The sequence below is a fragment of the Thermodesulfovibrio hydrogeniphilus genome, from assembly GCF_054657355.1.
In genome coordinates this window covers 1859550-1973534 of record NZ_BAAHYW010000001.1, presented here as the reverse complement: position 1 = coordinate 1973534, position 113985 = coordinate 1859550, and the positions used below count along the sequence as shown (strand labels likewise).

The 113985-nt window shown below is 36.1% G+C and carries 113 protein-coding genes, 4 tRNA genes, 1 other RNA gene and 2 pseudogenes; 41 read left to right on the top strand and 79 right to left on the bottom strand.

The features are described from left to right. Positions 1 to 44: 44 nt before the first annotated feature. The 3 genes from ACYQ3P_RS09990 to ACYQ3P_RS09980 all read right to left on the bottom strand — a co-directional run bounded on the left by ACYQ3P_RS09990 (position 45) and on the right by ACYQ3P_RS09980 (position 3922). On the bottom strand, positions 45 to 953 hold the full coding sequence (locus ACYQ3P_RS09990; RefSeq protein ID WP_460177745.1) for a hypothetical protein: 909 nt from the start codon (positions 951 to 953) through the stop codon (positions 45 to 47). Positions 954 to 1611: 658 nt separating this feature from the next. After that, a complete protein-coding gene (hcp, locus tag ACYQ3P_RS09985; RefSeq protein ID WP_460177744.1) occupies positions 1612 to 3222 on the bottom strand; it encodes a hydroxylamine reductase in 1611 nt (536 codons plus the stop codon). Next, positions 3212 to 3922, bottom strand: coding sequence for an ATP-binding protein (locus ACYQ3P_RS09980; RefSeq protein WP_460177743.1), 711 nt, complete (start codon positions 3920 to 3922; stop codon positions 3212 to 3214). Before ACYQ3P_RS09980 ends, hcp begins: the two co-directional genes overlap by 11 nt. Positions 3923 to 4013: 91 nt before the next feature. Between ACYQ3P_RS09980 and ACYQ3P_RS09975 the strand changes: the two genes are divergently transcribed. The 5 genes from ACYQ3P_RS09975 to ssrA all read left to right on the top strand — a co-directional run bounded on the left by ACYQ3P_RS09975 (position 4014) and on the right by ssrA (position 6050). Further along, positions 4014 to 4670, top strand: a complete 657-nt coding sequence (locus ACYQ3P_RS09975) for a Crp/Fnr family transcriptional regulator (protein WP_460177742.1) — start codon at positions 4014 to 4016, stop codon at positions 4668 to 4670. Between the two features lie 140 nt (positions 4671 to 4810). Beyond that, positions 4811 to 5032, top strand: coding sequence for a hypothetical protein (locus tag ACYQ3P_RS09970; RefSeq protein ID WP_460177741.1), 222 nt, complete (start codon positions 4811 to 4813; stop codon positions 5030 to 5032). Further along, a complete protein-coding gene (locus ACYQ3P_RS09965) occupies positions 5016 to 5201 on the top strand; it encodes a hypothetical protein (protein WP_460177740.1) in 186 nt (61 codons plus the stop codon). Before ACYQ3P_RS09970 ends, ACYQ3P_RS09965 begins: the two co-directional genes overlap by 17 nt. A gap of 39 nt (positions 5202 to 5240) precedes the next feature. Then, positions 5241 to 5690, top strand: coding sequence for an SsrA-binding protein SmpB (gene smpB / locus ACYQ3P_RS09960; protein ID WP_460177739.1), 450 nt, complete (start codon positions 5241 to 5243; stop codon positions 5688 to 5690). A 10-nt stretch (positions 5691 to 5700) separates the two neighbouring features. After that, positions 5701 to 6050, top strand: a transfer-messenger RNA (tmRNA) gene (gene ssrA / locus ACYQ3P_RS09955). 47 nt (positions 6051 to 6097) lie between these two features. On the opposite strand, the gene ACYQ3P_RS09950 is transcribed toward ssrA, so the two are convergent. The 4 genes from ACYQ3P_RS09950 to ACYQ3P_RS09935 form a co-directional block, all read right to left on the bottom strand. Next, positions 6098 to 7072, bottom strand: coding sequence for a GGDEF domain-containing protein (locus tag ACYQ3P_RS09950; protein ID WP_460177738.1), 975 nt, complete (start codon positions 7070 to 7072; stop codon positions 6098 to 6100). A 4-nt stretch (positions 7073 to 7076) separates the two neighbouring features. After that, positions 7077 to 8105, bottom strand: coding sequence for a hypothetical protein (locus tag ACYQ3P_RS09945; protein WP_460177737.1), 1029 nt, complete (start codon positions 8103 to 8105; stop codon positions 7077 to 7079). 39 nt (positions 8106 to 8144) lie between these two features. Then, positions 8145 to 8216: transfer RNA gene (locus tag ACYQ3P_RS09940), tRNA-Thr, on the bottom strand. A 5-nt stretch (positions 8217 to 8221) separates the two neighbouring features. After that, positions 8222 to 8752 carry a macro domain-containing protein gene (locus ACYQ3P_RS09935; RefSeq protein ID WP_460177736.1) on the bottom strand — a complete coding sequence of 177 codons (531 nt, stop codon included), beginning with the start codon at positions 8750 to 8752 and terminating at the stop codon, positions 8222 to 8224. 100 nt (positions 8753 to 8852) lie between these two features. On the opposite strand from ACYQ3P_RS09935, the gene cobO reads away from it, so the two are divergent. Next, on the top strand, positions 8853 to 9368 hold the full coding sequence (cobO, locus tag ACYQ3P_RS09930; protein ID WP_460177735.1) for a cob(I)yrinic acid a,c-diamide adenosyltransferase: 516 nt from the start codon (positions 8853 to 8855) through the stop codon (positions 9366 to 9368). Here the strand turns inward: cobO and ACYQ3P_RS09925 are convergent. The 3 genes from ACYQ3P_RS09925 to nrfH form a co-directional block, all read right to left on the bottom strand. Then, positions 9365 to 10642, bottom strand: a complete 1278-nt coding sequence (locus tag ACYQ3P_RS09925) for a TIGR04013 family B12-binding domain/radical SAM domain-containing protein (protein WP_460177734.1) — start codon at positions 10640 to 10642, stop codon at positions 9365 to 9367. The genes cobO and ACYQ3P_RS09925 overlap by 4 nt on opposite strands. Positions 10643 to 10718: 76 nt before the next feature. Then, on the bottom strand, positions 10719 to 12185 hold the full coding sequence (locus ACYQ3P_RS09920; protein ID WP_460177733.1) for an ammonia-forming cytochrome c nitrite reductase subunit c552: 1467 nt from the start codon (positions 12183 to 12185) through the stop codon (positions 10719 to 10721). A 14-nt stretch (positions 12186 to 12199) separates the two neighbouring features. Continuing rightward, complete coding sequence (nrfH, locus tag ACYQ3P_RS09915) at positions 12200 to 12643, bottom strand: cytochrome c nitrite reductase small subunit (protein ID WP_460177732.1); 444 nt, start codon at positions 12641 to 12643, stop codon at positions 12200 to 12202. Between the two features lie 127 nt (positions 12644 to 12770). Between nrfH and ACYQ3P_RS11760 the strand changes: the two are divergent. The 9 genes and pseudogenes from ACYQ3P_RS11760 to ACYQ3P_RS09870 form a co-directional block, all read left to right on the top strand. Next, a pseudogene (locus ACYQ3P_RS11760) lies at positions 12771 to 13049 on the top strand (transposase); the annotation flags it as partial. Positions 13050 to 13139: 90 nt separating this feature from the next. Next, complete coding sequence (locus ACYQ3P_RS09905) at positions 13140 to 13994, top strand: transposase (protein WP_460178076.1); 855 nt, start codon at positions 13140 to 13142, stop codon at positions 13992 to 13994. A 325-nt stretch (positions 13995 to 14319) separates the two neighbouring features. Continuing rightward, a complete protein-coding gene (locus ACYQ3P_RS09900) occupies positions 14320 to 15936 on the top strand; it encodes an ATP-binding protein (protein WP_460177731.1) in 1617 nt (538 codons plus the stop codon). Further along, the gene (locus tag ACYQ3P_RS09895; protein ID WP_460177730.1) at positions 15917 to 16585 is read left to right on the top strand and encodes a response regulator transcription factor; all 669 of its coding nucleotides are present in this window, start codon (positions 15917 to 15919) and stop codon (positions 16583 to 16585) included. Before ACYQ3P_RS09900 ends, ACYQ3P_RS09895 begins: the two co-directional genes overlap by 20 nt. A 243-nt stretch (positions 16586 to 16828) precedes the next feature. Further along, positions 16829 to 17617: an oxygen-binding di-iron domain-containing protein gene (locus ACYQ3P_RS09890; RefSeq protein ID WP_460177729.1), complete on the top strand. Its 789-nt coding sequence runs from the start codon at positions 16829 to 16831 to the stop codon at positions 17615 to 17617. 12 nt (positions 17618 to 17629) lie between these two features. Continuing rightward, complete coding sequence (locus tag ACYQ3P_RS09885) at positions 17630 to 18505, top strand: methyl-accepting chemotaxis protein (RefSeq protein WP_460177728.1); 876 nt, start codon at positions 17630 to 17632, stop codon at positions 18503 to 18505. Positions 18506 to 18526: 21 nt separating this feature from the next. Beyond that, positions 18527 to 21649 carry a sensor domain-containing phosphodiesterase gene (locus ACYQ3P_RS09880; RefSeq protein WP_460177727.1) on the top strand — a complete coding sequence of 1041 codons (3123 nt, stop codon included), beginning with the start codon at positions 18527 to 18529 and terminating at the stop codon, positions 21647 to 21649. Between the two features lie 408 nt (positions 21650 to 22057). Continuing rightward, a tRNA-Arg gene (locus ACYQ3P_RS09875) sits at positions 22058 to 22131 on the top strand. Positions 22132 to 22134: 3 nt separating this feature from the next. Next, positions 22135 to 22207 (top strand) — tRNA-His (locus ACYQ3P_RS09870). A 954-nt stretch (positions 22208 to 23161) separates the two neighbouring features. Here ACYQ3P_RS09870 and ACYQ3P_RS09865 read toward each other — a convergent pair. The 6 genes from ACYQ3P_RS09865 to ACYQ3P_RS09840 form a co-directional block, all read right to left on the bottom strand. Then, positions 23162 to 23611, bottom strand: a complete 450-nt coding sequence (locus ACYQ3P_RS09865) for an IS110 family transposase (RefSeq protein ID WP_460177726.1) — start codon at positions 23609 to 23611, stop codon at positions 23162 to 23164. Beyond that, on the bottom strand, positions 23556 to 23777 hold the full coding sequence (locus tag ACYQ3P_RS09860) for a hypothetical protein (RefSeq protein ID WP_460177725.1): 222 nt from the start codon (positions 23775 to 23777) through the stop codon (positions 23556 to 23558). The genes ACYQ3P_RS09865 and ACYQ3P_RS09860 overlap by 56 nt, the downstream gene beginning before the upstream one ends. A 529-nt stretch (positions 23778 to 24306) precedes the next feature. After that, positions 24307 to 24591 (bottom strand): selenite/tellurite reduction operon protein ExtJ, encoded by a 285-nt coding sequence (gene extJ / locus ACYQ3P_RS09855; protein ID WP_460177724.1) that lies wholly within the window; start codon positions 24589 to 24591, stop codon positions 24307 to 24309. Between the two features lie 52 nt (positions 24592 to 24643). Beyond that, complete coding sequence (nrfD, locus tag ACYQ3P_RS09850; protein WP_460177723.1) at positions 24644 to 25630, bottom strand: NrfD/PsrC family molybdoenzyme membrane anchor subunit; 987 nt, start codon at positions 25628 to 25630, stop codon at positions 24644 to 24646. Continuing rightward, entirely contained in the window at positions 25630 to 26187 is a 558-nt protein-coding gene (locus ACYQ3P_RS09845; protein WP_460177722.1) for a 4Fe-4S dicluster domain-containing protein, read from the bottom strand. The genes nrfD and ACYQ3P_RS09845 overlap by 1 nt, the downstream gene beginning before the upstream one ends. Position 26188: 1 nt before the next feature. Beyond that, entirely contained in the window at positions 26189 to 28378 is a 2190-nt protein-coding gene (locus ACYQ3P_RS09840) for a molybdopterin-containing oxidoreductase family protein (protein WP_460177721.1), read from the bottom strand. A 128-nt stretch (positions 28379 to 28506) separates the two neighbouring features. On the opposite strand from ACYQ3P_RS09840, the gene ACYQ3P_RS09835 reads away from it, so the two are divergent. The 3 genes from ACYQ3P_RS09835 to ACYQ3P_RS09825 are packed head-to-tail and all read left to right on the top strand — an operon-like array spanning position 28507 to position 29956. Next, positions 28507 to 28947 carry a QcrA and Rieske domain-containing protein gene (locus ACYQ3P_RS09835; protein ID WP_460177720.1) on the top strand — a complete coding sequence of 147 codons (441 nt, stop codon included), beginning with the start codon at positions 28507 to 28509 and terminating at the stop codon, positions 28945 to 28947. Beyond that, positions 28944 to 29600: a cytochrome b N-terminal domain-containing protein gene (locus tag ACYQ3P_RS09830; protein ID WP_460177719.1), complete on the top strand. Its 657-nt coding sequence runs from the start codon at positions 28944 to 28946 to the stop codon at positions 29598 to 29600. The genes ACYQ3P_RS09835 and ACYQ3P_RS09830 overlap by 4 nt, the downstream gene beginning before the upstream one ends. Continuing rightward, positions 29597 to 29956, top strand: coding sequence for a hypothetical protein (locus tag ACYQ3P_RS09825; RefSeq protein WP_460177718.1), 360 nt, complete (start codon positions 29597 to 29599; stop codon positions 29954 to 29956). The genes ACYQ3P_RS09830 and ACYQ3P_RS09825 overlap by 4 nt, the downstream gene beginning before the upstream one ends. On the opposite strand, the gene ACYQ3P_RS09820 is transcribed toward ACYQ3P_RS09825, so the two are convergent. From ACYQ3P_RS09820 to ACYQ3P_RS09810, 3 genes are all read right to left on the bottom strand, one after another. After that, entirely contained in the window at positions 29925 to 31841 is a 1917-nt protein-coding gene (locus tag ACYQ3P_RS09820) for a cytochrome c3 family protein (RefSeq protein ID WP_460177717.1), read from the bottom strand. The two genes, ACYQ3P_RS09825 and ACYQ3P_RS09820, sit on opposite strands and share 32 nt — an antisense overlap. A gap of 496 nt (positions 31842 to 32337) precedes the next feature. Beyond that, positions 32338 to 32847, bottom strand: a complete 510-nt coding sequence (amrA, locus tag ACYQ3P_RS09815; RefSeq protein WP_460177716.1) for an AmmeMemoRadiSam system protein A — start codon at positions 32845 to 32847, stop codon at positions 32338 to 32340. Between the two features lie 90 nt (positions 32848 to 32937). Further along, positions 32938 to 34191: an ISNCY family transposase gene (locus ACYQ3P_RS09810; protein ID WP_460177715.1), complete on the bottom strand. Its 1254-nt coding sequence runs from the start codon at positions 34189 to 34191 to the stop codon at positions 32938 to 32940. A gap of 190 nt (positions 34192 to 34381) precedes the next feature. Between ACYQ3P_RS09810 and ACYQ3P_RS09805 the strand changes: the two genes are divergently transcribed. From ACYQ3P_RS09805 to ACYQ3P_RS09755, 11 genes are all read left to right on the top strand, one after another. Further along, complete coding sequence (locus ACYQ3P_RS09805) at positions 34382 to 34609, top strand: 4Fe-4S dicluster domain-containing protein (protein ID WP_460177714.1); 228 nt, start codon at positions 34382 to 34384, stop codon at positions 34607 to 34609. A 14-nt stretch (positions 34610 to 34623) separates the two neighbouring features. Beyond that, positions 34624 to 36453, top strand: coding sequence for a 4Fe-4S dicluster domain-containing protein (locus tag ACYQ3P_RS09800; RefSeq protein WP_460177713.1), 1830 nt, complete (start codon positions 34624 to 34626; stop codon positions 36451 to 36453). 12 nt (positions 36454 to 36465) lie between these two features. Beyond that, positions 36466 to 36690 carry a sulfurtransferase TusA family protein gene (locus ACYQ3P_RS09795; RefSeq protein WP_460177712.1) on the top strand — a complete coding sequence of 75 codons (225 nt, stop codon included), beginning with the start codon at positions 36466 to 36468 and terminating at the stop codon, positions 36688 to 36690. Further along, positions 36672 to 37910 (top strand): ABC transporter substrate-binding protein, encoded by a 1239-nt coding sequence (locus ACYQ3P_RS09790; RefSeq protein WP_460177711.1) that lies wholly within the window; start codon positions 36672 to 36674, stop codon positions 37908 to 37910. Before ACYQ3P_RS09795 ends, ACYQ3P_RS09790 begins: the two co-directional genes overlap by 19 nt. Positions 37911 to 37912: 2 nt before the next feature. Then, entirely contained in the window at positions 37913 to 39772 is a 1860-nt protein-coding gene (locus ACYQ3P_RS09785) for a sensor histidine kinase (protein WP_460177710.1), read from the top strand. Beyond that, entirely contained in the window at positions 39753 to 40124 is a 372-nt protein-coding gene (locus tag ACYQ3P_RS09780; protein WP_460177709.1) for a response regulator, read from the top strand. The genes ACYQ3P_RS09785 and ACYQ3P_RS09780 overlap by 20 nt, the downstream gene beginning before the upstream one ends. Continuing rightward, complete coding sequence (locus ACYQ3P_RS09775; protein ID WP_460177708.1) at positions 40124 to 40684, top strand: hydrolase; 561 nt, start codon at positions 40124 to 40126, stop codon at positions 40682 to 40684. Before ACYQ3P_RS09780 ends, ACYQ3P_RS09775 begins: the two co-directional genes overlap by 1 nt. Continuing rightward, positions 40681 to 41331: a histidinol phosphate phosphatase domain-containing protein gene (locus ACYQ3P_RS09770; RefSeq protein WP_460177707.1), complete on the top strand. Its 651-nt coding sequence runs from the start codon at positions 40681 to 40683 to the stop codon at positions 41329 to 41331. The genes ACYQ3P_RS09775 and ACYQ3P_RS09770 overlap by 4 nt, the downstream gene beginning before the upstream one ends. Continuing rightward, on the top strand, positions 41328 to 41957 hold the full coding sequence (locus ACYQ3P_RS09765) for a tetratricopeptide repeat protein (RefSeq protein WP_460177706.1): 630 nt from the start codon (positions 41328 to 41330) through the stop codon (positions 41955 to 41957). Before ACYQ3P_RS09770 ends, ACYQ3P_RS09765 begins: the two co-directional genes overlap by 4 nt. A gap of 219 nt (positions 41958 to 42176) precedes the next feature. Continuing rightward, entirely contained in the window at positions 42177 to 42335 is a 159-nt protein-coding gene (locus ACYQ3P_RS09760) for a hypothetical protein (protein ID WP_460177705.1), read from the top strand. A gap of 123 nt (positions 42336 to 42458) precedes the next feature. Then, on the top strand, positions 42459 to 43418 hold the full coding sequence (locus tag ACYQ3P_RS09755; protein WP_460177704.1) for an IS1634 family transposase: 960 nt from the start codon (positions 42459 to 42461) through the stop codon (positions 43416 to 43418). A gap of 54 nt (positions 43419 to 43472) precedes the next feature. On the opposite strand, the gene ACYQ3P_RS09750 is transcribed toward ACYQ3P_RS09755, so the two are convergent. The 3 genes from ACYQ3P_RS09750 to ACYQ3P_RS09740 all read right to left on the bottom strand — a co-directional run bounded on the left by ACYQ3P_RS09750 (position 43473) and on the right by ACYQ3P_RS09740 (position 45660). Then, positions 43473 to 44270, bottom strand: coding sequence for an IS3 family transposase (locus tag ACYQ3P_RS09750; RefSeq protein WP_460177703.1), 798 nt, complete (start codon positions 44268 to 44270; stop codon positions 43473 to 43475). 17 nt (positions 44271 to 44287) lie between these two features. After that, positions 44288 to 44557: a transposase gene (locus tag ACYQ3P_RS09745; protein ID WP_460177702.1), complete on the bottom strand. Its 270-nt coding sequence runs from the start codon at positions 44555 to 44557 to the stop codon at positions 44288 to 44290. 944 nt (positions 44558 to 45501) lie between these two features. Continuing rightward, positions 45502 to 45660, bottom strand: coding sequence for a hypothetical protein (locus ACYQ3P_RS09740; protein ID WP_460177701.1), 159 nt, complete (start codon positions 45658 to 45660; stop codon positions 45502 to 45504). Positions 45661 to 45958: 298 nt separating this feature from the next. Between ACYQ3P_RS09740 and ACYQ3P_RS09735 the strand changes: the two genes are divergently transcribed. Genes ACYQ3P_RS09735 through ACYQ3P_RS09720 form a run of 4 tightly spaced genes read left to right on the top strand, consistent with a single transcriptional unit; the run spans position 45959 to position 48728 of the window. After that, on the top strand, positions 45959 to 47500 hold the full coding sequence (locus tag ACYQ3P_RS09735) for a hypothetical protein (RefSeq protein ID WP_460177700.1): 1542 nt from the start codon (positions 45959 to 45961) through the stop codon (positions 47498 to 47500). A gap of 26 nt (positions 47501 to 47526) precedes the next feature. After that, positions 47527 to 47934 (top strand): hypothetical protein, encoded by a 408-nt coding sequence (locus ACYQ3P_RS09730; protein WP_460177699.1) that lies wholly within the window; start codon positions 47527 to 47529, stop codon positions 47932 to 47934. Continuing rightward, positions 47927 to 48475, top strand: coding sequence for a hypothetical protein (locus ACYQ3P_RS09725; protein ID WP_460177698.1), 549 nt, complete (start codon positions 47927 to 47929; stop codon positions 48473 to 48475). Before ACYQ3P_RS09730 ends, ACYQ3P_RS09725 begins: the two co-directional genes overlap by 8 nt. Positions 48476 to 48479: 4 nt before the next feature. After that, on the top strand, positions 48480 to 48728 hold the full coding sequence (locus tag ACYQ3P_RS09720; RefSeq protein WP_460177697.1) for a hypothetical protein: 249 nt from the start codon (positions 48480 to 48482) through the stop codon (positions 48726 to 48728). Positions 48729 to 49250: 522 nt separating this feature from the next. Here ACYQ3P_RS09720 and ACYQ3P_RS09715 read toward each other — a convergent pair. Then, positions 49251 to 49706 carry an IS1634 family transposase gene (locus tag ACYQ3P_RS09715; protein ID WP_460177696.1) on the bottom strand — a complete coding sequence of 152 codons (456 nt, stop codon included), beginning with the start codon at positions 49704 to 49706 and terminating at the stop codon, positions 49251 to 49253. Between ACYQ3P_RS09715 and ACYQ3P_RS09710 the strand changes: the two genes are divergently transcribed. Both ACYQ3P_RS09710 and ACYQ3P_RS09705 read left to right on the top strand, forming a co-directional pair. Next, complete coding sequence (locus ACYQ3P_RS09710) at positions 49692 to 50477, top strand: nucleotidyl transferase AbiEii/AbiGii toxin family protein (RefSeq protein ID WP_460177695.1); 786 nt, start codon at positions 49692 to 49694, stop codon at positions 50475 to 50477. The genes ACYQ3P_RS09715 and ACYQ3P_RS09710 overlap by 15 nt on opposite strands. Positions 50478 to 50484: 7 nt before the next feature. Then, on the top strand, positions 50485 to 50979 hold the full coding sequence (locus ACYQ3P_RS09705; RefSeq protein WP_460177694.1) for a hypothetical protein: 495 nt from the start codon (positions 50485 to 50487) through the stop codon (positions 50977 to 50979). Positions 50980 to 51061: 82 nt separating this feature from the next. On the opposite strand, the gene ACYQ3P_RS09700 is transcribed toward ACYQ3P_RS09705, so the two are convergent. Beyond that, a complete protein-coding gene (locus ACYQ3P_RS09700; protein WP_460177693.1) occupies positions 51062 to 52147 on the bottom strand; it encodes an IS3 family transposase in 1086 nt (361 codons plus the stop codon). Positions 52148 to 52170: 23 nt separating this feature from the next. On the opposite strand from ACYQ3P_RS09700, the gene ACYQ3P_RS09695 reads away from it, so the two are divergent. The 3 genes from ACYQ3P_RS09695 (at position 52171) to ACYQ3P_RS09685 (ending at position 54778) form a co-directional block, all read left to right on the top strand. Further along, positions 52171 to 52965, top strand: coding sequence for an IS1634 family transposase (locus tag ACYQ3P_RS09695; RefSeq protein ID WP_460177692.1), 795 nt, complete (start codon positions 52171 to 52173; stop codon positions 52963 to 52965). Positions 52966 to 53009: 44 nt separating this feature from the next. Further along, positions 53010 to 54554 (top strand): IS1634 family transposase, encoded by a 1545-nt coding sequence (locus ACYQ3P_RS09690; RefSeq protein ID WP_460178075.1) that lies wholly within the window; start codon positions 53010 to 53012, stop codon positions 54552 to 54554. An 80-nt stretch (positions 54555 to 54634) separates the two neighbouring features. Then, positions 54635 to 54778, top strand: coding sequence for a hypothetical protein (locus ACYQ3P_RS09685; RefSeq protein ID WP_460177691.1), 144 nt, complete (start codon positions 54635 to 54637; stop codon positions 54776 to 54778). 22 nt (positions 54779 to 54800) lie between these two features. Here ACYQ3P_RS09685 and ACYQ3P_RS09680 read toward each other — a convergent pair whose 3' ends face one another. Beyond that, positions 54801 to 56030, bottom strand: coding sequence for a transglycosylase SLT domain-containing protein (locus ACYQ3P_RS09680; protein WP_460177690.1), 1230 nt, complete (start codon positions 56028 to 56030; stop codon positions 54801 to 54803). A 418-nt stretch (positions 56031 to 56448) separates the two neighbouring features. Then, a complete protein-coding gene (locus ACYQ3P_RS09675) occupies positions 56449 to 57102 on the bottom strand; it encodes an IS1634 family transposase (protein ID WP_460176947.1) in 654 nt (217 codons plus the stop codon). Between the two features lie 178 nt (positions 57103 to 57280). Here ACYQ3P_RS09675 and ACYQ3P_RS09670 point away from each other — a divergent pair. Beyond that, positions 57281 to 58432 (top strand): annotated as a pseudogene (locus tag ACYQ3P_RS09670) (IS256 family transposase). Here the strand turns inward: ACYQ3P_RS09670 and ACYQ3P_RS09665 are convergent. The 28 genes from ACYQ3P_RS09665 to ACYQ3P_RS09530 form a co-directional block, all read right to left on the bottom strand. Then, complete coding sequence (locus ACYQ3P_RS09665) at positions 58396 to 59352, bottom strand: IS1634 family transposase (protein ID WP_460177689.1); 957 nt, start codon at positions 59350 to 59352, stop codon at positions 58396 to 58398. The pseudogene ACYQ3P_RS09670 and the gene ACYQ3P_RS09665 sit on opposite strands and share 37 nt — an antisense overlap. Positions 59353 to 59583: 231 nt before the next feature. After that, complete coding sequence (locus ACYQ3P_RS09660; protein WP_460177688.1) at positions 59584 to 63117, bottom strand: AAA family ATPase; 3534 nt, start codon at positions 63115 to 63117, stop codon at positions 59584 to 59586. Continuing rightward, positions 63098 to 64306 carry a metallophosphoesterase family protein gene (locus tag ACYQ3P_RS09655; protein ID WP_460177687.1) on the bottom strand — a complete coding sequence of 403 codons (1209 nt, stop codon included), beginning with the start codon at positions 64304 to 64306 and terminating at the stop codon, positions 63098 to 63100. The genes ACYQ3P_RS09660 and ACYQ3P_RS09655 overlap by 20 nt, the downstream gene beginning before the upstream one ends. A gap of 49 nt (positions 64307 to 64355) precedes the next feature. Next, on the bottom strand, positions 64356 to 65612 hold the full coding sequence (gene ahcY / locus ACYQ3P_RS09650; protein WP_460177686.1) for an adenosylhomocysteinase: 1257 nt from the start codon (positions 65610 to 65612) through the stop codon (positions 64356 to 64358). A gap of 691 nt (positions 65613 to 66303) precedes the next feature. Beyond that, entirely contained in the window at positions 66304 to 67464 is a 1161-nt protein-coding gene (gene metK, locus ACYQ3P_RS09645; RefSeq protein WP_460177685.1) for a methionine adenosyltransferase, read from the bottom strand. 27 nt (positions 67465 to 67491) lie between these two features. Further along, positions 67492 to 68514: an aspartate-semialdehyde dehydrogenase gene (locus tag ACYQ3P_RS09640; RefSeq protein ID WP_460177684.1), complete on the bottom strand. Its 1023-nt coding sequence runs from the start codon at positions 68512 to 68514 to the stop codon at positions 67492 to 67494. Positions 68515 to 68516: 2 nt separating this feature from the next. Further along, positions 68517 to 69638, bottom strand: a complete 1122-nt coding sequence (locus ACYQ3P_RS09635; RefSeq protein WP_460177683.1) for a 3-isopropylmalate dehydrogenase — start codon at positions 69636 to 69638, stop codon at positions 68517 to 68519. Beyond that, positions 69635 to 70141 (bottom strand): 3-isopropylmalate dehydratase small subunit, encoded by a 507-nt coding sequence (leuD, locus tag ACYQ3P_RS09630; protein WP_460177682.1) that lies wholly within the window; start codon positions 70139 to 70141, stop codon positions 69635 to 69637. The genes ACYQ3P_RS09635 and leuD overlap by 4 nt, the downstream gene beginning before the upstream one ends. A 429-nt stretch (positions 70142 to 70570) precedes the next feature. Continuing rightward, positions 70571 to 70948 (bottom strand): aspartate 1-decarboxylase, encoded by a 378-nt coding sequence (gene panD, locus ACYQ3P_RS09625; RefSeq protein ID WP_460177681.1) that lies wholly within the window; start codon positions 70946 to 70948, stop codon positions 70571 to 70573. Positions 70949 to 70950: 2 nt separating this feature from the next. Then, entirely contained in the window at positions 70951 to 71238 is a 288-nt protein-coding gene (gatC, locus tag ACYQ3P_RS09620) for an Asp-tRNA(Asn)/Glu-tRNA(Gln) amidotransferase subunit GatC (protein ID WP_460177680.1), read from the bottom strand. 49 nt (positions 71239 to 71287) lie between these two features. Next, on the bottom strand, positions 71288 to 73387 hold the full coding sequence (locus ACYQ3P_RS09615) for a UvrD-helicase domain-containing protein (protein ID WP_460177679.1): 2100 nt from the start codon (positions 73385 to 73387) through the stop codon (positions 71288 to 71290). 54 nt (positions 73388 to 73441) lie between these two features. Beyond that, positions 73442 to 75274: a glutamine--fructose-6-phosphate transaminase (isomerizing) gene (gene glmS, locus ACYQ3P_RS09610; RefSeq protein WP_460177678.1), complete on the bottom strand. Its 1833-nt coding sequence runs from the start codon at positions 75272 to 75274 to the stop codon at positions 73442 to 73444. Beyond that, a complete protein-coding gene (glmU, locus tag ACYQ3P_RS09605; protein ID WP_460177677.1) occupies positions 75274 to 76668 on the bottom strand; it encodes a bifunctional UDP-N-acetylglucosamine diphosphorylase/glucosamine-1-phosphate N-acetyltransferase GlmU in 1395 nt (464 codons plus the stop codon). The genes glmS and glmU overlap by 1 nt, the downstream gene beginning before the upstream one ends. After that, positions 76668 to 77279 (bottom strand): DUF502 domain-containing protein, encoded by a 612-nt coding sequence (locus tag ACYQ3P_RS09600; RefSeq protein ID WP_460177676.1) that lies wholly within the window; start codon positions 77277 to 77279, stop codon positions 76668 to 76670. The genes glmU and ACYQ3P_RS09600 overlap by 1 nt, the downstream gene beginning before the upstream one ends. A gap of 2 nt (positions 77280 to 77281) precedes the next feature. Further along, positions 77282 to 78037 carry a YebC/PmpR family DNA-binding transcriptional regulator gene (locus ACYQ3P_RS09595; protein ID WP_460177675.1) on the bottom strand — a complete coding sequence of 252 codons (756 nt, stop codon included), beginning with the start codon at positions 78035 to 78037 and terminating at the stop codon, positions 77282 to 77284. Between the two features lie 72 nt (positions 78038 to 78109). Beyond that, entirely contained in the window at positions 78110 to 78946 is an 837-nt protein-coding gene (locus tag ACYQ3P_RS09590) for a ParB/RepB/Spo0J family partition protein (RefSeq protein ID WP_460177674.1), read from the bottom strand. Continuing rightward, positions 78927 to 79697 (bottom strand): ParA family protein, encoded by a 771-nt coding sequence (locus ACYQ3P_RS09585; protein WP_460177673.1) that lies wholly within the window; start codon positions 79695 to 79697, stop codon positions 78927 to 78929. The genes ACYQ3P_RS09590 and ACYQ3P_RS09585 overlap by 20 nt, the downstream gene beginning before the upstream one ends. Before the next feature lie 4 nt (positions 79698 to 79701). Beyond that, positions 79702 to 81489: a penicillin-binding protein 1A gene (locus ACYQ3P_RS09580; protein ID WP_460177672.1), complete on the bottom strand. Its 1788-nt coding sequence runs from the start codon at positions 81487 to 81489 to the stop codon at positions 79702 to 79704. Then, positions 81486 to 81941, bottom strand: coding sequence for a M67 family metallopeptidase (locus tag ACYQ3P_RS09575; RefSeq protein WP_460177671.1), 456 nt, complete (start codon positions 81939 to 81941; stop codon positions 81486 to 81488). Before ACYQ3P_RS09575 ends, ACYQ3P_RS09580 begins: the two co-directional genes overlap by 4 nt. Further along, positions 81929 to 82645: a HesA/MoeB/ThiF family protein gene (locus tag ACYQ3P_RS09570; protein WP_460177670.1), complete on the bottom strand. Its 717-nt coding sequence runs from the start codon at positions 82643 to 82645 to the stop codon at positions 81929 to 81931. Before ACYQ3P_RS09570 ends, ACYQ3P_RS09575 begins: the two co-directional genes overlap by 13 nt. 12 nt (positions 82646 to 82657) lie before the next feature. After that, entirely contained in the window at positions 82658 to 83938 is a 1281-nt protein-coding gene (locus ACYQ3P_RS09565; protein WP_460177669.1) for a homoserine dehydrogenase, read from the bottom strand. A 9-nt stretch (positions 83939 to 83947) separates the two neighbouring features. Continuing rightward, positions 83948 to 85159, bottom strand: a complete 1212-nt coding sequence (gene alaC, locus ACYQ3P_RS09560) for an alanine transaminase (protein WP_460177668.1) — start codon at positions 85157 to 85159, stop codon at positions 83948 to 83950. A gap of 52 nt (positions 85160 to 85211) precedes the next feature. After that, complete coding sequence (locus tag ACYQ3P_RS09555) at positions 85212 to 86360, bottom strand: iron-containing alcohol dehydrogenase (RefSeq protein WP_460177667.1); 1149 nt, start codon at positions 86358 to 86360, stop codon at positions 85212 to 85214. A gap of 443 nt (positions 86361 to 86803) precedes the next feature. After that, positions 86804 to 87652 (bottom strand): lipoyl synthase, encoded by an 849-nt coding sequence (gene lipA / locus ACYQ3P_RS09550; protein WP_460177666.1) that lies wholly within the window; start codon positions 87650 to 87652, stop codon positions 86804 to 86806. Between the two features lie 43 nt (positions 87653 to 87695). Next, on the bottom strand, positions 87696 to 87899 hold the full coding sequence (locus ACYQ3P_RS09545; protein ID WP_460177665.1) for a cold-shock protein: 204 nt from the start codon (positions 87897 to 87899) through the stop codon (positions 87696 to 87698). A gap of 113 nt (positions 87900 to 88012) precedes the next feature. Then, positions 88013 to 88783, bottom strand: coding sequence for a nucleoside triphosphate pyrophosphohydrolase (gene mazG / locus ACYQ3P_RS09540; RefSeq protein WP_460177664.1), 771 nt, complete (start codon positions 88781 to 88783; stop codon positions 88013 to 88015). After that, positions 88776 to 89525: a nucleotide-binding protein gene (locus tag ACYQ3P_RS09535; protein ID WP_460177663.1), complete on the bottom strand. Its 750-nt coding sequence runs from the start codon at positions 89523 to 89525 to the stop codon at positions 88776 to 88778. The genes mazG and ACYQ3P_RS09535 overlap by 8 nt, the downstream gene beginning before the upstream one ends. Then, entirely contained in the window at positions 89522 to 90172 is a 651-nt protein-coding gene (locus tag ACYQ3P_RS09530; protein ID WP_460177662.1) for an HAD-IA family hydrolase, read from the bottom strand. The genes ACYQ3P_RS09535 and ACYQ3P_RS09530 overlap by 4 nt, the downstream gene beginning before the upstream one ends. Before the next feature lie 503 nt (positions 90173 to 90675). Between ACYQ3P_RS09530 and ACYQ3P_RS09525 the strand changes: the two genes are divergently transcribed. Next, entirely contained in the window at positions 90676 to 91044 is a 369-nt protein-coding gene (locus ACYQ3P_RS09525) for a DnaJ family domain-containing protein (protein ID WP_460177661.1), read from the top strand. Between the two features lie 754 nt (positions 91045 to 91798). On the opposite strand, the gene ACYQ3P_RS09520 is transcribed toward ACYQ3P_RS09525, so the two are convergent. Next, positions 91799 to 91885 (bottom strand) — tRNA-Ser (locus tag ACYQ3P_RS09520). 36 nt (positions 91886 to 91921) lie between these two features. Between ACYQ3P_RS09520 and mnmA the strand changes: the two genes are divergently transcribed. Further along, positions 91922 to 92950, top strand: a complete 1029-nt coding sequence (gene mnmA, locus ACYQ3P_RS09515) for a tRNA 2-thiouridine(34) synthase MnmA (protein ID WP_460177660.1) — start codon at positions 91922 to 91924, stop codon at positions 92948 to 92950. On the opposite strand, the gene argC is transcribed toward mnmA, so the two are convergent. The 24 genes from argC to ACYQ3P_RS11755 all read right to left on the bottom strand — a co-directional run bounded on the left by argC (position 92925) and on the right by ACYQ3P_RS11755 (position 113822). Next, the gene (gene argC, locus ACYQ3P_RS09510) at positions 92925 to 93965 is read right to left on the bottom strand and encodes an N-acetyl-gamma-glutamyl-phosphate reductase (RefSeq protein WP_460177659.1); all 1041 of its coding nucleotides are present in this window, start codon (positions 93963 to 93965) and stop codon (positions 92925 to 92927) included. The two genes, mnmA and argC, sit on opposite strands and share 26 nt — an antisense overlap. A gap of 1 nt (position 93966) precedes the next feature. After that, complete coding sequence (gene rpsI, locus ACYQ3P_RS09505) at positions 93967 to 94356, bottom strand: 30S ribosomal protein S9 (RefSeq protein ID WP_460177658.1); 390 nt, start codon at positions 94354 to 94356, stop codon at positions 93967 to 93969. A gap of 11 nt (positions 94357 to 94367) precedes the next feature. Continuing rightward, on the bottom strand, positions 94368 to 94799 hold the full coding sequence (gene rplM, locus ACYQ3P_RS09500; RefSeq protein WP_460177657.1) for a 50S ribosomal protein L13: 432 nt from the start codon (positions 94797 to 94799) through the stop codon (positions 94368 to 94370). A 454-nt stretch (positions 94800 to 95253) separates the two neighbouring features. Continuing rightward, the gene (locus ACYQ3P_RS09495) at positions 95254 to 96843 is read right to left on the bottom strand and encodes a methyl-accepting chemotaxis protein (protein ID WP_460177656.1); all 1590 of its coding nucleotides are present in this window, start codon (positions 96841 to 96843) and stop codon (positions 95254 to 95256) included. A 20-nt stretch (positions 96844 to 96863) separates the two neighbouring features. Further along, positions 96864 to 98243, bottom strand: coding sequence for an NADH-quinone oxidoreductase subunit N (locus tag ACYQ3P_RS09490; RefSeq protein WP_460177655.1), 1380 nt, complete (start codon positions 98241 to 98243; stop codon positions 96864 to 96866). A 10-nt stretch (positions 98244 to 98253) separates the two neighbouring features. Beyond that, a complete protein-coding gene (locus ACYQ3P_RS09485) occupies positions 98254 to 99747 on the bottom strand; it encodes an NADH-quinone oxidoreductase subunit M (protein ID WP_460177654.1) in 1494 nt (497 codons plus the stop codon). A 10-nt stretch (positions 99748 to 99757) separates the two neighbouring features. Beyond that, positions 99758 to 101530: a Na(+)/H(+) antiporter subunit D gene (locus tag ACYQ3P_RS09480; RefSeq protein ID WP_460178074.1), complete on the bottom strand. Its 1773-nt coding sequence runs from the start codon at positions 101528 to 101530 to the stop codon at positions 99758 to 99760. Beyond that, positions 101523 to 101774: a hypothetical protein gene (locus ACYQ3P_RS09475; RefSeq protein WP_460177653.1), complete on the bottom strand. Its 252-nt coding sequence runs from the start codon at positions 101772 to 101774 to the stop codon at positions 101523 to 101525. The genes ACYQ3P_RS09480 and ACYQ3P_RS09475 overlap by 8 nt, the downstream gene beginning before the upstream one ends. Before the next feature lie 13 nt (positions 101775 to 101787). Beyond that, positions 101788 to 101925: a hypothetical protein gene (locus ACYQ3P_RS09470; RefSeq protein ID WP_460177652.1), complete on the bottom strand. Its 138-nt coding sequence runs from the start codon at positions 101923 to 101925 to the stop codon at positions 101788 to 101790. Continuing rightward, positions 101922 to 103415, bottom strand: coding sequence for a monovalent cation/H+ antiporter subunit D family protein (locus ACYQ3P_RS09465; RefSeq protein ID WP_460177651.1), 1494 nt, complete (start codon positions 103413 to 103415; stop codon positions 101922 to 101924). Before ACYQ3P_RS09465 ends, ACYQ3P_RS09470 begins: the two co-directional genes overlap by 4 nt. Then, positions 103412 to 103717, bottom strand: coding sequence for an NADH-quinone oxidoreductase subunit NuoK (nuoK, locus tag ACYQ3P_RS09460; protein WP_460177650.1), 306 nt, complete (start codon positions 103715 to 103717; stop codon positions 103412 to 103414). Before nuoK ends, ACYQ3P_RS09465 begins: the two co-directional genes overlap by 4 nt. Beyond that, on the bottom strand, positions 103704 to 104228 hold the full coding sequence (locus tag ACYQ3P_RS09455; RefSeq protein WP_460177649.1) for an NADH-quinone oxidoreductase subunit J family protein: 525 nt from the start codon (positions 104226 to 104228) through the stop codon (positions 103704 to 103706). The genes nuoK and ACYQ3P_RS09455 overlap by 14 nt, the downstream gene beginning before the upstream one ends. 9 nt (positions 104229 to 104237) lie before the next feature. Continuing rightward, positions 104238 to 105233, bottom strand: coding sequence for an NADH-quinone oxidoreductase subunit NuoH (gene nuoH / locus ACYQ3P_RS09450; RefSeq protein ID WP_460177648.1), 996 nt, complete (start codon positions 105231 to 105233; stop codon positions 104238 to 104240). Further along, positions 105226 to 105729, bottom strand: coding sequence for an NADH-quinone oxidoreductase subunit C (locus tag ACYQ3P_RS09445; RefSeq protein WP_460177647.1), 504 nt, complete (start codon positions 105727 to 105729; stop codon positions 105226 to 105228). Before ACYQ3P_RS09445 ends, nuoH begins: the two co-directional genes overlap by 8 nt. Next, the gene (locus ACYQ3P_RS09440) at positions 105714 to 106094 is read right to left on the bottom strand and encodes an NADH-quinone oxidoreductase subunit A (RefSeq protein WP_460177646.1); all 381 of its coding nucleotides are present in this window, start codon (positions 106092 to 106094) and stop codon (positions 105714 to 105716) included. The genes ACYQ3P_RS09445 and ACYQ3P_RS09440 overlap by 16 nt, the downstream gene beginning before the upstream one ends. A 1-nt stretch (position 106095) precedes the next feature. After that, on the bottom strand, positions 106096 to 106641 hold the full coding sequence (gene nuoI / locus ACYQ3P_RS09435) for an NADH-quinone oxidoreductase subunit NuoI (protein ID WP_460177645.1): 546 nt from the start codon (positions 106639 to 106641) through the stop codon (positions 106096 to 106098). A gap of 8 nt (positions 106642 to 106649) precedes the next feature. Continuing rightward, entirely contained in the window at positions 106650 to 107855 is a 1206-nt protein-coding gene (locus tag ACYQ3P_RS09430) for an NADH-quinone oxidoreductase subunit D (RefSeq protein ID WP_460177644.1), read from the bottom strand. Then, on the bottom strand, positions 107837 to 108358 hold the full coding sequence (locus ACYQ3P_RS09425) for an NADH-quinone oxidoreductase subunit B (protein ID WP_460177643.1): 522 nt from the start codon (positions 108356 to 108358) through the stop codon (positions 107837 to 107839). Before ACYQ3P_RS09425 ends, ACYQ3P_RS09430 begins: the two co-directional genes overlap by 19 nt. Next, complete coding sequence (locus tag ACYQ3P_RS09420) at positions 108342 to 108848, bottom strand: 4Fe-4S dicluster domain-containing protein (protein ID WP_460177642.1); 507 nt, start codon at positions 108846 to 108848, stop codon at positions 108342 to 108344. The genes ACYQ3P_RS09425 and ACYQ3P_RS09420 overlap by 17 nt, the downstream gene beginning before the upstream one ends. 10 nt (positions 108849 to 108858) lie before the next feature. Beyond that, a complete protein-coding gene (locus ACYQ3P_RS09415; protein ID WP_460177641.1) occupies positions 108859 to 110946 on the bottom strand; it encodes a molybdopterin-containing oxidoreductase family protein in 2088 nt (695 codons plus the stop codon). Positions 110947 to 110958: 12 nt separating this feature from the next. Beyond that, complete coding sequence (locus ACYQ3P_RS09410) at positions 110959 to 111348, bottom strand: sulfite exporter TauE/SafE family protein (protein WP_460177640.1); 390 nt, start codon at positions 111346 to 111348, stop codon at positions 110959 to 110961. A 2-nt stretch (positions 111349 to 111350) separates the two neighbouring features. Next, on the bottom strand, positions 111351 to 112595 hold the full coding sequence (locus ACYQ3P_RS09405; RefSeq protein ID WP_460177639.1) for a sulfite exporter TauE/SafE family protein: 1245 nt from the start codon (positions 112593 to 112595) through the stop codon (positions 111351 to 111353). 24 nt (positions 112596 to 112619) lie between these two features. Then, on the bottom strand, positions 112620 to 113036 hold the full coding sequence (locus ACYQ3P_RS09400) for a universal stress protein (protein WP_460177638.1): 417 nt from the start codon (positions 113034 to 113036) through the stop codon (positions 112620 to 112622). A 540-nt stretch (positions 113037 to 113576) separates the two neighbouring features. Next, positions 113577 to 113822, bottom strand: coding sequence for a hypothetical protein (locus ACYQ3P_RS11755; RefSeq protein WP_488199850.1), 246 nt, complete (start codon positions 113820 to 113822; stop codon positions 113577 to 113579). Positions 113823 to 113985 lie beyond the last annotated feature (163 nt).

Sequence of the window (113985 nt, the reverse complement as noted above, 5' to 3'; positions counted from 1 at the left end):
AAAAATATTATATTATATTCATCTTTCCCTTCCTACAACATTAGCTATCTCCTCAAATACATAAAATTATAATCAGGACGACCCACATAACACGCTCTTTTAAATCCATATCTGTGAATTAGTTCTAAAGCTTTTCTTGCATCGGCTTCTTTATAATCAAAATCAAATAAAACTCTATAACCTTCTACTATCTTCCATCTACCACGATCCTTATATACTGAGACTTTATCGGGATTAAAAGATATGCAGTCTTCGCCTGGAAATTCTCCTCTTGGTGGTTGTCCAGACACAAGAAGATAGGAAAAAGAAGGTTTTGGTCTTCCAACAAAACATGACTGATTCATGCCGTAATATTTAATAATCCTCAATGCTTGTTCTGCTTCATCTCTTTTAGCACCAAAATCAAATAGCCATTTATTACCCTCTACAATTTTCCATCTTCCTGATATGTATTTAACCTCTGTTTTTGAAGGATTAAAGAATATGCAATCCTCTTCATAGGGCTCAGGGCTATGTTCATTTCTACATGTAACCTTGAAATAAGCTTTGTTAGACCTTACAGAATAAGGCTCAATAATTTCTAAACGCATCCATCCGTTAATAACTTCATAATAACTACGACCCAAAATCCATTCATGACTTACTGAGAACGAGCCATCTCTATGAAAAGTATGACTGTAAACTGATGATTTAACCCCATCACTTCTTTCAAATAAATAATGCACTGTTAAAGGAGAATTTAATATATTTCTAACTGTTATATTACCCTGAAATCTTATTTTTGTAGGACAATTTCCTGAATAGTCCTTTGGAAATGCATTTAAATTAGCATTAATAATGATATTATCAGAATAACGGTATTGGTCAGAATATGGCACACATGAGCTACTAATTGTGAAAATTATTAAAATCTTAACTACCAATAAAGCTTTTTTTAATTTTAACTCATTCATTATTGCCTCTTTTAGGAGATGATTATTATATACTTTATTTTTCAGACTATTTTCTCAGGTTAGATAATAATCTGAAAAATAAAGATAATCTTACTTAAGTATATGAAATATTTTTTAATATTTCAACCCTTATAAAAAACCGAAAAAATAGAGATAGATACTCGTCACTGCGAGTCCCCTGTTGCGAGCGATAGCGTGGCAATTTGGGGCGAAGCAGTCTCTAATTGGTAACTGGTGAATGGTGATTCGTGGATGGTGGATGGTGAACACCTCTCCGTAATTGCGAGGATACCCCCTCTCCGTCATTGCGACTCCGAGCGAAGCGAGGAGGAAGCAATCTTGCCTTTTCCCCTTCAAAGAGATTGCTTCGCATCCTTCGGATGCTCGCAATGACGGAAAAAAAATAATCGGTAATGCTCGCAATGACGGAAAAAAATAAACGGGGATGCTTGCAATGACAGCAAAAAATACTTAATTTTCAAATGGTTATACCAATTATTGGATTTCTATCGCTATTTTTCGGAAAAACGAGTTATTGCGAGGAACAAAATCAATAATATTGTTTTGGACCCTTATGGTGTAGTATTTTTTTGAAATAAAAATATTGACAAAATGCGAACCACTCAAAGAGTAGCTCGCATTTTGTAATAAGACAATGCTACCCTAATATTGCCTTTAAATCCTCTTCAGCGGTTTTTATTGGCATGATGTTGAAGTTTTCAACAAGAACTTTCAATATATTCGGGCTTACAAAAGCTGGAAGAGTTGGTCCAAGACGAATATTTTTAATTCCAAGATAAAGAAGTGTTGTGAGTATGGCAACTGCCTTTTGTTCAAACCATGAAAGCACAAAAGAAAGTGGAAGTTCATTTACACTTACTCCAAAAGCCTTTGAAAGAGCAAGGGCTATCTGTATTGCAGAATAAGCATCATTGCACTGACCAACATCAAGAAGTCTTGGAATTCCTTCAATTGTGCCTAAATCTTTGTCAAAGAATCTGAACTTACCGCATGCAAGTGTAAGAATTACTGTATCCTTAGGTGCCTTTTCAACAAACTCAGTGTAATAGCTTCTTCCGGGTTTTGCACCATCGCATCCACCAACAAGGAAAAAGTGCTTTATTTTTCCTGCTTTTACAAGTTCTATCACTTTGTCAGCAACACTTAAAACTGCATTTCTTGCAAATCCAACCATTACTTTTTTGCCTTCGTAATCCTCTTGAAATCCCGGCAACTGAAGTGCCTTTTCAATTACAGGTGTGAAATCTTTATCTTTAATATGAACAACTCCGTGCCAACCAACAACTCCTGTTGTAAAGATTCTGTCCTTATAAGCCTCTTGAGGTTTAATAATACAGTTTGTTGTCATGAGAATTGCACCTGGAAATTGTGAAAACTCCTTTTGCTGATTCTGCCATGCAGTACCATAATGTCCGTAAAAGTGTTTGTATTTTTTAAGTTCAGGATAACCGTGGCATGGAAGCATTTCACCATGTGTGTAAATGTAAATTCCTTTGCCCTCAGTCTGCTTAAGAAGTAGTTCAAGGTCTCTTAAGTCATGCCCAGACACAACAATTGCCTTTCCCTTTTTGTGTCCAAGAGGAACTTCAGTTGGAACAGGATGTCCATAAGTGCTTGTATTAGCTTCATCAAGTATTTCCATTGTTCTTAAATTGATCTGTCCTGCTTTCATTACCATATTTAGCCAGAATTGTAAATCACCATCTCTTGTGAAGGCATCCAAAGCTTCATAGATGAATTCATAGATTGTTTCATCTTCTTTGCCTAAGATTGAAGCATGATCAGCATAGGCAGCAATACCACGAAGAGCATAAAGAACTATCTCTTTCAATGATTGGATATCAGGATTTTCACTACTGTGGAAAAGTTTTTTATTAATCTCCTCTCCCTGTGTAATAAGCTCAGCATTTGATTGTGCAGGCTTAAAATCTGATGCAGAGTTGCCTTCAGTTGGAAAATCTTTTTTAAGTTGCTCTTTAATTTCGTATGCCTTATTGATAAACTGCTTAATAGCCTCACCGTCAAAATTAACATTTGTAAGAGTTGAAAATAATGCTTCAACAGTAAATCTGTTTGCACCTCTGTCAATTTTGCCTTCCTGTAAAGCTTTTTTTACATATGGAGCAAAGCCTATTAAAGACCACGTAAGAATGTCTTGAAGATAAGCAACATCTTCCTGCTTTCCGCATACACCTAATTTTGTGCATGCTTTCTGATTTGATGTTTGTTCACACTGCCTACAAAACATGGCAAACCTCCTTTTGTTTTATTATTTCACCATTTATAGTGATTATGTATTCGCTTACAGGTATTTCCTTACTTGAAAGTGAAAGGGCTTTTTCAACTAAATATGTAAGTCCACCACAGCATGGGACTTCCATTCTTAGAATAGTGATGCCTTTTATGCTGTTTGCTTTAAAAATTTCAGTAAGCTTTTCCAGATAAAATTCAGTATCATCAAGCTTTGGACATCCTATGATTGTAACTTTACCTTTGATAAAATCTCCGTGAATTGATGCATAGGCAAAGGCTGTACAGTCTGCTGCAATAAGAAGCTCTGCATTATTAAGAAACTTGGCATAAGGATTTACAAGCTTAAGCTGAATGGGCCAATTCGTAAGCTGTGATATAGTTTGAGTTTTTGAGGTTTCAAATGGTTCTCTTTTTATAACTCTTTCATGGGAGCTAGGACATCCACAAGGAAGTGTCATCTTCTTAAGCCTTTCCTTAACAGCTTCTGCGTTGAAAGGCTTTGCTTCTGCTTCAATTATTTCAATTGCACCTTCTGGACATGCTGGCAGACAAGCACCAAGTCCATCGCAGTATTCTTCACTTACAAGCCGAGCCTTACCATTAACAATTTCTATAGCTTTTTCATGGCAGGCTTCAGCACAAAGCCCACATCCTGTGCATTTTTCTTCATTGATTCTTATTATTTTTCTTTTCATTGCTTACCTCCGCGTTGTTTTATAATTTCATTTTAAGTGTTTGGGATTAAATAAACTATGATTTAAATCATAAAATTTGATAAAATTTCTCATGCTTGAAAAAGTTGATCTGTTTAAAGCTCTTGCCAAAGATGATATGGAGGAACTTGAAAAAGCTTTAAAAACTGAAAAATTCAAAAAAAAGCAAGTTATCTTTCATGAAGGCGATGAATCAAAATACTGCTACATTCTTTTTGAGGGGAGAGTAAATATTGTTAAATCTTCAGCTGATGGGAAGGAATTAGTGCTTGAAATAATAGACCCACCAGATCTGTTTGGTGCTTTGGCAACTTTAAAAGGTATTCCCTATCCAGCCACTGCGATTGCTGTTGAAAACTCTTTGGTTGGCAAGATAATTTCAGAAATATTTTTGGCAATTACGAAAAAATATCCAGATTTTGAAAAAAGACTTCTTGAACACATTACAATGAGACTTAGAGCATGCATTGATGCCATGAAAAACATTGCATCCGATGATGCCTACACAAGAGTGTTTTCCCAACTTGTCAGACTTGCAAAAAAATACGGGAAAAAGACAGAGGAAGGAATTTTGATTGATATAAAGCTTACAAAAAGAGAAATTGCGGAAATGGCTGGAGTAACCACTGAGACAGCTATCAGGATAATAAGCAAAATGAAAAAAGAAGATGTTATCACAGAGAAAGACAAAAAGATATTGCTTAGAAAAAAAATACATTGCAAAATTTAAACCTTTTTAGTGATTTTTTAAAACTCCTGTTAATCTGGCAATCCGAGCCTCGCTGTAGATGAGGCATTGCAATCCGCGATTCTCCGTTATTCCAGAGATAGATACTCGTCACTGCGAGTCCCCCTGTTGCGAGCGATAGCTTGGCAATCTGGGGCGAAGCAGTCTCTAATAAGGCTTTATTGAAAAACAAAGTAGAGATTGCTTCGCATCCTTCGGATGCTCGCAATGACAGCAAAAAAATACTTAATTTTCAAATGGTTATACCAATTATTGGATTTCTATTGCTATTTTTGGGTTATTGTAAGAAATATCTTTTCCTGACTTATTTAAGTTATAATATTTTTTATGAAAGCAAAGGTTGAAATAGAATTTAAAGATTTACCTATCGAGAAAATACAAAATACATTATTGGAAATTTTGCATGCATTGAAGGCAGAGGATATGATTGAAAACGGAAGCTTTGAGATATTTAGCTCTACTGGCGTTGTTACAGAAAAGTGTATTGTCCAAGAAAATAAAGTAGTTGCTTGAAGAAGAAACCCTCTGCTGTAAGCAGAGCTGAACATACTTATGTCTATAAAAATCGTTTGTCAAAATAAAAAAGCATACGCTGATTACGATATTGAAGAGACAATAGAGGCTGGAGTTGTTCTTACTGGAACAGAGGTTAAGGCTTTAAGAGAAGGCAGAGCGAATATAAAGGATAGCTATGTAATAATTAAAGATGGCGAGGCATTTCTGTTAAATTGCCATATAAGTCCATACTCACACGGAAACATATTTAATCATGATCCAGTTCGCACGAGAAAGCTTCTTCTTCATAAGAGAGAAATTCAAAGACTTGCGGGAAAAATTCAGCAAAAAGGCTACTCACTTATTCCTTTGAAAATATATTTTAAAGGTCCCTATGCTAAAGTAGAAATAGCTATTGCAAGGGGTAGAAAGAAATACGAAAAAAGGGATATAATAAAGAAAAAAGAAGCCCAAAGGGAAATTGAAAGAGCCCTAAAAAACAAATGATCTTTGACAAGGGGGCGAAAGGACTCGACGGAGGTAGTGAGGTCTAAGCTGCATGCCGTGGACTCAGCACCACGTAAAAAGCTGAGAAAAACACAACTGCCAACAACGAATTGGCTCTCGCTGCCTAATTAAAGGCAGCCGTCTCCCTAAGCTCTGCTCTGAGGCTTAGAAGAGGCTTGATACATCAGAGCTGCTTCTGAGAATGCAACCCAGTTCTCAGAGGGAGAATTTAGGGTTTAGGGTTTTAGAAAGCCTGTGGGAGGGCGAGCTAAAACCCGAATACCTAATACTCCCACTAAGCATGTAGATGCTTAGAAGTAGCACCTTCGGACGCGGGTTCGATTCCCGCCGCCTCCACCAATAATTCTTCAGATTAATTTTCTTAAAACGAAAAAGCATAATCTTTTTTAAGATTGATTATTTTTGTTGAAGTATTTACTTTCCTTTAAAAGGGCAAAGGCTCTGTTTATTAATGAATCGTAATCATCAAGCTCATTACATTCAACTGCTACTGCATTTATGGTTAAAGTGAATGCTTTTTCAAAAAGTGTTCTTTCTACCTTTTTTTTAATTCTATCTATTAATTTCCCAGCTCCCTCATAATTAGTAATTGGAAGAACTATTATGAATTCGTCTTCTTCATATCTGACAGCCCAGTCAACATTTCTTATTATCTCGTGAATTAGTTTTGAAAAAGACTTAAGAAGCAAATCTCCAGTCGTTCGTCCGTAATTTAGATTTATGTATTTTAATTGGTTAATATCTAAGAGAACAATTGAGAGCGCATTCTTATATCTTTTGTATTTTTCAATTTCAATAGGCAAATATTCTGCAAGATACTTTCTATTATATAAACCCGTTAAAATATCTTTATATGTTAATTCAGTCAATGTTTCTTGAAATTTTTTATCTAATTCAGCCAATTTCAGTTTGAGTTCATTTGCTTCTTTAGTGGATTGAATAATTTTTGCAGTTAATTTGTCAGCCTTATAAAAACTTTTTGTAATAATAAAAACAATGTAATTTCCAACTTTAAGAGAAACTCCCTTTAAAGCATTGTAAATCTTATTTTTAAAATCTAATAGGTCAATTGAAGAATTGATAAAATTATTTTCCAAAATTTCTGGAAGTTCATTTAATTTTTTTGATGTAAAATCTCTAATGTTTTTATCGATAGGATTATCTAAATAATTAGTTATTTTTAAAAAACCTTTGTTTACGTATTTAATATCGTAATTATCGTCAACTATAAATACTACAATTGCATCATTGTCTTGTAATGACTTTGCAAAAATATTAAATTTTTCTCTAATAAGATTTGCCATTAAATCTTCTGTTATAAAATTTTCAGAAGTATCCTTTTTCAAAAATTTTTTAAACATAGTTTTACTCCTGTAAGATTTTTAAAGGATGTACAATTTTTAGACTTGCTGGTAAGTTAGTATTTTCATCAAAATCTGTTCCATGTATAATGAATTCACACTGTCTGAAATTAGGATTAGTTTTATGAGCTTCAAAAAAATTAACAACTTCTTCCAAATTATAAACATCTACTCCCATGATGTAAAGTTTTTCCAATTCATTAATTAAGCTAAAATTTGGAATTTCTTTGAGTGGTAAAAATTTTGCACTTTTTCCTTTTAAGTTTAATAAATAAGATATAAAGGCAACTTCAATATAGGAATAATAATTAAAAAAATATCCGATTGGTTCAAACTGTCCAGGAAAGGTAACTAAAATTTTGGGCTTTTCTTTGAATTGAGTATCCAAAATTTGAGATGTAGCTAAATCATAAATTTCTGAGAGTATAGCTATAGCCTCAATTTCATCAAAAATTCCTTCAATAAATAAATTATGGATTTTCTCCAAAATAGGAAGAAAAAATTCTATTATGGCTTCTTTTTTGTCTTTTCCTTCAAGAAAATTTTGTAATGGCTGATTATCTTCTAATTTTTCAAAACATAAGATTTTTGATAAAATCTTCAGGAATGGTTCGTCATTTTTAACGATATAGCATTTTTTATAAAGCTTATCAGAGTTTAAAAATTTATCAATATTGGACGAGATTAATTCATATAAGGATATTAAATTTTTGGAATAGTTTGGAATTAATGTTTTAAAAGCGTTTATGAAAACAAGATTTTCCAACTTAAAATATTTTTCTTGAAAGCTTAAATTAAGATGACATTTATAAAGAAGCATAATTTTTCTTATACATTCAGATAGCAATCCAAACTTGATTCCATGCTCTAAAATTATAAGATGTTTTTTGATAAGTGATTCAACAACATTTATGGAATTATAGCCAATCAGTTCATTGAAGTTTTTATTTGATTTTACCTCACTGGTAATATAGTCAAATAAATCATTCTTAGCTATCTTAAAAGACTCAGTTATAAATTTTGTATCTGACATTTCTATCTATCAATTTAATTATTTAGTATGGAAAACAAAAGCCGGGAATGGGATTCGAACCCACGACCGGTCGATTACGAATCGACTGCTCTACCGCTGAGCTATCCCGGCTATAGTTATATTTTATCAAACTCATTTTTAAAGTAGCGATATGTATCTTCATCAAAAAGACAAAACTCAATAATTTCAAGAGAAGATGAAGTATTGTTTTTAATATACTCAACAGTAGCATTTACTAAAACTTTTGCCACCAAATCTTTCGGACATCCATATATTCCGGAGCTTATTGCAGGAAAAGAGATGCTTTTTAATTTGTAATCATCTGCAATTTTTAAACTGCTCAGAACTGCATTTTTAAGTTTGCTTTCCTCATCTCCCTCACCCCATTTTGGACCTACTGCATGAATAACATATTTTGCTTTAAGTGCTCCAGCAGTTGTTATTGCTGCAGAACCTGTAGGAACAAATCCGATTTTATCGCTTTCTTCCTGAATTATTTGACCACCTTTTCTTACAATTGCACCTGCCACTCCACCACCGTGCTTAAGATAATTATTTGCTGCATTTACAATTGCATCAGTGTCTCTATCAGTTATATCCCCAATCATTATTCTTATTGTTTTACCTTCAACCCTTTTCTCCTCCATACAAACACCTCCACAATGAATTATAAAATTATAAAACACTTAAAAGCCTGTTATAAAGTTTTTACTTGACTTTTAATTTTTAAAAAAGGTAAATTTTGCAATGCAAAAGGGCTACATTCAGATTTATACTGGAGATGGAAAAGGCAAAACTACTGCTGCCTTAGGGCTTGCTTTAAGGGCAGCTGGAGCTGGGCTTAAGGTTTTTATTGCACAGTTTATTAAAAATCAACTATGCAGTGAACATATTGCACTTGAAAGATTTAAAGATTTGATAACAATAAAACAATATGGAACAGGCTTTATAAATGGTAAACCAAAATCTGAAGACTATGAAATAATTTTGCAAGGATTTAAAGAAGTTGCAGAGATTTTAAAAAATGGCGATTTTGATTTAGTGATACTTGATGAAATAAACCTTGCAGTTCATCTTGGTATAATATCTGAGGATGAATTGATAAAAGTTTTAAAAGAGAAGGCTTCAAATGTAGAGGTTGTCCTTACAGGGAGAGGAGCATCCCAAAAACTTATTGAAATAGCTGATCTTGTTACAGAGATGAAGGAGATTAAACACTACTACATAAAAGGTGTGCTTGCAAGAAAAGGCATTGAGTATTAATTTTTTAAATAATCGGCAGTTCTTTTTGCAAGCTCTTCTTGCTGTTTCCAACTACCATACAAAACTCTATTTGAAATAAGTTTTCCGATAATTCTTCTCAATTCCTTACTAATTTTGCCTGCTGGAGCCTGAGAAAAAGGTGTTTGTGGAAGAGGCATAAATGTATGGGCATGAATTTTTGCACCCATTTTTGCTAAATCATTCATAACTTTAATTGTTTTTTTAACATCGTCTTCAGTTTCCCCGGGTAATCCAAAGATAAAATCTACACTTGGGATAAAGCCTGCTTTTGATGTTAACTTTATAGCTTGATAAACATCTTCAACTGTATGTCCTCTGTGGCAAAGCTCAAGTATTCTGTCACTTCCAGATTGGGCTCCAATCACAAGATTTTTATTGTCAGCATATCTAAGTAAAACATCTATTGTTTCCTCTGTAACATGCTCAGGTCTTACTTCTGATGGAAAGCTTCCAAAAAAAATTCTTCCATCAGGCTTGATAATTTCTCTAATATTTTTAAGAAGCTCTTCCAACTTCGCAATATTTAGAGTTTTTCCATCATCTGAACCGTATGAAAAAGCATTTGGAGTTATAAATCTTATATCTTTCAAATTCCTACGCCTCATCTCTTCTACATATTCGCAAATTTTCTCTATGCTTCTATGCCTTACTTTAGCTCCAAACATATATGAAGTTTGACAGTAATAGCAACAAAATGGACATCCTCTTGTTATTTCAATTGGACCAAATCTTCTATGTTTTAATGAAAAAGGAGCATAATTGTCTAAATTCACATGATTTTTTAATGGATTTAAATTAAAATTTCCATTTTCATCAAAGTAGGCAATTCCTTTTACTTTGTTTAAATCATCATCAGTATCAAAAGCTTTTAAAAGTTCAATCAATGTTTCCTCTGCCTCACCTCTTACAACAACATCAAAACCCATTTTAAGTGTTTTAAGAGGCTCTCCTGTTGGATGTGCTCCTCCTGCAATGAATAAAAGATTTTTGTATTCATTTTTTATAGGTTTAAGAGAATTTAAAATTTCCTCTACATCCCACAATTGGGTAGTGAAAAATGATACTCCAAATATTACTTTTTCATGTTTTTTAGCTATTTCCTTAAGTTCAGAGTAAAGGGATTGTTTTGAAGTTAAAAGATAAATCTGTAGATTTTCAAAATATGGCTCACTCTCCAAAGCTCCAAGCAAAGCATTAAAACTGTATCTGTTCTGTTTAGTGTAATAAAAAGCCAAAGCAATGTTGTTTTTCATAATTGAATTATAACAAAAGCTGATAAAATGAGGATTTATCTGCACCCGGACGTTACCGGGTGCAGATGTTGGAGAGCTATTTAAGAAAGGCTTCTAAATTTTGCTGAGTTCCAAATGGATCTTTGAACTCCTGTTCTGGCTTAAAGTTAAGTTTTTTCTCGCCACGATTGTTAAGATATTTCTTAAGCTCAAGGTCAATATTAACAGGAACTGAAACTCCTGCCTGAGCAAGCATAGTTCTCAAGATAGACTCAGACTTAGATGCATAGGCAACAGCATCTCCAAGTATTCTCATAGCCTCTGTTGGATTGTGAAAGCCTATTGAGTTCTCTGCACCTATAAATATTACTCTGTAAAGTGCCTCTAAATACATATCCTTTGCTTTGTTGTAAAGGTTTTGGTCAAGGGTTTTGCCTTGTTCTTGAGCTTTATGAGCAATTTCAAATAGTTTTGCAGTTACTGCTGTCTGATAACCGGCTCTAAGGAGCATGCTCATTGTTCTGTCTTGAATTGCTATAACTTGCTGTTTTAACCATTCAGGTGTTTCTGCATGGCACTGAAGACATGGCTTCATATCTTGCTTAAGAGGACTCATTATCCTGTGTTCACTAACTTTGAATCCACCCATTTTCTTATAAGGCATGTGACAATCTGCACATGCAACTCCTGCATTCCAGTGAACTGAGTTGTTTGAGAAAAATTCAAACTCAGGATGTCTTATGTATGCAAGCTTAAATCCTGTTACTGCCTGTTTCCACTCTGCATATGCCGGATCACTCTTAAGCACTTTGATAATGTTTTCAATTGAGATATTTCCAAGCTTGCTACCTTGCCATGGGAAGAAAAGTCCTGTTGGCTTCATATCTTTGTCTCTCGGCACTATATATGTGACATGGCACTGGGCACATACAATGCTTCTCATTTGTTGATGTGGAATGTTATTTGTATCAACTCCCATTGTCTGAAGTGCCTTAACAAGAGTAAATCCTCTTCTTATATGAAGTGAGGCATCTTTTGGATTGTGACAGTCTATACAGGAGTCTCCAAGTTTGCGATGTTTTTCAGGTATCCAGCTCCATACTTCTTTGTAGGGTCTATTGTAATAGGCAAGACCATATTTTGCCTCAAGCTCAGGTGCATATGTTGTCTTACATGTTAAACATACTCCGCCTGGTTTTAATCTTGAAGGATCTATCTCAAGCTGATCAATGACCCTGTAGTAATGACTTCTCGGCTCATTGTATTCAATTCCAAATCCCCATCCATTATAAAGTAAAGCCATAAATGGATACTCTGAAAGTTTGTCATAAATTACCTTGTCTGTATCCCAGCCTCTTTTGTATTTGCTTTTTCCAGCAGGAGTTGGCTCTGCAGACTGTTTCCACATTTCATAATGAATTGGATAAACCTTTCCCCATACTTCAGGGTCAATTTCATTTTCAGCCAAAGGTGTTGCTCTGAACTCCTTTGCCTTCTCAGGTTTACAGCCAAAGGAAAAAAGCAGAGCAATGATTAAAAATGCGATAAAACTCAATCGTTTCATAGCAAAACCTCCTTTTACAAAGTTTGTCTTAATCCTGTTAATTTATGGGATATTCTTTTATGACAATCCCAGCAATTTCTGCCCTCAGAATTAAGCATTTTTGATACAACTCCCTGATGACACCTTATGCAGTTTGACTGAATTGTTTTTTTGCTGTGGGAGGATGCTTGAATTCTTTCTGGAACTGCGCCAGTATGAAAGGCTACAAAATCCTTTCCTCCATCAATAGCTTTCCATACATAGAATTTTACTTTTGAATCATTTGGCAGATGACAATCAACGCATTTAATGTTGTTGTGAAGACCTCCTTTTGCCCATGCATTGTATTGCTCTTGCATAACATGACAGCTTCCACAATAGGATGGAGAATTTGTTTTAGCAAGAATGTTCGGTGATATTAGAGTGATTACCAACAGCAGAATAATTACCGCAATCAAAATAACAGCACTTTTTCTCATTGCTCACCTCCTTTATCACCAGATTTGAGACTGTTCAAAAACTTACAAACACCTGAAAATCAGGCATTTGTAAGCTATTGCTTTTTTTCTTTGCCCCTAAATCATTAAAATATCTTAATCCTTTTATATCGGAGGACAAGCAACGAGAAGACATAATCAACCTAACTTTGCTGACAATATCATTTCTCAAATTATACCTCTTGATGACCCCCTTAAAATTCTTTTCAGCAGTATTGACTTCTCTTTCATATATGAACTTTGTAGAGATAAGTACTCCTCCGTCGGTAGGCAAGGCTACAACCCTGTTAGTCTTTTTAAAGCACTTTTGCTCATTTATCTTGGATATGCCAACTCTGAAAGAGACCTTGCTAAAAAGCTCAAGTTTGACGGTAGACTCTGCTTTCTCTGCGGATTCTCCTACGGAAACACTCCAAAACATAACACCTTCCACTACTTTAGGCAAAGACTTGGAGTTGACACTTTTCATGATATTGTTATGAATCTTATTGCTCAATCTTTGGTTAATATAAAAAGCAATAAACTTAAGTTTTCTATAGATTCTACCCATATAGAAGCCTTTCCTTCTGATAAAGATGCTAAGCTTGGATACAAACAGAAGGACTTTAGCTTTTTTGGCTACAAAGTCCATCTCACAGTCACTACCACAGAATTGCCAGTGATTGTATCTGCCACTGTTACAGAGGGAAATAAATGGGATGGGCACTTTCTTGCACCTTTGACAGAGTTTGCTCAAAAGATTGCTAAAAAGAACAACAAAACAATACAGGCAGTAATAGCAAATGCAGGATATGATTCTGTGGAAAATGGGAAATTTCTTTTGGGAAGAGACATTATTCCATACATTATTCCATACATTGCTGAAAATCCCAGAGGAAGAAAAAATCCTTTGCAAACAGGCTTTATAACTGTAACATCCAAAGGAAAACTTGTCTGTCCAGTAGGAATTGAACTTTGTTATTGGGGAAGAGAAAGCAAAAGAGGAAGAATAAAATTTCGCTGCGGGCTTCATAAAGAAAAAGGAAAAGGATGTCTTTTTAGAAACATCTGCTATGGCAAGAGTGATTACGGACCTTGTTTTTATATCAAAGAAGACCAAGACACACAAAAAACAATGAGAGCGATAAGAAGTAAGAAAAGCTTTAAAGCGACTTATAAGAAAAGGACAGTAATTGAACGAGTCAACAATGTACTTAAGACAGCTCAAAGGCTTTGTCAGTTGAGAGTGAGGGGGATAAAACAAGTAAGCATACATGTTTTTATGAGCATTGCAGCTTATTTGAGCAGAGTCATAGCTGGATTTAAGACGAACAACAAACTTGTTAGTGTGTAAAGCATATACTAAACAATAATATAAAGAGAACAATATAGGAAATCTAAGGGATAGCATTTGAAAATTGAGGGGTAACAATTGATTTTTTAGTGATAAAAGGGTTAATGTTTGAGCATATGATGGAAAAATTACTATCAATTTTTTATTGAAGTCTTTTAAATTTTTCTTACCTATCTCCATAGACTTAAACCTTTATCATTTTTGGACAGTCTCCACCAGATTTGATTTAATTATAAAAAATCTGCAAAAAATCTGCAATAAAAATTCTGTTAACTTCATGTAAAATTTTTGTAAAATTTTGCACGCTAAAGTTAAAATTAGAAAAATGAGCTTAAGAGTAAAATTTGCCCTTGTCATGATAATAGCAACAAGCTTACTTCTTCCTATATCTTTTTACATCATTTTGAAAAATCAGGAAAAAATTATTTTTCAGCAGAGTGAAAATGAAGCCAGAGCAGTCACTAAAATGATAATTCTTACAAGACAATGGATAGCTTTGCATGATGGAGTATTTGTAAAAAAGAAGCAAGGAATTGAGCTCAATCCTTATTTAACAAAAGTCGGAATAAATCCTTTGATAAAAGATGAAAAAGGAAATTTTCTGATCTTAAAAAATCCTGCCCTTGCAACCCGTGAGCTTTCAAAGCTTTCAGAATCCTCAGAAGGATGGAGCTTTCGCATAATAGGTCTTACGCCAATAAATCCAAATAATACTCCAGATATTCATGAAGCAAAGGCTTTACAAGCATTGCATGAGACTAAAGAGAGAGAATATAGTATGATTATAAATGATAGAGGAAAAAGATTTTTGAAATACATTTATCCACTTTATGTCAATCAAGAATGTCTTGGATGTCATGGAAAACAAGGTTATTCTATGGGGCAGTTGATTGGTGCACTAAGCATAAATATTCCTGTAGAAAAGACTTTTTTAGCAATGCAGGAAAACAAAAAGAAGTTAATTTACATTTTTCTCATAACCTTTGGTTGTATGACTGCCTTAGTATTTCTTATGGTTAAAACTTTTGTCTCAAATCCTTTAAAGAAAATCAAAAAAACTATTAAAGAATTCAAAGAAGGCAAAATTCCTGCCTATAACCAAATACAAAGTAGAGATGAACTTGAAGAAATATGGCATACTTTTAAAGATATGGCAGAAACAATTTCTGAATATCATAAGGAACTTCAAAATAAAATAAAAGAAGCTACAAAGGAGCTTGAAACTGCAAATAGAAAACTTTTGGAGTTAAATAAAAGAAAGTCAGATTTTATTGCAAGTGCTGCTCATGAATTAAGAACACCTCTTACATCTATAAAAGGCGCTATTGATTTTTTTAATGTAGCTTTGAACTCACCTTCAGATAGCGAAATTAATGAAAAAATTAACTTCATGCTTCAAGTCATAAAGAGAAATACAGACAGGCTCATAAGAATGATTAATGATATGCTTGACCTTGAAAGAATAGAGAATGGAATAATGGAGTATCATTATTCATGCTTTGATTTATCTGAATTGATTGAAGAGACAGTTTTTGAAATTAAATCTGCAGCAGAAAAATCTGTAAATTTTTTTACAGATGCTGAAAATTTAGCTGTATTCGCTGACAGAGATAAAATAAAGCAGGTGTTGTTGAATCTTTTATCAAATGCAGTTAAATTCAGCCCTGAAAATGGAGAAGTTAAAATCCTGTGCAAAAAACAAAACTCTGAAGCTTTAGTTGAAATATCTGATAAAGGCCAAGGAATTCCTGATGAAATTAAGGATAAAATATTTGATAAATTTTTCAAAGACAAACATCTTGGAGGAACAGGGCTTGGACTCACAATTGCAAAGGCTATAGTTGAAGCTCATGGTGGTTCAATTGGAGTAAGAAGTGATGGGAAAAGTGGAAGTACATTTTATTTTACATTGCCATTGAAAAATGAAAATACTAATTGTTGATGATGATTTGGACATTCTAAAAACTCTTAAGCTTATTTTTGAGCTTTATGGGTTTGAAGTTCTAACTGCTTCATCTTGGGCAGAAGGTGAAAAATTGCTTGAAAGTGTTGATCTCCTTATTCTTGATGTAATGCTTCCCGATGCAGATGGTTTTGAAATTTTAAGAAAACTTAGACAAAAAAAGCCTGCCTTTCCAATAATCATGCTTACAGCAAAGGACAAGCTCTCTGACAAGGTCTTAGGACTTGAATCAGGTGCGGATGACTATGTAGTGAAACCCTTTGAAACTCTTGAGCTTATTGCAAGAGTGAAAGCATGTCTTAGAAGAGCACAAAAATGTTCTCAAGAATCACTTACTGTTGGAGACCTATACATAGATTTTAAACAAAGGATTGTTAAGAAAAAAGAGCAGGAAATATATCTTACTCCAAAGGAATTTGCTATTTTATGTTTTTTATGCTCAAAAATAGGAGAAGTGGTCTCAAAGCATGAGTTAAAAAAGGCATTATGGGATGAGGCTGATATATATGCTTGGAGTAGAACAATTGATGTCCATATAATGCATCTTAGAAAAAAAATTGAAGATGACCCCTCAAATCCGAAATATATTCTTACAGTGCCGAGTGTGGGATATAAGTTTTGTGGATGATAGTTAGAATTAAAATAAAAAATTTGTTAAAATAATTTTAAACTAAATTGCACGATTCTCCAGTGTCATTGCGAGCGTAGCGAAGCAATCTGCCTGCTGGAGATTGCCACGCCCCTTCGGGGCTCGCAATGACGGAGAAGTGGATTGTGAGCATGGTTATAGCAGGCTCGCAATGACAAGAGAATAAAGGTTTTATGTAAAAATTCTATAATTTATGTATAATTAAATCTTAGGAGGGTCATTATGTTTAAGAAATCTCAAGAAGTAGATATTGTAAGGGGCGATGTTCTTTATGATGATGGCACACACAGATTTATTTGGCTTGGATGGGAAGAACACGAGGAAGAAGGACTTGTTCAGGTTAATCAGTATTTAATAGAAAGCAATGGCAAAGGAGTTATACTTGACCCTGGTGGAGTTCATGTCTTTCCAAGAGTTGTTGCAAATGTTTCAAGGTATGTAGACTTAGACAAAATAGAGCATCTTTTCTTTTCCCATCAGGACCCTGATGTCTCCTCAGGAGTGGCTCTTTGGTTAAGTGTTACTAATGCAAAAGTTTATATTTCAAAGTGGTGGGTAAGATTTCTTCCCCATTATGGAATTTTTGATATGAATAAAATAGTACCTATTGATGAAGGTGGAGGAAGAATAAATCTCGCAGGTGGTAATTATCTTGAAATTATTCCTGCCCATTTTTTGCACTCTGTAGCCAATTTTCATGTTTATGACCCTCGTTCAAAAATTCTTTTTACAGGTGATCTTGGTGCTGCAATTTTTCCAAAAGGACAAAGGTATACATATGTTGAAGATTTTGATAGCCATTTAAAGCTTATGGAAGGTTTTCATAGAAGGTATTTAGCATCAAACTCTGTTATAAGAAGGTATCTTGAAAGAGTATCAAAGCTTGATATTGAAATCATTGCGCCACAACACGGAGCAATTATATACAAAAAGGAACATATTCAAAGATTTTTCAACTGGCTCGCTGGTTTAAAATGCGGTGCAGACATAGTTGATGAATTTTACAGATAGGAGGATTTAATTATGTTTTTCAGAAGGAAAAAAATTCAGTCTGACAATAAAAAAATCGTTGATACAAACCTTGCACTTATAAAAACTCTCTCCTCAGGCATCATAAAGTCAAATTTAGTTGGCTCAACAATTTCTAACACAATGGGATTAATTGATTCTAATTTTTCAAGAATAAGGGATGATGTCTCATCTATTGCAACATCTATGGAAGAAATTGATATGACAATACGGGATATGTCTCAAAGTGTTAGTTCTATAAATGAAGAAGTGCAAGCAATGGTAAAACAGAATGATATGATGAATCAAGAATTAGAACAAAGGGTGAGAGACATTGAATCTCATAATAGAAAAATCATTGAAGTAGTTGAAAATATAAAGGACCTCGGTCATGCAACAGAAAATATAGGCAACATAGTAATATCCATTTCAGATGTTGCTGATCAGACAAATCTCCTTGCCCTTAATGCCTCAATTGAAGCAGCAAGGGTTGGAGAAGCAGGAAGAGGTTTTGCAGTGGTTGCAGATGAAATAAGAAAACTTTCTCAAAAAACAGAGGCATTGACAAAAGACATTGGAAAAATACTCGGAAATCTTAGAGACAGAGTTAGTTCAGCAGTTGGAGAAGTTGAGAAAATTAGAGAGCTTTTTTTAAGCATTGAAGAGGATATGAAAAATATAAGACAAGCATTTGAAAAGACAAAAACCATGTCCGATAAAGTTGGAGATGCTGTTAACACCCTTTCAACAGCCATTGAAGAGCAAAGTCAGGTTCTCACTGATGTCTCCAAACGAATTACAAACACCGCCTCTATGCTTAATGAAACATATAAAGTTTTCTCAACTGTAATAAAGGTTAATGAAGAAATTTCAAAATTGACCAAGTTTTAATCTTTTTGATATAGTGAAGTTATGCCTGAATCCCTAAAACTAAAGCTGTGCTATCATGTTAAAGAAGCAAATGAAATAGGCTTTTGGGAAAAAATTGCAAAGAAAATTTCCCTGATAATTGAACAACCTGTTGAAATTGAATTTTTAAAAGGCTTATCAGAAGAAATTTTCAATGAAAATCTTGCCTCAGTTTATTATACTAATCCTGATGATACCATAAGTCTCATCAATAAAAATTATATAGTTTTGGGAAAATTAAAGGGATCAAAGGAGAGTCTTTGTGCAATAAAATCAAAAAATTATAATCCCGATAAAGAAAAAATCAAAGTGGCTATCATAAAAAAGAGATATTTCTATCTTCCACTTTTGTTTTTCGGGAAAGATTACAAAAAATTTCAGATACATCCAGTAAGTTCTTACACTGAAGCCATATCCCTTTTAAAGCAGGGAGAAGTAGATATAGCTTTTGTATATACAGAATTGGGAAAAATTTTTTACGAAGAAAACTTAGATTTTTCTACAGATTTTTGCTTTAGTATTCCTCATTATATAGTTATTCATCCTTCATTTGTAAATTTCAAAGAAAAACTTCTTTCAATTGAGGAGTTTGAGCCTGTGCATCCTGATGAAATAAAGCATTTGAATTTTTTATATATACAGCTCAACAACATGTTGAATGAGTGGAGTAATCATGATATTGCACAGGCTTTGATTTTATCGCCAAATATAGGAGTTATTGTCTATCAGGACAAAATCGTTTTTGCAAATAATTATGCATTGAAAATGTTGGAATATGCTGAGGATGAATTTTACAAATTGAAAAGTATAGATATTGTTCTTCCCAAATATAAAGGAGAATTACAAAAAGTCGTAGAACGACGACTTAAAGGAGAAAAGTTTCAAAGAATATACGAAATAGAATTTTTAAAAAAGGATAGCTCAACAATTTGGGTCAATTGTCTTACGGATACTATACTTTTTAGAGGATTACCTTCTGGACTTATCCTTTTCTATGATATTACAAAGCAAAAAAGAGAGCAAGGATTTAGAGAACTTCTTCAATTAATCAATAAGGTAATAACTACAGCTTTAACTGAAGAAGAGATTTATGATAGAGTCTGCAAAGATATTGTAGAGAAGCTGAAATTTAAATGTGCAATAATTTCTCAATTTAAAGAAGAGAGTGTAGAGATTTTAGAAAATTACTACTCAGGAGACTGCGACAGTGTAATAAACATTGTGAATGAAATTATTAAACTTTTTAAAGATAAAATCGTCTCTTCAGAAATTATAGTTTTTAGTGATTTTCAAAATGAAAATTTAACTTTTTCATCTAACTTAGTTAAAAATGGCATTCATTCTGGATGCATTGTGTCATTTACAAAGAATAAAAAAATAGCCTCAGCATTATTTGTTTTTTCTGAAAATCCAGATATTTTTGATAAATCTTCTCTGGAAATTTTAAAAGAAATACAGCATGACATCTCCTTTGCCCTTGACAGAGTTGAAAAAATCAAGGAAGACTTGATTATCGGAGAAGCATTAAGAAATTCAGATACTTGGATTTTAGTTACGGATGAAAATGGGAAAATTATTTATGTAAATGAAGCAGTAGAAAAAATAAGCGGATACAAAAGAGAAGAACTTATAGGGAAAAATCCAAGAATATTCAAATCAGGCTTAAATCCTCCTGAATTTTATAAAGAAATGTGGGATACAATACTTTCGGGTAAAATTTTTCATTCCATAACTCCAAACAGAAAAAAGAGCGGAGAAATATTTCATGTTGACTTAAAAATCATACCTGTAAAGCTTCCTGGAAACATAACAAGATTTATTGCTGTTGCAAAGGATATAACAGAAAAAATGGAACTCTCTGAAAGACTGCAACATATGCAAAATTACGATGCCCTCACCGGACTTTTAAATCTTAATGGATTTATAAGAGCTGTAACAGAAAAAATTAATACTCAAACATCCTTAGGAGCATTTTGCTTAATAGACATTTATGATATGACAAGCATAAATAAACTCTATGGATTAAGTGCAGGCGATTTGCTTTTAAAAGAAATTTCTCAAAAAATTAAAGAACTTTTTAAAGAATCTACAGCGATTGCAAGACTTCATGCTGATACCTTTGGAATTTATGTAGTTTGTGAGACTTCAGCTGATATATATCAAATTTACTCCAAACTAAACGAATTAAATGAGCAAAAATATATGATAGATGATAAAATGATTCCTGTTAACATAAATGCCTCTTTAGTAATTTATCCAAAAGATGGAAAAAGTTTTAAGGAACTATATGAGAAAGCAGATATTACTGTTACAAAAGCAAAACGCGATGGAAGCGGTATTGTAAGGTTTTACTCTGAAGAAATTGAAAAAAATATAGAAAGCCAATGGAATACCTTTACACTCGTTAAAAATGCAATAGAGAAGAATCTTTTTAAGTTTTATTATCAACCATACTACAGTGCAGATTCATTAAACATAGAGGGTTTTGAAGCTTTGGTGAGAATTGTTGATGAAGATGGAAAACTTTACACTCCAAATATGTTTATAGATTATCTTGAAAGCAGTCACTATTTGGAGGCTTTTGAAAGATGGGCAATTAATGAAGTAATAGAAAAAATAACAAAGTGGGGAAAAAGCATATCTATCAATATTTCTGGTAAAACACTTGTAAATCCTGCATTTACATTGAGAATTTCAACATTGCCTGACAAAATAAGAGAAAAACTCACGATAGAGATTACTGAGAGAATATTAATAAAAGAACCTGAGCATGCAACAGTTACTTTGCTTGATATAAAAAATATTGACTTTCCACCAAAAATTGCACTTGATGATTTTGGAACTGGTTATTCTTCTTTGAATTACCTGAAAGATTTGCCGATAGACATAATAAAAATTGATAGAGCCTTTGTCAAAGATTTAACAACAAACAGTAAAAATCTTGCCATAACTCAAACGATTATATATCTGGCAAAAAAGTTAGGAATGAAAGTATTAGCTGAGGGCATAGAAACTGAACCGCAGTATAATCTCGTCAAAGAATTAGGATGTGACTTTGTGCAAGGATTTCTTTTCAGTAAACCATTGCCAGAGGAAGAAATTGATAGGATAATTAAACAAAATTAAACTATATTTTCTCCAAAACAAAAGCCATCATGGTTTCAATGAATTTATCAAAGGTATTCAGAACTTGACTTGAGACGAATCAGCTCTTTTTCGGCATTGCGAGGTATCTCCCTTAATCTCTGAAAGTATTCTCATTGCGAGGGCATCGCCATGCCTTCGGCTCGCGACAGGCTCATGCCCGAAGCAGTCTTGTCTTTTCACTTCTTGCGAAAAGATCTCTTTGCACGAAGTCGCGATGAATGAAACAATTTTCCATTAATCATTCACTATGCATCTCCCACAATTCACCAATTAGAGACTGCTTCGCATAGAGGAAAGGCTCGCAGTGACGAGTGTCTATCGCTATTTTTCGGGATTTCTACCAGATGTTGCAATAAAACAAGTAAAATTTTTAAAATATAATATCATGCGCCTGTAGCTCAGTCGGATAGAGCAACTGCCTTCTAAGCAGTGGGCCGGGGGTTCGAATCCCTCCAGGCGCGTTGGCGGATGTAGCTCAACGGTTAGAGCACTGGACTGTGGCTCCAGGTGCTGCGGGTTCGAGTCCCGTCATCCGCCCTTAACTTTCTCTGTCTGTCATTCCTTAGCGTGAAAATTTCGTGAAAATTAAAAAACTTTATCAATAGCTTTTCTTAAGCTTTCCACTGAATGGTGAGAGTATTTTGTGTTTAGTAGATAGCGTTTTATACCCTAAAAGCTTAGCAACAGTGTAAAGGTCTACTCTTTGTTGAACCAATCGGATTGCAGGTTGTGAAATCAGAATCCTTAATCCCTGCTCTTTGCAAGCATTAGAAAAGGCTCTAAAGACATTATGTCTATAAATTGGCTTGCCTTTACTGGTAGAGAAAACATAAAAAATAGTTAATAGTCTTTTTTCTCTGTATTTCCGACCATATCACTTAATTTTTGTAACTCATTTAAAAATAAACATTATTATTTTTAAAATCCTCATTTTTTGTATAACAACTTTTCTGTGAAGAGAATTTGAAGGAAATGTTTATATGAAAAAGTCTTCTATTGCAGTAAGATTTTCTGGAATTTTTGCCTTGAGTTTCCTCATCATAATCTTCTGTAATTCACTGAGTGACCTGCTCACATAAATAAAAGCGAAATCCATGCTAACCCTAAAAGAGTCTATCGTATTTATAAAATTCTTAGACTTCAGAGGCAGAAACCTCATAAAAACAAAAAGAGAATTATAGTAAAGAAGCCTCTCACAGAGCCTATATTTTGTAATCATGTCTGGACTATAGATTTCATGTTTGATGCTCTTGAAGACGGCAGGCGCATTAAAATCATGACGATTTATGAGCTACTGAGCAGGTCTTCTTTGTGTATTGAAGTAGGTTTTAGCATTTCCGCTAAGGTGGTTATAGAGGTCCTTATAGCAGTCTTGGAGGAAAATCGCCCTACAAGGTTTATAGGAATGGTTCGTAAATATTTTGTTACAAAGTTTGGGTGCACTATTTTTATAAAAAAGTTCGTATTTATAATTTTCCAAAAAAGGGCATATCAAAGCTTTATCTCTTCCCTATAACTGGCATATGCCAATTCTTCTAATTCCTCCTCCATCTTCTGTATTGTTTTCTCTGCATTTTTTATGAGCTTGTTATAATTTTCTATTACTGTATCTACCATTATCGGTTCATATGTTAATGCTTCTCTTTCACTCTTAAAAAGATTAAGATTTATATGCATCTTCTCAAGGTAAGTTAATAGTATCTTAATCCTATGCTGGAGTTCTGCCGATGGCTTAAATAATCTTATCTCTTCGCAAATCTCCACACACTCAGCTATCACTGCAGAGTCTATTTTGTCTGTCTTCGCTCTATTAAACTTTGCATCCGCAAGTTTCTTTGTCTGCAGCGGATTCAAAATTGCTACCTTATACCCTTGCTCATATAAGTCATGGGCTAATTTTAAATGATAAACCCCTGTATGGTTCCATAACAACCAGTACATCCTCTTTACAGCAGTAAGGTAACTCCTTTTTCAAAACCTTATACAACTGCTCTGCATCATTCTTTAGATTGAAAGAAGCTCTTTTACCTTTACCTCTTTCCCAGATTGTTACTGCTATGGTATCCTTTTCTAAATCTACTCCAACTATGAACTTCTCTTTTGTCATTTCTCTTCCTCCATTTGATTTTTTTGTTTTTCTTCCCTTATCCTATCATCGTGGGAACTCATTCAGGCTGTCTGAGCCTAATGTTCCGTTCAGGCTTAAGGGAAGGAAAAAGGTGGAAGACAACATTGCGAACGGTCTTTAAGACCTATGACAAATCGTCCTTGCCCACCTTCTTTCTTCCTTTTATTTTAACTTATCCCTGTTTAGTGTCCATATATTTATCATAAGACCGAAAAATAGAGATAGACACTCGTCACTGCGAGCCTCCCTGTTGCGAGCGATAGCGTGGCAATTTGGGGCGAAGCAGTCTTTCTCCCTTCTCGTCATTGCGACTCCGAGCGAAGCGAGGAGGAAGCAATCTTGCCTTTTCCCCTTCATAGAGATTGCTTCGCATCCTTCGGATGCTCGCAATGACAGCAAAAAATACTTAATTTTCAAATGGTTATGCCAATTATTGGATTTCTATCGCTATTTTTGGGATAAGATGAAAATATAAGGAGGAAGGAAAATCCTTCCTCCTTGTTAAAAATTAGCAACCTTCTACTGCTTTTTTCTTCTTTGGCTTTTCTTCTTTTTTGGTTTCCTCTTTCTTTACAACTCCGTCTTTAATTGTTACTTTGTCACCAACTTTAATACCCTTTGCGTCCTTCACTTCAACTGTAACTTCTTTGCCATCTGCCTGCTTTACTGTTACTTTGTTCCCTTCAATCTTTGTAACTGTTCCCTTTACCTCTTTGGCTTCAGCAGCAAATGAAGCAAAAGCAACACCGAATACAAATACGAATGCTACCAACAATGCAACTGCTTTTCTCATTTTAATTCACCCCCTTTCTTTTTGAGATTTCTTATTTCTTAATGAAGTTATATCAATATGCTCCAAGCTTTGTCAACTGTCCTGCATAAACTATTGCTGCTCTTAAAATCAGTGTTCCTGCTAAAACTAAAATAGCTGCAAAGTTCATTCTAAATATCTGCTCCTTTGTAAACTCACCGTGAAATCCATCCTCAAACTCCTTTAGCTCTCCAAGTTTAAGTCTTAGTGCAAGCGGTAGGAGTAAAAATATTGCTATCAGTGCCATTGTAAATATAAAATGTTCGCTTGTAAGGGAGAAGAATGGCTCTATTGCCTTCTTGTAAGGTGCTGTTGATGTATAAAGTCCGTAGAAAAACAGCATAATTACTACAAGCTCAGCAACAATTAACCATATGTCAATCTTGGTAAATAGAAATTTGATTTCAGGTTTATGTGCAATAATAACTATCATTGCAGCACCTGAGGAAAGGGCAGAAACTAAAAACAGAATTGGAAGTGTTGCATTGTTCCAAAGAGGAATAGCTGAGAAGGAGCTTAAAAGCACTCCAGTGTATATTCCCAAGAAAATTCCAAGTGCAAAATTCAATTTCGCAATGGGTCTCATCTTTGGTGCTAATTTTTCTGAGATTTTTATAAGTATTGGAAGCCTTAGTTTATATCTCTGCTCCTTAGGAATTACTGCAAACATATAAAGCGCATTTCCGAGAAGAACTGCAGGAACTCCCCAAGCACCCCAAGACATGAGTGACAATGGCTGAAATGTTGAGAAAAGCCAGAAAGAATTAAAGGGCCTTCCAAGATCAAGGAGTATAAATGGTGCACCAATTGCCAGTGATATAAAAGCAATAAAAGGGGCTTTAAAGCATTGTGCCAGCTCTTCAACTGGCTGTTTTGGAATTCTTAAATTTGCTATTGAGCACATAACAAGCATTCCAGCGGAAAGACCTCCAAGAAAAAGATAAATTACTATTCTCCAATCCCAAACTTCAAGGTAAGGAAAAGTTATCGCATTTGTTCCAGTTATGCTTAGCTCTATCATCACATACCTCCTGCAAATTTCTTTTTTATGTAAAATACTCTCGGTTTTGTTCCGGCAAACTCAAGCCTTACTGAGGCATCATATTTCTTTAGAAGTTCTGCTACCTCAGAGTTTGGTTCATCAAGGTCTCCAAATATTCTTGATTTTCCTAAACATGTCTCAACGCAAGCAGGTTTTTTGCCTTCTTTAATTCTGTGTTCACAGAATGTGCATTTGTCAGCATAACCTTTTGGATGCGAATATCTTGCATCATAGGGACATGCTAAAATGCAGGCTTTGCAACCAATGCATTTAATTTTATCAATCTGAACAGTGCCATCCTTTGCTCTGTAAGACGCTCTTGTAGGACAAGCATCTATGCATGGAGCATTTTCACAGTGATTACAAAGTTCGCTTCTTAGCTCCATTCTCAGGTGCGGAAATTCACCTCTTACTTCCTCCACTACTCTGGTTCTATAATGTTCAGCAGGTACATCATTTTCTTTTTTACAGGTTATAACACATGCCATACAGCCAATGCACCTTTCAACATCTATAACCATAACATATCTTGGCATATCAGACCTCCTTTGTGACTTTGACAAAGTTTACTCTCATTCCAACAGTGCCTGAAATTGGATCAATTGCGTATCTTGTTATCAATTGCTGGTCATCAGCTCCCCTTAAATATGCCTTGCGAAGCATTTTAGATGTAGAACCAAATCCATGAACCATATAAATACAGTCTGGACGGATTCTTTCAGTCACTTTTGCTCTTACTTTATTGCTTTTTACTCCATCTTGATTAACCAAAACAATATAGTCTCCGTTCTTAAGACCCTTCCTCTTTGCTACCTTTGCGTTAATCCAAGCAACATTTTCTTCCATCAATTCCCAAAGGGATGGATTATTGGTTGTTCTTGAGAATGTATGAACAGGCGCTCTTCCGTAAATTAGCCTAAACCATCCTTCAGGTGGTTGCTCATGCTTTGTATATTTTGGGACGGGGTCAAAGCCGTGTTCTTTCAATTCTTTGCTGTAAAGCTCAATTTTACCTGAGGGAGTCTTAAATTTGAAGTCCTCACCGGGCTGTATATATGGTTTTTCAGACTCTGGGAAGTTTATATATCCATTTTTTGCAAGCTCTGAATAATCAATTCCCCACACCTCTGCTTTGTGCTTCAAAAATTCTTCAAATGTATTCCATGAGAAATAACGCTCAAGTCCAAGTCTTTTGCCAAGTTCTTTTGCAATCCACCATCCCGGTTTTGTGTCATACATGGGCTGGACAACTGGTTGCCGGATTGATATCCCCAATGCTCTTTCTTTAACAACAAAAAAGTCATCATGACGTTCAAGATATGTACATTCTGGTAAAACAACATCAGCAAGCATTACTCCATCATAGGGCATCATGTCAACCGCAACAAGTAAATCTAACTTTTGAACAGCCTTCAGAGTATCCCTCTGATTTGGCATAGCTTTCATTATGTTTGTCCCTGTTGTAAACCATGCTTTGATTGGATAAGGCTCCTCAGTCAAAGTAGCTTTGACAATTGCATGAGTTACACCTTCTTCTCCTGCAAATGGATAGTTTCCTTTGTTTAATGCTGGCTTGTGGTCAGGATAGTCTTCCTCAGAGAGAAAAACAGGCTCAAACTTTTTCTTTGGATTCAAATATATTCCTCCGGGTCTTCCATAAGCACCTAAAAGTGCAGTGAGTATTGCAACTGCCCTCTGTCTTTGCACATTGTCTCCATACCAAGAGGTATGTCTTCCCGGATGAATTAAAACCGAAGGCTTATTTTTACCTAACACTCTTGCTGTTTCAACGATAATAGATGCAGGAATGTCAGTCTCCTTTTCAGCCCAATCTGGAGTGTATTCTTTAACAGCCTGAACTACTTCATTAAAGCCTGTTGTATACCTTGCAACATAATCCTTATCGTAAAGTCCTTCGTTAATAATTACATTGCACCAAGCAAGCAAAAGAGCTAAATCAGTTGCAGGCTTAATTGGAAGCCAATACTTTGCTTTACCAGCAGCAGTTGAAAAGCGAGGGTCAACAACAATCAATGTTGCTCCTTTGCCTATGGCTTCTGCAAACTCCTGACATTGTGAATTGTGAGCATTTTCACCGAGATGACTTCCAATGAGAACTATTGCTTTGCTGTTTTGTAAATCCAATCTTTCAGGATTTCCAACATCCTCTCCAAAGGTCACTTCAAAGGCAACTCCCCTTGCGCCACGACAAAGCGCAAAGGAAGGCATTGCAAAGTTTGGCGAGCCATAGGCTTGAAGCAGATGCATAAAATAAGTTGAAATTGTTCCATGTGTTAAAAGCGCAATTGATTCAGCTCCATATTTTTCCTTTATTTTTTGCATCTTATCTGCCACATAACCTAAAGCCTCATCCCAAGATGCTTTTTTGAATTTTGCCTCTCCACGAGCTCCAGTATTAATAAGCGGAGTTTTTAATCTGTCTGGGTCATACAAAAGTCCTATACCTCCATGACCTCTGGCACAAAGCTTTCCCCTTGAGTTTGGATGAAGGGGATTGCCATCAAGCTTTACAATCTTTCCATCAACTACCTTTGCAATAACACCACATCGCCAAAAACACATCTCGCATGTTGTTGGAATGTATTGAGGAAGAGAAACAGGTTTCTTTCCAAGAGCCATGACAGACTTAATTGCAGGTGCGCTTGCTGCCAATGCTCCAGCAGTTACTGCTCCAATTTTGAGGAAGTCTCTTCGGGTAATACTCATACCCTCACCCCCTTTATTTTGCTTTGATAATATTAATACTACAAAAAAATTTATAATTTGTCAAGAGTTGTTTTCAATAGCCGATGGGGGTATAACTTTAAAGTTGTCTATTGTAGTAGAATAAAATAATGAATTCACGGAGGCTATTTTTAAAAAATCTTATAAAGCTATTCTTTTTACTCGCTGCAGTCTTTTTATCAATATTTGGCTTTTTTACTTTAAAGCCATCAAGACCCAAGAAAAAAGAATACAGCTATCATGAAATCCCAGAAGAGAAAATTCCAATGGAGGGGGTAAAGAGGATTGAGATAAAAATTGAAAACTTTGAAAAACCTATAAAAATCTTTCTCGTCAATACAGGAAATGGAGTCATTGCCCTTTCGCCAGTTTGCACCCATCTTGGCTGTTTTGTGAATTTTGACAGATTTTCAAATGAATTTGTATGTCCATGTCATGGTGGAAGATATGACATTTATGGAAATGTATTGTCTGGTCCCCCAAAAAATCCTCTGCAAAGGCTTCCTGTTAAAATAGAAAACAATAAACTTTTTGTAGGATTTAAAATATGAAATTGATTTTAAGAATAATTGACTGGTTTCTTGATAGATTTAGGCTGAAGTCTGCCCATCGTGGCATTTTTGAAAGGGATATTCCTGAAAGAATTAATTATTTTTACTGCTTTGGCGGAATTGCATTTACAGCTTTTTTAACATGCCTTGTATCTGGCTTATTTCTCTCTGTTCATTATGTGCCATCTGAAAAAGAGGCTTATCAAAGTATTATAAGGATTCACGAAGAGGTTTATCTTGGAAAGCTTACAAGAGGTGTTCACAAGTGGTCAGCAAATGTTTTGATTGTTAGCATGATTATTCATTCAATAAGAGTTTTCATTACAAAAAGCTATCGCCCACCAAGAGAACTTAATTGGATAGTTGGTGTGCTTCTTCTCTTTATTGTTATGCTTGAGGGCTTTACAGGATATCTTCTTCCTTGGGATCAAAAGGCATACTGGGCAACAGTTGTAGGAACAAACATAGCTGGAAGCATTCCTTTTGTTGGAGAAAGCATTTTACTGCTAATAAGAGGAGGATACGAGGTAAGCGGAGCTACTCTCTCAAGATTTTACAGCTTCCATGTTTTGTGGTTTCCTTTGATAATTTTTTTGCTTCTATGGGCTCACTTTCACATGATAAAAAAACTTGGAATATCTAAACCGCTATGAAGAAAAAATTTTATCCCGACTATTTAATTGAAATTTTATTTTTTGCACTGCTTACTTTTGAGCTAATTCTAATTCTTGCATTTGTTTTTCCTCCTACTATCGGAAAAGAAATAGATTTTTTATCAGCATATCAGCCAAGACCTGAATGGTATTATCTTTGGATTTTTTGGCTTTTAAGATTTTTCTCAACAGATACAGTTTTTATAGGCGGAGTTTTAATACCTCTTATGGGTATAGGATTTTTAATTTTAGTTCCTTTGCTTGATTTAAAAATAGGCTGGCGATTGACTGCACTGATTGGACTGATTTTTTTCCTAATTTTTATTATTGGAACAGTTTGGGAAGCTTTATTTTGATTTGCTCATCAGGATTGTGAATAACTATTCCTTTTAAAGTTTTTATCTCTTTACTATGCGATTTTATTTTGCTTTCCAATTTCTTAATCTCTGAGACATTTTCTTTGTAAAGTTTCTCATATTTCTTGTATTTCTTCTCATCAACCCTTATACTAAAATCTCCTACAACAAACCATTTATCTTTAAGGTAAATCCATGATGCAAATTCTGAAATTTCATATCCCTGCAAAACTTTAATCTCCGTGTGCCAAAAATCTTGAATCCTTAAGCCTTTTTCATCTGCAACAATTTTATATCCACCTTCAAAAGGTTCTGCTCCTTGAGTATCTTCATATCTCCATCGGGAGGCAGAAATCTGGCTTTTTCTGTGACAATCCCTGCAATTCCTTGCCTTTCCAATTGGATGTGAAACTTCTTCAATCTGAAGCCAAAGTAAATGCTTATTTGCTGATGGTAGTCCATCAAATGTTCCTATTATGGCATACATATCTTTTGTTTCAGCATTTTGCCATCTAAACTTTATACCAGTTGGAGCAACATCTTTTGAAATATGACCAACTGAATGGGGAAAAATTTTTACAGGAAACCAAATTCCTCTTTGGTCCTTCATCAAAATCAAAGGCTTCTGAAATCCATAATAAAGCGAATATTTTTTAAAAAGCGTTGGCTTTTCTCCAATATATCCTTTACCCCACACAGTTATCTGATATCCTCCTGCTTCTGATACATGACAGGCAGTGCATGTAAGATTTTTATGAATTGATTTTGAATGGGCTTTTTCAATATCAACATGGCAATCTCCACATGCTGCTTTTCTCTGCATATCTCCCATTCCTTTTTTACCTGTTGGATGACATTCAATACAGTGAATTCCCTTAGTAAAGTGAACATCTGGCTGTCTTCCCTGTGGAATAGAGTAAAATTTACCTATGTATGTCTCTCCTCTTCTTGAATGAGCTGAACCAGTGTGACAAACAGAGTTTCCTCTTCCTCTTCCCATGCAGGAGTATGAGTCAGGCACTTTGATAAATTTATGGGATTTATTTTTCTCTGGTGCATAATGGCAGTCAAGACAACCTGCATGACATACATTGCAAAGCCTCTGTCTTCTCATTGCATCTTCATTTGTAAATTCAACATTATACTCTTTTCTCAGCTTTTCAGTGTTTGTAAAATCAAATCCTGCTTTCCTTAATATCTCCTCAGGTGGAAGGTCTGCAAAAGATGGTCCGCAGTTGTGTGGTCCGTATGGTTCAAGCCAAGTTCTCATTGTTCTTTGTCTGAAGTTTATTCCCATGATAGTGGTTTTAAATTGCCTAAGCTCTTCAGTATGACATCCTCTTTTTCCACATGTTTTCTCTGCAATTTTAGGGTCAAAGTTAAGGCTTAAAGGGTCTCTGTCATGCCAGAGAATGTTTCTTATTTTGTGATGCAAAATTAACTCTCCATCTTCTACTTCTTTAGGCAAAAGTTCAAAAAGAGAATTCTCTCCCATTGGCTCTATCTTATTAAGTTCTTTATCTTTTTCCGAATAAATTTTTTTTCTTTCAACAGGTTCTGCATCTTCAGTTAAAAAAATTGGCTTAAGCATACCTTTATGGGCTTTTTCTTTGTCCCAAGCTCTTCCATTACCAAGATGGCAATCTCTGCAAAATACAGTTTTATGACCTGTCTGCTCTCTTACCTCCTGCAAAGTTACATAAAATTGTGGATAGCCAAGCTCTTGCATTTTTTCCTTTGAGCCATGACATTCAATGCAGCTTTCTGAGGAGTCCATGTAGTAGTTGTATCCCAAATAACCAATGATAAGTATAAACTGAAGGATAAATATTGTTACTGTTAAAGGCTTTGCCAAATCACTGATTTTTCCGAGTTTGAAGGACATTAAAAATTATAACACAATATAAAAACCTACTTTGATTATTACTGAACAGATAGAAATCTAAAAATTGCTAATAAATTTAGCGTTTTTTTATAGAGAATCTTTGTTCACTTGAGGCTGCTTCGCCTCCTTCGGAGGCTCGCAGTGACGTGTTGAATGAAGGATTGCAGTGAAGATGTTAATCGGGGATTTGCAGTTACAAATTGGTGGATTTCAGCTATCGCACGCAACAGGTGCAGTGACATTATGGGGTATAAAAAGCAAGATTACTTCTTCGCGGAGACTGTCGCAAGCCTAAGGCGTGGAGACTCCTCGCAATTAAGCACTACACCATCATTGCTTCGGCATCCGCAAGGGTGCCGAAGCAATCTCTCATCTCTATCTATGGAAAAGGCGAGATTGCTTTGCTCATAATGACAAGTAAAAAGATTGGAATGATATTTAAGATTGTTTATTTTTTTGAAGAAAAATACAGCTATATTTAAAATATTGGCTAAATTTACTTATATCGCTCTACGGTGAATTTATAAATTTCAACATCAGAGTCAAAGGGATTAATTCCAGCCTTGAGTTTCGCAATTCTTAATTGCTCATCAACTGTATCCACACCTTCAATATCAGGAAGAAGCAATCCCTTTTGCCAGCCTTTAACAACTATTACCCCGTATTTTTTAGGATCAAGTTCATCAAGGCTTTTAACAGGCTCTGGCGGATTGAGAATATCAACAGAATATTCCAGTTCATCAAGTTCAGTTGGATGCACAGGAGGAAAGCGAGGGTCTTGAGTTGCTGCAGCAATCGCATTCCGCACTATCTCAGTATATATGTTCTCTGTAGTTGGTAAAAATGTTCCAATGCACCCTCTTAATTGTTTTCTCTTTTTTATAGAGACAAAAACACCAGCCTTTCTTTTCATGTCCTCTGGAATTTCCTTTGGAACAGAAGGCATCTTACCTGTTTTAAAATATTCTTCAATTGTCTTTTTTGCCAACTCTACATAGGGATGCATGATTAAGTATAACAGAAGTGTTAATATCCTTTCAAAATTGTTATTACTAAAGTCAAGTCACACTTTATTACTACATTAAAATGTCACATTTTATTTTAAGCTTCTCCTCCAAGGGTGATTAGCTGCAGGTTTATATTTCTTCTTTTCCTTCTGCTCTCTCTGTTCCTCTATATAAGTCCTGAGATTTAAAATCTCTTCTTTCTCTTTAAGTCTCTCTTTTTCTGTCTTATCTAATCCTTTTATTTCTGAATATCCTATACGTTTGCCTTCCCATAATATCTCCATTCTACCGTCTCTAAGTTCACAAACCTCTACCCATTTGCCTGCAAGGCTCTTAATTCCCTTTACAGGAAGTATCTGATAAACTCCTCCACAGTATCTTAATGTGTTGTCTTTGTTCACTTTTCTTGGATGTTTTATTGAAAAGACAAGGGCAAGGTCTTTTTCTGTAGCCACGGGCATATAAAGACTCTCTACAGAAAGAGTGTATCTACTGTTACTCCATGTAAGAAATTCCTCTTTGAGAAACTTGTTAGCCTCATCATAATCCCTTATACCACTTAATCTCATCTCCTTAATAAGCCTGTCCTGAAAAAATCTAAACTTACGTTCAACTCTTCCTTTTGCCTGCGGAGTATTTGCATTGATTAGTTTAATCCCCAATTCATTTAATGCTCTTGCAATCTGGGTTTCTTTATGTTGTACTTCAACATGATAGTGAAGTCCTCCATGCCTTGTTATCCTAAAGTGAGAGGCTTTATCAGTGTATAAAGCCATAAAGACACCTCTTTGCTCTATATATGCTCTTATTACTGACATATTTGCCCATACTGTCTCAGATGGATGAAACTCAGCATACACAAATCCATCTGCATCATCTATCATTGCTACAAGCCACCATTGCTGCCCAATACCTTCAATCCACCTATGTTGAGATGAATCCATCTGCACAAGCATTCCTGCCTTAGGCATCCTTCTTCTCCTTCGGTATACTTTTCTTTTCTTCTTAGGTTCATGTAACCCTTCCTGTATCAATATCTTTCTTATACTTTCATAGCTTAAGTTAATGTCATGAACATCCTTAAGTTTATCCTTAAAGTGAAGTATGTTGAAATCCCAGTACAAGGACTTTCTCAAGCTTATGATCTCATCCTTGACGGAAGAGTCAATCTTTAGGGCTGTGGGTGGCTCAGGTATTTTCCTTAAAAATCCCTCAAAACCCTGAAACTTGAACCTCTCCTTTAGCCTTAAAACCTGTCTGTAACTCAACCCTAATATCTCCTGAGCTTGTTTAAGGGTTAAAAAGCCTGATAAGACTTGATTCATTACTTCAAACCTCTTCAACTCTTCCTCCGTAAAAATGTATTTTTTTCTCCATAAAACCTCCTTCCTTTAGATTGCTTGCCTAAAAGAAGGAGGTTAACATATATGTGACATTTCAATTTAGTAAAAACAGATGACATTTTAATATAGTAACCACAAATATCCTTTCAAAATTTGACTTATTTTGCAGGTATCAGTTAGAATTCAAACTATGCAGACAAAAATTAAAAAGGGATATATTGAGATTGATACAGAAAGATGCAAAGGTTGTAAATATTGTTTAATGACTTGTCCAAAGGGCTGCATAGAAATATCTTCAGACTTTAATTCCTTAGGCTACTTTCCTGCATACTTTGCTAAGCCAGAAAATTGCATTGGCTGCGCAATGTGCGCAGTTGTTTGTCCTGAAATTGCAATTGAGGTTTTTGTAGAAGAATAAATTGAGGTTTATTATTGCGCATTGGTGCAATTTTTTGTGATTGTGCAGGACAAATCTCTGATTTAATTGATTTTGAGGAGCTTAAGAGCTTAATTCCAAAAGAAATTGATTGGCTTGAAAGATTTGAACTTGCCTGTTCTGAGGAAACAGAAAAAGAAATTATAAATTTGCTCTCAAGCAGGCGTCCTCAAGGTTTAATAATTCTTGCCTGTTCACCCCACAACAAAGGCTCAGTTTTTCATGAAATTGCCAAAAAAGCCGGAATTAATCCATATATGGTTAATTTTGTAAACTTGAGAGAACAGGTTTCTTGGGTAACAAAGAATAAAAAACAAGCTACATTAAAAGCGTTAGCTCTTTTAAATACTCAACTTAAAAGGCTAAAATTGCAGAGCCCTCTTTTTGATATAGAAATTCCTGTCTCAGAAAATATAATTGTTATTGGCGGAGGAATTGCAGGACTTACTGCAGCAAAAACTCTTTCAAAGGCTGGAAAAAAAGTTTATCTTATAGAGAAATCCCATGTCTTAGGTGGAAAAGTAGCAAAGTATGAGAAACTTTTTCCAGATTTAAGTTGTGCTCCATGTTTTCTTCATCCAGTTGTTGAAGAGGTTTTACAAAGCAATGTTCATTTGAGACTTAATTCAGAATTAATAGATTTAAAAGGTTATTACGGAAACATTTACGCAGAAATTCTGAGAAAACCTACATTTGTTGAAATAAACAAATGCATTGGCTGCTCTGCCTGTGAAGAGGTTTGTCCTGAAGGAGCAATTAAAGTTGAAAAATTAGGATTTCCTCAAGTTGCAAAAATAGAGCCCGATAAATGTCTTTATTTTAAAGGGAAAGAGTGTAATTTATGCATTAAAGAATGTCCAGTTGAAGGAGCAATAAATTTTGATGATAGAGAGACAAGGGAAAAGTTAAATGCGTCTTTGGTGCTTTGGGCAACAGGATTTAGAATTTTTGATTGCAGAGAGATTCCAAATCTTGGCTATGGAAAGTTCAAAGATGTATATAATTCACTTGAGTTTGAGGAAATTTTAAATTCTGAGGGACCAACAGCTGGAGAAATTCTAACAGAGACTGGAGAGTATCCTCAAACTGTAGCAATTATTCATTGTGTTGGAAGCCTTGATGAAAAATATAATCCCTACTGCAGTAAAATATGCTGTCAGTATGCATTAAAGTTTAATAGAATTTTAAGACAGCTGATTCCAGAATTAAAAATTATACATTTTGTAAAAGAAATTGTACTTCCCGGCACAAAAGCTTATGAGCTTTATTTAAAGACTAAAAAAGACCCTATGGTTGAGATTGTAAGATATGAAAATATTGAAAGCATTAGTGTTATTAAACAAGAAAGCCAACTTTATTTGAAGAAGGACAGCAAAGAGTATCCTTCAGATATAATTGTTTTATGTCCTGCAATTGTCTTTGGAGAAACTTTTCCAGAAGAAAACACAGGAATTATTTTAACTGGCTCTGTTAAGGAAGCAATGACTGTTGAGGAGGCTATAACAGACTCTTTATCAGTTTGCGGTAAAATTTTATCTGAACTTCATGAAGGTAAGATTTTAAGAGCTCCAACAATTGCTAAAATAGATTATAATATATGCAGTCGTTGCGGAATATGTATTTCACAATGTCCTTATAAAGCTATTGAGATTGACATTGATAAGCATAAAGCTATTGAGATTGACATTGATAAGCCAAAAATTATAGAAACATTATGCGAAGGCTGTGGCATATGTGTAGCATCATGTCCTTCAAAAGCAATGGAGCTTGAAGGATTTACATTTGAGCAGATATTAGCTGAAATAGAGGGAATACTTGATGTTTGAGGAGGTTAGACAATGGCTGTAATAGTTTTTGATGCTCGTGGACTTAAATGCCCCCAACCAACAATTCAGATGACAATCAAAGCTTTAAAGATGAAAAAGGGTGACATTCTTGAAGTAATTGCAGACTGCCCAACTTTTGAAAATGATGTAAAGAATTGGTGCAGAAGAAATAATAAAACGCTTTTATGGATAAGGAATGAAGGAAATGGTGTAAAAAGATGTCAGGTTCAGTTTTAATAAAAGTTTTAATTTTTTTAATTTTCTTAATTCCTTCCTTTGTCAAAGCTCAAGAAAATGATAGCATTGTTCTTGGAATGTCTGCTGCTTTTAAAGGACCAACACGAGGCTTAGGAATAGAGCTTTACAGAGGAGCAATGGCGTATTTCAATTTTATTAATGAAAACGGTGGAATTCATGGTAAAAAGATTATCATTAAAGCCTATGATGATGGTTACAATCCCATCCCATGCATTAAGAATACAATAAAACTTATTGAAGAAGACAAAGTATTTGCCCTTTTTAACTATGTTGGAACTCCTACTGTTACAAGAATTTTACCTATTTTAAAAAGCAACGCTGATAAAAACATTTATCTTTTCTTTCCATTTACAGGTGCAATGCCCCACAGAACACCTCCTTATGCTGAATATGTTTTTAATCTAAGAGCTTCATATGAGCAGGAAACAGGAGGTTTGGTTGAGCACTTTTTAAGCATTGGTAGAAAAAAAATAGGAATATTTTATCAAGCTGATGCATATGGTAGAAGCGGATGGAATGGTGTAAGAAAAACTCTGGCAAAATATGGACTTAAAATAGTTGCTGAAGCAACATATAAAAGGGGCGCAAAATACAGTGACAGTTTTGTGAAACAAGCTCAGGTTTTAAAGAATGCAGGAGTGGATGCAATAATATCAGTCGGTGCGTATGCTGCTTGTGCTGGTTTTATAAGAGATGTAAGGAATATGGGATGGGATGTTCCAATTGCAAATGTATCCTTTGTAGGAAGTGAATTTATGATAAATCTTCTTATTGAAGAGGAGAAAAAAACAGGAAGGTCATATACAAAAAATTTAATTTTCTCTCAAGTTGTTCCAAGTTATGAAGATACAACTTTAAAAGCAGTAAGGGAGTACAGAAATTTAATGGATAAATACAATCCCATGCCACCTGCAGAACTTATGGAACAAGATTACAACCCTCTAAAATACAGCTTTGTAAGTTTTGAAGGTTTTTTAAATGCAAAAGTAATGGTAGAAATATTAAAAAGAATGGGAAAAGAGCTAAAAAGAGAAAAAATAAAAGACACAGTTGAATCATTGAAAAATATAGACATAGGAATTGATGAAAAATTAAACTTCTTAAAAAATAAACATCAAGCACTTGATAAAATTTACTATACAACCTACAAAAATGGAAAATTTATGCCAATGGGTGATTGGAGTGAGTGGAAAAAATGAGGATGTCTAAGCTCTTCCAGAGAACTCTTTTTGGAATAATCTTTCTTTTTGCAATTCTTTTTTTCACAATAAGTATATTTTCAGGATGGCATCTTTACAAAAATCTTATAGAAGAATACAAATCAAAGGGAACAGCCATTGCAAGTAGTATTGCATCTTCCTCAGTTGAGACAATTTTAAATCTTGACTCCGCAACTGTTCAAGCAATGATAGACCAATTTCTTGAGATAGAGGGAGTTTCCTATGTTTTTGTTATAGACTCCTCAGGAGAAATAATCTCACATACCTTTGTTCCATCCATTCCAGAAGAAGTATTAGAGCTTGCTAAAACACATAAATCAGGAATTAAAGAAGTCAACATTGAGGGAATTGGAGAATTTCTTGACATAGTATCTCCAATTACAGAAGGAGCTATTGGTTTTGTGCATGTTGGAATGAACAAAGCGAACATAAATAAAAAAATGTGGGCAGTTCTTACAAAACAATTAGGACTTCTTTTCGGAATATTTCTTTTTACTATTTTTTTGGCATACTTTATGGTAAACAAAATATCTCAACCACTTAATGAATTAACTGATTATGCAAAAAAATTACTAAATCATGATTTTACAGCAACAGTTAATATTAAATCTAAGGATGAAATCGGACTTTTAGCTAATACACTTCAGTCAATGGCAAACAATATCAATGAAGTATTTGACAAATATGAATCAGCCCTTAAGGATGCTGTTGTTGAACTTCAAGATACCCTTGCCTATCTAACCACAATAATTGATAACATGGCAGATGGACTCATAGTTGTTGACAAGGACGGAGTAATTAATCATATTAATTCTGCTGCTTCAGAAATGTTTGGACTTACAGAACATGAAATGATTGGTAAAAACATAGAAATATTGGGTGAAAACTTTGCCAAATTAGTTACTAAATCTTTAAATATAGAAGAGATTGTCTCCGCTGAAGTTCCTCTTACAAAAAACAGAATTGGAAAGGCTGTTGCAAAGAGCATAAAAAAAGAGTATTTTGCAGAGGATTCTGAGGCAAGGGGAATTCTTGGTGCAGTTATTTTAATAAGAGATATAACACAGGAGAAGGAAGTTGACAGACTCAAGACTGAATTTATAACCGTAGTTAGCCATGAACTTAGAACACCGCTTACTTCAATACTTGGATTTGTTGAAATGATAGAGAGAAAGTTTAAAGATACTGTAATACCTGCAATCAAAGAGAAGGATGGAAAAATATCAAAAGTACTTGAAAAAATTAATAGAAATTTTGCAATAGTCCGTTCAGAGGGTGAAAGAATAACTTCTCTTATAAATGACATACTTGACATATCAAAGCTTGAATCAGGAACAGTCCGATGGAATTTTGAAGAAATTTTAATAGAAGATGTAATAAATGATGCATACAAAGCTCTTTCATCAATATTTGAACCAAAAGGACTGCCCTTTAAACAAAACATTCAACATGAACTTCCTAAAATTTATGCTGACAAAGAAAGACTTATTCAAGTAATGATTAATCTTCTCTCAAATGCATTAAAATTTACTGAAAAAGGATACATAGGATGCAGTGCAACTTTAAGAGAAAATGAAATACTTGTAAGTGTTGAGGATACAGGAATTGGAATTCCAGAAAGTGAAATAGCTAAAATATTTGAAAAGTTTAAACAAGCAGGAGATATTTTGAAAAATAAACCAAAAGGAACAGGGCTTGGACTTCCTATTTCTAAACAAATTATAGAGGCACATGGAGGAAAAATCTGGGTTGAAAGTCAGGTCGGCAAAGGAAGCATATTTTATTTCACAATCCCTTTAAGAAAAAAGGAGGATATAAAAGATGAAAATATTGATAGTTGATGATGAGGTAATTATAAGAGAGTTTATGAGACAGATAATAGAAGAAATAGAAGAAGAATTTGAAATTCTTGAGGCTTCAGATGGAGAAGAAGGACTTGAGCTTATCAGAAAAGAAAAACCTGACATAGTTTTTCTTGATATTATGATGCCAAAACTTGATGGCTTTGAGATATGTAGAATCCTTAAAAAAGAGCCTCCAGCTTGGGACTTAAAGATAGTGATGCTTACAGCTAAAGGACAAGAAATAGATAAAAAAACTGCAAAAGAACTTGGAGTGAAATGGTATGTTACAAAACCCTTTAAGATTGATGATATAATAAAACTTTTAAAGGATTTATTGGAGGTTAAATAATGTCTACTGAAAAATTTTATATTGAACCTGAAAATTCAGTTCTTGTAATTGTTGATTTTCAGGAAAAGCTTGCAAAGGCAATGAAGGAAGATGTGCTTGAAAGCACTTTTAAAAATATCATAAAACTTATTCATCTTGCAAAGACTTTTTCAATTCCTATAATCCTTACAGAGCAATATCCAAAGGGATTGGGAGGCACTTTAAAAGAAATAAAGAATTTGGTTGATGTAGAGCCAATTGAAAAGCTTCATTTCAGTTGTGTGGGAGAGGAAAAATTTTTGCAATCCTTAAAAAGTCTTAACAGAAACAAAGTAATTGTCACAGGTATGGAAACCCATGTATGTGTTTGGCAAACAGTTCTTGATTTTATAATGCGAGATTACAGTGTTTTTGTACCAAATGATGCAGTTTGCAGTCGCAGAAAGCAGGACTGGAAAACAGGACTGGAGCTCATTAGGGATGCAGGAGCAGTAGTTACATGCACAGAAACAATAATATTTCAAATACTTAAGAAAGCAGGAACCGCTGAGTTTAAAAAAATGCTGGAGTTTTTAAAATGATAGACCTTCATATTCACAGTGTTTTTAGTGATGGAGAGCTAATTCCTGCAGAAATAATAAGAAGAGCAGAAGCTATAGGTTACAAGGCATTGGCAATAACAGATCACGGTGACCAGTCAAACATTGACTTAATAATTCCAAGAATTGTAAAAGTCTGCAGAGCCATTCAGCCTTACACAAAAGTTTTTTTACTTCCCGGAATTGAACTTACTCATGTTCCACCTGAAAGCATTCCCGAGCTTTCAAAGGAGGCAAGAAAGCTTGGAGCAAAGATTGTAGTTGTCCACGGTGAAACTCTTGTTGAGCCTGTAAAAGAAGGAACAAATGCTATAGCAGTTCAATCAGACATTGACATTCTTGCCCATCCCGGATTAATTACAGAGGAAGAAGTAAAAGAAGCCTCACAAAGGGGAATATATCTTGAAATAACAGCAAGAAAAGGTCATAGCTTAAGTAACGGTCATGTTGCAAAGCTTGCCCTTAAGTATTCAGCAAAACTTGCAATAAACACAGATACCCATTCTCCGGGAGATTTAATTTCAAATGAGTTTGCTTGTAAAATATTAAAAGGTGCAGGACTTACAGATGCTGAAGTCAGTCAGGTTTTTAAAAATATGGAAGAAATTGTAAGGAGGAAGACTTCATGAAAAATGTTGAACATGTAGAAACATTTAAGGAAAAATTATTTGCCCAGAAGAAAAATCTTCTGAAAGCTCTTTTAATATTTGGTGTTTCTGTTGTTTTAATTTTAGGTTTTTATATCTATAAAATTAAACAAGAAAGTGATGCAAAGGAGCTTGAATATCAGGCATATCAGTATTATTTTGGATTTGTAAAAAATGTATCAGCTGAGCAAAGATTTTCTAAGGCTGCTCAGCTATTTACAGAGGCTTACGGCAAAAAGAAAAATCTAACATATCTTTTAAATGCAGGCTACGCATATGAGGCTTCAGGGCAAAAGGACAAAGCAATTGAGATTTTAAATAAAGTTGCATCAAGCAATGACCCTTACTTTACAAATCTTGCAAAAGTAAAAATAGCAATGACTTATCTAAAAAACAATGAACAGGACAAAGCAATTCAGGTTTTAAATGAAATAATAAATGGCAATTCAGATACTTTAAAAGATTTTGCACTCTTTCAGCTTGCAAAGATTTATGAAAAAGACAATAAAGAACAAGCCCAAAAATATTATGATACTCTTGTTAATAAATATCCTGCTTCACCATTTACAGCTTTGGTAAAAACTTCTCCAGAGCAGAAAGAAAAATAAGCTTGTTTACTTTTTGACTTTTTTGTGTGATACTTTTTTAACTGAAGAACTCTTGTCTTTCTTTGTTGATTGTTTTTTTGAAGATTTGGTTTTTTTACTTATTTTCCTCCCGACTTTGTCAGTTGAAGCCCCAAAAATTGATTTTTAAACTCATAACCCATTGAAAATACTACATCTCATTTTTTATTTCCATTTTTTGTTGTATAACTTTTTTAAATCATGTTTCTGAAAGTTGTAAAATCAGCGCAAGGTATTCCCTATGTCTATGTGGTAGAGGGATACAGGGATGATGATGGGAAGGTAAAGCATAAGTATCTTTTCACCCAACTTCATCAATTTTCAGCCTTTAAAAATATCAAAAGCTTTATAATTCAATAAGTTATATCTTTTTTCATTCAATTTTGTAGTCTAATCTAACTTTATTATTTTTGCTTATTTATTCCATTAAATATTGACTTTTTTGTCTAATTTTTGTATACTAATATAAAAAAGGAGGTAACTATGTTCGTAAAAGAATCTTGGTCAACAAAAAAAGGTAAAAAATACAAAACCTACGAAATATCTAAAGCTTACAGAGACAAAAAAACTAAAAAGGTTAGGCATGAAAAAATTGCCAATATCACTCACTTAGGTGAGCCTCTTATTTCCAAAATAAGGCAACTGCTTAAGTCACCTGAGAAAAAGGTTGTAGTGGACAAAGACAAGTTTTTTGAGGATGCAACTTCAGTAGGGCATATACTGTTACTGTTAGGATTTATGATGAAGATAGGATTTCTGGGATGGTTAAGGCATTTTCCAAAGAAAGTAAGAGATTTGCTTTTGGCAGTAGTGCTTAACAGGATAATAGAGCCAAGGAGTAAGTATGCATCAGTGGGATGGATACGAAGAAGTGGTTTTATGGAACTGTTTGATTTAAGGGAAGAGGATATGCATGTAAATGAGATATACAGGGCAATGGACAAGTTGTATGAGAAGATGGATAATGTGTTAGATGATTTTTATAAGACGGGAGCACAAGGGACAAAGTTGTTGCTTTATGATATTACCTCAGTATACTTTGAGGGTCAAGGACCTCTGGGGCTTGCAAGATATGGATACTCAAGGGATGGGAAGCCCGATAAAAAGCAAGTATTGTTGTGTTTATGTTTGAACGAGAATAAATTTCCAGTGCATTTTGATGTTATAGAAGGCAACATATCAGATAAGGAGACAGTAAAGGGACTAATAAGTCAGTTAAAGAAGAGATACGACATCAAGGAGGCAGTATTTATAGGAGACAGGGGGATGGTGACATTACAGAATATAGAGTATCTTGAGAGAGAGGGGATAAACTACATATTAGCGATGAGATTTAGGGAAGCAAAGAAAATGGTAGTGCAGAAGGGTATACAGTTAGATATATTTCAGAAGGAGTTGCCAGTGACCATCTATGATATGCCCCCATTTTTTGGAACAGAATAAATACGAACATATAGCCTTTCATAAAATATGCACCCAAATACTGGAACAACATATTTACGAACTATTACTAAAGACCTCCGAAGGCATCTTGTTGCAGATACCGCTATGAGGTCTTTCTGTATTATAGAACTTCCTGTACTCATCTATCACCTTTCTTGCTTGCATTAGAGTCTCAAACAGGTTTCTACTAAGGCATTCCTCCCTGAGCTTACCATTGAAGCTTTCCAGAGCTCCATTTTGCCATGGACTTGCTTTTTCAATAAACTCATGCCTTATGCCATATCTCTGGATAAACTTCTCAAAAATAATGCTTCTGAACTCAGAACCCTGGTCAGTCCTGATAACCCTCGGTATCCCATAAACATTGATACATCTTTCAATAACCTCTATAACCATATTAGCAGTAATGCTAAAACCTACCTCAATACCAACACAAAACCTGCTCATAAGGTCTTCAATCGTCATTATCTTAATAAGTCTTCTGTCTGTAAGACTGTCAAAAAGAAAATCTATAGCCCAGACATGATTGCAAAACCGGGGCTGTGTAAGAGGCATATGAACAGAAATCAGTCTTTTATTTTTACGAGGTTTTTGCCTCTGAAGATTAAGTGTTTTATAGATTCTGTAGACTTTTTTATGATTGACATGGTGACCAGCTCTTTTTATAACCATATGAATTCGTCTGTAGCCATAGAATGTATATTTAAAGGCTATATCTTTTATCATTTCTGTAAGAGCCATATCTTTTTCAGCCTTACAAGAAGAGTAATAAAGGGTACTGAGTGGTATTTCAAGTATCTCAGCTGTTTTTCTTACATTTATACCGCTTTGAATCATATGTTTAGCAATCACTCTCCTTTCGTTTATTGTCAGAAGTTTTTTTTAACAATGTCTCTGAGCACCTGTATTTCAAGTTCTTTTTCAGCAAGGATTCTTTTTAGTCTTAAGTTTTCATCTTCAAGTGCTTTAAGTCTTTTAGCCTCACTGGATGACATGCCTTTGAATTTCTGTCTCCATTTGTCAAAGGTACTTCTTGCGATAGAGTATTTACGGCAGACCTCTGCAATGGAACTTCCTGGAAGTTCTGCTTCAGATAGAATCTGAATGATTTTTTCAACAGGGTATTTTGTCTGTTTCATAATAAATTCCTCCTTCATAGGTTATGTTCATCTTAGATTATATTCGTATTTTTGTTGTTCCAAAAAATGGGGTGCAGGTCAGTTAAATGATTACTTGAAAAAAATATCTGCATATAGACAAGACCCTAATGTCCAGTGTAATGCCTGCACAATATCAAATTTGTGAAATTCAAGGCTTATTAAGTTCTCTTCTCCTGTGAAAATACTAATAAATAGTATTTCTGTAGGAGATAAATTATCATTTAAATCTTATAGTATCTTGATTATTTAGGATACTGTCAACCCCCTCGTATTAGATCATAGAAAGTGTCTCCGAAATTAGGTTGGTTAGATCAAAATGAAATGTCTCCCAAATGGTATGTAGAAAGCTATGGGAAAAGAGAAGGATGGGCTTACATTTCTGCTTTTAATCCATTGTATTCTACACATAATCTTTCTTCTAAGAGGGTATCACGATTAACAAAAGACATGGTTCTAATGAGATTTGTAAAGGATAGAGAGAGCTATGAGGAAGAGAATAAAGGCAAGAAGGGGATCTCTGAGAACATAGCGTATGCATTTTGTCACTGTGAGCCTCTCTATGAGGCGAGGCAGTCTCTTACTCCCCCGCATGTCACTGCGAGGCCACGAAGTGGCCGTGGCAGTCTCAAAGACCAACGGAATGAGATTGCTTCGTCGCTTACGCTCCTCGCAATGACTGAAGAGGGAGCAAAGGAGAGATTGCTTCGCTGACACTCGCAATGACAGGGGAGAGGAGAGGTTCTAATTGCAAGAATAGAGCGGAACGAAGAGAGATGATCAGATTAGTAAATGAGATAACAAGAGAGGAGGAAAATATAGACAGTTAGAGAGAAATCGGATAGTTAAATATAGGTTAGAGAGCATGTAGACTAATCTGTAGATAATAACTCATTGATTTACAGCGGTTTTTACGTTTATTGCGATTAAGTTTGGTATCTGTTCATGTGTAGTATAGGCATAAGTCCTTCAAGAAGCTGGGATTTAATCTTCTTTGCTGACTTCTGATATTTTTTTGCATTTTCGTTGATGATTGCCTTTCTGTTACTCATGTTGTATACTCCATTTGGTATCAAGGCAATCATCTTGGAAACCTTCTGTAGGTAAAATTAATTTGTGAATAAGGGGTTTTACAGGATGATTGCCTTTTTTGTCAATTTTGAGGAAACAATCCCTTTTCGAAGAGATTTTTTTGAAGAAAGGCGGGGGGGGTTGTCGATTTAAAAAATTTTTTTTATAATTATGCATGAGATCGAAATTTCTGATTGAGGTTAACAGATATTCCTTCTCTGTATCTTTCCTGAGAGGTTATCTCCAGAGACTGATTGGATCTCAAGTAGACTTAGAAAGCTATAAAAACTTAAGACAATAGGGGTAATCCGAATGAGGGTAACATCCACTTTTAAGTGGCTGGTAACTCTTTTTCTCCTTTTTCTCCCCTTAGTCGCTGATGGTTATCTATCTTATGCTGCTCAAATCGACGAAAGGCGAATTAAAAATCACAGTTACCATTTTTCATCACTAAACAGCACCGTAACCCTGGTGGATGGAAAATACTCGGATCCGAATCTGGCTGAGGTGAGGTTACTAAGTTACACTGTGAGACCTCCGTCGTTACAGAGATATGAAACACTTCCCGATGTGGCTATTATCTTTGAGATAGTCAGAGAGGGTAAGAAATATCATGAGATCCTCGGATTAGTAAGCACAGAAAATCAATTATTACAGACCAATTCAATTATCATCGAAACGATTTTGCAGTCTAACTTGCCTGTAAAAGCCGTTAGTGATATGTATATGTATATGTCTACTGGCGATCATGACATTCGACCAAGGGGGTTAACTTCCTGTGTTAATGTGATTTTGAGACTCGACTCTGGTGTGGAGAGCTTGTGTTTCTTACTTTCAAAATCAAAGGATCCACCCTCTTATATACTGAGGTACGAGGTGCCTAAGATCGTGAAAAAACCAGCTCTCTATCTCTATCCACTCACGGAAACAATGGTAAGTGTAAAACTCCGTCCGCTCGGACATCTTACAGAGACCATTCCCGATTACAGGAATGAATGGAAGGTTAGAGTAAGTGCTGAGGGTTTGATAGAGAGAAGATACAGATATCTGTTCTACGAGGTTTCCCTTTGGTATCCAGTTGAGGCTCCTGATGAGGGCTGGTGCGTAAAGTACGAAAACCTCAAAGCTTGGTTAACGAAAAAATTACCCTCTTTAGGCCTCAAGGATTGGGAGGTAAGAGACTTTGTAGATTACTGGTTGAAAAATCTTAAGAGAGTTGAATACTACATCATAAAACCTCTCTCCCAGGAATGGATTAACACCAATCTGAGCGTGGAGATTGATCCCAAACCAGACACCTTTATCCGTGTTATTCTCCTCTTTATACCTTCCAATAAACCTGTAAACCTAAAAGAACCGATTATCTCCCCACTAAAAAGAAAGGGGTTCACTGCTGTTGAATGGGGCGGAATTGTAGGGGCAAATTCAAGCTATGTCTCTGAAGACGGGACTGCTGACTCAACTTACAGTCGTGCAGATATTTACGACACTCGTAAGATTGGGCTAATTCCTCTGAGAGGAGTAACTATACAGAGAGATTCTATCAGAATCAGAGTCAGCAGTGGTGGCTGTACGGATACGAAACATGTGAGAGCTTCAGTAAAGGTTAATACTCCGGACTGGACAAAGATTCCAGTGTGTGAGATAGGATTCTATCGGATCATGCCAGATAATTGCAAGGCAAATTTTCCTGATGGTGTTTTTTTAGAATACGACATGGTCCATGACCTTGGAATTAAAAGTCCATGTATGGTAAGAATTCTCAATCCTGTGCTCGTGGAAGGCGTTGTCAAATCTGCACAATCTGAAAAAAAACGGCTGCTGATTACAAAATCACCCTCAAAAAGGCACTAATTGAAGCCACCATCAAGGCCATTCAGATGGAGCTTGATCAGGAGAGAAAGTCATTAAAGGCGATTAGGGATGAAAAAATTCAATTTCTTAAGAGAGAACTCAACCGGTTAGAGAATATAAAACCTGAGGATTACATATTAGAGGGACATGGGGAGAGAGAGACTTTTGACTTTACATACGGTCCATTAATACCGCCAGAGGAGAGAACTGTAGAGGCTCTAATCAATAGAGACTTAGCAATTGGATCATTGCTGAGCGTTCCCACCATGAGAAAATCTGGACCCTTTTATCGAGTGGCAGGCATTTTCAAGAGTAATTTTGACAGCATGGAACTTGCAGTCCGCAAAGTGAAAATATACCTGGTGTATAAACGTGATTATTTTGGCTTCATACCAAGCTACTATGTTTTTGTTGAGAGAATCCTTGATGAGTAACTGGCTAACTCATTCAATTGTAGGCCTCTTTATTTTTACCTTAACCTCTCATTCCCTTGGAGGGGTTGATAGAGTGAGTGTTAAGCTTGTCAGGAACTATTCATATTTTCTCAAGTTCTCTCAATCAACGGTGAAACTTGTTGATGGCCTTTACAGGAGACTCAATTATCCCGATGATGTTCTGATTGTCAGACTAATGAGATTTCTCTTAGTAGATCTGAATGGGGATAAAAGAAGGGATGCCGTAGTAATCCTCTCCCAGAGCGGCGGCGGCAGTGGAACTTTCTATGAAATTACCGCACTTCTTACAAAGAACGGTGAAGTCTATCAGACCGACTCCTTTGTAATCGGAGATCGAATCAGTGTAGAAAAATTTAAGATCCTTAAAAACCATGAATATCCACGGATTCTACTAGAAGTTCATAATTGGTCACCCGATGAGGTCTTTCTCCGTAAGACTGAGTTCTGCTTTACCTTAGTAAAAACTTTAAATCCACATCAGCCCTTTCAGTTGGTTGAGTGTGGCTTAGAAGGGAGGTGAGGTAGTGAGTAAGTTTTTGCGAATTTTTATTGTTGCGGCTGCAATGCTAACCCTCATGGCTGATGGTGCTTGGGGGGAGGAATCGAAGGAGAATTCGCAAGATTCAGCTTCAAAGGACTGTTGGGAAGAATACTATGAGTGTGGAACAAAAAAGGATTGCCGTGATGTGGAGATCAAGCCTGGATATGTAACTAGAGTGTGTGCAGAGGTACCGATTAGATGCAAAAAAATAGTTTGCAAAGAAAAAAAGTGAGGTGAATGATGATGATTAAAAAATCTATTCTTTTAATTCTGCTTATTCTAACCCTGACAGCTCTCTCATCTAAAGAGGTCCAAGAGGGATGGATGGTGTTCAAGGACTCCTCATCGACCATTCTCTATGTTAGCGAAGGGGTGAACTGTACGCCATGGAATTTGCAGGTTGATGGATGTTATGAAAGAGTCTGTTGCTGTGACAGTAATGGTCAACATTTCTGCGAAAGATGCTGTCCCGATCAATCTGGCAAATGCATTGCAGTGAGAGTAAAGTGCTAGGCAGAGGATGACAGCAATGAACAGACTCAGCATGCCTCATCTCATGGTAATTCTTATCCTACTTTCTTGAGTATTTGTAACTCCAGATCCTGCTATTTCTGATCCTGGTAGGCCCGGGGTTCGAGAGAAACCTATTCCAGGTCAACGACCTGGCGAGACGTGTTATGAAATAATCTACGTGTGTGATGTCGAAGAGGTGTGCGAAAAGTTACCTGTTAGGGGCGAAATAGTAGAGGTTTGCTCAGAGGTAAAGAAGCTGTGTACAGAGGTTATATGCAGCAGAAGTGAATAAAATCAGCTGAAGAGTTGACCATGAGAGACTCTTGCCCTCAAAAATGTTTCCAGAAAATATGTCATAACCTATAGGCTTTCCTTCAGCATCTATCAACAACCCAAGCACTACCTGTACCTCCGATGCCTTCCCATCTTTACTATACCCAAACTTCCTCAATAAATCCTCATCCTTGCTCTCAAAATAAAAAGTCGTTACATCATAAAACACTACATCTACTGTCATGTTAAATAATGTCCTGTTACGCTCAAATAAATACTCCTCTATGTCCTCCTTTATTTCCGCTAAATCATCTAATGCCCTGTATAGATGATTTAAGTCTAATTTAAAAAAATTGATGTACTTAGCATAACTCTCATACATGCCAAGTTTGCTCTGTGGTTCAAGTATATGCTTGCAGGCCATATAAAAGACTACCTTACTTATGTCAAACTTTCTCCTTTTATTCCTAAACCTACTAAAAAGAGTAGGAGATTTACAAAAGATATAGATCTCTGTGTTGACCCCTCAATCCCTGTGCATCAAATACAGCAACAGGTAAAGGGTTTTATAAAGTCAGCACTAAAAGACAATCCAGTCGCTGAAAAAACTGTTATAACTGAACCAAAGCAAACAGAGACTACGTTAAAGTGGAAAATCTGTGGAACCATTGCAGGGACTCCAAATGAAAAAGTCGAACTGACTGTTGAGGTATTTAGGCATAGTATACCACCAAGGGATTTTATTACAGCAGTTACTTTCATCCCACCCATTGAATACAACCTATCCCCAATATTGGTAGAAAGCTATTCGTTAGAGGCGTTAATGCTATCTAAAATGTTATCTTTGTTATCAGACACGAGGCAAGCGATAAGGGATGTGTATGATGTATTCCTATTAGTTAACATAGGGGTTGATGTGAATAAACAAATAATTGCATCGTATTTAAAACAAAACAACATAAGCAAAGATGATGCACTGAAAAAAATATGGCAAAAGATGAGTAGTTTTACCTATGAAAGGGCTATAAATGAATTATTGCCTTTTTTACCAAAAGCAGAATATATTAGACTTGATGAGACATTTTATGCCCAAATGCGAGCAACCGTAATAGAGCATTTACAGGGGACGATAGAAGATTGTTATAAGGGTATACTATCTGACAGTAGTTTTAGTCCAGTAAGTATAATACTTTAAGCAAAATATGATGCTTTCGTGGCAGGATAAATTAGAAATGGAGTTAACCGGTCACAATAAAATGCGTATTCTTACAACCCCTACGATTATCAGATGGGCTAATTACATTGCAAATAAAAAAAGCCCATTATCGAATAATACTGTTCATCTTTGGATAAAAAGAATGGTAGCAATGGATAAGCTTGAACAGGTGACTAAAGGCGTGTACATCAATGCAATGACAACCCCTATTGTACTACCACAAGAAGCTGCACAGTATATAAGAAAAGGAGCGATTGTTAGTCTCCACTCTTCTTTAATCAACATCTTAAACAATCCAACGAGGATTGTCTTTGCTATTTTGCCGCTCATCAATGGCAAGGCTAATACTGGAACAGTAGAATCGAAGGTAGGCACATTTAGATTTTTATCTATGCCTAAAAGTCTTCTATACGCTGGTTTGGAAAAAGATAGATTGCAAGAAAATAGATTTTGTAAAATAGCAACACCAGAAAAAGCCTGATATGCCCCCATTTTTTGGAACAGAATAAATACGAACATATAGCCTTTCATAAAATATGCACCCAAATACTGGAACAACATATTTACGAACTATTACTAAAGACCTCCGAAGGCATCTTGTTGCAGATACCGCTATGAGGTCTTTCTGTATTATAGAACTTCCTGTACTCATCTATCACCTTTCTTGCTTGCATTAGAGTCTCAAACAGGTTTCTACTAAGGCATTCCTCCCTGAGCTTACCATTGAAGCTTTCCAGAGCTCCATTTTGCCATGGACTTGCTTTTTCAATAAACTCATGCCTTATGCCATATCTCTGGATAAACTTCTCAAAAATAATGCTTCTGAACTCAGAACCCTGGTCAGTCCTGATAACCCTCGGTATCCCATAAACATTGATACATCTTTCAATAACCTCTATAACCATATTAGCAGTAATGCTAAAACCTACCTCAATACCAACACAAAACCTGCTCATAAGGTCTTCAATCGTCATTATCTTAATAAGTCTTCTGTCTGTAAGACTGTCAAAAAGAAAATCTATAGCCCAGACATGATTGCAAAACCGGGGCTGTGTAAGAGGCATATGAACAGAAATCAGTCTTTTATTTTTACGAGGTTTTTGCCTCTGAAGATTAAGTGTTTTATAGATTCTGTAGACTTTTTTATGATTGACATGGTGACCAGCTCTTTTTATAACCATATGAATTCGTCTGTAGCCATAGAATGTATATTTAAAGGCTATATCTTTTATCATTTCTGTAAGAGCCATATCTTTTTCAGCCTTACAAGAAGAGTAATAAAGGGTACTGAGTGGTATTTCAAGTATCTCAGCTGTTTTTCTTACATTTATACCGCTTTGAATCATATGTTTAGCAATCACTCTCCTTTCGTTTATTGTCAGAAGTTTTTTTTTAACAATGTCTCTGAGCACCTGTATTTCAAGTTCTTTTTCAGCAAGGATTCTTTTTAGTCTTAAGTTTTCATCTTCAAGTGCTTTAAGTCTTTTAGCCTCACTGGATGACATGCCTTTGAATTTCTGTCTCCATTTGTCAAAGGTACTTCTTGCGATAGAGTATTTACGGCAGACCTCTGCAATGGAACTTCCTGGAAGTTCTGCTTCAGATAGAATCTGAATGATTTTTTCAACAGGGTATTTTGTCTGTTTCATAATAAATTCCTCCTTCATAGGTTATGTTCATCTTAGATTATATTCGTATTTTTGTTGTTCCAAAAAATGGGGTGCAGGTCATCTATATAAGTGAAGAGGAAGGGGTAAAGAGCAGATATGTACTATGTGGGTCTGAATACAGAGAAAGCCATGACAGGGAGACATTGGAAAGTATACTTAAAAGGGGCAGGGAGGCATTGGAAAAAGTAAGGCAGATGATAGAAAGAGGAAAGCTAAGAGACAGGGAGAAAATACTGAGGAGGGCGCAGAGGAAACTGACAAAAAGTGGAGCTGAGAATTATTATGATTTCAGATACGAAGAAGGCAGATTTCAGATAATAGCAAAGCAAGAAGCTATAAAGAAGGCATATGATATGTGTGGGAAGTATATTTTGCAGACGACATTAATAAAGGAAGAAGATGAAGAAATAGAGAGGCAGTATAAGGAATTACAGACAGTGGAGGATGCATTCAAGCAGTTAAAGGATTTTGTAGAGATAAGACCGATATATCATTATAAAGACAGGAGAGTAAGGACGCATATATTTTTATGTGTGGTAGCCCAGACAGTGTTAAACAGGCTAATGGATGAGTTGAAGGAGAAAGGATGGTTAAGGGAGAGCAAAGAAAACAGTCTGAAGAAGTGTTTGGACAAATTTTATGAGATAGGGATAGGAGGTTTTGAGATAGAGGGGGAGAAAATAAGGATTATGAGCAAAGCTAAGGAGGAACATAAAAAGATACTTAGAATATTGGGAGTAGGGGATAAGATTTTCAGAACTTACGAAAGTGCGAGAGAATTTTGTAGGCTAATCTAAAAATTATAACTCATTGATTTTAAAATTTTTTTATTCAAAAGTTGATGAAGTGGGGCTTCAGTCTTGGCAAGTTAGATGATTTTATCAATACTGCATCATTTAGGAAACTTGCTGAGATGGTCATAGAGCATCAGGACAAGAACAAAGAACTCAGTTCATCCATATCAGAGGGTCAGTTGCGTAGATATGGGCATATGGTGCTAAAGAAGCTATTGGACAAATTCAAGCTGGATGAATATTTTTCTCAAATAAGGGTAAAGGGCAAAAGAGAGTTTGACTTAGGGAAGGCAGTATTTTATATGGTATCGAGGCATTTGATGGAGTCAGACAGCAAGCTTGGCATGTATGAAAGCAGAGCCAGCTACATTGGACAACAAGATTTGGGATTTAATCATCTTTACAGGGCATTGGATGTATTGGCAGACAAGAAAGAAGATATAGAGGTATATTTATTTGAGCAGAACAAGAATTTATTTAATATGACAGTGGATGTAGTTTTTTATGATGTAACGACCATTTATTTTGAGAGTCAGAATGAGGATGTGATAAGGAAGTATGGATTTAGCAAAGATGGCAAAATAAACAGGGTACAGATAGTTTTAGGATTATTAGTGGACAAAGAAGGCAGACCGATAGGATATGATTTATTCAGTGGGAACACATTTGATGTCAAAACCCTTAAGCCTGTGTTAGAGAGGATGAAGAAGAGATTTAGTATAGACAAAGTGATAGTGGTAGCTGACAGAGGGATAAATAGCAAACTCAATCTTTTAAGCTTAAGGGAGCTTGGATATGGCTACATAGTGGCAATGAGATTAAAGGGCATAGGTAAAGAACTTTTGGATGAAGTTTTCAAAGATGAAGGCTACAGAGAGATTATACATTCTGATGAAATATTCAAATACAAAAGCATTCCCTATATTCATAAAATCAAAAATGAAGATGGTTTAGTGCATGAGATACAGGACACAGTAGTGATAAGCTATTCATCAAAGAGGGCTCAGAAAGATGCTTATGACAGAGAAAGGTTGATAGAGAAAGCGATAAAGATGCTTGAGGAGCCAACAAGCATAACGGCAGCGAACAAAAGAGGAGGCAAAAGATATATTACCTCAAAGGATCAAATAAATTGGCAGTTGGATATAGACAGAATCAAGGAGGATGAAAGATTTGATGGGTACTATGCGATACAGAGCTCTGAGAAGTGGCTGACTGCTGAGCAAGTGCTTGAGGCATATCATAATCTGTGGAAGATAGAGGAAAGTTTCAGAATAATGAAAAGCACCCTTCAGGTAAGGCCAATATTTCACTGGACAGAGAGAAGGATAAGAGGACATTTTGTAGTATGTTTTATGTCTTTTTTGCTAATGAGGACACTACAGCAGTTACTTAAGGGAAGTGGAAAAGACAATATAGCAGCTGACAGAATCAGGGATGCATTGAGGGATATGGTAGTGACAGAGGTCAAAATAGCGGAAAGAGATTACTATATAAGGCATAAACTCAGTGAAATACAGAAACTTATTATGAGGAAACTCAAAGCAAAAATTCCAGAGAATCTTACTGCAGCAGAAGACTTTTCCATATAAACATTTCCGATAAATTTTCTTCACAGAAGAGTTGATGTACAAAAAATGAGGATTTTAAAAATAAGAATGTTTATTTTTCAATGAGTTACAAAAATCAACTGATAAAGTCAGGAAAAGACAATAAAGAACAAGCCCAAAAATATTATGATACTCTTGTTAATAAATATCCTGCTTCACCATTTACAGCTTTGGTAAAAACTTCTCCAGAGCAAAAAGAAAAATAAGCTTTTTTACTTTTTGACTTTTTTACTTTTTGACTTTTTTATTTGATACTTTTTTAACTGAAGAACTCTTATCTTTCTTTGTTGATTTTTTCTTTGAAGATTTGGCTTTTTTGCTTATTTTCTTCTCATAATAAATGTCTTCTTTTGAAAGGGTGTATTTATCATGGGGTGGGAGCATTATTTTAGTTCCTGGAGTTAAATTTTTAAAAACTTCTGTGCCGTTCATTTCATACAATACATGAGTTGCAAGTTTTGTTTTTTTTGCAATTTTGTTTATAGTGTCTCCCTTTTGAACAACATAAGTGTCATAGCTGAATCTTTTTTCTGCTGGAATATTTTCAAGATTTTTCAAAAATACTTCCTTTTTTTCTTTGGGAATTCGTATTTTGTATTCTTTCACATTCATAGGAGTGCACCACTTTTTAAGCTCAGGATTAAGTTTTTTGATTGTATCCAAGTCAGTCTCTGCACATTTAGCAATAATATCCAAATCTGTAGGCGATGGAATAATTACTTCATCAAACTCTAAAGGTTCATGCATATCAATACTATCAAAACCAAAGTTTTCAGGTTGTTTTGCGATTGTAATTGCAGCAATGAATTTTGGAACATAATTTTGAGTTTCTCTTGGGATGTATCTTGTATTTAGAAGAGACCAATAATCATTTTCGCCAATTCTATTAACTGCTTTGTATATCCTTCCTTCACCAGCATTGTATGCTGCAAGAGCCAAAGACCAATCTCCAAACATTTTGTAAAGGTCTTTAAGATAATTTGCAGCTGCAATTGTAGATTTTATTGGATCCTTTCTTTCATCCCTCCACCAATCAACCACAAGTCCGTATCGCTTAGCTGTGCTTTCTATAAACTGCCAAGGTCCTACAGCTTTTGCAGGAGATTTTGCATTAACATTAAATCCACTTTCTATTAAAGGAAGGTAAACTAAATCCTCTGGCAATCCTTTTTCTACAAGTATTTCTTTCATTTTTTCTATATACTTACCTGAACGAGAAAGCCATATAGAAAACTTATCCCTTAATCTTTCTGAAAATAAATCAATATGCTTTTGAATTTTTGTTACTAAATTCTCTTTAGTCTCAGGTAAAAGCTTAAAATTATCATTACCAGAGAATATAACTTCACTTTTTTCATCTTGTTTTAATGAAGGTATATCAGTTTCATTTTCAGCCCTGATAATTGTAGGAGATAGTAACCAGATGAGCAATAGGAATACTACAGCGAGTTTTTTCATAACTATATTTTATAACTTAAAATTGCCTAATTTTTCAACCTAAAAACAACCACCCAAAAATAGCGATAGAAACCCAATAATTGATAAAACCATCTGAAAATTAAGTATTTTTTGCTGTCATTGCGAGCATTACCGATTATTTTTTTCCGTCATTGCGAACATCCGAAGGATGCGAAGCAATCTCTTTGAAGGGGAGAAGGCAAGATTGCTTCCTCCTCGCTTCGCTCGCAATTACGAGGAGGGAGGACGCAATGACGGAGAAAAGGATACCCTCGCAATGATAAAGAAAGGGCGTCATTGCGAACCTCACTGAAGGTGGGGCGTGGCAATCTCATAAAAAGAAAGAATTGCTTTAGGACTAAACCCCACTTCATCAACTTTTGAATAAAAAAATTTTAAAATCAATGAGTTATAATTTTTAGATTAGCCTACAAAATTCTCTCGCACTTTCGTAAGTTCTGAAAATCTTATCCCCTACTCCCAATATTCTAAGTATCTTTTTATGTTCCTCCTTAGCTTTGCTCATAATCCTTATTTTCTCCCCCTCTATCTCAAAACCTCCTATCCCTATCTCATAAAATTTGTCCAAACACTTCTTCAGACTGTTTTCTTTGCTCTCCCTTAACCATCCTTTCTCCTTCAACTCATCCATTAGCCTGTTTAACACTGTCTGGGCTACCACACATAAAAATATATGCGTCCTTACTCTCCTGTCTTTATAATGATATATCGGTCTTATCTCTACAAAATCCTTTAACTGCTTGAATGCATCCTCCACTGTCTGTAATTCCTTATACTGCCTCTCTATCTCTTCATCTTCTTCCTTCATTAATGTCGTCTGCAAAATATACTTCCCACACATATCATATGCCTTCTTTATAGCTTCTTGCTTTGCTATTATCTGAAATCTGCCTTCTTCGTATCTGAAATCATAATAATTCTCAGCTCCACTTTTTGTCAGTTTCCTCTGCGCCCTCCTCAGTATTTTCTCCCTGTCTCTTAGCTTTCCTCTTTCTACCATCTGCCTTACTTTTTCCAATGCCTCCCTGCCCCTTTTAAGTATACTTTCCAATGGGAAGTTATAATAAAATTGTGTCTATTGTGCAGATATTTTTTGGATTAGAGGAAAATGGGAACTAAAAAGAATAATAGCACAAAAAAAAACAATTTATGGAATAACCTTAAAAAAGGAGGAATGGGAAGTGATAAGGCAGTTTGGGCTTGAAAATTTTATTAAAGAAATTGCAGAGATGCCACCTCAGGAAAGCATTAAAGTTTTAGCTGAGATGCTTTTTAATTTATTGATGAAGAAAGAAAGAGATTTTTTTGTAGAGGCAGACTCTGACAACAAATCAAATGGGTTTTATCAAAGACAGCTCGGATGTATGTTTGGAAATTTAAATTTGTCAGTGCCAAGAGACAGACAGGGAAGATTTCGCTCCGCAGTGCTACCACCTCATTGGAAAAGATTTGACAAAGATTTTGAGGATTTCATCCTAAATCTGATTCTGTAGAGTTACTCTCCATCAAAGATCAAAAGTCTTCTTAAAAGCATGAATCTTCCATATTCTCCTGAGCAAATAGAGGAGTTAAAAGAGGAGTTATACAGTAAAGCAAAAGAATTAGTAAGCCGAGAACTGCCTTCTGATTGTTTTGCCCTATTTTGTGATGCATATCATACAGAGATGAAGGATGAAAGCAGAAGAATTCGTAAAGCAGTCATCTATACGGTTTTAGGGATAGATATGCAGATGAAGAAAGATTTGTATGGGTATTATGTTTTTATTGGCTCAGAAAACAAAGGAGATTGGCTCAAGATATTTAACAATCTGATTAGCAGGGGATTGAGGAGAGTAATGATAATTGTCTCTGATGATTTTCCAGGGCTTAGTGAGGCTGTAAAGACCTTATTTCCTCAAACTGACCATCAACTTTGCCTTGTTCATATGCAAAGAAATATTTACAAAAATATGTCAAAGGCTGATGCAAGGCAGTTTAGTGAAGAGATTAACAGAATAAAACACATAGGCGATTATGAGGATACTGTCAGGGAATTTGAAGATGTGCTAAAGAGATTTGAAAAGAAATATCCTGCCTATATAAAGATGCTAAATAGCAAGAAGGAGAATTATTTTTGTTACAAGAAATATCCAGAAGAGATAAGAAAGCACATATATACAACGAATGCGGTAGAGAATATAAATAGCAGGCTGGAAGTCTTAAGGGTAAACTCTGGAGGGTATTTTCAATCTGAGAAAACTGCATCAGTGGCTATATATGTGATAGTAGATAAAATAAGAAAAGGCAGATGGAGCAAACCGATGGCTGTATCTCGTGGGGTATTGTATGAACTTCAACAAATGTTTCAGATGAGATTTGCGCATGAGACACAAAATTCTTGACAACTGTCTCCTTCTGAAATATATCTAAACTGTATACCCTTCTGCACTACCATTTTCTTTGCTTCCCTAAATCTCATCGCTAATATGTAGTTTATCCCCTCTCTCTCAAGATACTCTATATTCTGTAATGTCACCATCCCCCTGTCTCCTATAAATACTGCCTCCTTGATGTCGTATCTCTTCTTTAACTGACTTATTAGTCCCTTTACTGTCTCCTTATCTGATATGTTGCCTTCTATAACATCAAAATGCACTGGAAATTTATTCTCGTTCAAACATAAACACAACAATACTTGCTTTTTATCGGGCTTCCCATCCCTTGAGTATCCATATCTTGCAAGCCCCAGAGGTCCTTGACCCTCAAAGTATACTGAGGTAATATCATAAAGCAACAACTTTGTCCCTTGTGCTCCCGTCTTATAAAAATCATCTAACACATTATCCATCTTCTCATACAACTTGTCCATTGCCCTGTATATCTCATTTGCATGCATATCCTCTTCCCTTAAATCAAACAGTTCCATAAAACCACTTCTTCGTATCCATCCCACTGATGCATACTTACTCCTTGGCTCTATTATCCTGTTAAGCACTACTGCCAAAAGCAAATCTCTTACCTTCTTTGGAAAATGCCTTAACCATCCCAGAAACCCTATCTTCATCATAAATCCTAACAGTAACAGTATATGCCCTACTGAAGTTGCATCCTCAAAAAACTTGTCTTTGTCCACTACAACCTTTTTCTCAGGTGACTTAAGCAGTTGCCTTATTTTGGAAATAAGAGGCTCACCTAAGTGAGTGATATTGGCAATTTTTTCATGCCTAACCTTTTTAGTTTTTTTGTCTCTGTAAGCTTTAGATATTTCGTAGGTTTTGTATTTTTTACCTTTTTTTGTTGACCAAGATTCTTTTACAAACATAGTTACCTCCTTTTTTATTTAGCATACAAAAATTAGACAAAAAAGTCAATATTTAAGGGAATAAATAGGCAAAAATAATGAAATTAGGTTAGACTACAAAATTGAATGAAAAAAGATATAACTTATTGAATTATAAAGCTTTTGATATTTTTAAAGGCTGAAAATTGATGAAGTTGGGCTAAAGTATCTCGTAATGACAGAATAACAAGGATTTTATAGAAATCGCTAAATTTATGTATAGTCAATTCTGACCTTGCTTCCTTCTCCAAAACTGTTGGGCGGTGTTACTATTAGTTTAATTGGCACTCTGTTTTTAAGCTCATCTAAATGGCTTATTATTCCAACTGAAATTTTATCCTGCCTGAGCCTCTCTAAAGATGTCATAACAATGTCAAGTATTTCTGAGTCAAGGCTTCCAAATCCTTCATCAAGGAAAAAGAATTCCAACGGAGCTCTTCCTTTCAGTTGAATCTGAGATGAAAGTGCAAGGGCTAAAGCAAGGGATGCAAGAAAAGTTTCTCCGCCAGACAAAGTTTCAACTGATCTTCTTACTCCACTGTTTAAGTCATCTCTTATGACAAAGTTGTTGTCAGAGCTAAGTTCAATTGCATATCTACCTCTGCTAATTTCTTTCATCCTTCTTGTGGCTGAAAGAGTTATATGTCTGAGTTGTCTTGTGGCAACAAATTCAACAAATTTATTGCCTTCAAAAAGTCTATCAAGTTCGTTAAGCATATTAACTTCTTTTTCAAGCTCATTTTTTTGTTTTGTGTATTCCTCTACCTTTTGAAGTTTATCCGTCATATCAGTTAAAGTTTGTTTTAGTGCTCCAATTTCTTTACTTTTCTCAGTTAATTCTTTCTCTATTTCCTTAAGCCTTTCTTCAAGAAATAACCATTCCTGTTCGTCTATTTGTCTGCCTTGTAAAAACTTTGTTAATCTGTCAATGTTGTTGATTATCAATGCATAACTATCATCAAAAGCTTTTATTTCCTGTTTTAATTTTTCTATTTGTGTAGAGGTAAGATAGTTATTTAATGCCTCTTCTTTGTCTTTAAAGCCCTTTTCCGCAAGGACTTGATTAAGTTGATTGATTTTATCCTTTAACATATTGTTTAATAAATCCAACTTTTCAAGGAGAGATACTTTTTTACTTTCTTTTTCTTGAACATTTTTTTGTGCTTTCTCAAAAGTTTCCTTGCTGATTCTTTCGTTATTTAAGATTTGCTCTTTTTCTTTCTTCACTTCCTCAAAATATGAATCTAAATCTTTACCCTCTGTCAAAATATTAAGTTCTTGCAGTTTTTCATTTAGATTTTTATTCTGCTCTGTTAACTGCTGATTTTTTTGAGCCAGTTGGATTGAAATTTCATTATTTAATCTTGCCTGAAGGCTCTCCTTGTTGTTTTTTGCCTCTTCAACCTTTTTTCTCAATTTTTCAATTTCTTGCACAAGTTTGTTGATTATTTTCTCACTTTCTGTTATCTCTTCTACTGACTTTCTGAAATCTTCAATTCCTAATTCATTGCGAGCATTATCAAGTTTAATTTTTAGCTCTTCATATTTTGCTGTAGTTTCTTTAAGGGATTGGGCTAATTCATCCAAGTTATCTCTATTGTTTTTAATATTTTCCGTAATTTTTGTATGTTCTAACTTTTGCCCTGTTATTTCATCTTTCAGTTTTTTTAATGAACTTTCAAGTTCATTTTTTATTTGCATCCATGCATTTAATTCCTCCTTCCCTCTGTCAAGGGATTCTTGAATTTGTAACTTTTGATTCTCTAATTGAGTTATATCAATATTTTTCAACTCCTCTGATAGGCTATTATGACTTTCTTTAAACATATCTTCTCGTGCTTGGAGTTTTGATGTTTTTTGACAGAGTTCAGAGATTATATTTTGTGTTTGCTTTATTTCGTTTTCTAAATTTTTTAGTATTTCTTCGTTTTCTTTGATTTTTTCACTTTCAATTTTTTGAGCAAGTTTTATATGTTGAGTAGAGCCACATACAGGACAAGGTATTCCCGGTTGAAGACTCTCTGCTAATTCAGCAGCGATATTTTGAATTTTAAGTTTCTCTGTTTCATCTTTTAATTTTTCTAAATTTGCCTGCTTTTCTTTTATATCCTGTTCAAATTTATTGATTTCAGCCTGAATATTGCTTTTTTCATTTACAATTTTCTTTAATTCTTCTTCAATCTGAGTCATTTTCTTTGCTTTTTCATTATAATCAATAATTTTTTGCGTCAAAATTCCAAGTTCTTGCTGAAGACTGAGAAGTTCTTCATTGGTTGGAGGCTTCTTATTTTCAAGCTGGACTATCGTTTCTTCAATTCCTTTTCTTTCTTCTTCCTTTTGCCTCAATATTATTTCTCTTTCAAGCCTTTCTTTTTCCAAATTATTTATCAAAGCATTTAAATACGCAATTTTGTCTTCCTTTTCTTTTTTCTTTATTTCAAGCCTTTCAAACTCTTTCTGAATTTCATAGCCGTAGAAGATTTTTTCTTTTATTTCTGGAGCAACTTGACGAGCCTTGAGTTCATCCTCTTTATTAATGAGTTGCTTGTTGTAATCATCTATAAGATTTGAAATTTTGTTTATTTCTGACTCTAACTTTTCTTTTTGTTTTTTTATCTTTTGAATTTCTTTTTCAAGTTTATCATTTTCGCTTTTAATCAGCTTTATGTCTTCTCTAAGTTTGAATGCTCTTTTGAGTTTTTCCTCTTTTTCAATTAAAACAGGTATCTGCTCTTCCTTTTGTTTAAGTGCAATATTATATAGTTTCTCAGATTCAGAAAGTTCTTTTTTTGCCTGTTCAAGTTCTATGGAACATTTTTTAAGTTCAGATTTGGTATTTTCTATTGTTTTTTCTGTCTCTTTCAATGAATCTATGTATGGTTTTGTATAATTTGCATTTTCGGCTTTCTGAAGTTTTTTCTTACTCAATTCTACTTCAGCAAGTCTTTCATCAAACTCTTTTTTCTTCATTAAAAACTGCTTTAATTCTTGCTGTTTGTCCCATACTTCTTTTAGCTTTTCTCTTTGTTGAGCAATTTTTTCCCGTTGCTCCCTTAATTTTTGCTCCTCTTCCTGCAAAAAATTATATTTTTTAGTTAAATCTTCCAATGCTTCTCTGCTTACACCTTCATATTGGTTCAGTATGCCATCAATGCGACTGAGTTCATTTTCTTTTTCTTTCCTCATCTCCCTTATTCTTGATACGAGTCTATTGCCGTATTTTTCCAAACCAAAAATCCTTTCTAACATGTCCCGTCGGTCTCGTCCTGTAAGTTTAAGAAATTCGCTGAATTTTCCCTGAGGAAGCACAACTGAACGAGTGAAATCATCAGCTGTGAGTCCAATCAGCTCAATTATTTTTTGTTGTAGTTCCCTTTCTTTTTCAGCAAGAATATTATCTGTATCTCCCCTTTCTCTTAATCTTGATATTACAGTTTTATAAGTGCTCTTTTTTGTATCCCGACTTATCTTTCTTTCAACTATATATTTCTTCTTTTGTCCATCTATGGTTAATTCAAATTCAAAGGATACAAACATTGAGTTGCAAAGGGAATTGATGAAATCTCTGCTATTTCTTGGAATTTTTCCATATAAAGAAAATACAATTGCCTCTATTATCGTTGATTTTCCGCTTCCAGTAGGACCAAATATACCAAAAAGTCCCTTGCTTGTTAATTTTTCAAAATCAATAAACTGTTCTTCAACAAAACTATTAAGTCCTGCTATTTTAAGACTGATGGGCTTCATCTTCTTCTCTTATTATTTTCATAAAAAGTTCAATTAGTTCCTGCGAAGGTTCAAATCTTTTTTCTTTTAAATAAAACTCCTTAAAGAGCTCGTCTATGCTTTTATTTTCAATTTCAAACTCTTCAATATTTATCTCATCATCTGGGAAAATAGGTTTTATTTCAATAATATCTGGCAGTATTCTTTTCATCTCTTTTATCTTTGATTGTGGTAAAGGCTCTTTAGTTCTTATTTCAAAATATGCCCATATGTCTTTGTCCTGATACTCATTGCAAATAAGAACTGCTTCATCTATTCCATTACAGCGGAAAATTTCAATAGGTTTATAGTTTTTGAAGAAAATCTGGCTGACTTGAGCTTCTCTCCCAGGTTTTAAATCTACAATGTATGCTCCTTTTGACTGAGTCACTTCGCTTTTACTGTATTGCAGAGGTGAGCCAGAATAAAAAATTGGCACTGTGGATTTTATTTGCTGTGGTTTATGAAGATGACCAAGCGCTATATATTGAGCATTATTTGGCAAATGGGATACATCAACTAAAAAACTTCCTCCCAACTGTATAGGTCTTTCAGAGCCAGATTCCTCTCCTCCAGCAACAAACAAATGGGATGCTACTATATTTATAGTGTCCTTTCTGAATTTACTTGAAAGCTCATCAAAAACTTTACCAATTCTTTCAGAATAACATCTCTGCATAATTTCCTCATCTTTTTCCTCTGTGAATAACTCATTCAGTCTTTTTTCGCTCGGATAAGGCATTGTAAGGATTATTGCTCTTTCTCCTTTAAGCTCAATTTCAAAATAACCTTTTCCAGACTCTATAACTTTGAATTTTCCAAAGTTTCCTTTTGGTAAAACATCGGTTAAACTGCTTACAATTATAATTCCATTTTCATAGGTAAGAGGACTTATTGCAGAAAGTCTTTCAGGGTTGTCATGATTGCCTGCTATGATAAGAATTACTCTTTGCCCATCTGAAAGCTTTTTTAATGTGCTGTAAAGAAGACTTTCAGCTTTAGCAGAAGGATTGGAAGAATCATAAACATCTCCTGCAATTATGACAAGATCAACATCATTTTCATCAACAATCTGTACAAAGTCTTCTAAAAATCTATCCTGCTCATCAATGCGAGAGAAATTTTCAAGATTTTTTCCTAAATGCCAGTCAGAAGTATGTAAAACTCGCATGTTTTTATTTTAAAAGTAATATCTCTGGGAGGCGATTGCCTCCCTTTTTTTATGTTCCCTCTTGCCAGCTGTTGAGATATTTGAATTGTTCCTTTGTGAGTTTGTCAATTTTTATTCCCATAGTCTCGAGCTTTAGCCGGGCAATTTCCTTGTCAATGTCTTCAGGGACTGAATAGACTGTATTTTCCAATTTCTTGCCATTTTTAAAGATATATTCAGCAGAAAGTGCCTGATTAGCAAAGCTCATATCCATAACCGCAGCAGGATGTCCTTCTGCAGCACTTAGGTTAACAAGCCTTCCTTCTGCAAGAAGATAAATTCTTCTTCCATCCTGCAATGTAAATTCTTCTACAAACTCTCTTATCTGTCTTACTGACTTAGAAAGCCTTTTTAAAGCCTCAATGTCAATCTCTACATTAAAATGCCCTGTATTTGATACTATCGCGCCATCTTTCATCTTTAAGAAAACATTTTCAGAGATTACATTAATGTTTCCTGTTACTGTGACAAATATGTCTCCAATCTTGGCAGCATCTTGAATTGGCATTACATCAAATCCATCCATTACTGCTTCAAGGGCTTTAAGAGGGTCAATTTCTGTTACAATAACTCTTGCTCCCATTCCCCTTGCTCTCATGGCAACTCCTCTTCCGCACCATCCATAACCGCAAACAACAAAAACAGAGCCTGCAAGAAGTCTATTAGTTGCCCTCAGAATTCCATCAATTGTGCTCTGACCTGTTCCGTAGCGATTGTCAAAAAGGTGTTTGGTATAAGCATCATTTACTGCAATCACGGGATATTGAAGAGCTCCATCTTTAGCCATTGCTCTAAGACGAATCACTCCAGTTGTTGTCTCCTCAGTGCCTCCAATAACATTGGATAGAATATCTCTTTTTTCCTTATGAAGCGTTGAAATCAAGTCTGCTCCGTCATCCATTGTAATATGAGGTTTTATGTTGAGCACTTCGTATATATGCTGATAATAGGTATCTCTGTCCTCACCTTTAATTGCAAAAACAGGGATTTTATAGAATTTTACAAGTGCGGATGCAACATCATCCTGCGTGCTTAAGGGATTTGATGCGCAGAGAGCAACTTCAGCACCGCCTTCTTTCAATGTAATCATCAAATTTGCTGTTTCAGTTGTTACATGAAGACAAGCACCCAGTCTCATTCCCTTAAGAGGCTTCTCCTTCTTAAATCTCTCCCTAATCATTCTCAAAACTGGCATATCCATCTCAGCCCATTCAATCCTGAGCTTTCCCTTCTCAGCCAGTTTTATATCCTTGATATCGTATTTCACATCCTCCTCCTTTTTATTTATTTCTAAATTGGACGATTTTTTGTAAAACCCTTTTTAGTCTGTAGTTGCAACGGCATCGCTACGCCTTCGGCTCGCAACAGTCTCCCATCCTTTTCGTCATTGCAATGAGCGAGACCCCTTAGTCTGTCATTGCGAGGAGCGATAGCGACGAAGCAATCTCTCTTTTTCTTCATATAACGGAGAGATTGCCACGCCTCCTTCGGAGGCTCGCAATGACAAAAAATAATCGGTGAGGCTCGCAATGAACCCCATTTCGTTATCGGGAGGCACTCTTATCTTCGTCATAGCAATGCATTCCCTCATCGTCATTGCAACGGCATCGCCACGCCTTCGGCTCGCGACAGGCTCCGTGCCCGAATCAATCTCGTTTTTCTCCTCTGCCAATGAGAGGTCACTTCGGCTTGTTTCACAAGCCTCGTGATGACAAGAGGAAGAGTCATTGCGAGGAGCGATAGCGACGAAGCAATCTCGCCTTTTTCCTTTAATAAGGAATGGGATTGCCACGCAGTCCTTCGAACTGCTCGCAATGACTGGATGGAGTCATCAAGGAAATAGGACCGCCACGCCCTTAGCTCTCGATGACAGATTGCAATGCATTCACTAAAAGTTAGCATTGAAATCCCTCTCACCTTTCACTATCCACAAACCACCAGCCACTAATCACCATCTACTAAATAAGCTCTGCTTCTTTTCTTAAAGTCTCAGCCATATCTGTCTGTTCCCATGTGAATTCTGGGTCAAGTCTGCCAAAATGTCCATAGGCTGCAGTTTTTTTGTAAATAGGTCTTCTTAACTGAAGCTTTTCAATGATGCCCTTTGGAGTAAGGTCAAATACTTTTTTAACAATCTCCTCAAGCTTTATGTCTTCAATCTTTCCTGTGCCAAAGGTGTTGATGTAAACTGATACTGGTTCAGGAACTCCAATTACATAGGCAATCTGTATTTCTACCCTGTCACAAAGTCCTGCAGCTACAAGATTCTTTGCAACATACCTTGCCATGTATGAACCGGAACGGTCAACTTTTGTTGGATCCTTGCCTGAAAAGCATCCACCACCATGTCTTGCAACTCCGCCATAGGTATCAACTATGATTTTTCTTCCTGTTAGTCCTGTGTCTCCCATTGGTCCACCAATTACAAACCTTCCTGTTGGATTGATGAAATACTGTACATTTTCTTCATCAAGAAGCTCTCTTGGAATAACAGGTTTTATCACCTTTTCAACAATGTCTTCTCTCATCTCTCTCAAAGTAATGTCTGGTGAATGCTGGGCAGATACAACAATGCTTCTAATCTGATAGGGCTTTCCATCCCTGTATTCTATGGTAACCTGAGTTTTACCATCTGGTCTGAGGTATGTAAGAATGTCCTTTTTTCTTACCTCAGCAAGCTTCATCGCAAGTTTATGGGCAAGCATTATTGGCATTGGCATGAGCTCTTCTGTTTCATTGCAGGCAAATCCAAACATTAAGCCCTGGTCTCCTGCTCCTCCCGGGTCAACTCCCATTGCAATATCTGGAGATTGCTCATGAATTGAGGTGATTACTGCGCAGGTTTCATAATCAAAGCCATACTTTGCCCTTGTATAACCAATTTCCTTTACAGTCTCCCTTATTACAGATGGTATGTCCACATAGCAGCTTGTGGTAATTTCACCTGCTACCATTACAAGTCCTGTTGTTACAAGTGTTTCACATGCCACCCTTGCATAAGGGTCTTTAGCAATCATTGCATCCAGAATTGCGTCAGAAATCTGGTCAGCTACTTTATCTGGATGCCCCTCTGTCACTGATTCAGAGGTAAATATATAATCCTTTCTGTCTCCTAACATAATTGCCTCCTTTTAATTATTAAAGTTTTACTCAGCCATTTTTATCAGTTCTTCAGCAATCTGGACAGCATTCAATGCAGCACCTTTGCGAAGATTGTCTGAGACAACCCACATGTTTATGCCATTTTCTATTGATTCATCCTCACGAATTCTTCCTACAAAAACTTCATCCTTTCCTGATGCATAAATTGGAAGTGGATACTCATTCTTTTCTGGGTTATCAATCACAACCACTCCCGGAGCCTTGCTAAGAAGTTCTCTTACTTCTTGGGCAGTGATTTTCTTTTCTGTTTCAATATTCACACTTTCAGAATGTCCTCTGAAAACAGGAACACGAACGGTTGTTGCAGTTACCCTGATTGAGGGGTCTCCCATAATCTTTTTAGTCTCTTTTACCATCTTCATCTCTTCTTTTGTATACGCATTTTCAAGGAATTTGTCTATGTGAGGAAGCACATTAAAGGCAATCTGATGCGGATACACCTGAATCTTTATCTCTCTGAAATTGAGCAAATCAACTGTCTGCTGAAGAAGCTCATCCATTGCCTTTTTGCCTGTTCCTGATACTGCTTGAAAGGTTGTCACCACCACTCTTTTGATTTTTGCAACATCATGGATTGGCTTTAAAGCAACAACCATCTGAATTGTTGAGCAGTTTGGATTTGCAATAATTCCCTTATGCCATTTAAGGTCATGGGGATTCACTTCTGGAACTACAAGTGGCACTTCAGGGTCCATTCTCCACTGGCTTGAATTATCAACCACAACACAGCCACTCTTTGCTGCTACTGGTGCCCAAATTTTTGATCTTTCAGCGCCTGCTGAAAAAAGAGCTATATCTATACCAACGAAAGAATCTTCTTTCAATGTTTGAACAGGAATCTCTTCTCCCTTAAACTTTAACCTGACTCCTTCGCTCCTTTCAGATGCAAAGAGTCTCAGTTCTGAAACAGGGAAGTTTCTCTCTTCCAAAACTGCTATCATTTCATTGCCTACAGCACCTGTAGCTCCAACTACTGCAACTACATATTTTTCTTTTTTCTTAAGCATATTTATCCCTCCATAGGTAGTTCTGTAACATATTTTGCAACCAAGTCCCCAACTTCTGTTGTAGTGTAACCCATTTTACCAGCAGCAAGGCTTTTTAGATGCTTTGATGTAATTTCAATCACTGCCCTTTCAATTAATTTTGCAGAATCCTCCTCACCAAGATACTCAAGCATCATTCCTCCTGCACATATGGCAGCAAGCGGATTTATCACATTCTTGCCTGTGTATTTTGGTGCTGAACCTCCAATAGGTTCAAACATTGATACTCCTTCGGGATTTATGTTTCCACCAGCAGCAATTCCCATTCCGCCCTGAATCATTGCTCCAAGGTCAGTTATTATGTCACCAAACATATTGTCTGTCACTATTACATCAAACCATTCAGGATTTTTCACAAACCACATTGTAGTTGCATCTACATGGGCATAATCTGTTGTAATGTCAGGATACTCCTTTGCAACTTCATAGAATGTCCTTTCCCAAAGGTCAAATGCAAAGGTTAGAACATTTGTTTTTCCGCAAAGGGTAAGTTTTTTCTTTTTATTTCTTTTTCTGCAATAATCAAAAGCGAATCTTATGCATCTTTCAACTCCCTTGCGAGTATTAATTGATACCTGAATAGCTACCTCATCAGGTGTGCCTTTTTTAAGAAATCCTCCAGAGCCTGTGTATAAGCCCTCTGTGTTTTCTCTAACAACAACAAAATCTATGTCCTCTGGTTTTTTATCTTTAAGCGGGCAGTCAACGCCGGGATAAAGCTTTACAGGTCTCAAATTAACATACTGGTCAAGTTCAAAACGAAGCCTGAGTAAAATTCCTTTTTCAAGAATTCCGGGTTTTACATCTGGATGACCAATTGCTCCAAGATAGATGGCATCAAAATTTTTTAATTCTTCAATGGCACTGTCAGGCAAAGTTTCACCAGTGCGAAGATATCTTTCTCCTCCAAAGTCATAATAAGTGTAGTCAAGCTTAAATCCAGCTCTATTGCTTACAGCATCTAAAACCTTTACTCCTTCACGAATAACCTCAGGTCCTGTGCCATCTCCGGGAATTACTGCAATTTTGTAAGTCTTAGATGCCTTTTTGCTTTTACAACTTCTTGTTTTACAGGACTTTTTCATTTTATACCCTCCCTATTTAATCTTTTCTTAGTCCATTCAACTAATCCGCCTGCATTTATTAACTCTTGCATGAACTCTGGAATTGGCTTTGTGTGGTATTTTTTGCCTTTTGTTAAATTAAGAATTTCTCCAGAATTCATATCAATTTCAATTTTATCGCCCTCGTCTGTCTCATCTACAAGCTCAGGGACTTCAAAAATTGGAAGCCCAATATTGAAGGCGTTTCTAAAAAATATTCTCGCATAGCTTTTAGCTACTACTGCTTGCACCCCAGCTGCCTTTATTGCAATCGGTGCGTGTTCACGGGAAGAGCCACATCCGAAGTTTCTTCCTCCAATTATAATATCTCCGGGCTTTACTTTTGATGGAAAATCTTTGTCAGCGTCCTCCATAACATGCTTTGCAAGTTCTGCTGGATCAGACGTGTTGAGATATCTGGCAGGAATAATAGCGTCTGTATCAATGTTGTCTCCAAATTTCCAGACTTTCCCTTTAATCTTCATAGTTTTCTCCCTCTAAAAATTAAATTAATTTATAATTTTACTCCATATATTTAGTAGTTATCAACTTGCCGAGTTTATTATTATCTAAATTGTCCGATTCTTAAGTATCATTGCGATGGTATGCCACACCTTTGGCTCACAACAATTTCTGTCAACCACCATCCTTGTCATTGCAAAGGTGCCATAGCAAAAAAACAACTCGGTCTTCCTTTATACCTCATCCTCTTATTGCTAGGCAGACCGATGAGCTGCTGAAGTAATCTCGTCTTTTACCTTTTACATCTCACTTCTTACGTTTTACGAATTTTTAAAGATTACCTCAGGAATAAAGTCCTTCCTATTACAAAGAAAAGGGTTCGCGATGATAGTTTGTAATGAAAAACAATCCAAAATCCAAATCTATTATCCGATTTGATTGTTAAGTAAAAGTTATTTGGAGAACACTGAAGGAGTATAGGACTTGACGATATTATTGTTTTCGTCAAGGATAAGGATTTTTGGTTTATGTGAAGGTATTTCTTCTTCAGTTAAATATCCGTATGAAAAGATGACAATTCTATCTCCTACAGAAGCTTTTTTTGCAGCAGGTCCGTTAAGTCCTATTGTTTTAGAGCCTCTTGGAGCAGGTATTACATAGGTGTCAAATCTCTCTCCGTTATCCATGTTGCTAATCCATACTCTTTCGTATGGAAGAATTCCTGCAAGCTCAAGCAACTCTGTATCAATACTAATTGAACCCTCGTAGAACAGATTAGCTTCTGTTACCTTTGCCATATGTAATTTAGCTCTTAGAAAACTTCGTAGCATTTTTATTCAATTATCTTAGGAACTCTGAAAAATTTATCAGTAGCATCGGGTGCATTTTTTAAAGCCTCTTCCCTTGAAATAGAAGGCTTAACAATATCCTCTCTAAAAACATTGTTTAGTGACAAAACATGAGATGTTGGCTCCACATCAGTTGTATTTACTTCATTTAGTTTTTCAACGTAGTCAAGTATTCTGCTGAGTTGCTCCTGATACATTTCTATTTCGTCTTCTTTGAGTTCAAGCCTGCTTAGAAGAGATATGTGCTTAACCATTTCCTTTGATATTTTCATATTTTCCTCTCCTTATTAATTTATCCCTACGATTAAACTCTTTCTAAATTTACAATTTTTGGAGATTTACAATTTTTGGAGCTAATTTTTTAACCCCAATGCCGGGAAAGTTAACTACTACCTTTAAATCATCTCCTTCACCATAGCAATCTCTAACAACTCCAATTCCCCATGTAGGATGCTTAACTTTGCATCCAATATTAAATGGTGGTTTGACTTTGGTGGCTTCTTTTTCTTTGCATTCAGGGACAAAGGTGCTATAATCCTTTCTAATACAGTGACAGTATTCAGAAGGAATGTCTTTGACAAAGCTTGATGGTTCCTGATTTTGGGTTTTTGAATAAAGCTTTCTTTGTTTTGCACTTGTTATAAATAAAATATCCTTTGCCCTTGTCATGCCTACATAAAACAACCTTCTTTCTTCTTCAAGCTCCTGCGGATCATCTAAAGCTTTAAAATAAGGCAAAATGCCTTCTTCGCATCCTGCTATAAAAACAATAGGAAATTCAAGACCCTTTACAGAATGAAGGGTAAGAAGTGAGACATAATTTTTCTTGCTCTCCCAGTTGTCAACATTAGATATCAAAGATACTTTATCAAGAAATTCGCTAACAGTTAATTTTTCAGCCGATGATAAAAGTTCAAGAACATTTTGAATCCTTTCTTCTTCAATCTCTTCAAGATAACCTGTGCTGTTTAAGATATTTTTAATCATTTGAGATGCTGTTTTGTATTCTATGCTTGATAGGCTTTCTATCAAATCAACAAATGCCATTAATTTTTGTTTCTGAACTTCATTAGCATTGTCATCTTTTATTATCAATTTTATAGCCTCATAATAGGAACACATGTTTTTCCTTGCCTCATTTTCAATTTTCGTAACAAGAGCGGCTCCTATTCCTCTGGGAGGGGTATTGATAATTCTTAATAAACTTACATTGTCATCCCTATTTATCAGAAGACGCATATAGGAAATGACATCCTTTATTTCCTTTCTGTGGTAAAAACTGATTCCACTTACTACTTGATATGGAATACCTTCTATTCTTAATGCCTCTTCCAATGCCCTTGCTTGCAAAGTTAATCTGTAGAGAATGGCAAAATCCCTGTATTCATAATTGCCTTTAAGATATAGGTCCTTTATGTTTTTTGCTATATATTTTGCTTCTTCTTCCTCGTTTGATAATTGACAGTAAAATATTTTTTCTCCCCAATCTCTATCTGTCCAAAGGGATTTTGGTTTTCTGTATATATTTTTTGAAATCATTGAATTGGAAGCCATGATAATGTATTTTGAAGAGCGATAATTTTGCTCTAATCTGATAACCTTTGTGCCGGGAAAATCATTCTCAAAGTTTAAAATATTATGAACATTTGCTCCACGAAATCTGTATATGCTCTGGTCATCATCTCCAACTACACAAACTTTTCTATGATACTTTGAGAGTATGTTAATAAGCTCATACTGTGCTTTGTTTGTATCTTGAAATTCGTCAACCAAAATATATCTGAAATATTCTGCATATCTTTGACAAAGCCCCTCATTCTCCCGCAAAAGCGTTATTACATTTAAAATTAAGTCGTCAAAGTCAAGGGCATTGTATTTTCTTAGCTCATTTTGATATTTTGCATAAATTCTGCCTAATCTCTCTTCAAATTCATATCCCTCTATCTTTGAAGCATAATCTTCAGGAGAGATGAGATTGGATTTAAGATTGCTTATTTTTGATACCAAACATTTACATAATGCCTCATGCATGTTAAAATCTTTAAGAATTCTTTTTACTAAAGCAGCCTGATCATCGTCATCGTATATGATAAAGTCTTTTTTATAGCCGAGCTGGTCAATATGATTTCGCAAAATGCGCAAACAAAGGGAGTGAAATGTGCCTATCCAGCAGTTTTTCAAGTGTCCATTGCACATCCTTGATATTCTCTCTTTCATCTCATCTGCAGCTTTATTCGTAAAGGTAACTGTGAATATAGTAGACGGATGATAGCCTAATGCACGGGTAAGATAAGCATATTTATAAGTTATGACCCTTGTTTTACCACTTCCTGCACCTGCAATTACAAGAAGTGGTCCTTCACAGTATATTACTGCTTCTTGCTGTTGAGGATTTAATTCCCATAGGGGGAAATCTTTCATGGCTCTACCCCTCTAATTTTTATTTTAGCCAATAGACATAAGTCTATGGCTAATTTATTCCACAGTGACGCTCTTTGCCAAGTTTCTTGGCTGATCCACATCGCAACCTCTCAGCAAAGCTATATGATAAGCCAAAAGATGCAGAGGAATAGTAAACAAAATCGCATTCAAAAATGGGCTTACAGAAAACTCTTGAATATGTATAATTCTGTCAGAAAGCTTTTGTAGTTTTTTATCTTTACTGTTTGTAACTGTTACAATAAAGCCATCCCTTGCTTTAATTTCTTCCATATTGGAGAGAACTTTATCAAAATAAATATCTTCGTCATTTACAACGAAAACCACAGGAAAGCCTTCCTCAACAAGGGCAATTGGTCCATGTTTCATCTCTCCTGCAGCATAGCCTTCTGCGTGTATATATGAAATCTCCTTTAATTTCAAAGCTCCTTCAAGGGCAACAGGATAGTTTGGTCCCCTTCCAAGATAAAGAAAATTATTTTTTTTGTAAAGCTCTTTTGCAAGACTCTGAATCTGAGGCTCAGTCTTTAAAACCTGTTCAACCATATGGGGAAGATGAAATAGTTGAGATAAATGAATTTTTACAATATCAACAGTAGTTTTTCTTTTTGCTCTATTAAGCGCCCATGCGATCATATAAAGAGCTACAAGCTGAGAAGTAAAAGCCTTAGTTGATGCAACTCCAATTTCAGGACCTGAACGGGTATAAAAAACTGAGTGAGCTTCCCGAGCTATTGTGCTACCAACCACATTACATATTGCAAGAGTTCTTACTCCTTTGCTTTTTGCATACCTTAATGCTGCAAGGGTATCTGCTGTTTCACCTGACTGAGTTATAGCTATGAATAGAGAGTCTTCATCAAAAGAAATGTTTCTGTATCTGAACTCAGAAGCTATGTCAACTTCTGCAGGAATTTGAGCAATATACTCCATCATATATCTTCCAACAAGACATGCATGAAAAGATGTTCCACAGGCAACAAGATAAACCTTTCGTGTAAGGACAAGCTCTTCGTGTTTTATGCCTAATTCATGATATACAAATTTTGCTTCATCAAGTATTACTCTTCCTCGTATTGTATCGGCAATTGCTCTTGGTTGTTCGTGAATCTCCTTTAGCATAAAGTGCTTGTATCCACCCTTTTCAGCCATTGAAGGAGTCCAATCAATTGTAACAGGCTTTTTCTTCTTTTCTTTCCCTTCTAAATCACAAATCTTTACTTCATCCTTTTTAAGGACAATTATTTCACCATCATCAAGGAAAATTACACGATTGCAGTAATTGAGAAAAGCAGGTACATCAGAGGCTAAAAATTTCTCACCATCAACAACACCAACAACAAGAGGGCTTTCCATTCTTACGCCAATTATTTTGTCAGGCTCATTCTCATCCGTCACGACAATTGCATAAGAGCCTCTAAGCTGAGACACTGCTTTTCTTACTGCCTCTTCAAAGTTGTTCTCCGCTTTGTATTTGTTGATAAGATGGGCAATTACTTCAGTGTCTGTCTGAGAAACAAATATATAACCTTCTTCTTTAAGTTCGCTTTTAATCTTATCATAGTTTTCTATTATTCCGTTATGAACCAGCACAATTGAGCCTGAGCGATGGGGATGGGCATTAATATCAGTTGGTTTTCCATGCGTTGCCCATCTTGTATGCCCTATTGCTATATTGGATGACATTGATTTGTCAATTAAAGACTCAAGAGTTGCGATTTTACCTTTGCTTTTTATGATATTAATTTTTCCATCTTTAAAATATGCTATTCCTGCAGAATCATATCCTCTGTATTCAAGTTTTTTTAGCCCTTCCAAAACTATTTGAACTGCGTTTTTGTCACCAATGTATCCGATTATTCCACACATTATTCTATCTCCCTTTTCTTTTTTGCCCAGCCTTGTATGTTTTTCTGTGGTGTTCTACTTATGGCAAGAGAATCTTCAGGAACTTCCTTTGTTATTGTTGAGCCTGCTCCAACATATGCCCCCTTTCTTACAGTTACAGGAGCAACAAGCTGAGTGTCACTGCCTATGAAAACATTGTCTTCAATGATTGTTTTATGCTTTTTCTTACCATCATAGTTACAGGTTATCGTGCCTGCTCCTATGTTTACATTTTTACCGATTACCGCATCACCTAAATAACTAAGGTGCGCAGCTTTTGTGCCATCACCAATTTTAGATTTTTTAACCTCAACAAAATTTCCGATTCTGCATTGTCTTCCAATGATTGTCTCGGGTCTGATGTGGGCAAAGGGACCAATTTTCGCTCCTGACTTGATCACAGAGTTTTCTGCCACTGTGCAGTCCTTTATTTCAACTTCATCTTCAACAATACAGTTTTTAAGCCTTACTCCCTGATAAATAACGCATTTTTTACCAATACATGTTTCACCTTCAATAAAAACATTTGGATAAACAATCGTGTCCTGCCCAATGGTGGCAGATGGAGATATCCATACTAACTGAGGGTCATAGAATGTTACACCCTTTTTCATTAAATCTCTAACAATCCTATCCCTTAAATATCGCACTGCCATTGCAAGTTCTTCCCTTGTATTTATTCCAAGCAACTCATCCTCATCAGCCAAAGGATAGGCTTCTACTTTTTTGCCCTCTTTTATAGCTATCTCAACTATATCAGTAAGATAAAACTCACCTTTGCGAGGATTTTCTTTCACCTCTCTTGATAGTTCTGCAATCTCCTTTCGCATTAAATAGACACCGCTATTTGATTCATTGACAGAGATTTCTTCTTCCTTCAAATCTGTAATTTCAACAATTCGCTGAACCTTTCCTCCAGAGTCCCTTAAAATCCTTCCATAGGAGTGTTCCCTTTTAGGATAAAAGGAAAGAATAGCAAGGTCTAATGAGTTTTTATCAAAGTTTTCTATTAATTTTGAAACAGTTTCCTTTTTTATGAGCGGAGTGTCTCCATTAAGAATCAAAACCTTTTCACTCTTCAAATATGGCAATGCCGAGAGTAATGCATGGGCTGTTCCTTTAGGTTCTTCCTGAAAAACTATATTTACGCCCTGTTTAGAGACATGCTCTATGACTTCTTTCAAAGACGGATTTAAAACAACATGAATAGTAGGTGAATCGGGATTGGTTATTGGTGATTCGTAATTTATTATTATGGATTTGGCAAGCTCTATTACATAGTCTATGATTGGTTTTTCAAAGATTTTGTGGAGAACCTTTGGCAGATGGGATTTCATTCTTGTTCCAAGTCCAGCTGCCAAAATAACTATATCCACTATCTTTCACCTCTTATATTTTCTGGTGCTGCTATTCCACCTGAAAGAATTATTTTTATGCCTTCCTGCACAGGAATGCTTGTAAGTATAACGCTATCTGGTTCAAAAAGAACTACTTCACCAAGATATAGGTTGTTTGTTGGTATATAAACCGCTATGAGCTTTTTCTCCAAACCATTATCCTTTAAATAGCACTCTTTTGTCTGAAAGCCAAAAACAAAGCTACCCTTTCTTGGATACTCAACAATAACAAACTTTTGGAATGATGTTTTATTCTCAGGAGAAAATGCGTCAATCAGCTGTTTCAATGATGAATATAAGCTCTTAAACACAGGAATTTTCAGAAACAGCAATTTTTCAAGCTGGTCTAAGATTTTCTTTCCAAAAACATTTGTTGAAACAATTCCTACCACAAAAACAATAAGCAATGCTGTTATAAATCCAAGTCCTGCAATATGTCTGCCAAAAATGTAATCATAAATAGGACCTAAAAGCCCATCTACTATTTTAAAAAGCTGGACAAGTATGAAAATGCTTATTGCTATTGGAATTGTTACGATTAAGCCAGCAATAAATTTTCTTTTAAAAGTAGCTTTAATAGATAGTTCCATTCTTAAGCTGTTACTTTACTCATTACTTCATCGGAAATATCAAAATTAGCATATACATTCTGGACATCATCGTGGTCCTCAAGGGCTTCCATTATTTTTAACATTTTCTCTGCATCATCTCCTTCCAGAGCTATGTAATTTTTGGGCAACATAGTTACCTCTGAAAGAGAGATTTTTATGCCAGCCTTCTCCAAAGCTTCCTTTACTTCTTTAAGATTTTCTGGCGCAATGATAATCTCATAGTTGTCTTCCTTTGGGTCATTCTTTACATCATCTGCTCCTGCTTCCAATGCAGCAGTAAGAAGGGTATCCTCATCTATATTTTTTTTGTTTACAAGAATATATCCTTTTTTTTCAAAAATCCATGAAACGCATCCAGACTCTCCAAGACTTCCACCGTGTTTTGAAAGAATGTGTCTGATTTCAGAAACTGTTCTGTTTTTATTATCAGTTAAAGCTTCAATTAAAATAGCAACTCCACCAGGTCCGTATCCTTCATAAACAACCTCTTCGTATGCGTCTCCTCCTAACTCTCCTGTTCCTCTCATTATTGCCCTTTTGATGTTTTCCATTGGCATGTTGACATCTCTTGCCTTTTCAATGGCAACTCTTAAACGGGGATTTTTCTCTGGATCACCGCCTCCAATTCTTGCAGCAACTGTTATCTCTCTTATGATTTTTGTAAAGATTTTGCCTCTTTTTGCGTCAACTTGAGCCTTTTTATGTTTGATTTGTGCCCACTTGGAATGACCTGCCACTTAAAACCTCCTGTATGAAGGGATATTTTAATAATAAAAAGATTTCTCAATTTCTGTCAAATCTTGTAAAATCTAACTTTTCAGTATTCGTTGCAGTATGCCGTCAAGCTCATCAAGGGAACTGTAAAAAATTTCAAGCTTTCCCTTTTTCCCTTTATGAGAAATTCGCACCTTTGAGCCAAGTTCAGCTGTAAGTATCTCTTCAAGTTCTTCTATCTCTGGAAATTTTTGCTTCTGCTTAGGAGTATCGGATTTTGAAAGTCTTTTTACAAGTTCTTCAGTTTGCCTGACTGAAAGGGATTTTTTAAGGACTAACTGGCATGCCTCAATTTGCCTCTGCCCACTGTCCAAAGACATTATAGCCTTTGCATGTCCCATAGTTATAGCGCCTGATTTAATAAGATTTTTTATCTCATCGGGAAGTTTTAATATTCTCAGATAATTTGCAATTGTTGCCCTGTCTTTTCCAACTCTTTGGGAAAGCTCCTCTTGGGTGAGATTGTAATCCTTAATAAGACGCTCAAATGCCATAGCTGTCTCAACAGGGTCAAGGTCTTCCCTTTGAATGTTTTCAATAAGAGCAATTTCTACAGCCTCAGCAGCAGATACATCTTTGACAATGGCTGGAATCTTTTGAAGTCCTGCAATTTTTGCAGCCCTCCATCTCCTCTCTCCAGCAATTATCCTAAAACTTCCGTCTCCAACCCTTGAGACAACAATGGGCTGTATGATTCCCTTTTCCTTTATTGAATTAGCAAGCTCCTTTAAGGAATTTTCATCAAAGTCTGTTCTTGGCTGGGCATCACCCGGAATTATTCTTTCAATTTCTATCTCAATAAGGGAGTCGTCTTTTTTGGTAATATTACTTGATATTAAAGCATCTAAGCCTTTACCGAGCGCCTTTTTCATTTAGCAAAAACTCCAATGCAAATGTGATATAACTTTGCGCTCCTTTGGAGCGAATATCATATAAAACAGCTGGCTTGCCATGACTTGGTGCCTCTGCCAGTGCAACATTTCTTGGTATTATTGTATTATAAACTTTACCTCCAAAAAACTTCCTCACTTCCTCTACAACCTGCCGAGATAGAGTATTTCTTGCATCAAACATTGTAAGAAGAATGCCTTGTATTTTAATGTTAGGATTCAAAATTTTCACAAGCTCAAAAGTTCTCATCAGTAACCCCAATCCCTCCAAAGCATAATATTCGCACTGAACAGGAATAATAATTGCATCTGATGCTACCAGACAGTTTAATGTAAGAAGACCCAAAGAAGGAGGTGCGTCAATAAGTATATAGTCAAAATCCTCTGATACGGACGATAAAATATTTTTAAGAATGAATTCTCTGTTTTCCCTTTGAATAAGCTCAACCTCAACTCCTACAAGGTCAATTGTTGAAGGAATAATCCAAAGATTTTCAATTTGTGTTTTAATTAAGACTTTATCAACACTATGGGAACCTATGAAAAGCTCATAAAGGCTGCCTTCAAGGCTTTCTTTGTTTATTCCCAACCCTGTTGTTAAATTTCCCTGCGGATCCGAGTCTACAAGTAAAACCTTTTTATTTTCAATTGCAAGACATGTACCAAGATTAAGAGCAGTAGTTGTTTTGCCAACCCCGCCTTTTTGATTTACTATTGATAGAATTTTTCCCATTTTTTTATTTTAACATTGCAGAGGCAGTTTCAGCTGATTTCATAAAATCTATCCATATCGGAAGCGCTGCCCTTGAACCTGCCTCATTTTGTCCTATTGGTTTGTGATTGTCTCTTCCAACCCAAACACCTACTAAAAGATTATTGTCAAAACCAACAAACCAAGCATCTGAAAAATCATTAGTTGTTCCTGTTTTGCCATAAACATCCCTGCCTACTTCCTTTGCCCTTACAGCTGTTCCAGAAAGCACAACTTCCCTAAGTAGCTCACGCATTCCCTCAACAACCTCCTCAGATAGCACATTCTGGATGTCTGGAGTGTTTTCTTCAAGAATTACTCCGTTGTGGTCTGTGATTTTTTCGTAAAAAATTGGTTTTATTCTCTTGCCAGTTGCAAATACTGAATAGGCTGCTGTAAGCTCTATGAGTTTTATGTCAGATGCTCCAAGTGCGGTTGGAAGATAGGGTTGAAGCTTTGAACTTATTCCACACTGATAGGCAAATTCTATAACTTTTTTAATTCCAACCTCTGATGCAAGCCGAACAGCAGCTGAGTTTAATGAAAGGGCAAGTGCTTGCCTGAGGGTAACAACTCCATGATATTCGTTTTTGTAATTTCTTGGTGACCAAATTTTACCTCCACCTGCTGGAAAACTAAGTGGAGCATCTAAAACGGTATCATCTGGAGTATATCCTTCCATCAATGCAACAGCATAAACAAATGGCTTAAAAGCACTTCCACTCTGACGCAAAGCAAAGGCTCTGTTGTATTGGGTTTCCCAGAAATCATTTCCTCCTACCATAGCTCTTACAAATCCTGTTTTTAACTCTATTGCAATTAAGGCTGCCTGCACCTGCGGTTTTGCTCTTTTGTGAATCTCTGTAATTCCCTTTACTACAGCTTCTTCTGCCTTTTTCTGCAAATTATAGTCAATGGTAGAGTAAATTCGTAACCCATCTTTATAAAGTCTCTCTCCATACTTTGCCTCCAACTGAAGTCTCAGGTTTTCAACAAAATACGGAGCTTCAAATCTTCTCCAGTGTGGATATTCAGGTAAAGGCTCTTTTAATGCGCCCTCATATTGCTCTTTGGTTATAAATCCCTCCTCAAGCATTTTTTGCAAAACAATGTTTCTTCTTTTTAATGCAACTTCTGGGTTTTTAAATGGATTGAACTTAGATGGAGCTTTTGGCAAAGAAGCAAGAAGGGCAATCTCTGCAATATTCAGTTCATTGTAAGATTTTCCAAAGTAGGTTTCTGCAGCTGCAGCTATTCCGTATGCTCTATTTCCAAAATAAGCCTGATTAAGATAAAGCCCCAGAATCTCATCCTTCGTATATTTTTTCTCAATCTGTATTGAAAGAATTGCTTCTTTTATCTTTCTTCCTAAAGTTTTCTCGGGTTTGAGGAACAACATTTTTGCCAGTTGCTGAGAGATTGTGCTTCCTCCCTCAACAACCGTTCCTGCTTTAATATTTTTAAAAAAGGCTCTGAGAATCCCAATAATATCAACCCCCGGGTGTTTGTAAAATCTTACATCCTCTGCAGCAACAAAGGCTTTTTTTATCATTTCTGGAATCTCATAGGGAGGCACAAATTTTCTTCTCTCATAGAAAAACTCTGTTAACACCTGTCCATCTGAGGAATAAACAATTGAAGCCTCAGCAGGCCTGTATCCTTCAAGAGCCTTTACATCTGGCAAATCAGAAAAAAGCCAGTAAATATAGCCTCCACAAGCTCCAAGCAGGAAAAGAAAAGTAAAAAACAGCGCATATTTTACTTTTCTTATCATTCCTGCTCAACCTGAATCTCTATTTCTTTCACATTGTCTTCTTGTAACTTAAAGCATCTCATTTGGATTTCCTGAACAGTTTCTTCCTCTCGTTTGTCTAAATTTTGATGGAAAATCTCCTTTGCGTTATCATTACAATTTATTCCAACAATCACATAGTAAACATCATAAAAGGCAAGTTGCAAATCCTTTGACGACGGATATGCGATTCCACAGGGATGGCTATGATATATGCTAAGCATTTGCAGTCCCTTTGCTCTTATATCTTTCATGGCTTTAAGTTGTTCCTGTGGTTCCATAAAATAACTGGTTGAGGAGCGTTCTATGTTTTTTATTTTATAAATCTCAGTAGCTGTATCTCTTCCAGCCAAAATCCCACAGGCTTCATAGGGCATGCAATCAATACAGTGCTTTATCATCTCATCAAAAATTTCCTTTTTTATTCTGAGCATTTGCAAATACGACAGGATGGATTTTTTATGAATTTTACTTCCCTGAAATTTGCCTTTAAAGCATCATAGATTAAAATTCTACCATGAAGGAGCTCTCCGATTTGGAGTAAAATCTTCAAAGTCTCCATTGCCTGAAGAGTGCCTATAACTCCTGCTACAGGCGAAAAAATTCCTCTTTCTTCCTCTTCATCCTTAGCACCCTCAAAAATACAGTTGTAGCAAGGACCTTCTGGAGGGATTACATCAAAAACATGTCCTTCAAACTCTGAAGCAGCTCCTACAATAAGTGGTTTTTCAAGTTTAAAGCATATCTCATTTAGAATAAATCGGGTTTTAAAATTATCAGGACAGGCTACAACAACATCATAAAGTGAAATATATTTTTGGGCATTTTTTCTGTTAATCTCTTCAGGATAAGGCAAAATGTTTATCTCGCTGTTAAGCTTTTTAAGATTTATCATCGCAGATACTGCTTTGGGCATTCCAAGATGTTCTTCGTTATGGATAATCTGTCTCTGAAGATTACTCAGTTCAACGATATCTGGATCAACTATACCAATATATCCAACTCCAGCAGCAGCAAGATAATAAGAAACCGCACTTCCAAGTCCTCCAGCACCCACAATCAAAACACGGGATTTTTTAAGCCTTTCCTGCCCTCCTTTGCCAACCTGCGGTAGAATGATATGCTTAATATATCTCAAACTTTGCACCAATCAAGGTTCCTGTCCTTCAACTCTTATGAATACGCTTTTGTCTGCCACAACTGGAAGTTTATCAATCTTCTCAAGGGCTTCCTTGACATTCTTTTCCTTTGCCTTATGAGTAAGTATTACCAATGGAACAGCACCAGCCTTTGACCTTCCCTTTTGTATTACAGAAGCAATGCTTATGTTATGTTCACCAAAAACGCCTGAAATTTTTGAAAGAACGCCGGGTCTATCATATGCGGTAAATCTAAAATAGTATATGCTTTCTATATCATCAATTGGTTTGATTTTATAATCTGCAGAAAAATCAAGGGGAAGAGAATTTGCACCCTTTGCAATATCAACAATATCAGCCACAACAGCGCTACCTGTAGGCATACTGCCAGCTCCCCTTCCGTAATAAAGAGTGGCGCCAACGCTATCGCCTTCAACATATATGGCATTGAAAACTCCATCCACCTTTGCAATGAGATAATCCTCAGGAACCATAGTAGGATGAACTCTCAACTCAATCTCTCCGTCAAGAATTTTAGTTATAGCAAGCAGCTTAATTTTGTAGCCAAACTCCTTAGCAAATGCTATATCTTGGGCTGTAATCTTTGTAATACCTTCGCAATAGGCTTTCTTGAAGCTAAGGGGAATACCATAGGCAAGGGAGGCAAGTATCGTTATCTTATGCGTTGAATCTATTCCTTCAATGTCAAGCGTTGGGTCTGCCTCTGCATAGCCGAGTTGTTGTGCTTCTCTTAAGGCATCCTGAAAATCTAGTCCTTCGTTGGTCATTCTTGTGAGAATGTAGTTCGTAGTCCCATTGATAATGCCATAAATTGCAAGCATCTTATTTGCAACAAGCCCTTCGCGCATAACTTTTATAATTGGAATTCCACCACCCACGCTTGCCTCAAAACCAACTTGAAGTCCCTTTTCCTTTGCGAGGGCAAATATATCATTTCCGTCTTCTGACAGAAGTGCTTTGTTTGCAGTAACTACATGCTTGCCGTGTTTTAAGGCTTCAAGTATGAAATCCTTTGCTGGATGAAATCCTCCAACAAGCTCAACAACAATATCAATTTCAGGGTCTTTTATGATTTCCCATGCATCTGTTGTAAGCACTCCTTCTGGAAGAGTTATCTCTCTTGGTCTTGTAATATCTTTGTCAGCAACTTTTTTTAAAATCAAATCAATGCCAGTTCTCTTTTTTATTAAATCCCTCTGGGTAAGAAGAATTTTTGCTGTTCCTGTTCCTACTGTGCCAAATCCAATTATTCCAACTTTTACTTGTTTCATTCTTCCTCCTCATCCAGCAACTTTTCTGATTTTTTTTGTTGAAGGCACGATATTCAATGCTTTTTTTATTCCTTTCACTGCTTGCCTAATTCTATGTTCATTTTCAACAAGTGCAAATCTGACAAAACCTTCTCCTCCTTCTCCAAAGCCTATTCCAGGAGACACTGCAACCTTTGCCTCGTTTATTAAAAACTTAGCAAACTCAAGGGAACCCATTTTCTTGAAGGGCTCTGGAATTTCTGCCCAAACAAACATGGTTGCCTTAGGAGGATCAACTTTCCAGCCAGCCTGATTTAAACCTTTTATAAGAACATCTCTTCTGCGCTCATAGGTTTTTCTTATTTCTTCAACGCAGTCCTGCGGGCCTCTAAGCGCAACTATTGAGGCAATCTGAATTGGCTGAAACATTCCATAGTCAAGATAGCTTTTTATCTTAGTCAAAGCTCCAACAATCTCCTTATTTCCAACGCAGAACCCCACTCTCCAGCCTGCCATTGAATAGCTCTTTGTCATTGAGAAAAACTCAACTCCAACATCCTTAGCTCCGGGAACCTGAAGAAAGCTTGGAGCCTTATAGTCATCAAAAACAAGGTCAGCATAGGCAAAATCGTGGATAACCATTATGTTGTTTTCCTTTGCAAAGTCAACAACTTTTTTGAAAAATTCCAAGTCCTCCACTACAGCAGTGGTTGGATTATGAGGGAAGTTTATAATGAGAATTTTCGGTCTGGGCCATGAATTTTTAAAAGCCCTTTCCAGTTCTTCAAAAAAGTCCATGCAAGGACACACGCTAAATGTTCTAACATCTCCGCCAGCAATAATTGCTCCATATGGATGAATTGGATATGCAGGAGACGGAGTAAGAACAACATCTCCGGGCTGAACAGAGGCTAAAAGTAGATGGCTTAGTCCCTCTTTTGAGCCAATAGTAACGACTGCCTCTGTTTCTGGGTCAATATCAACATCAAATCTCCTTTTGTACCACTCAGAAATTGCACATCTGAGTTGAGTAATTCCCCTTGAAGCTGAGTATCTGTGATTTTTTGGAATCTTGGCAGCTTCGCATAATTTATCAACAATGTGTTTTGGAGTTGGCAGATCAGGATTTCCCATGCCAAGGTCTATGATATCCTCGCCTCTTCTTCTAAGTTCCATTTTTAACTGGTTTACTACTGCAAAAACATAGGGAGGCAATCTTTTAATTCTCGGAAAATCAAACATTTTTTATCCTCCATTTTTATAGTGTATGTTTTTTATTTTTTTGTATTCAGACCTACTTCGTCAAGTTTAAAATTTCTGTCAACACTTCTTTTGTATAAGTTTTATCCATTTTCCATATCAAAGCAGTATTATAGGCATTCTCCACAATCTTTGGAATATCATCCTCAAAAATACCTGCATCTTTGAGGCTCACAGGAGAGCCAATTTTCTTAAACCATTCTTTAAGCCTTTCAATTCCTACATCCGCATCTGAGGTGTTGAATAGGACTTCAGAAAATCTTTTAAACTGGGCAAGATTTTTGTCCTTATACCACTTCATCCAAGCAGGAATTACAATGCTTAAAGAAGCACCGTGTGCAATGTCATAGAGAGCTCCCAAAGAATGGGCAATCATGTGATTTGGAAACTCTCCACCCCTTATTCCAATGCGAGTAAGTCCGTTAAGGGCAAGGGTTGCAGCCCACATAAATTCTGCCCGTGCATTGTAGTTTTTTCGCTCTTGTAGTATTATGTCTGTAGTTTCCATAACGGTTTTAATTATTGTTTCAATTAGCCTGTTTTGTAAATTGGGGCAATAACTACCAGTAAAATAATATTCAATAACATGGGCTATAGCATCAACTGCAGCATATGCCTGATATTGGGCAGATACGGTAAATGTAAGCTCAGGATTAAGGATTGAAACGCGGGGAAATATTGCCTCAGAACTTATTGAAATCTTTTCCTTTGTATCTTCGTTGGTGATAACAGCAAAGCCGTTCATTTCGCTTCCTGTTGCTGCAAGAGTAAGAATTACATACACTGGAAGAGCCTTTTTAATCTCCTTTTCCCTTTTGAAAAAAGTCCAAACATCCTTGTCAGTCTTAGCTCCTACTGCTATGGTTTTACCTTCATCAATGACAGAACCTCCGCCTACAGCCAAGATTGCATCCACCTTATGCTTTTTTGCCTTTTCAATGCCTTCCTTTGCATGGGAAAGCACAGGGTTTGGCTTTACACCTCCATGCTCAATGAATTCAATGCCTGCTTTTTTAAGAGAGCTGACGATTTTGTCATAAAGACCTGTTTCCTTTATTGATGATTTTCCGTAAACAAAGAGAACTCGCTCTATTTCGTCCTTATCCAGAATCTTACCGATTTTTTCCTCTGTGCCTCTGCCAAAGATAATTCTCGTTGGATTGTAAAACTCAAAATTTTCCATTTTTAAACCTCCATTTAATTACTTAACCCCTAAATCGTGCGACTCTAAAAGGTCATTGCGAGGGACTAAGTCCCGAAGCAATCTCACCCCTCACTTCTCACTTCTTACTTCTTACATTTTACGAATATTTAGAAATTGTCTCCTTTTCTCTAAGTCCCAATTATAGTGAAAAAATTCCATCAATCATTCACTATTCACCATCCACTATCCACTAATTAGAGACGGCGCCCCATCGAGGGGCTCGCAGTGACGGCGTAGTGGACTGCCACACCTTCGGCTTGCGACAGGCTTCCCCACTTCGTCATTGCGAGGAGCGACAGCGACGAAGCAATCTCCTTTTTCCCGTAACAAATGAGAGATTGCCATATCCATTTATCTCGCAACGACAAAAAAGGGAAACCTTGCAATGACCGCATAAGTATTCCTTATCCACTATCCACCAGTCACCAACCACCATCCACTATCAAATACATTTCATAAGCCCGCGTTGAACTCCTCACAAGAGGACCACTTAGCACAGCCTTAAATCCGATTTTCTTTGCATATTCAGCAATCTCTTCAAACGCCTCTGGTTTAATATATTCTACTACAGGTAAAGCTTTTTTTGAAGGTTGAAGATACTGCCCGATAGTAACAATATCACAACCAGCTTCTTTTAAATCCTGCAAAGTTTCAAATATCTCATCCATGTTCTCGCCAAGACCTACCATAAAGCCTGATTTTGTTATTATTTTTTGGTCTATTTCCTTTGCCATACGAAGAATATTTAATGAACGGCTGTAATCAGCATTTCTTACAACTCCAAAAAGCCTTTTTACAGTTTCTATATTGTGTGCAAAAACAGTTACTTCCGATGATAAAACTTTTTCAATTGAACTTTTTTTACCCTGAAAATCAGGCACTAATACTTCAACCAGAGTTTCGGGATTTATAATCTTTATCTGCCTTACTGTTTCGGCAAACTGCTCAGCTCCGCCATCAAAAAGGTCATCCCTTGTTGGAGATGTAATCACGACATATCTTAGTGATAGCTCTTTCACAGCCTCTGCAATTCTTTTAGGCTCATTAATATCAACTGGTTCTGGAAAACCTGTCTGAGAATTACAAAATTTGCATCCCCTTGTGCATTTTGTGCCAAGAATCATAAATGTAGCAGTTGGTTCTTTATAACATGATGCTCTGTTTGGGCATCTCAGAGTTTCACAAACAGTATTAAGCTTGCGATGTTTGAGATAATTTTGAGTTTTTTTTATCTCTTTAAGCTGGGTTTTTACCCAATTTGGGAGAGGCATTGGAGGAATTTATTTAAGGGGGACTGATGTCCCCCTTGATTTGTTAAATTTTTTCTACATTAACTGCTTTAGGTCCACGATCTCCATCAACAACATCAAATTTAACTCTGTCACCTTGTTTGAGAGTCTTAAATCCATCACCCTTTATTGAAGAGTAATGAACAAAGACATCCTGTCCACCATCCTGCTGGATAAATCCGAATCCCTTTGATTCGTTAAACCACTTAACACGTCCTTCAAAAGCCATACTTCTTAAAACCTCCTTTTAATCTCCCCACCTAATGGCAGGTACTAAAGCCTGCAAAATGCGAAGCTAATCTTTTATAACATGCGAGATTATAAAAAGTAAAGAAAAATTTTTTAATCCCCATTTTTAACCTTTTCCCAAATCTCGTCCATCTCTGAAAGTGTCATGTCTTTCAGGTCTTTTCCTTGCTCCTTTACAATGCTTTCAAGTTTTTTAAATCTCTCCTCAAACTTCCTATTTGTTTTTCTTAAAGCAGTCTCCGGGTCTATTTTAAGAAATCTGGCAAGATTTACAATGCTAAAAAGCACATCGCCAAGTTCTTCTTCTACTTTTTCCTTATCTCCAGAGTTAACAGCATCCCTAAGCTCAGATATTTCTTCCTGAATTTTTTCAATTACGCCTTCAACATTCTCCCAATCAAAGCCAACTTTAGCAACCCTTGACTGAATTTTATATGCCCTCAGAAGCGCTGGAAGAGCCAATGGTATACCTTCAAGAATGGATTCTCTTAGTTTACCCTCTTCCTTTTTCCTGTCATCCCACTGATTAAGAACCTCCTCAGGTGTACGAAAATCAGCATCTCCAAATACATGAGGATGCCTGCTTATCATTTTGTTTGAAATAGTATCTATCACTTCATCAATATCAAATTTGCCTTCATCCTTTGCAATTTTGCTGTGAAAAACAATCTGCAAAAGCAAATCTCCAAGCTCTTCTTTCATTCCCTTGTAGTCTTTTTTCTCAATTGCTTCAATCAATTCATAGGTTTCCTCAAGAAGATATCTCTTAAGGGAGTCATGAGTCTGAACCCTGTCCCACGGACATCCATTCTCTGAACGAAGTTTTTCCATAATTTCAACAAGTTTTTTGAATTTCTCACTCAACTTCTTCCTCCAGCAGTTGATAAAAATTTTTTATTATTGGAGAGTCTTCTGCGAGAGAGAAAATACTCTTTCCTGTCTCGCTGAGCTTTTTAACGTTCTGATCAAAATCCACATATACAACTCTTTCAAACTCTTTTCTTAAATCTTCTGGCTCTTTTATTTTGCCTGTAGCCTGATTTATGATAAAAACCTTTTTTATTTTTCCGTTTGGTGCATCTAAATTTAATTGTTTTATAAGCTCGTTTATCCGCAGAGCTGCTTGAATACTGCTTTTTGCAGGAGTGCCAATGATAAAAAGCTTATCTATTTTGCTTACTATTCCTCTGCTTATATGTTCCATACCAGCTTCGTTATCTACAACTATGTATTTGTATTGCCCTGAAATCTCTTGAAGAATTCTTTTTAAAACATTATTCACAGCACAATAACATCCACTGCCCTCTGGTCTTCCCATCACAATTAAATCAAAACCTTCTGACTCTTCAATAATTCTGTTAATTTCAATCTCAAGCCATTCATCAAGGGAAAGCCCTTCGGGTTTTCTCTGCAATGCACTATCCCTTATTTCAGCCAATGTTTCAAAATGAGAAATGCCTAATAGCTCTGGCAGGCAGAAATTAGGGTCTGCATCAACGGCAAGAACAGGCATCAAGCCCTTTTCTTTAAGATATCTGACAGTCAGAGCAGCAAGTGTGCTTTTGCCTGTTCCACCCTTTCCTGCAAAAACAATAAAGTAGCTCATTCGTGTTTGTCCAGAATAATATTTTTCAGGGCACTCAGCCTGTCAATTATAAAATCAGCATCTTGAAGAAGTTCCCTGTCTCTGTAACCATAAGTAACAGCCACTACTTTAACTCCTGCTGCTTTGCCAGTCTGAATATCAATATCACTATCACCCACTATTATTGTTTTGTCTGGTGAGGTGTTAAATTTTTTTATCGTTTCAAAAATAGGCAAAGGTGAAGGCTTTCTTTCTGAAAAGGTATCGCTTCCTGCAACAAAATCAAAATATTTCAGGATATCAAGGTGCTCCATAGTTTTTATTGTCAGTGCAGTCAATTTATTTGATATTACAGCTTTTTTAAAATCCTCAAGAGCCTCAAGGGTTTCTCTTACATCTGGATAGAGTTGCGAAAAATCCGCTATGTGTTCGTGGTAATAACTTACAAAACAATCAAGAAGCTCTTGTATTGGCATAGATACATTTCTTGCAGATAAAGCTTTTTCAATAAGACGATTTACGCCTTCTCCTACCATTTGTCTCACTTCTTCATAGGAAAAACCCTTTATTCCCTTTTTGGCAAAACAGTAATTCAAAGCCTGCCTGATATCTTCGCAGGAGTCCACCAAAGTTCCATCAAGGTCAAAAATAATTAACTCAGTCTTCATGGTTGTAACTTATTAGTATAACAATTATTTGGCTTATATCACAAAGAGCGGAAGAGTCTGAAAAATAGAGATATACACTCGCCACTGTAAACTCCCCTGTTATGAGCGATAGCATGGCAATTACCCACATCGTCACCGCGAGCCCAATGTTGCAAAGCAGTCTCTAATTGGAGATTAATGGATTTTAGATTTTGGATTTTAGGCGTTGGATGTTGGATGCTGGATTGTTTTTCTTTACAAAGCATTACCTCTCATTGCAAACCCTTTTCCAATGAAGAGATTACTTCGGATTGCTCTGTAAACCTCGTGATTACAGGAAGGAGGAGACATTGCGAGTGGTAGCCACGCCTTCGGCTCGCGTCAGTTTTAGTATCAGAAGCAATCTCATTAAAATTTCATTTACTATATTTGAAATGACAAGCTAAAAAGGGTTTTGTATAAAAAATTTCTCAAAATCCTGCTAAATAATGCTAAAATAAAAACAAAACAAAATTTTTTAAGCAATGGATATTTTTCAGAAAATAGCTGAAGAAAAAATTAGAGAAGCAATTCAACAGGGACTTTTTGATGACCTTCCCAATAAAGGAAAGCCTCTGAAATTAGAAGACTACAGTTGGGTGCCTGAAGATTTGAGGCTTGCCTTTAAGATTTTGAAAAATGCAGGATGTATCCCGCCAGAAATGGAGCTTAGAAAGGAAATAATAGACCTCAAAGAGCTTTTGAAAACAATAGACGATGATGAAGAAAGAATTAGAAGAATCAGAGAGCTTAATTTCAAACTGCTTAAGTTCAACATCGGACGAAAACGTCCTTTGTATCTTGAAGACTTTCCCGAATACGAAGACAAAATCATACAAAAATTCATTGGTTAAACATATAGGGTGAGGTTTGAATTTTTGCGTTTATCAATTCCAAATCCATCTTGTCCTTTTTATACAATTGAGAGATTGCTTCGGCATCCTTACAGATGCCTCGCAATGACCACCCTCATCGTCATTACGAAGGTGCGATAGCATCCAAAGCAAGCTCGCCTTTTTCTCGTCTCCCAACGAAGAGATCACTTCGGCTTGCTTCGCAAGCCTCGTGATGACAGGAAAAAGTTGCTTTGAAAGCCTCGTGATGACAGAAAAAAGTTGGTCGCAAGCCTTATGATGACAGGAAAGAGGAGTCATTGCGAGTGGTTGCCACATCTGCGACTCGTGACAGTTATTTTTTCGTCATTGCAAGGTATTCTCCTCCTCGTCATTGCGACTTCGAGCGAAGCGAGGAGGAAGCAATCTCGCCTTTGTTGGACATTAAAAGTAATGACAAACAATTCAAAATCCAAAATTCACCATGCACTATTCACTATGCACCAATCACTAATTAGAGACTGCTTCGCCTCCTTCGGAGGCTCGCAGTGACGAAAAAAAACAGAAGGGCTTGCAGTGATGAAAAAAGCAGAGGCTCGTAGTGACTAAATAGGGCGTCATTGCGAGGAGCGATAGCGACGAAGCAATCTCTGAAATTGCCACGCTATCGCTCGCAACAGGGAGGTTTGCAGTGACGAGTTTTTATCTATGTTTCAGCTAAAAAGTTTGACATAAAAAATCGCTCAATTCAGGTTAAAATTATTATGAAAGGCAACGGAGAGGGAGGGATTCGAACCCTCGGTGGGCTTACACCCACAGCGATTTTCGAGACCGCCCCAATCGTCCACTCTGGCACCTCTCCAGTTATAATAAAATTATATCATTTGGAGAAACCTAAATGGAAAAGATATTAGTTGCAATGAGCGGAGGTGTTGACTCCTCTACAACAGCCTATTTGCTAAAAAAGAAAGGAATGGCTGTAGAAGGAGTTTTTTTTATTCTTTACGATGAGCCTGCAAATCTTAAATTCACTCAAGAATCAGCAGAATTCCTGAATATACCCTTTCACATACAAGACCTGCGAAATCAATTTCAGACCGAAGTGGTAGAGCCCTTTTTTGAGGCATATAAAAGAGGACTTACTCCAAATCCATGTGTATTATGTAACAGAAAAATCAAGTTTCCTGCTCTAAAAAATTTGGCAGATAAAATCAATGCGCAATATTTTTCTACTGGACATTATGCAAGAATCTTAAAAATAAATAACAAGCCCTTTCTTTTCAAAGGCATTGATCCTATAAAAGACCAGTCCTACTTCCTCTATGGAATTGAAAGAGATTTCCTTGAAAGAATTCTGTTTCCTCTTGGAGAGCTTACCAAACAAGAAGTTAAAAATATAGCACAACAGGCAGGAATTCCTTCTGCTCAAGCAGAGGAAAGCGCTGAGGTTTGTTTTTTAAAGGACAAAAGATATTACGATTTCTTAAAGAAATCTGAGGAGGGTCCGATTGTTGAGATATCTACGGGAAAAATTTTAGGTCATCATAAAGGCATTCATCTTTATACAATAGGACAAAGAAAAAGGCTCGGAATAGCTTATCCTCACCCTCTTTATGTAGTTAAAATAGACCCTTCTTTGAATACTGTTTATGTCAGTTCAAAAGATATGGCTTTCATGAAAGAATTTTATGTTGAAGAACTCAACTGGCTTGCTGATTATGAAAAAAGCGAATTCTCATGCGAAGTAAAAATTCGTTATGCCATGAAGCCTGAGAAGGCTTTAGTAAATATTTTGGACGATAATAGAGTAAAAGTGTGTTTTGAAATTCCTCAGTTTGCACCAACACCGGGTCAAAGTGCTGTATTTTATAAAGGCGATATGGTATTAGGTGGAGGAATTATTACGGAGACAGTGCAAGATTTTTAAGAGCCTTTGTCTCCTCAATTTCAAACATTATATTCATGTTTTGAACAGCTTGTCCCGATGCACCTTTTACAAGGTTGTCTATCGCTGAGATGAGAATTAGACGATTTGTTCTTGGATTTACTACAGCACCAATGTAGCAATAATTAGTTCCTTTTACATACTTAATGCTTGGAATTTGTCCCTCAGGCATTATTATTACAAAGGGCTCGTTTTTGTAAAATTCCATTAGAATTTCAATCGCATCTTTTGTTGTGATGTTTTTTGTTAACTCGGCATATATTGTTGAAAGGATTCCTCTGTTTAAAGGTAAAAGATGAGTTGTAAAATCAATTGTTATAGGACTTCCAAATGCGTAGCCTAACTCCTGCTCTATCTCTGGAGTATGTCTGTGTTTAGCTACATTGTAAGCTCTAAAATCCTCATTGACCTCACAATAGCTTAAGGTTACCTCAGCCTTTCTTCCAGCACCAGAGGTGCCAGATTTTGAATCTGCAATGATTGTCTGAGGATTTAAAAGCCCTTTTTTCAAAAACGGATAAAGAGGCAAAATGACACTTGTTGGATAACATCCTGGATTTGCAATCAGTTTAGAGATCTTTATATCTTCCCTGTAAATCTCTGGCAGCCCATAAACAGCTTCATTTAGAAGATGAGGGAAAAGGTGAGTTGTTTTATACCATTTCTCGTATATACCTGAATCTTTAATCCTGAAATCTGCAGAAAGGTCTATAACCCTTTTGCCAGCATTTAAAAGTTCTGCTGCAACCTGCTGTGACTTTCCATGTGGCAAGGCAAGGAAATAAACGTCAGCTCTGTCTTTTATTTTGTTGGTATCAAGATTTTCAAATTTTAGATGGCTATAAACAAAAAAAGCAGGGAAAAGCTCATTGACCGCCATCCCTGCTGATTTTTCACTTGTAACTCCTACTATTTCAACTTCATCATGAAGCGAAAGAATTCTTAGAAGCTCACTTCCTGTATATCCACTTCCTCCACAGATAAAAACTTTAAGCATTTTATCTCTTGGAGAACTGGAATCTCTTTCTTGCCTTAGGCTGTCCGTACTTCTTTCTCTCTACTTCTCTTGGGTCTCTGGTAAGGAATCCTTCTTTTTTAAGCTTTGGCTTGAGGTCTGGATTAAGACTTACAAGGGCTCTTGCAATACCATGCCTTACTGCACCTGCCTGTCCGCTTAATCCTCCTCCATCTACATTGACGATAGCATCATACTTTCCTACAACACCTGCTACCTGAAGTGGCTGCATTAGAATCATCCTTAAGGTTTCTCTTGGAAAGTATTCTTCAACTGACTTACCATTAACGATTATCTTCCCTGTGCCAGGAGTTAAAATGACCCTTGCCACAGACCTTTTTCTTCTTCCCGTTGCTCCGTATTGACTTGCCATATTGCTTCACCTCAACTTAATTGAATTGGCTCAGGATTTTGAGCTTTATGAGGATGCTCAGAGCCTTTGTAAACTTTGAGCTTTTTTATCATTTTTCTGCCAAGCCTTGTTTTTGGAATCATTCCCCATACCGCATCAAAGATAACTTCTTCAGGTTCCCTTTCAAGCCTCTCCTTCAAAGTTTCTGCCTTAAGATTTCCCATATAACCTGTGTGGTGGTAATATACCTTATCAGTTAGTTTTTTGCCTGTGACTTTGATTTTCTCTGCATTAATGACTACTACAAAATCACCATTGTCAACATTTGGAGTATAGGTTGGCTTGTGTTTGCCCATGAGAACTTTTGCAATTCTTGCAGCAAATCTTCCAAGTGTCTGTCCAGTTGCATCAGCAATATACCATTTCCTGTTTACTTCTTCCTTTTTCACAAAAGGTGTTTTCATCTTTATACCTCACCTCAAAGATTTTTTTGGTTATAACACTAAAATAATAAAATACCTAAAAATTTAGTCATTTGTCAAATCAAGATATGGAAGTCTTTATCTTTTGCGGCGTTAAATGAAGAAGTTGAGAAATCAATATAAACATAAATTGGGGGATTCTTAAGAGTCATTGTGAGCAGAGTGAAGTAATCTCGCCTTTCTACGGCTCGTAAAAAGAGATTTCTTCGGCATAACTTCGGTCTGCCTCGCAAGGTCGGAGAGCCCGATTACCATGATTTATCTTCAGTAAGGCATGCATTTAACACTAAAAAATAGCTCAATTTAGATTCCAACTGTCATTTCAATTTTACTTCAAAAAATTTTGGGCATCAGGTCTTAATTTTTATTATAAAAGCCCAAGATTAAAGACCTGACGCCCATGTGGAGGAGGGTGGGGTATGCCAATTTTTAGATTTTAAATCTTGAAATAATCCACGCTTTCATCAAGGCTTTTCACTTCTCCATAAAGTCTTTCAACAAGAGTTCTTACATCTTGTATCATTCTAACTGTAGAATTTATAGCTTCTCTGATGCTATCCATATTTTGAGCTATTTCCTCACTTGTGGCCGAAAGTTCCTCAGTAGCTGCAGCTATTCTTTGAATCATATCCATTGCTTTTTCTGTTGCAGATACAATTTCATCAAGTGCTTTCATTGCCTCCTGAGCAAGATTTACTCCACCTTCAGCCTGAGCGCTACTTTGATTCATTGCATTTACTGAAGCATTGGATTTTGCTTGTATATTTCTTATTTTTTCACCTATCTCATCTGTTGCCTTCGCTGTTCTTTCTGCAAGCTTACGCACTTCATCCGCAACAACAGCAAAACCTCTTCCTTGCTCACCAGCCCTCGCTGCCTCAATTGCTGCGTTAAGTGCAAGCAGATTTGTCTGGTCTGCTATGTCTTTTATTGTAAGCACAATTTCTCCAATCTCCTGTGAGCTTTGTCCAAGCTCTTCAATTGTGGATGATGCTGTTCTTATTGAATTAGCAATATCAACCATTGCCTTAGCCGCCCTTTCTACAGCTTCTTTACCTTGCAATGCTTTCTCGTTTGCAGCACGAGCAGACTCCGATGAATCAGCTGCATTCTTCGCCACATCAATTATAGTCTGCGAAATCTCCTCTGTGGCTGATGCTACATGGTCAATACGAGAAAGTTGCTGAGAAGAGGTTTTCTCTAAGTTGTCAGTTTCTTTAGAAAGGGGATCAGCAATTGAATGAATATTTTTAGCAATATTTCTTATGTTTCCTATTGTTGTTCTCAAACTTGAGGTTATTCTTTGATAAATATCTCCCATTAAGTCACAGGTCTGAGTTTCTGCTCGTAAATCACCTTTTTCAAGATTATAGAAACAGGCTAAGGCTGATGACATGTTTTTGTTATAGAGTCTGTATGAGTAATAAATCATAGCACTTAGTGCTGTCAACGAAAGTAAAATAAACACAGAATAAATAATAAGATTGTTTCTTCTGTCTCTTTGAACTTTTTCACTAACTTTAATGAATTCTTTGTCTTCGGTATCAATTAATTTAAAAAGTTTATCTTTTATGTCTCTCCAAAGCTTTGTCTCTTCTACAATCTTTTGAACAGCTTCATCTTTTTTACCTTCTACTGCCAATCTCTGAATTTCCATTTTCATCTCATGGTCCTTCTGCCAAAGCTGAACTATCTGTTTAAGTTGTTCTTGCATTTCTCCTTTTGCAAGTTTCATTGCTTCTTCGTTTGCCTTGATAAATTCTTCATGGGCTTTCTGATAATTCTTTTTTGCCTGCTCATCTTTTGGATTTATAAAGACATTTCTTGTAGCCTGTCCAGTCTGAAGCCCCTGAGCATACATGTTATGAAAAGCTACTAATAATTTGGTTTCTTTACTGACAAGTTGTTGTACAGTTTCTCCTAATTTTTTTTCGTTATACCAAGTAAGTGTAAGTAATATTGAGAAAGCAACAACTACTGCGATATTAATAATTTGTAAAAGTCTTTTTACATTTAAAGCTTTCATTTATAACACCTCCCTGGGTTTTAAATGGTTAGCATAAAAATATTTGGAATTAAGCCTGCAATTAATATTACAGTCGCATTTACTCCTACTGTAAAATTAAATGAAGAATGCACAGGTAGTTTTATAGCTTCATACCTTGATTCAAAAAACATTTTCATTACTATCCTCAAATAATAAAAGGCTGAAAGAATACTAAAAATTATTCCAACTACTGCTACCCATATGTAACCAGCGTTTATAATTGATTTAAAAACTAAGAATTTAGCAACAAATCCGCCAAATGGAGGAATCCCTGCAAGAGAGAAAAGGAAAAACAACATGCAAACAGAGATATAAAGATTTGACATTGAAAGCCCAGCATAACTTTCTATTTTTTCTCCATCTGGTACTGCCATAACTGTTGCAAAAGTTCCAATATTCATAAAAGCATAAACAATCATATAAAATGAAATAGCACTGAGACTTTCCTGTGAACAAGCTATCACTGCCAGCATTACATAACCGGCATGAGCAATTGATGAGTAAGCAAGAAGTCTTTTAAGATTTTTCTGCCTCAGTGCAAGCACATTACCTATAGCTATTGTAAGAAGAGCAATAAATACAAGGAAAGGCAACCATAAATCTAGTCTTCCCTTAAATGCCTCAAAAATTACTCTTGCAATAGCTCCCACTGCAGCTGCTTTAGGTCCTACAGACATAAAAGCAGTAACAGGAGTTGGTGCTCCTTCATACACATCAGGAGACCATTGATGAAAAGGTGCGCAACCTGCCTTGAAACACAAGGCAGAAACTATAGCTAATACTCCAAAAATAAGGTAATACTGGGAAGACGAGTTTATTTCAATAAATTTAGCTACACTGATGAAATTAGTATTTCCTGTGACACCATAAATCACTGCTATGCCAAAAAGGAAAAAGGCAGATATAAAGCTTCCAAGTACATAGTATTTTATTGATGCCTCATTTGATTTTAAATCTTTAAATGCTGAACCTGCCAACAGATAAAGTCCCAAAGACATAAACTCAACAGACAAAAACAAAGTAATAAAATCTCTGCTTGATACCACAAGCATCATGGCAAGAGTGCTTAGCATCATAAGTATTGAGTACTCATAAAAAATCTCATCTTTAATCTCTTTATAACGAATAGATATAACTGTACAAAGAACAAGACTTAGGAGAGAAACGAGTTTTAATGTTTGACTAAATTGATCTGCCACAAACATGCCATTAAATATTTCGCCATAGAAATTAAATAGAGTAAATGCTGTGATTGCTGCGGTTGCAATGACTAAGAAACTATTTAATGTTCTATTTTTTATAAACAAACCTGCAACGAAATATATTAAAAAAAGTGCAGTAAAAACTATTTCAGGCAAAATTACATTGTAGTTACTCATTTTCTTCCTCCTACCTCATTGTTATTCCTGTTAGTATTATAGCATCTAAAAGATTTTTAATTGAAACCTTCATAAAACTAATCGGAACAGAAGGTTGAACTCCTATGTAAAGAACAAGAAATACGAGAGGCAAAAACATTATTACTTCTCTTAAATTTAAATCATGAAGATGCTCTTTTATCGCAGGATTAACTTCATTTAGCACAACTCTGTAGTAAAGCCAGACCATATATGTTGTCCCAAGAACAATTCCAGCAATGATCGGCACGCCAACATAAAAACTGTCCTTGAAAGCTCCAAGCATTACCAAAAGTTCTCCGATAAATGAATTCGTTCCGGGAAATCCTATTGCAGCAGCGGAAAAGAAAGTATAGAAAATTACAAAAACAGGAACTGCCTTTCCAAGTCCACCATATTTTGAAAGGTCCCTTGTATGAGTTCTTTCATAAATTGTTCCTATGCACATAAATAAAGCTCCTGTAACAATTCCGTGATTAATCATCTGAAGAACAGCGCCCTCAATGGCTGTCTGGTTAAGTGTAAAAATACCTAATGTTACAAATCCCATGTGACTGACACTTGAATAAGCAATCAATCTTTTGAAATCTGTCTGCATCAGAGTAACAAAGGCACCATAGATAATGGCAACAAGGGAAAGTACCTGCATGATAAGCTTAAGATACAGTGTAGCATCAGGACAAAAGGGAATAGAAAATCTCAAAAATCCGTAACCACCAATTTTCAGCAAAATTCCTGCAAGAATAACACTTCCTGCAGTTGGAGCCTCTGTATGAGCATCAGGTAACCATGTATGAAATGGAAACATAGGGACTTTTACAGCAAAGGCAGCAAAAAATGCAAAAAACAGCCACATTTGAAACTCAAATGGTAGTTTAACCCTGCTGAGTTCAACAACATCGAATGTTTTTCCAGCTATGAAATACAAACTGATTATACCAATGAGCATTAAAACACTGCCTGCAAAAGTAAAGAGAACAAATTTTATTGCTGCATAAACTCTATTGTAACTACCCCATATTCCAATGAGAAGAAACATTGGAATTAACATTGCTTCCCAGAAAATATAAAACAAAAACAAATCCATAGCACAAAAAACGCCTATCATGGCTATTTCCATAAGCAGTATCAGAATATAAAACTCCCTTACCCTTTCCTGAATTGCTCTCCATGAGACAAGAACGCAAAGTATGCTTATGATAAGAGTGAGCAGAACAAAAAGGATACTTATTCCGTCAACGCCCAACTTGTAGTATGCACTAATTGCAGGAATCCACTCATACTTTTCAATAAACTGAAAAACAGGATTTGTTCTATCAAAGTTAATAAACACAGGAAGAGCGACCAAAAGATTAAGAATTGTTGTGCTGAGGGCAATAAGTTTTACAGCGGTTAAATTCCTTATCAATAGTATTAACACAACTCCAATAAGTGGAAAAAATGTTATTACTGAAAGATACGGAAACTCAGTTTGTAAATCAAACATTTCTCACCCCTCAGATTACAAATGGAATAAAAATAATCAAAAACAAAATTAATATACCAATCAGCATCAGAAAAGCATAGTCATGGGCTTTACCTGTTTGAATTACCTTTATAGCATCGCTTAACCGTAATGAACTCCGTGCCATTCCATTATAAGTTCCATCAACTCCAGATGTATCAATCAGCTTGCAAAAGCTTGCTATTTTTAGTATTCCCCTTATGAATACTTTTTCATAAGCCTGTCCGATTATGTTGTATTCAGCTTTTGCAAGAACACTATCTGCAACCTTCATAAATACCTTTGCTCCTTTTCTGTAAAACCAGTCAGCATCAAGGTTTACAGAACGAATCTCTGGAGGATAAATTCCAGCAAGCATGAGCAATGTAAATGCAAGGGCAGAGAATGCAAGTAGTTGAGTCTGGTCTATAACATGAGCTGCTGTGTATGGCTCATAGTCAACAGGATAAGGAAGAATTGAGTAAAGTGGTCCGGGAAAAACTCCTATTGCAATGCACAAAAATGCAGCCATACCCATTGCCACAAGCATATGTTTAGGTGCTTCCTGCGTTCTAATACCTGAGTCATGACTGAAAAATGCAAAGAATGGTATTTTAATTCCTGAATGATGGAAAACACCGGCAGAGGCAAAAAGCAAAGCAATCCAGATAAGAAGCATTCCACCTTCTCCTGAAGCTGAAACTATCATTGATTTACTTACAAAACCACTTGTAAGAGGCACGCCTGAGATTGATGCTGCTCCTACAATACAAAATATGGTTGTAAGAGGCATTGATTTATAAAGTCCTCCTAAATCCGTTGCATTAATCTTTCCTGTTCTGTAAAGCACTGCTCCCATTGACATGAATAGCAATGCTTTGTAAAGAATATGGCAAAATGCATGGGCAACAGTTCCATTCAAGGAAAGCTGAGTTCCTATTCCTATACCAGTTACCATAAAACCCACCTGATTGATAAGACTATATGAGAGAACTCTTCTGAGATTGTTTTCAATAACAGCGTAAAATATAGGAAATGCTGTCATTAAAGCTCCTATGTATATCAAAAGTTCTGTCCCCGGAAAGCCTCTCGCAAGAACATATACTGCTGTCTTTGTAGTGTATGCAGACAGAAAAACTGTGCCCGATTCAGTTGACTCTGGATAAGCATCTGGAAGCCATGCATGAAGAACAGGAAATGCTGCGTTTACGCCAAATCCAAGAAAAATAAGCCAAGAACTCAATCCGCTTAAACCAACATAATTAAACAGTAGAGAACCTGTTTCATGGTAATGCAAAATTATTCCACCAAGCAGTAGGAGTCCACCAAAAATATGAACCATCAAATACCTAAATCCCGCTGAAATCGCTCCTTTAGTTTTTGCAGCCCACACTATGAATGCTGCAGCCAATGCCATTACTTCCCAAAATATAAAGAGAGTTACAAAATCTCCTGCAAATACAGCTCCAAGAGAACCACCTGCATAAGAAAAGGCAGACATTAAAAGAAGATTGTCTTTTACATGAAGACTGTATATACAACCGATTAGAGTAATAAGGGAAAATATATATCCAAAAGCAAGAGATAATCTGTCCACTCTTCCAAAAATAAGCTCGTAATCCAGTATTTTTACAATCCAGTATGTGCCTTCCTGCATAGTAAATACATATAGGATGGTAATTAAAGGAACAAGTATTAGGTAGACTTGCTTTATCTTGCCCTTCAAAAAAGGAATAAGAAAAGAGCCAAAAATCAGGATTAAAGAGGGCGGAATTGGATTATTCATCATAGTAGTCCTCCCGCCTCATCACTATTGGTCTAAGTATGTGTTTGGCAGCAAGAACAAGCAAAATACAGGCTACCAAGCCATATGCTCCGTAAAAAGATGGATAGCCATCAAAACCAAAATAAGCATGTTTGTGTATAAAAGGGTCAATTATAATTAGCAAAACAAGGAAACTAAAAAATATTCTCAAAATTTTCTTTAAACTTCCCGGCTTATCAAGAAAATACTCTTTATCTTTCTTCATTCTCTGCCCTCCTTCATTTTGCTCCAAGTATAATAATCGCAGTCAGATATAAAACTCCTAAGGCAAACACTATGTAAAATACAGTTCTGTAAGGAGGAACTGGATCATGTTTAAGAATCATTCTCTCTTCTGACTTTCTTTCATCTGTCATTTGAGCACCTCCTTAGCAAGCTCAATAATTAAGTCTGGATAAATACCAAGAATTATACTAATTATTGCAGTAATAAAAAGAGGAACTGCCATAAAAGGATTTTCTCTTATTTCATGGACATGCTCATGGCTGTGTCCTGCGTTATGGTTAAACTTCTTAAAATACGCTCTATAGATAATTGGAAGAAAATAACCAGCGTTTAGCAGAGAACTCGTAAGTAAAACCGCTAAAATATCTATACTTTGTCTTTCAATTGAGCCAATCAATAAATACCACTTAGAAATAAAACCTCCTGTAAGGGGAACTCCAATCATACCCAAAGCTCCAATTGTAAAAGCTGCCATGGTCCAAGGCATTTTCTTTGCTATCCCATCAAGCTGGCTCACCTCAGTCTTATGGGCACATACATAAAGCGAACCTGCGCAGAAAAACAATGTAATTTTTGCAAAGGCATGATTTGAAATATGTATAATTCCACCAATCATTCCATGATAAGTTAGAAGAAGTGCTCCCAAAATTATATAAGACAACTGACTTATTGTTGAAAAAGCAAGCCTTGCCTTGATATTATCCCTTGTAAGAGCAATAATAGAGCCAACAGTAATGGTAAAGGCTGCCATAAATATACCTACATCAGTAGCAGAAAGTTCTTTAAGAAAATCAACTCCAAAAACAAAGAAAACAACTCTTAAGACAGTAAATACACCTGTTTTAACAACTGCAACTGCATGAAGCAAGGCACTCACTGGAGTTGGTGCTACCATAGCAGCAGGAAGCCAACTATGAAGAGGCATAACCGCAGCCTTAGCAAATCCGTATAGATACATCAGAAAAACAATTCCTAAAATTCCTTTATAAGTCTGTCTTACATATTCAGGAAAAATACCACCTTTCTGGAAATCAAGAGTTCCAGCAAGCATATAAGTTATTACAATAGCAGCTACAAGAAATAGTTTTGCTGCTCCAATGAGATAAATTGCATATTTTCTTGCTCCTGCCTTTGCCTCATCTGTTTCATGATGGGCAACAAGTGGATAAGTAACAAATGTTAATCCTTCATAAAAAAGGAACATCGTAAAAAGATTAGCTGAGAAGGCAACTCCCATAGTCGCGGAAAGCGCTGCCGCAAAACAGGCAAAGTATCTTGTTTGCTTTTTCTCATTATGTCCACGCATATATCCAATTGAGTAAAATGTAGTGATTATCCACAGAAAAGATGCTCCAAGTGCAAAAAGCATTCCCAAAGCATCGGCTCTAAACTTTATCTCAATACCGGGTAAAATTTTGAAAACTTCGCATTCAAGGATTTTACCTTCCATAATTGCAGGTAACATTGACAAAACTACCAAAAATTTTAATACCCCTGCCAATACAGACCAAAACTCTCTTAAATTAGGTCTTTTTTCTCCTGTTGCAATGATAAAGGGTATTGTAATCAAAGAAATTAAAACTGGTATTACTGGCAAAATAGAATATTCTGTATTCATCATTCTTCCCTCATCAGGTTGAAGTCTTCAAGTTTCAAAGTTGGTTTATTTCTATAAATAATCACAACGACAATCAGTCCTACAGCAACAGCTCCACCAGCAACAGCAATAACAAACAGAGCAAATATCTGTCCTCTTAAATCCTGCATGTAATGGCTAAGGGCAATTAAAGAAATATTTACTGCATTGAGCATAATTTCAATTGAAATCAGCATCATTATGATGTTTCTTCTTATGAGAAATCCTAACGCTCCAATAAAAAACAATATTGCACTTAAAGCAAGATAAAAACTAAGAGGTACCATTTATCTTCCTCCTTAATGATGCCAGTCCTACTCCAATGAGTGGCACAAGAAGAATAAATCCAAGAATAATTAAAGGTAAAAGATATTCGTTAAAAAGAACTATTCCTATGGTTTTTGTATGTCCATGTTTTACGATATAGTCTATTGAGTATGGACCTGTATATTGCTTTTCATAAGTAAATATTCCAATAAAAACAGAGAAAAGCAGAAGCAGGACAGCATATAATCTTGCTCCCCATGAGCGAATAAATACAGATTCTTTTATTTCTTCCTTTAAATTGAGCAGAAATATGGTAAAAATGAACATAACTAAAATAGCACCAGCATAAACTATTATTTGAACCATTGCAAGAAACTCGGCATTAAGAAGTAGATAAATTCCGCCCAGATGAATAAACATTAAAAGTATCCAGAGTAAACTGTGAACAAGATTTTTTCTTGTAATTGCAATAACTGCTGAGCTAACAATAACTGTGGCAAAATATGTAAACAATATCAAAGGTGCCATCATTTCTCCCCATTAAACAAATCTTTTTAAAAAAGCAGTAATCAAAATGTTTACAATTCCCAAAGGAATTAGCACTTTCCATCCAAGACTCAGTAGCTGGTCAAATCTGTATCTTGGAAAAGTTGCTCTTACCCAGATATAAAGGAATATGAAGGCATAAACTTTTATTGCAAACCAGATTATCCCCGGAATTTTATCCAAAAAAGGCAATATGCTTAATACATAATTTGGCACAGTCCATCCTCCAAGAAAGCAGAGGGAGCAAAGGGATGCCATAACATACATTGCAACATACTCACCTAAGAAAAAGGCTGCATATCTGAAAGCACTATACTCTGTAAGATATCCTGCAACAAGCTCTGTCTCTGCCTCAGGAAGATCAAATGGAGCTCTGTTTGTCTCTGCAAAGGCTGAAACGACAAATACAAAGAACCCTATAATCTGAGGTATTGCATATATTCCAAAAACAGATTTCTGCTGTGCAATCACTATATCACTGAGCTTAAGAGAGCCTGCCATAAGCACAACTCCTGCAAGGCTTAGCCCAAGCGCAATTTCATAACTTAATACTTGCGAGGCAGACCTAATTCCACCTAAAAATGAATACCTACTGTTTGATGCCCAACCTGCAAGAATTACTCCATAAACTGAAATTGAAGCCATTGCAAGGATAAATAAAAGCCCAACATTTAAGTCTGCCAAAATAAAGCCGTGTGTGAATGGTATTACAGTTAAGTTAACAATTGAGAAAACCAGTACTATTAATGGTGCAACTCTAAAAAGAAATTTATCTGCCTGCGCAGGCACAATGTCTTCTTTAAAGAAAATTTTTATAAAATCAGCCAAAGGCTGAAGAATTCCATGTGGACCTACTTCCATTGGTCCATATCTTGCCTGAGCTCTTCCAATAATCTTTCTTTCTGCAAGGGTTGTGAGCGCTACATGAGTAAGGACAATCGCAAGGACAACAGCAGTTTTAATAATTGTAACTATCAAAAATTCAAGCATTTTTGTCCTCCAGAATTTCCCTAAATCCTCTCCAAAGCTCCTTGCCTCTCATTGGATAATCCTTTCTTAAAGGATGACCATCCCAATCCTCTGGCATAAGGATTCTTCTTAAATCTGGATGCCCTTTAAAATTTATTCCAAACATGTCATAGCATTCCCTTTCATGCCAGTTTGCACCTTCCCACAAGTCTGTTATCGTTTCAATCTCTGGACTGTCTTCTGGAATTCTTGTTTTTACTCTTATGTGAATTCTGTTTTCAATTGAATAAAGGTTATAAACAACTTCAAAGCGAGGATTTTCACGAAAATAGTCAACACCGCAGAGGTCCTGAAGATGATTGAATTTGTGCATATCTTTTAAATACTGTATCAACTCCTTTAAATGTTCTCTCTTTACCATAACAGAGTATTGACCTCTGAATTCTTCAACAGAGACAATTGATTCACCAAATTTTTCTTTCAAATCTTCAATTATCTCTACTACTTTCTGTGCCATGTAAGAGCTCCTACAACAAATTCGTAAACAAAGCCAACAACTATTAGAAGAATAAAGATTATCATTACAAAAAAGCCTTCCAATGATATTGCATCAAATGCAACTGCCCAAGGATAAAGAAAAATCACTTCAACATCAAACACCACAAATAGGATAGCAAGCATAAAAAATCCGATATTGTATTTTTCTCTTGGTTCAGGACTTGGTAAATTTCCTGACTCGTAGGCAAGAAACTTTACAGGATTAAATTTTCTGGGAGCTACCAATCTGTTTATAATCAATCCTCCAACTCCAAATAGGGTGGCTAAAACTAATGCTATTAAAACTGGCAAATATTCAGTAGGAACATAGCTACCGGGTTGCATTCTAACTCCTCTTAATCTTTATTGGTTTTGGTTCTCTTTTTGCATTTGGAAGTCTGCTTCTGTTAATTCCATCAAGATACCAGAACTTGTTAACATATTCATCCTTTGGATACAGAGCTATAAACTCATCCCAGTTTCTAAGCAAAGCTTCTTTGTCAAAGTAGTTTGTCTTTCTATCATATGAGGCATACTCATAAAACTCAGTGAGCACTATAGCATTTACAGGACATACTTCCTCGCAAAAACCACAAAAAACGCATCTTAAAGCATCTATTTCATACTTTGTAAGCTCCCTTGCACCTGTCTCTTGATTGACTGCATAGTCTATGTAAATGCACATTGAAGGGCAAACCTGTGCACACTTTGTGCATGCAACACAGCGCTCCTTTCCAGTTTCAGGATCACGCACAAAAGCATGTCTTCCTCTGAAACCGGGCTCAACAGGCTTTTTCTCCTTTGGATACCTGATAGTTATTGGCTTGGTAAAAATTGTTCTGAAGGTTATAAGTAAACCCTGAATTAAATCAAAAAGAAGTATCTTTTTCAATAAAGCCCTCATCTGTCAGCCTCTCCCATGACAATGTCAAGTGTTCCAATTATTGCAATAACATCTGCAAGAAGATGTCCTTCACATAGCTTTGGTATAGCAGAAATATGAATAAATGAAGGAGCTCTGACCCTCATTCTGTAAGGTTTTACAGAACCATCGCTTACTATATAAAAGCCTAATTCTCCCTTTGGAGCTTCAATTGCTGAGTATATCTCACCCTTTGGAAACATCTCCATAGTCTCAGCAGTAAATCTGATATATCCGCTCCAAAAAGAGCTGTCAGCTGTTATCTTCCTTTTTGTTTGATGAGGCATGTCCTGTTCTGGCGCACTTTCAGCTAAAACTTCTCCCTGAGGCATCTTCTCAATGCACTGCTTAACAATTAAGCAAGACTGCCTCATTTCCCTTATTCTGCATAGATATCTGTCATATGTATCTCCTTGCACACCAAGTGGAACTTCAAATTCAACATAGGGATATGCATCATAGGGCATAAGCTTTCTTATGTCATAGTAAACTCCGCTTCCTCTAAGTGCTGGACCTGTAATCCCAAGAGATAAAGCCTCATCTGCACTAATTACACCAACATCACGAGTCCTTGCTATCCAAATTCTGTTTTCAGTTAAAAGTCCTTCATACTCATCAATTCTCTGTAGCATTACATCCATAAATTTATAAATCTCATCTAAAACTTCATCCGTTACATCTACTCTTACTCCACCTATTCTTGGATATGTAACTGTTAGGCGAGCTCCGCATATTTTTTCAAAGAAATCAAGTATCTGCTCTCTTTCCCTGAAGGCATAAAGGAAAACTGTCATAGCTCCAATGTCCAATGCATGGGTTGCAAGCCAGAGAAGATGACTGCTAAGACGTGTAAGCTCTGCAACCATTGTTCTTATAAATTTTGCTCTCAAAGGTGGTTCAATTCCTAAAAGTCTCTCAACTGCAAGACAATAACCAATGTTGTTTGACATGCTTGAAATATAATCAAGTCTGTCAGTAAGAGTTATTGCCTGTGCATAGGTTTTATTTTCACCTAATTTTTCAACACCCCTGTGAAGATAACCCACCTCAGGAACAATTTTTACAACTTTTTCACCCTCAAACTCGCAATAAAGCTTTAGCACACCATGAGTTGCAGGATGGTGTGGACCCATCTGAAGAACAAATCTTGTCTCACTGAGTTTTTCTATTTCCAACTGCCCCATCTTCCTGATTCCTTCATTATTTTTTCTTTAAGCTTCATAATTCCGTTAAAAAGTGCCTCTGGTCTTGGCGGACAACCCGGCACATATACATCAACAGGAAGAAATTGGTCTGCACCCTGAACAGTACTGTATGTGTTGAAAATTCCTCCTGTGCATGCACAACTTCCCATTGCAATAACATACTTTGGCTCCGGCATCTGATCATAAACCATTTTTACAACAGGTGCCATTTTGTAAGTTACTGTTCCAGCAATTATAATTACATCTGCTTGTCTTGGTGATGCCCTGAATAAAATACCATAACGGTCAAGGTCAAAACGGGAGGCGCCTGCTGCCATCATCTCAATTGCACAGCAGGCAAGTCCAAAAGTAAGGGGCCAAAGGGAGTTTGAACGCCCCCAATTAACGAGCTTATCAAGGGTAGTGATGATCACGCTATCACTACCCTTGATGAGTTTCACATCTTTTTCTACTTCAATGATATTATCAGTAGAGGGATGCATAGGTTTCTTTTACGAAGGCTTCTCTTTTGAGTTTTGATGCTTCATCAGCTGAGACAAATTTCAAAGCTTTAGTTGTGCATTTTGTAACGCATGCAGGCAAAAGCCCTTGATCAACACGATCTTTACAGTAGTCACACTTTACAACTTTGCCTGTTTCTGAATTCCACTGAGGCACTCCCCACGGACATGCTGTAATGCATGATTTACACCCAACGCAAAGGGATTGTTCAACAAAAACAATTCCATCTTTTGAGCGTTTCTGCATTGCACCTGTTGGACAGGCTTTTACGCACCAGGGATCTTCACAGTGAAAGCAAGGCATAAAGACAAATCTCTGTCTTGGAAGTCCACCAATAAGTTTTATATCAGTCTCAATAATTCTGCAAAGTCTTGGTCCAACTGGAAGGTCATTCTTGGTTTTGCAGTGAACCTCGCAAGCATAACAGCCTATACATTTGTCATGGTCTTGATATATGTAGTAAATGCTCATTTCATCCCTCCTATGCCTTCTTAACCTTTACAAAGCATTCAAACAATGCACCAGTGTGACTACCATAGGACATCTTGTCAAAGGCACCCTTAAGCAATCTTCCCTCGTTTACTCCTTTTCCGTAAGAGCGAGTCTTTAAAGGAACCTCATTTTCAAACCCACGATACATAAATACCGCCTCTGGATGAATAAAAGGAGTAACCTTTGCTCTGATTTTACCTGAGTAATCTCCTGAGGAAACCTCTACGGTGTCACCATCCTTTATTCCAAGCTTCTTTGCAACTTGCTCATTAATCCAAAGCTCATTTTCAGACACAATCTCATTCAAGTATCTGTTGTTATGGGTCTGAACATGGGTGTGAACTGCCATTCTTCCAAATACAAGTCTGAATTCTCCTTCTTCAATATTTGGTTTTGGTGGGCTTTGGAATTCAAGGAAATATGGGACTTCTCTTTCTGTCATCTTACTTGAAAGTATCTCAATTTTTCCCGAAGGTGTTTTAAACTTTAACTCTTCCCTTGTGTACATCTTCGCATCTTTACAAATAGCTACCTGTCCTGTTTTTGTAAAATCTTCAATTTTAACCCCTGTGCCTTCAAGTTGATAGTTCCATATATCTTCAATCTTCTCATATGGCATATGCTCTCCAGCACCACATGCCTTTGCAAGACCTGTAAATATCTCCCACTTTCCTTTAGTATCATAAATTGGCTCAATGCTTTTTCTCCTCATAACAAAGGCTGGCTTAGCACCTCTTTGCATACCAATTATGTCATCTCTTTCAAGATATGTTGACTCAGGAAGAACTACATCTGCATACCATGCGGTATTGGAGTAATTCGTGTCTATAGCTACAAGTAAATCAAGTCCTTGAAGAGTTTCTTCTATATCTTTCTTTGTAATACCTGCAAATGGGTCATATCTGATAACGAAAAGCCCTTTTATGGGATAAGGCTCTCCTGTTTTTATTGCTTTGTAAAGATGAAGGATATGTCCAGCTCCATCATAAAGAAAACCTTTGCCAGATTCAGCCTCAATTCTTTTGTCCTGAGGAGCAGGAACTCTTTCAAGAAGGCTGTTTAATCCCTTTGCACCAACTTCTTTTGGTGTCTTTGCTAAAATAAGTCCACCTTTTTGCTCAATTGCACCAAGCAAAGCATTAAGTATAATTATTGCCCTTGCATTGTAGAAGTAATCCATTGTACGGGCTGCAAACCATCCGGGATAAAGAATCACTCTTGGTTTGTCACTTCCAAGCTGTCTTGCAAAGTTTACTATTTCATAGGCTGGAATTCCTGTTTCCTTTTCAGCCCATTCTGGTGTGTAGGGTTTAATAAAGTTTTCAAGCTCTGGAAGCCCTGTAACAAATCTATCTACGAAGTCTCTGTCAAAAAGATTTTCCCTCAGAATAACATGGATTAGTGCGAGATTTAGTGCATAATCTCCGCCAGGTCTAATCTGGAGAAACTTAGTTGCCTTTGTAGCAGTTTTAGTAACTCTCACATCTATGTATGTCATTCGAGCGCCGTTGTTAAGAGCTTTCACTATATTGTTTACTTCTCTGACGCCCAATGCTTCTACAGCATTTCTTCCATAGAAAACCATATGTCTTGTGTTTGCAAAATCATATCCAACCTCAGGTCTTGCATATCCAAGAAGACTTTGATAGGCAAGGTCAACATTTTTTCTGCAAAAATCATCGTGGCTGAAATAGTTTGGTGAGCCAATTGATCGCAAAAAAACCCTTTGAATTTCACCAAAAAGTCCGGCTCCTCTGTCCAAAAGAGCAATAGCTTTTTTTCCATACTGCGCCTGAATTTTTCCCACTGCATCAGCCACATAATTGAAAGCCTCTTCCCATGTAGCTCTCCTGAACTGTCCAGAACCTCTTGGACCGGTTCTAATCATTGGATATTGAGGTCTTTCAAAGTCATAAAGAAGTGAAATACCAGCAGAGCCCCTGGCGCAGAGGCTCCTCTCCATGCCAGGGATATATGGATTTCCTTCAATCCAAGTGACTCTGCCGTCTTCAACTTCAACTCTTATTGGACATCTGACTGAACACATTCCGCAAATGCTAAAAACCGAGGTTTTCATGTTTCACCCCTTTTAAAATACACCAAGAAGCTGTAATGCTAAAATTGCAAGACCTACTACTGCAACTCTTTTAACAGCTATAGGACTAATTTTCTTCGCAATACGAGGTCCTATAAAGCCACCTAAGATTGCAGCAGGAAACATTATTAAGAAAAATATTGGATCAAAGTTACCAAATCCATAGTGTCTGAATGTTCCCATGAGAGTATTGAAAAATATTGCAAGGAGAGAGCTACCAACAACTACATACATTGGGAGTCTCATCGCAACTGTCATAAGAGGAACCATAAATGGTCCTCCACCAAATCCAAACATTGATGATGCAATTGCTATGAGAAATGCACCGGGTATTCCTATCCAAAGATTTGCTTTAAATTCTTGTCCCCAGAATTCAATTTTCATCTTTATTTACCTCCTTCCTGTTTTTTCTTTGCAGCTTCTTCAGCTCTCTTCTTAAACTCTTTAAGAATTGCCTGCTCTTTCTTATTCTTCTCAAGATACTTTGGTGTTGTCTGCCATAGCATCAATGCAGCAAGAATCAGAAGCACCCAACCAAAAAGGAATTTATACTGTTCAAGGGTGATAAGCTCTGTGAGTTTCGGACCAATAAATCCTCCTGCCAACATCGCAAGTCCCAATGTTACTCCAAGTTTCCAGTTGATAAATTTGATCTTTGAATAGTTATAAATACCTGAAGCCTGTGAGAAAAGAACAGTTGGCATAACTGATCCAGCAACAACAGTGTGGGGAAGTCCCAACATAACAAGAATTGGATTAAGTATAAATCCACCACCTGCACCCATTACAACTCCAAAGGTTGTTATAGCAGCTGTAAGAAGGAATGGCCACAAGACATTGACAGTTCTACCGGCATTAGGCAGATAAACATTTGGGAAAGAAACAGAGTTTTCAATAACCACAGGATCACTCTTAATCTCCTTGTCAACCTTTGCTACTACAAAGTATTTCCCAGGAGCTGCATTGTCTGGCAAATCAACTACAGCAGTAAATGTGCCATCATCATTAATCTTTAGATTTGATGAGAATATTGCATCCACACTGCGAAATCTTGCTTTAAGAAGTTGCATAGACCTGCGTTTATTCTCCTTTTCATCCATTGGTTCAAGCTTTGTTCCTCTTGAACCAATTATGCTTGCCCAAAGAGTTGTCTGATATCTGTCAATAAGAATTTTTGCAGGATAACCATAAACTGCATCCGCTCCTGCATCCTTTATAACCTTTGAAACGCTCCATTTTTTCCCTTCTTTTTTTGCTGCTTCTAAAACAGACTTGTATTTTTCAGGAACTATCAACCTGTAATAGGCAGGCATATCGTCGGTCATATAAAAGATATAGGGTCTTTTACCTGTTTTTGGGTCTGGATCAGTATCAAGCCTTGCAGCTCTTATTTTTTTCTCTGCCCAAACTTCAATGTAAACATCTTTTCCAGCAGGTGCTTTTCCTGTGACTGTAATTTTTCCACCACCAGAAAGCTGAGTTTTATCAACCTTAATTTCTAATTTTTCTACTGCTTGAGCGTCCTTTGGCGCCTCTGCTGGCTTCTGTTCAACAGGTTGCTGAGATAAACCTGTTGTAGAAAAGGTTAAAACAACAAATAAAGCTAAAAATACAGTGATAAATCGCTTCATTTTCAACACCTCCATATAATTTTGTTATCTTACTATCAATACAGATTGGGTAGCATTTGCAGCTACCTTTTGAGTAACGCTTCCGAAGAGAGTTCTTTCTGTGGCATCCTTTCCCTTAGAGCCAATAACAATAAGGGAATAACTGTTGTCTTTTGCATAGTCAATAATGATATCAGCTGGTGAACCTTCAAGAATTAAAGTTTCTCCTCTCATCCCCCTTTCTTCAAGAATTTTTGAGGCAGTCTTGAGATTTCCCTCTACTTCTGCTCTAAAAATGCTTTCAATTGTTGCACAGTCAACCCCAACTTCAAGAAAACAAACTTTAGGAACAACTGAAAGGATGGTAAGCTGAGAGCCGAATTTTTGAGCTATCTCAATTGCTTTCTCAAGTGCCCTTTTTGACCATTCTGAACCATCAAAACATACTAAAATTTTCTCCATGTTATACCTCTTACGAATTTAATCTGTATAAATTTATGCAAATGCTTTGCCAAAATTAAGTTATTGAAAAATCTATGAAAATATATAACTGTGGTGTCCCAATTGGAACAATTAAGCAGATTTTTTGTCCCAAATGGAACAATAAAACCTAATTTGAACAGTTTTTATAGAAAATTTTTGAGGCTGTTCCCAAACTTACAAATACATAAAAATCAAGGATTTTTAACCTTTTTTCTTTACCCCTAAACCACTAAGATATCTTAATCCTTTTGTATCGGAGGACAAGCAATGAGAAGACATAATCAACCTAACTTTGCTGACTATCATCATCCCTACTAATGACACATTGAAACCTTTCTTCCCAAAAATAGCGATAGACACTCGTCACTGCGAGCCCCCCTGTTGCGAGCGATAGCGTGGCAATCTGGGGCGAAGCAGTCTCTAATAAGGCTTTATTAAAAAAAAGTAGAGATTGCTTCGCATCCTTCGGATGCTCGCAATGACAGCAAAAAATACTTAATTTTCAAATGGTTATACCAATTATTGGATTCTATCTCTATTTTTCGGTCTCTTCCGCAGTATTGACTTCTCCTTCATATATGAGCTTTGCAAAGATAAATACTCCTCTTCGGCAGTCAGGACTACAACCCTGTAAGTCTTTTTAAAGCACTTTTGCTCATATATCTTGGATATACCAACTCTGAAATAGAGCTTTCTAAAAGGCTCAAGTTTGACGATAGGCTTTGCTTTCTCTGCGAATTCTCCAACGGAAACACTCCCAAACATAACACCTTAAGATAAGCATCACTATAAAGGAAGTCTATGGGATAGTATTAAAAAATTGATTTTTTAATGAGAAAAAAGTTGACATTTGAGCACATGACGGGAAAATTAGGTATTCACATCGTGCACCAAGCCATAAACAAAAAGCCTTAAATTTGCTTGATAA

What these genes read in the sequence shown, in the direction of transcription:
- ACYQ3P_RS09830 (WP_460177719.1), top strand. Translation starts at nt 28,944, where the DNA reads ATGAAATTGATTTTAAGAATAATTGACTGGTTTCTTGATAGATTTAGG.
- ACYQ3P_RS09725 (WP_460177698.1), top strand. Translation starts at nt 47,927, where the DNA reads ATGAGTAACTGGCTAACTCATTCAATTGTAGGCCTCTTTATTTTTACC.
- ACYQ3P_RS09795 (WP_460177712.1), top strand. Translation starts at nt 36,466, where the DNA reads ATGGCTGTAATAGTTTTTGATGCTCGTGGACTTAAATGCCCCCAACCA.
- ACYQ3P_RS09730 (WP_460177699.1), top strand. Translation starts at nt 47,527, where the DNA reads ATGGAGCTTGATCAGGAGAGAAAGTCATTAAAGGCGATTAGGGATGAA.
- ACYQ3P_RS09555 (WP_460177667.1), bottom strand. Translation starts at nt 86,360, where the DNA reads ATGGAAAATTTTGAGTTTTACAATCCAACGAGAATTATCTTTGGCAGA.
- lipA (WP_460177666.1), bottom strand. Translation starts at nt 87,652, where the DNA reads ATGCCTCTCCCAAATTGGGTAAAAACCCAGCTTAAAGAGATAAAAAAA.
- amrA (WP_460177716.1), bottom strand. Translation starts at nt 32,847, where the DNA reads ATGCATCCCTATGTAGAGTTGGCAAAAAAGACAATTGAAGAATATTTT.
- ACYQ3P_RS09585 (WP_460177673.1), bottom strand. Translation starts at nt 79,697, where the DNA reads ATGGGAAAAATTCTATCAATAGTAAATCAAAAAGGCGGGGTTGGCAAA.
- ACYQ3P_RS09640 (WP_460177684.1), bottom strand. Translation starts at nt 68,514, where the DNA reads ATGCTTAAGAAAAAAGAAAAATATGTAGTTGCAGTAGTTGGAGCTACA.
- nrfH (WP_460177732.1), bottom strand. Translation starts at nt 12,643, where the DNA reads ATGAGAAAAAGTGCTGTTATTTTGATTGCGGTAATTATTCTGCTGTTG.
- ACYQ3P_RS09530 (WP_460177662.1), bottom strand. Translation starts at nt 90,172, where the DNA reads ATGAAGACTGAGTTAATTATTTTTGACCTTGATGGAACTTTGGTGGAC.
- ACYQ3P_RS09980 (WP_460177743.1), bottom strand. Translation starts at nt 3,922, where the DNA reads ATGAAAAGAAAAATAATAAGAATCAATGAAGAAAAATGCACAGGATGT.
- ACYQ3P_RS09685 (WP_460177691.1), top strand. Translation starts at nt 54,635, where the DNA reads ATGAGTTACAAAAATCAACTGATAAAGTCAGGAAAAGACAATAAAGAA.
- ACYQ3P_RS09975 (WP_460177742.1), top strand. Translation starts at nt 4,014, where the DNA reads ATGCTTGAAAAAGTTGATCTGTTTAAAGCTCTTGCCAAAGATGATATG.
- ACYQ3P_RS09415 (WP_460177641.1), bottom strand. Translation starts at nt 110,946, where the DNA reads ATGAAAACCTCGGTTTTTAGCATTTGCGGAATGTGTTCAGTCAGATGT.
- ACYQ3P_RS09475 (WP_460177653.1), bottom strand. Translation starts at nt 101,774, where the DNA reads ATGAAGAAAGATAAAGAGTATTTTCTTGATAAGCCGGGAAGTTTAAAG.
- mnmA (WP_460177660.1), top strand. Translation starts at nt 91,922, where the DNA reads ATGGAAAAGATATTAGTTGCAATGAGCGGAGGTGTTGACTCCTCTACA.
- ACYQ3P_RS09790 (WP_460177711.1), top strand. Translation starts at nt 36,672, where the DNA reads ATGTCAGGTTCAGTTTTAATAAAAGTTTTAATTTTTTTAATTTTCTTA.
- ACYQ3P_RS09445 (WP_460177647.1), bottom strand. Translation starts at nt 105,729, where the DNA reads ATGGCACAGAAAGTAGTAGAGATAATTGAAGATTTGAAAGAAAAATTT.
- ACYQ3P_RS09405 (WP_460177639.1), bottom strand. Translation starts at nt 112,595, where the DNA reads ATGAAGCGATTTATCACTGTATTTTTAGCTTTATTTGTTGTTTTAACC.
- ACYQ3P_RS09470 (WP_460177652.1), bottom strand. Translation starts at nt 101,925, where the DNA reads ATGACAGATGAAAGAAAGTCAGAAGAGAGAATGATTCTTAAACATGAT.
- ACYQ3P_RS09805 (WP_460177714.1), top strand. Translation starts at nt 34,382, where the DNA reads ATGCAGACAAAAATTAAAAAGGGATATATTGAGATTGATACAGAAAGA.
- ACYQ3P_RS09635 (WP_460177683.1), bottom strand. Translation starts at nt 69,638, where the DNA reads ATGAAAAAGTCCTGTAAAACAAGAAGTTGTAAAAGCAAAAAGGCATCT.
- ACYQ3P_RS09825 (WP_460177718.1), top strand. Translation starts at nt 29,597, where the DNA reads ATGAAGAAAAAATTTTATCCCGACTATTTAATTGAAATTTTATTTTTT.
- rpsI (WP_460177658.1), bottom strand. Translation starts at nt 94,356, where the DNA reads ATGGCAAGTCAATACGGAGCAACGGGAAGAAGAAAAAGGTCTGTGGCA.
- ACYQ3P_RS09965 (WP_460177740.1), top strand. Translation starts at nt 5,016, where the DNA reads ATGAAAGCAAAGGTTGAAATAGAATTTAAAGATTTACCTATCGAGAAA.
- glmS (WP_460177678.1), bottom strand. Translation starts at nt 75,274, where the DNA reads ATGTGTGGAATAATCGGATACATTGGTGACAAAAACGCAGTTCAAATA.
- ACYQ3P_RS09865 (WP_460177726.1), bottom strand. Translation starts at nt 23,611, where the DNA reads ATGTACTGGTTGTTATGGAACCATACAGGGGTTTATCATTTAAAATTA.
- hcp (WP_460177744.1), bottom strand. Translation starts at nt 3,222, where the DNA reads ATGTTTTGTAGGCAGTGTGAACAAACATCAAATCAGAAAGCATGCACA.
- ACYQ3P_RS09680 (WP_460177690.1), bottom strand. Translation starts at nt 56,030, where the DNA reads ATGAAAAAACTCGCTGTAGTATTCCTATTGCTCATCTGGTTACTATCT.
- ACYQ3P_RS09880 (WP_460177727.1), top strand. Translation starts at nt 18,527, where the DNA reads ATGCCTGAATCCCTAAAACTAAAGCTGTGCTATCATGTTAAAGAAGCA.
- ACYQ3P_RS09465 (WP_460177651.1), bottom strand. Translation starts at nt 103,415, where the DNA reads ATGATGAATACAGAATATTCTATTTTGCCAGTAATACCAGTTTTAATT.
- panD (WP_460177681.1), bottom strand. Translation starts at nt 70,948, where the DNA reads ATGCTACGAAGTTTTCTAAGAGCTAAATTACATATGGCAAAGGTAACA.
- ACYQ3P_RS09400 (WP_460177638.1), bottom strand. Translation starts at nt 113,036, where the DNA reads ATGGAGAAAATTTTAGTATGTTTTGATGGTTCAGAATGGTCAAAAAGG.
- rplM (WP_460177657.1), bottom strand. Translation starts at nt 94,799, where the DNA reads ATGAAAACACCTTTTGTGAAAAAGGAAGAAGTAAACAGGAAATGGTAT.
- ACYQ3P_RS09990 (WP_460177745.1), bottom strand. Translation starts at nt 953, where the DNA reads ATGAATGAGTTAAAATTAAAAAAAGCTTTATTGGTAGTTAAGATTTTA.
- ACYQ3P_RS09755 (WP_460177704.1), top strand. Translation starts at nt 42,459, where the DNA reads ATGTTCGTAAAAGAATCTTGGTCAACAAAAAAAGGTAAAAAATACAAA.
- ACYQ3P_RS09425 (WP_460177643.1), bottom strand. Translation starts at nt 108,358, where the DNA reads ATGCATCCCTCTACTGATAATATCATTGAAGTAGAAAAAGATGTGAAA.
- ACYQ3P_RS09775 (WP_460177708.1), top strand. Translation starts at nt 40,124, where the DNA reads ATGTCTACTGAAAAATTTTATATTGAACCTGAAAATTCAGTTCTTGTA.
- ACYQ3P_RS09820 (WP_460177717.1), bottom strand. Translation starts at nt 31,841, where the DNA reads ATGTCCTTCAAACTCGGAAAAATCAGTGATTTGGCAAAGCCTTTAACA.
- ACYQ3P_RS09410 (WP_460177640.1), bottom strand. Translation starts at nt 111,348, where the DNA reads ATGAAAATTGAATTCTGGGGACAAGAATTTAAAGCAAATCTTTGGATA.
- extJ (WP_460177724.1), bottom strand. Translation starts at nt 24,591, where the DNA reads ATGAGAAAAGCAGTTGCATTGTTGGTAGCATTCGTATTTGTATTCGGT.
- ACYQ3P_RS09860 (WP_460177725.1), bottom strand. Translation starts at nt 23,777, where the DNA reads ATGACAAAAGAGAAGTTCATAGTTGGAGTAGATTTAGAAAAGGATACC.
- ACYQ3P_RS09535 (WP_460177663.1), bottom strand. Translation starts at nt 89,525, where the DNA reads ATGAGCTACTTTATTGTTTTTGCAGGAAAGGGTGGAACAGGCAAAAGC.
- cobO (WP_460177735.1), top strand. Translation starts at nt 8,853, where the DNA reads ATGCAAAAGGGCTACATTCAGATTTATACTGGAGATGGAAAAGGCAAA.
- ACYQ3P_RS09705 (WP_460177694.1), top strand. Translation starts at nt 50,485, where the DNA reads ATGATGCTTTCGTGGCAGGATAAATTAGAAATGGAGTTAACCGGTCAC.
- ACYQ3P_RS09920 (WP_460177733.1), bottom strand. Translation starts at nt 12,185, where the DNA reads ATGAAACGATTGAGTTTTATCGCATTTTTAATCATTGCTCTGCTTTTT.
- ACYQ3P_RS09600 (WP_460177676.1), bottom strand. Translation starts at nt 77,279, where the DNA reads ATGGAACTATCTATTAAAGCTACTTTTAAAAGAAAATTTATTGCTGGC.
- ACYQ3P_RS09420 (WP_460177642.1), bottom strand. Translation starts at nt 108,848, where the DNA reads ATGAGCATTTACTACATATATCAAGACCATGACAAATGTATAGGCTGT.
- ACYQ3P_RS09780 (WP_460177709.1), top strand. Translation starts at nt 39,753, where the DNA reads ATGAAAATATTGATAGTTGATGATGAGGTAATTATAAGAGAGTTTATG.
- ACYQ3P_RS09710 (WP_460177695.1), top strand. Translation starts at nt 49,692, where the DNA reads ATGCTTGCAGGCCATATAAAAGACTACCTTACTTATGTCAAACTTTCT.
- ACYQ3P_RS09490 (WP_460177655.1), bottom strand. Translation starts at nt 98,243, where the DNA reads ATGAGTAACTACAATGTAATTTTGCCTGAAATAGTTTTTACTGCACTT.
- ACYQ3P_RS09565 (WP_460177669.1), bottom strand. Translation starts at nt 83,938, where the DNA reads ATGAAACAAGTAAAAGTTGGAATAATTGGATTTGGCACAGTAGGAACA.
- ACYQ3P_RS09430 (WP_460177644.1), bottom strand. Translation starts at nt 107,855, where the DNA reads ATGGGGCAGTTGGAAATAGAAAAACTCAGTGAGACAAGATTTGTTCTT.
- argC (WP_460177659.1), bottom strand. Translation starts at nt 93,965, where the DNA reads ATGCTTAAAGTTTTTATCTGTGGAGGAAGTGGATATACAGGAAGTGAG.
- ACYQ3P_RS09945 (WP_460177737.1), bottom strand. Translation starts at nt 8,105, where the DNA reads ATGTCAGATACAAAATTTATAACTGAGTCTTTTAAGATAGCTAAGAAT.
- ACYQ3P_RS09665 (WP_460177689.1), bottom strand. Translation starts at nt 59,352, where the DNA reads ATGTTTGTAAAAGAATCTTGGTCAACAAAAAAAGGTAAAAAATACAAA.
- ACYQ3P_RS09770 (WP_460177707.1), top strand. Translation starts at nt 40,681, where the DNA reads ATGATAGACCTTCATATTCACAGTGTTTTTAGTGATGGAGAGCTAATT.
- ACYQ3P_RS09785 (WP_460177710.1), top strand. Translation starts at nt 37,913, where the DNA reads ATGTCTAAGCTCTTCCAGAGAACTCTTTTTGGAATAATCTTTCTTTTT.
- nuoK (WP_460177650.1), bottom strand. Translation starts at nt 103,717, where the DNA reads ATGGTACCTCTTAGTTTTTATCTTGCTTTAAGTGCAATATTGTTTTTT.
- ACYQ3P_RS09660 (WP_460177688.1), bottom strand. Translation starts at nt 63,117, where the DNA reads ATGAAGCCCATCAGTCTTAAAATAGCAGGACTTAATAGTTTTGTTGAA.
- ACYQ3P_RS09615 (WP_460177679.1), bottom strand. Translation starts at nt 73,387, where the DNA reads ATGAAAGATTTCCCCCTATGGGAATTAAATCCTCAACAGCAAGAAGCA.
- ACYQ3P_RS09890 (WP_460177729.1), top strand. Translation starts at nt 16,829, where the DNA reads ATGTTTAAGAAATCTCAAGAAGTAGATATTGTAAGGGGCGATGTTCTT.
- ACYQ3P_RS09840 (WP_460177721.1), bottom strand. Translation starts at nt 28,378, where the DNA reads ATGAGTATTACCCGAAGAGACTTCCTCAAAATTGGAGCAGTAACTGCT.
- ACYQ3P_RS09695 (WP_460177692.1), top strand. Translation starts at nt 52,171, where the DNA reads ATGTTCATCTTAGATTATATTCGTATTTTTGTTGTTCCAAAAAATGGG.
- ACYQ3P_RS09440 (WP_460177646.1), bottom strand. Translation starts at nt 106,094, where the DNA reads ATGCAACCCGGTAGCTATGTTCCTACTGAATATTTGCCAGTTTTAATA.
- ACYQ3P_RS09715 (WP_460177696.1), bottom strand. Translation starts at nt 49,706, where the DNA reads ATGGCCTGCAAGCATATACTTGAACCACAGAGCAAACTTGGCATGTAT.
- ACYQ3P_RS09885 (WP_460177728.1), top strand. Translation starts at nt 17,630, where the DNA reads ATGTTTTTCAGAAGGAAAAAAATTCAGTCTGACAATAAAAAAATCGTT.
- ACYQ3P_RS11755 (WP_488199850.1), bottom strand. Translation starts at nt 113,822, where the DNA reads ATGTTTGGGAGTGTTTCCGTTGGAGAATTCGCAGAGAAAGCAAAGCCT.
- ACYQ3P_RS09740 (WP_460177701.1), bottom strand. Translation starts at nt 45,660, where the DNA reads ATGATTGCCTTGATACCAAATGGAGTATACAACATGAGTAACAGAAAG.
- ACYQ3P_RS09575 (WP_460177671.1), bottom strand. Translation starts at nt 81,941, where the DNA reads ATGCTCAGAATAAAAAAGGAAATTTTTGATGAGATGATAAAGCACTGT.
- leuD (WP_460177682.1), bottom strand. Translation starts at nt 70,141, where the DNA reads ATGAAGATTAAAGGGAAAGTCTGGAAATTTGGAGACAACATTGATACA.
- gatC (WP_460177680.1), bottom strand. Translation starts at nt 71,238, where the DNA reads ATGAAAATATCAAAGGAAATGGTTAAGCACATATCTCTTCTAAGCAGG.
- nrfD (WP_460177723.1), bottom strand. Translation starts at nt 25,630, where the DNA reads ATGATAGAGCTAAGCATAACTGGAACAAATGCGATAACTTTTCCTTAC.
- ACYQ3P_RS09455 (WP_460177649.1), bottom strand. Translation starts at nt 104,228, where the DNA reads ATGATGGCACCTTTGATATTGTTTACATATTTTGCCACAGTTATTGTT.
- ACYQ3P_RS09495 (WP_460177656.1), bottom strand. Translation starts at nt 96,843, where the DNA reads ATGAAAGCTTTAAATGTAAAAAGACTTTTACAAATTATTAATATCGCA.
- ACYQ3P_RS09835 (WP_460177720.1), top strand. Translation starts at nt 28,507, where the DNA reads ATGAATTCACGGAGGCTATTTTTAAAAAATCTTATAAAGCTATTCTTT.
- ACYQ3P_RS09925 (WP_460177734.1), bottom strand. Translation starts at nt 10,642, where the DNA reads ATGAAAAACAACATTGCTTTGGCTTTTTATTACACTAAACAGAACAGA.
- ACYQ3P_RS09845 (WP_460177722.1), bottom strand. Translation starts at nt 26,187, where the DNA reads ATGCCAAGATATGTTATGGTTATAGATGTTGAAAGGTGCATTGGCTGT.
- ACYQ3P_RS09545 (WP_460177665.1), bottom strand. Translation starts at nt 87,899, where the DNA reads ATGGCTTTTGAAGGACGTGTTAAGTGGTTTAACGAATCAAAGGGATTC.
- ACYQ3P_RS09525 (WP_460177661.1), top strand. Translation starts at nt 90,676, where the DNA reads ATGGATATTTTTCAGAAAATAGCTGAAGAAAAAATTAGAGAAGCAATT.
- smpB (WP_460177739.1), top strand. Translation starts at nt 5,241, where the DNA reads ATGTCTATAAAAATCGTTTGTCAAAATAAAAAAGCATACGCTGATTAC.
- ACYQ3P_RS09745 (WP_460177702.1), bottom strand. Translation starts at nt 44,557, where the DNA reads ATGAAACAGACAAAATACCCTGTTGAAAAAATCATTCAGATTCTATCT.
- ACYQ3P_RS09580 (WP_460177672.1), bottom strand. Translation starts at nt 81,489, where the DNA reads ATGATAAGAAAAGTAAAATATGCGCTGTTTTTTACTTTTCTTTTCCTG.
- ACYQ3P_RS09905 (WP_460178076.1), top strand. Translation starts at nt 13,140, where the DNA reads ATGAATCTTATTGCTCAATCTTTGGTTAATATAAAAAGCAATAAACTT.
- ACYQ3P_RS09950 (WP_460177738.1), bottom strand. Translation starts at nt 7,072, where the DNA reads ATGTTTAAAAAATTTTTGAAAAAGGATACTTCTGAAAATTTTATAACA.
- ACYQ3P_RS09655 (WP_460177687.1), bottom strand. Translation starts at nt 64,306, where the DNA reads ATGCGAGTTTTACATACTTCTGACTGGCATTTAGGAAAAAATCTTGAA.
- metK (WP_460177685.1), bottom strand. Translation starts at nt 67,464, where the DNA reads ATGTTAGGAGACAGAAAGGATTATATATTTACCTCTGAATCAGTGACA.
- ACYQ3P_RS09895 (WP_460177730.1), top strand. Translation starts at nt 15,917, where the DNA reads ATGAAAATACTAATTGTTGATGATGATTTGGACATTCTAAAAACTCTT.
- ACYQ3P_RS09765 (WP_460177706.1), top strand. Translation starts at nt 41,328, where the DNA reads ATGAAAAATGTTGAACATGTAGAAACATTTAAGGAAAAATTATTTGCC.
- nuoH (WP_460177648.1), bottom strand. Translation starts at nt 105,233, where the DNA reads ATGCTTGAATTTTTGATAGTTACAATTATTAAAACTGCTGTTGTCCTT.
- ACYQ3P_RS09690 (WP_460178075.1), top strand. Translation starts at nt 53,010, where the DNA reads ATGAAGTGGGGCTTCAGTCTTGGCAAGTTAGATGATTTTATCAATACT.
- ACYQ3P_RS09590 (WP_460177674.1), bottom strand. Translation starts at nt 78,946, where the DNA reads ATGAAAAAGGCGCTCGGTAAAGGCTTAGATGCTTTAATATCAAGTAAT.
- ACYQ3P_RS09900 (WP_460177731.1), top strand. Translation starts at nt 14,320, where the DNA reads ATGAGCTTAAGAGTAAAATTTGCCCTTGTCATGATAATAGCAACAAGC.
- ACYQ3P_RS09760 (WP_460177705.1), top strand. Translation starts at nt 42,177, where the DNA reads ATGTTTCTGAAAGTTGTAAAATCAGCGCAAGGTATTCCCTATGTCTAT.
- alaC (WP_460177668.1), bottom strand. Translation starts at nt 85,159, where the DNA reads ATGTTTGATTTTCCGAGAATTAAAAGATTGCCTCCCTATGTTTTTGCA.
- ACYQ3P_RS09735 (WP_460177700.1), top strand. Translation starts at nt 45,959, where the DNA reads ATGAGGGTAACATCCACTTTTAAGTGGCTGGTAACTCTTTTTCTCCTT.
- ACYQ3P_RS09700 (WP_460177693.1), bottom strand. Translation starts at nt 52,147, where the DNA reads ATGAAACAGACAAAATACCCTGTTGAAAAAATCATTCAGATTCTATCT.
- ACYQ3P_RS09485 (WP_460177654.1), bottom strand. Translation starts at nt 99,747, where the DNA reads ATGTTTGATTTACAAACTGAGTTTCCGTATCTTTCAGTAATAACATTT.
- ACYQ3P_RS09480 (WP_460178074.1), bottom strand. Translation starts at nt 101,530, where the DNA reads ATGAATAATCCAATTCCGCCCTCTTTAATCCTGATTTTTGGCTCTTTT.
- ACYQ3P_RS09935 (WP_460177736.1), bottom strand. Translation starts at nt 8,752, where the DNA reads ATGGAGGAGAAAAGGGTTGAAGGTAAAACAATAAGAATAATGATTGGG.